95 protein-coding genes and 16 pseudogenes (1 of these 111 running past the window's edge) are annotated in these 115,343 nt (G+C 60.0%); 62 read left to right on the forward strand and 49 right to left on the reverse strand.

What is annotated here, in order from left to right:
- On the forward strand, positions 1-380 hold a 380-nt coding region (locus AAE027_RS18805), incomplete at its 5' end, for a LuxR family transcriptional regulator (protein ID WP_370987165.1).
- A 1,035-nt stretch (positions 381-1,415) separates the two neighbouring features.
- Here AAE027_RS18805 and AAE027_RS18810 read toward each other — a convergent pair.
- The 3 genes from AAE027_RS18810 to AAE027_RS18820 all read right to left on the reverse strand — a co-directional run bounded on the left by AAE027_RS18810 (position 1,416) and on the right by AAE027_RS18820 (position 4,402).
- Complete coding sequence (locus AAE027_RS18810; protein WP_370987164.1) at positions 1,416-1,646, reverse strand: hypothetical protein; 231 nt, start codon at positions 1,644-1,646, stop codon at positions 1,416-1,418.
- Between the two features lie 1,061 nt (positions 1,647-2,707).
- Positions 2,708-3,544 (reverse strand): Crp/Fnr family transcriptional regulator, encoded by an 837-nt coding sequence (locus tag AAE027_RS18815; protein ID WP_370987163.1) that lies wholly within the window; start codon positions 3,542-3,544, stop codon positions 2,708-2,710.
- A 381-nt stretch (positions 3,545-3,925) separates the two neighbouring features.
- Positions 3,926-4,402, reverse strand: a complete 477-nt coding sequence (locus AAE027_RS18820) for an Lrp/AsnC family transcriptional regulator (RefSeq protein ID WP_370987162.1) — start codon at positions 4,400-4,402, stop codon at positions 3,926-3,928.
- Positions 4,403-4,964: 562 nt separating this feature from the next.
- Between AAE027_RS18820 and AAE027_RS18825 the strand changes: the two genes are divergently transcribed.
- The 3 genes from AAE027_RS18825 (at position 4,965) to AAE027_RS18835 (ending at position 10,938) form a co-directional block, all read left to right on the forward strand.
- Positions 4,965-6,827, forward strand: a complete 1,863-nt coding sequence (locus AAE027_RS18825) for an alpha,alpha-trehalose-phosphate synthase (UDP-forming) (RefSeq protein ID WP_370987161.1) — start codon at positions 4,965-4,967, stop codon at positions 6,825-6,827.
- An 850-nt stretch (positions 6,828-7,677) separates the two neighbouring features.
- Positions 7,678-9,975 carry a prolyl oligopeptidase family serine peptidase gene (locus AAE027_RS18830; RefSeq protein WP_370987160.1) on the forward strand — a complete coding sequence of 766 codons (2,298 nt, stop codon included), beginning with the start codon at positions 7,678-7,680 and terminating at the stop codon, positions 9,973-9,975.
- Positions 9,976-10,731: 756 nt separating this feature from the next.
- Positions 10,732-10,938 carry a cold-shock protein gene (locus AAE027_RS18835; protein ID WP_208753010.1) on the forward strand — a complete coding sequence of 69 codons (207 nt, stop codon included), beginning with the start codon at positions 10,732-10,734 and terminating at the stop codon, positions 10,936-10,938.
- A gap of 1,346 nt (positions 10,939-12,284) precedes the next feature.
- Here AAE027_RS18835 and AAE027_RS18840 read toward each other — a convergent pair.
- Complete coding sequence (locus AAE027_RS18840) at positions 12,285-13,988, reverse strand: outer membrane beta-barrel protein (RefSeq protein ID WP_370987159.1); 1,704 nt, start codon at positions 13,986-13,988, stop codon at positions 12,285-12,287.
- A 623-nt stretch (positions 13,989-14,611) separates the two neighbouring features.
- Between AAE027_RS18840 and AAE027_RS18845 the strand changes: the two genes are divergently transcribed.
- The 4 genes and pseudogenes from AAE027_RS18845 to AAE027_RS18860 all read left to right on the forward strand — a co-directional run.
- Positions 14,612-15,115: a hypothetical protein gene (locus tag AAE027_RS18845; protein WP_370987158.1), complete on the forward strand. Its 504-nt coding sequence runs from the start codon at positions 14,612-14,614 to the stop codon at positions 15,113-15,115.
- Entirely contained in the window at positions 15,072-15,548 is a 477-nt protein-coding gene (locus AAE027_RS18850; RefSeq protein ID WP_370987157.1) for a hypothetical protein, read from the forward strand. Before AAE027_RS18845 ends, AAE027_RS18850 begins: the two co-directional genes overlap by 44 nt.
- Before the next feature lie 85 nt (positions 15,549-15,633).
- Positions 15,634-16,014, forward strand: a complete 381-nt coding sequence (locus tag AAE027_RS18855) for an autotransporter outer membrane beta-barrel domain-containing protein (protein WP_479714233.1) — start codon at positions 15,634-15,636, stop codon at positions 16,012-16,014.
- Positions 15,936-16,382, forward strand: a pseudogene (locus AAE027_RS18860) (glutamine synthetase); the annotation flags it as partial. The gene AAE027_RS18855 and the pseudogene AAE027_RS18860, both read left to right, overlap by 79 nt.
- Positions 16,383-16,664: 282 nt before the next feature.
- Here AAE027_RS18860 and AAE027_RS18865 read toward each other — a convergent pair.
- Positions 16,665-17,849 carry a TlpA family protein disulfide reductase gene (locus tag AAE027_RS18865; protein WP_370987155.1) on the reverse strand — a complete coding sequence of 395 codons (1,185 nt, stop codon included), beginning with the start codon at positions 17,847-17,849 and terminating at the stop codon, positions 16,665-16,667.
- Between the two features lie 170 nt (positions 17,850-18,019).
- Positions 18,020-19,552, reverse strand: a complete 1,533-nt coding sequence (locus AAE027_RS18870) for a S10 family peptidase (protein ID WP_370987154.1) — start codon at positions 19,550-19,552, stop codon at positions 18,020-18,022.
- Positions 19,553-19,686: 134 nt separating this feature from the next.
- On the opposite strand from AAE027_RS18870, the pseudogene AAE027_RS18875 reads away from it, so the two are divergent.
- Positions 19,687-19,901 (forward strand): annotated as a pseudogene (locus tag AAE027_RS18875) (transposase); the annotation flags it as partial.
- Between the two features lie 319 nt (positions 19,902-20,220).
- Positions 20,221-20,508, forward strand: a complete 288-nt coding sequence (locus AAE027_RS18880) for a hypothetical protein (RefSeq protein WP_370987153.1) — start codon at positions 20,221-20,223, stop codon at positions 20,506-20,508.
- Here the strand turns inward: AAE027_RS18880 and AAE027_RS18885 are convergent, their stop codons facing one another.
- The gene (locus AAE027_RS18885; RefSeq protein ID WP_479714226.1) at positions 20,509-20,868 is read right to left on the reverse strand and encodes a DUF6998 domain-containing protein; all 360 of its coding nucleotides are present in this window, start codon (positions 20,866-20,868) and stop codon (positions 20,509-20,511) included.
- A 119-nt stretch (positions 20,869-20,987) separates the two neighbouring features.
- On the opposite strand from AAE027_RS18885, the gene AAE027_RS18890 reads away from it, so the two are divergent.
- From AAE027_RS18890 to AAE027_RS18900, 3 genes and pseudogenes are all read left to right on the forward strand, one after another.
- Entirely contained in the window at positions 20,988-21,131 is a 144-nt protein-coding gene (locus AAE027_RS18890) for a hypothetical protein (RefSeq protein ID WP_370987152.1), read from the forward strand.
- 15 nt (positions 21,132-21,146) lie between these two features.
- A pseudogene (locus tag AAE027_RS18895) lies at positions 21,147-21,602 on the forward strand (prolyl oligopeptidase family serine peptidase); the annotation flags it as partial.
- Between the two features lie 138 nt (positions 21,603-21,740).
- Complete coding sequence (locus AAE027_RS18900; RefSeq protein WP_370987195.1) at positions 21,741-23,105, forward strand: prolyl oligopeptidase family serine peptidase; 1,365 nt, start codon at positions 21,741-21,743, stop codon at positions 23,103-23,105.
- Here AAE027_RS18900 and AAE027_RS18905 read toward each other — a convergent pair.
- Positions 23,102-23,566, reverse strand: coding sequence for an Lrp/AsnC family transcriptional regulator (locus AAE027_RS18905; protein WP_370987151.1), 465 nt, complete (start codon positions 23,564-23,566; stop codon positions 23,102-23,104). The two genes, AAE027_RS18900 and AAE027_RS18905, sit on opposite strands and share 4 nt — an antisense overlap.
- 164 nt (positions 23,567-23,730) lie before the next feature.
- Between AAE027_RS18905 and AAE027_RS18910 the strand changes: the two genes are divergently transcribed.
- The 3 genes from AAE027_RS18910 to AAE027_RS18920 all read left to right on the forward strand — a co-directional run bounded on the left by AAE027_RS18910 (position 23,731) and on the right by AAE027_RS18920 (position 28,990).
- Positions 23,731-24,465 carry an aspartate/glutamate racemase family protein gene (locus AAE027_RS18910; RefSeq protein WP_370987150.1) on the forward strand — a complete coding sequence of 245 codons (735 nt, stop codon included), beginning with the start codon at positions 23,731-23,733 and terminating at the stop codon, positions 24,463-24,465.
- 1,925 nt (positions 24,466-26,390) lie between these two features.
- Positions 26,391-27,689 (forward strand): glycoside hydrolase family 28 protein, encoded by a 1,299-nt coding sequence (locus tag AAE027_RS18915; RefSeq protein ID WP_370987149.1) that lies wholly within the window; start codon positions 26,391-26,393, stop codon positions 27,687-27,689.
- 260 nt (positions 27,690-27,949) lie between these two features.
- Positions 27,950-28,990, forward strand: coding sequence for a pectinesterase family protein (locus AAE027_RS18920; protein WP_370987148.1), 1,041 nt, complete (start codon positions 27,950-27,952; stop codon positions 28,988-28,990).
- A gap of 891 nt (positions 28,991-29,881) precedes the next feature.
- On the opposite strand, the pseudogene AAE027_RS18925 reads toward AAE027_RS18920, so the two are convergent.
- Positions 29,882-30,358, reverse strand: a pseudogene (locus tag AAE027_RS18925) (IS110 family transposase); the annotation flags it as partial.
- Positions 30,359-30,853: 495 nt separating this feature from the next.
- Between AAE027_RS18925 and AAE027_RS18930 the strand changes: the two are divergent.
- The 11 genes and pseudogenes from AAE027_RS18930 (at position 30,854) to AAE027_RS18980 (ending at position 45,840) form a co-directional block, all read left to right on the forward strand.
- A complete protein-coding gene (locus tag AAE027_RS18930) occupies positions 30,854-32,770 on the forward strand; it encodes an NEL-type E3 ubiquitin ligase domain-containing protein (RefSeq protein WP_370987194.1) in 1,917 nt (638 codons plus the stop codon).
- Positions 32,771-33,208: 438 nt separating this feature from the next.
- Positions 33,209-33,652: pseudogene (locus AAE027_RS18935) on the forward strand (SDR family NAD(P)-dependent oxidoreductase); the annotation flags it as partial.
- A gap of 47 nt (positions 33,653-33,699) precedes the next feature.
- Positions 33,700-34,125 (forward strand): annotated as a pseudogene (locus tag AAE027_RS18940) (DDE-type integrase/transposase/recombinase); the annotation flags it as partial.
- A 57-nt stretch (positions 34,126-34,182) separates the two neighbouring features.
- Entirely contained in the window at positions 34,183-34,971 is a 789-nt protein-coding gene (locus AAE027_RS18945; RefSeq protein ID WP_479714234.1) for an ATP-binding protein, read from the forward strand.
- Between the two features lie 929 nt (positions 34,972-35,900).
- Positions 35,901-37,619 carry a T3SS effector NEL-type E3 ubiquitin ligase NopM gene (gene nopM / locus AAE027_RS18950; RefSeq protein WP_370987147.1) on the forward strand — a complete coding sequence of 573 codons (1,719 nt, stop codon included), beginning with the start codon at positions 35,901-35,903 and terminating at the stop codon, positions 37,617-37,619.
- A gap of 231 nt (positions 37,620-37,850) precedes the next feature.
- A complete protein-coding gene (locus tag AAE027_RS18955; RefSeq protein WP_479714235.1) occupies positions 37,851-38,042 on the forward strand; it encodes a DUF6088 family protein in 192 nt (63 codons plus the stop codon).
- Positions 38,043-38,290: 248 nt separating this feature from the next.
- A complete protein-coding gene (locus AAE027_RS18960; protein ID WP_370987191.1) occupies positions 38,291-38,560 on the forward strand; it encodes a nucleotidyl transferase AbiEii/AbiGii toxin family protein in 270 nt (89 codons plus the stop codon).
- Complete coding sequence (locus AAE027_RS18965; RefSeq protein ID WP_370987146.1) at positions 38,544-38,894, forward strand: hypothetical protein; 351 nt, start codon at positions 38,544-38,546, stop codon at positions 38,892-38,894. The genes AAE027_RS18960 and AAE027_RS18965 overlap by 17 nt, the downstream gene beginning before the upstream one ends.
- A 74-nt stretch (positions 38,895-38,968) precedes the next feature.
- The gene (locus AAE027_RS18970) at positions 38,969-41,239 is read left to right on the forward strand and encodes a hypothetical protein (RefSeq protein WP_370987145.1); all 2,271 of its coding nucleotides are present in this window, start codon (positions 38,969-38,971) and stop codon (positions 41,237-41,239) included.
- 702 nt (positions 41,240-41,941) lie between these two features.
- Complete coding sequence (gene nolL / locus AAE027_RS18975; protein WP_370987144.1) at positions 41,942-43,066, forward strand: nodulation factor fucose acetyltransferase NolL; 1,125 nt, start codon at positions 41,942-41,944, stop codon at positions 43,064-43,066.
- 2,486 nt (positions 43,067-45,552) lie between these two features.
- The gene (locus AAE027_RS18980) at positions 45,553-45,840 is read left to right on the forward strand and encodes a DUF3892 domain-containing protein (protein WP_370987143.1); all 288 of its coding nucleotides are present in this window, start codon (positions 45,553-45,555) and stop codon (positions 45,838-45,840) included.
- Positions 45,841-48,603: 2,763 nt separating this feature from the next.
- On the opposite strand, the gene istB is transcribed toward AAE027_RS18980, so the two are convergent.
- The 5 genes and pseudogenes from istB to AAE027_RS19005 form a co-directional block, all read right to left on the reverse strand.
- Positions 48,604-49,392: an IS21-like element helper ATPase IstB gene (gene istB / locus AAE027_RS18985; RefSeq protein WP_370987142.1), complete on the reverse strand. Its 789-nt coding sequence runs from the start codon at positions 49,390-49,392 to the stop codon at positions 48,604-48,606.
- Positions 49,392-50,702, reverse strand: a complete 1,311-nt coding sequence (istA, locus tag AAE027_RS18990; RefSeq protein WP_370987141.1) for an IS21 family transposase — start codon at positions 50,700-50,702, stop codon at positions 49,392-49,394. The genes istB and istA overlap by 1 nt, the downstream gene beginning before the upstream one ends.
- A gap of 315 nt (positions 50,703-51,017) precedes the next feature.
- Positions 51,018-51,232: pseudogene (locus AAE027_RS18995) on the reverse strand (hypothetical protein).
- A gap of 69 nt (positions 51,233-51,301) precedes the next feature.
- A complete protein-coding gene (locus AAE027_RS19000; protein ID WP_370987140.1) occupies positions 51,302-51,547 on the reverse strand; it encodes a transcriptional regulator in 246 nt (81 codons plus the stop codon).
- Positions 51,548-51,645: 98 nt separating this feature from the next.
- Entirely contained in the window at positions 51,646-51,855 is a 210-nt protein-coding gene (locus AAE027_RS19005; RefSeq protein ID WP_370987190.1) for a cold-shock protein, read from the reverse strand.
- A 430-nt stretch (positions 51,856-52,285) separates the two neighbouring features.
- Here AAE027_RS19005 and rpsU point away from each other — a divergent pair, with 430 nt between their 5' ends.
- Complete coding sequence (gene rpsU / locus AAE027_RS19010) at positions 52,286-52,567, forward strand: 30S ribosomal protein S21 (protein ID WP_080140126.1); 282 nt, start codon at positions 52,286-52,288, stop codon at positions 52,565-52,567.
- On the opposite strand, the gene AAE027_RS19015 is transcribed toward rpsU, so the two are convergent.
- Positions 52,557-52,835: a DUF1488 family protein gene (locus AAE027_RS19015; protein ID WP_370987139.1), complete on the reverse strand. Its 279-nt coding sequence runs from the start codon at positions 52,833-52,835 to the stop codon at positions 52,557-52,559. The genes rpsU and AAE027_RS19015 overlap by 11 nt on opposite strands.
- 126 nt (positions 52,836-52,961) lie before the next feature.
- Positions 52,962-53,256, reverse strand: a pseudogene (locus AAE027_RS19020) (hypothetical protein).
- Positions 53,257-53,846: 590 nt separating this feature from the next.
- Here AAE027_RS19020 and AAE027_RS19025 point away from each other — a divergent pair.
- Positions 53,847-54,185 carry a hypothetical protein gene (locus AAE027_RS19025; RefSeq protein ID WP_370987138.1) on the forward strand — a complete coding sequence of 113 codons (339 nt, stop codon included), beginning with the start codon at positions 53,847-53,849 and terminating at the stop codon, positions 54,183-54,185.
- A 127-nt stretch (positions 54,186-54,312) separates the two neighbouring features.
- On the opposite strand, the gene AAE027_RS19030 is transcribed toward AAE027_RS19025, so the two are convergent.
- Together AAE027_RS19030 and AAE027_RS19035 are read right to left on the reverse strand one after the other, a co-directional pair.
- On the reverse strand, positions 54,313-54,678 hold the full coding sequence (locus AAE027_RS19030; RefSeq protein WP_370987137.1) for a response regulator: 366 nt from the start codon (positions 54,676-54,678) through the stop codon (positions 54,313-54,315).
- A 17-nt stretch (positions 54,679-54,695) separates the two neighbouring features.
- Entirely contained in the window at positions 54,696-55,682 is a 987-nt protein-coding gene (locus AAE027_RS19035; RefSeq protein ID WP_370987189.1) for a sensor histidine kinase, read from the reverse strand.
- A 660-nt stretch (positions 55,683-56,342) separates the two neighbouring features.
- Between AAE027_RS19035 and AAE027_RS19040 the strand changes: the two genes are divergently transcribed.
- The 3 genes and pseudogenes from AAE027_RS19040 to AAE027_RS19050 all read left to right on the forward strand — a co-directional run bounded on the left by AAE027_RS19040 (position 56,343) and on the right by AAE027_RS19050 (position 58,338).
- Positions 56,343-56,540, forward strand: a complete 198-nt coding sequence (locus tag AAE027_RS19040; RefSeq protein ID WP_370987136.1) for a hypothetical protein — start codon at positions 56,343-56,345, stop codon at positions 56,538-56,540.
- 7 nt (positions 56,541-56,547) lie between these two features.
- A complete protein-coding gene (locus tag AAE027_RS19045) occupies positions 56,548-56,778 on the forward strand; it encodes a DUF6894 family protein (protein ID WP_370987135.1) in 231 nt (76 codons plus the stop codon).
- Between the two features lie 208 nt (positions 56,779-56,986).
- Positions 56,987-58,338: pseudogene (locus AAE027_RS19050) on the forward strand (IS701 family transposase).
- 214 nt (positions 58,339-58,552) lie between these two features.
- On the opposite strand, the gene tnpC reads toward AAE027_RS19050, so the two are convergent.
- Complete coding sequence (gene tnpC, locus AAE027_RS19055) at positions 58,553-60,229, reverse strand: IS66 family transposase (RefSeq protein WP_370987187.1); 1,677 nt, start codon at positions 60,227-60,229, stop codon at positions 58,553-58,555.
- Between the two features lie 343 nt (positions 60,230-60,572).
- Here tnpC and AAE027_RS19060 point away from each other — a divergent pair, with 343 nt between their 5' ends.
- Positions 60,573-60,992, forward strand: a complete 420-nt coding sequence (locus AAE027_RS19060) for a CopG family transcriptional regulator (protein ID WP_370987186.1) — start codon at positions 60,573-60,575, stop codon at positions 60,990-60,992.
- A gap of 4 nt (positions 60,993-60,996) precedes the next feature.
- Positions 60,997-62,157 (forward strand): extracellular catalytic domain type 1 short-chain-length polyhydroxyalkanoate depolymerase, encoded by a 1,161-nt coding sequence (locus tag AAE027_RS19065; protein ID WP_370987134.1) that lies wholly within the window; start codon positions 60,997-60,999, stop codon positions 62,155-62,157.
- Positions 62,158-62,261: 104 nt separating this feature from the next.
- Here the strand turns inward: AAE027_RS19065 and AAE027_RS19070 are convergent.
- The 8 genes and pseudogenes from AAE027_RS19070 to AAE027_RS19105 all read right to left on the reverse strand — a co-directional run.
- A pseudogene (locus AAE027_RS19070) lies at positions 62,262-62,478 on the reverse strand (cell envelope biogenesis protein TolA); the annotation flags it as partial.
- A gap of 342 nt (positions 62,479-62,820) precedes the next feature.
- Positions 62,821-63,744 (reverse strand): non-homologous end joining protein Ku, encoded by a 924-nt coding sequence (ku, locus tag AAE027_RS19075; RefSeq protein ID WP_370987133.1) that lies wholly within the window; start codon positions 63,742-63,744, stop codon positions 62,821-62,823.
- Between the two features lie 501 nt (positions 63,745-64,245).
- A complete protein-coding gene (locus AAE027_RS19080; protein WP_370987132.1) occupies positions 64,246-64,491 on the reverse strand; it encodes a hypothetical protein in 246 nt (81 codons plus the stop codon).
- A gap of 1,080 nt (positions 64,492-65,571) precedes the next feature.
- Complete coding sequence (locus AAE027_RS19085) at positions 65,572-65,802, reverse strand: hypothetical protein (protein WP_080648044.1); 231 nt, start codon at positions 65,800-65,802, stop codon at positions 65,572-65,574.
- A gap of 1,868 nt (positions 65,803-67,670) precedes the next feature.
- Entirely contained in the window at positions 67,671-68,642 is a 972-nt protein-coding gene (locus AAE027_RS19090; protein ID WP_370987131.1) for a patatin-like phospholipase family protein, read from the reverse strand.
- Between the two features lie 48 nt (positions 68,643-68,690).
- Positions 68,691-68,924 (reverse strand): DUF3551 domain-containing protein, encoded by a 234-nt coding sequence (locus tag AAE027_RS19095; protein ID WP_370987130.1) that lies wholly within the window; start codon positions 68,922-68,924, stop codon positions 68,691-68,693.
- Between the two features lie 172 nt (positions 68,925-69,096).
- On the reverse strand, positions 69,097-71,334 hold the full coding sequence (gene glgX / locus AAE027_RS19100; protein WP_370987129.1) for a glycogen debranching protein GlgX: 2,238 nt from the start codon (positions 71,332-71,334) through the stop codon (positions 69,097-69,099).
- Between the two features lie 21 nt (positions 71,335-71,355).
- Positions 71,356-71,637 carry a hypothetical protein gene (locus tag AAE027_RS19105; RefSeq protein ID WP_370987128.1) on the reverse strand — a complete coding sequence of 94 codons (282 nt, stop codon included), beginning with the start codon at positions 71,635-71,637 and terminating at the stop codon, positions 71,356-71,358.
- Positions 71,638-71,770: 133 nt separating this feature from the next.
- On the opposite strand from AAE027_RS19105, the gene AAE027_RS19110 reads away from it, so the two are divergent.
- From AAE027_RS19110 to AAE027_RS19130, 5 genes are all read left to right on the forward strand, one after another.
- Positions 71,771-73,252 (forward strand): alpha-amylase family glycosyl hydrolase, encoded by a 1,482-nt coding sequence (locus tag AAE027_RS19110; RefSeq protein ID WP_370987127.1) that lies wholly within the window; start codon positions 71,771-71,773, stop codon positions 73,250-73,252.
- 598 nt (positions 73,253-73,850) lie between these two features.
- Positions 73,851-74,846 (forward strand): sulfate ABC transporter substrate-binding protein, encoded by a 996-nt coding sequence (locus AAE027_RS19115; RefSeq protein ID WP_370987126.1) that lies wholly within the window; start codon positions 73,851-73,853, stop codon positions 74,844-74,846.
- A gap of 83 nt (positions 74,847-74,929) precedes the next feature.
- Positions 74,930-75,754, forward strand: coding sequence for a sulfate ABC transporter permease subunit CysT (gene cysT / locus AAE027_RS19120; protein WP_370987125.1), 825 nt, complete (start codon positions 74,930-74,932; stop codon positions 75,752-75,754).
- Positions 75,744-76,859 carry a sulfate ABC transporter permease gene (locus AAE027_RS19125; protein WP_370987124.1) on the forward strand — a complete coding sequence of 372 codons (1,116 nt, stop codon included), beginning with the start codon at positions 75,744-75,746 and terminating at the stop codon, positions 76,857-76,859. Before cysT ends, AAE027_RS19125 begins: the two co-directional genes overlap by 11 nt.
- Positions 76,856-77,914: a sulfate/molybdate ABC transporter ATP-binding protein gene (locus tag AAE027_RS19130; RefSeq protein WP_370987123.1), complete on the forward strand. Its 1,059-nt coding sequence runs from the start codon at positions 76,856-76,858 to the stop codon at positions 77,912-77,914. Before AAE027_RS19125 ends, AAE027_RS19130 begins: the two co-directional genes overlap by 4 nt.
- Before the next feature lie 536 nt (positions 77,915-78,450).
- On the opposite strand, the gene AAE027_RS19135 is transcribed toward AAE027_RS19130, so the two are convergent.
- Positions 78,451-78,633: a hypothetical protein gene (locus AAE027_RS19135; protein WP_091896915.1), complete on the reverse strand. Its 183-nt coding sequence runs from the start codon at positions 78,631-78,633 to the stop codon at positions 78,451-78,453.
- Positions 78,634-78,804: 171 nt separating this feature from the next.
- Between AAE027_RS19135 and AAE027_RS19140 the strand changes: the two genes are divergently transcribed.
- From AAE027_RS19140 to AAE027_RS19150, 3 genes and pseudogenes are all read left to right on the forward strand, one after another.
- A complete protein-coding gene (locus AAE027_RS19140; protein ID WP_370987122.1) occupies positions 78,805-79,056 on the forward strand; it encodes a transposase in 252 nt (83 codons plus the stop codon).
- Positions 79,057-79,219: 163 nt separating this feature from the next.
- Entirely contained in the window at positions 79,220-79,573 is a 354-nt protein-coding gene (tnpB, locus tag AAE027_RS19145) for an IS66 family insertion sequence element accessory protein TnpB (protein WP_370987121.1), read from the forward strand.
- Positions 79,574-79,623: 50 nt separating this feature from the next.
- Positions 79,624-80,420: pseudogene (locus AAE027_RS19150) on the forward strand (IS66 family transposase); the annotation flags it as partial.
- A gap of 178 nt (positions 80,421-80,598) precedes the next feature.
- On the opposite strand, the pseudogene AAE027_RS19155 reads toward AAE027_RS19150, so the two are convergent.
- A pseudogene (locus AAE027_RS19155) lies at positions 80,599-81,084 on the reverse strand (ATP-binding protein); the annotation flags it as partial.
- A 20-nt stretch (positions 81,085-81,104) separates the two neighbouring features.
- Positions 81,105-81,374, reverse strand: a complete 270-nt coding sequence (locus AAE027_RS19160; protein WP_370987120.1) for a helix-turn-helix domain-containing protein — start codon at positions 81,372-81,374, stop codon at positions 81,105-81,107.
- On the opposite strand from AAE027_RS19160, the gene AAE027_RS19165 reads away from it, so the two are divergent.
- A complete protein-coding gene (locus AAE027_RS19165) occupies positions 81,373-81,654 on the forward strand; it encodes a hypothetical protein (RefSeq protein ID WP_370987119.1) in 282 nt (93 codons plus the stop codon). The genes AAE027_RS19160 and AAE027_RS19165 overlap by 2 nt on opposite strands.
- A gap of 154 nt (positions 81,655-81,808) precedes the next feature.
- Here AAE027_RS19165 and AAE027_RS19170 read toward each other — a convergent pair whose 3' ends face one another.
- The 7 genes and pseudogenes from AAE027_RS19170 to AAE027_RS19200 all read right to left on the reverse strand — a co-directional run bounded on the left by AAE027_RS19170 (position 81,809) and on the right by AAE027_RS19200 (position 86,735).
- A complete protein-coding gene (locus AAE027_RS19170; protein WP_479714227.1) occupies positions 81,809-81,958 on the reverse strand; it encodes a chorismate mutase family protein in 150 nt (49 codons plus the stop codon).
- A gap of 51 nt (positions 81,959-82,009) precedes the next feature.
- Positions 82,010-82,102, reverse strand: a pseudogene (locus tag AAE027_RS19175) (transposase domain-containing protein); the annotation flags it as partial.
- 42 nt (positions 82,103-82,144) lie between these two features.
- The gene (locus AAE027_RS19180) at positions 82,145-82,354 is read right to left on the reverse strand and encodes a hypothetical protein (RefSeq protein WP_370987118.1); all 210 of its coding nucleotides are present in this window, start codon (positions 82,352-82,354) and stop codon (positions 82,145-82,147) included.
- Between the two features lie 498 nt (positions 82,355-82,852).
- Positions 82,853-83,836, reverse strand: coding sequence for a TauD/TfdA dioxygenase family protein (locus AAE027_RS19185; RefSeq protein WP_370987117.1), 984 nt, complete (start codon positions 83,834-83,836; stop codon positions 82,853-82,855).
- Between the two features lie 95 nt (positions 83,837-83,931).
- On the reverse strand, positions 83,932-85,053 hold the full coding sequence (locus tag AAE027_RS19190; protein WP_370987116.1) for an ABC transporter substrate-binding protein: 1,122 nt from the start codon (positions 85,051-85,053) through the stop codon (positions 83,932-83,934).
- A gap of 52 nt (positions 85,054-85,105) precedes the next feature.
- On the reverse strand, positions 85,106-85,843 hold the full coding sequence (locus tag AAE027_RS19195) for an ABC transporter ATP-binding protein (protein ID WP_370987115.1): 738 nt from the start codon (positions 85,841-85,843) through the stop codon (positions 85,106-85,108).
- Positions 85,833-86,735, reverse strand: a complete 903-nt coding sequence (locus AAE027_RS19200; protein WP_370987114.1) for an ABC transporter permease — start codon at positions 86,733-86,735, stop codon at positions 85,833-85,835. Before AAE027_RS19200 ends, AAE027_RS19195 begins: the two co-directional genes overlap by 11 nt.
- A gap of 1,091 nt (positions 86,736-87,826) precedes the next feature.
- On the opposite strand from AAE027_RS19200, the pseudogene AAE027_RS19205 reads away from it, so the two are divergent.
- From AAE027_RS19205 to AAE027_RS19215, 3 genes and pseudogenes are all read left to right on the forward strand, one after another.
- Positions 87,827-88,784, forward strand: a pseudogene (locus AAE027_RS19205) (amino acid ABC transporter substrate-binding protein).
- Between the two features lie 57 nt (positions 88,785-88,841).
- Positions 88,842-89,990, forward strand: coding sequence for an amino acid ABC transporter permease (locus tag AAE027_RS19210; RefSeq protein WP_370987113.1), 1,149 nt, complete (start codon positions 88,842-88,844; stop codon positions 89,988-89,990).
- On the forward strand, positions 89,987-91,063 hold the full coding sequence (locus AAE027_RS19215; RefSeq protein ID WP_370987112.1) for an amino acid ABC transporter permease: 1,077 nt from the start codon (positions 89,987-89,989) through the stop codon (positions 91,061-91,063). The genes AAE027_RS19210 and AAE027_RS19215 overlap by 4 nt, the downstream gene beginning before the upstream one ends.
- A 262-nt stretch (positions 91,064-91,325) precedes the next feature.
- On the opposite strand, the gene AAE027_RS19220 is transcribed toward AAE027_RS19215, so the two are convergent.
- Entirely contained in the window at positions 91,326-91,835 is a 510-nt protein-coding gene (locus AAE027_RS19220) for an Lrp/AsnC family transcriptional regulator (protein ID WP_370987111.1), read from the reverse strand.
- Entirely contained in the window at positions 91,832-92,041 is a 210-nt protein-coding gene (locus tag AAE027_RS19225) for a hypothetical protein (protein WP_370987110.1), read from the reverse strand. Before AAE027_RS19225 ends, AAE027_RS19220 begins: the two co-directional genes overlap by 4 nt.
- A gap of 664 nt (positions 92,042-92,705) precedes the next feature.
- Between AAE027_RS19225 and AAE027_RS19230 the strand changes: the two genes are divergently transcribed.
- The 8 genes and pseudogenes from AAE027_RS19230 to AAE027_RS19265 all read left to right on the forward strand — a co-directional run bounded on the left by AAE027_RS19230 (position 92,706) and on the right by AAE027_RS19265 (position 96,218).
- Positions 92,706-93,053, forward strand: coding sequence for a DUF3088 domain-containing protein (locus AAE027_RS19230; RefSeq protein WP_370987109.1), 348 nt, complete (start codon positions 92,706-92,708; stop codon positions 93,051-93,053).
- A 140-nt stretch (positions 93,054-93,193) separates the two neighbouring features.
- Positions 93,194-93,367: a gamma-butyrobetaine hydroxylase-like domain-containing protein gene (locus tag AAE027_RS19235; RefSeq protein WP_370987108.1), complete on the forward strand. Its 174-nt coding sequence runs from the start codon at positions 93,194-93,196 to the stop codon at positions 93,365-93,367.
- Between the two features lie 8 nt (positions 93,368-93,375).
- Positions 93,376-95,008, forward strand: a pseudogene (locus AAE027_RS19240) (fumarate reductase/succinate dehydrogenase flavoprotein subunit).
- 14 nt (positions 95,009-95,022) lie between these two features.
- Positions 95,023-95,256: a 4Fe-4S dicluster domain-containing protein gene (locus AAE027_RS19245; protein ID WP_370987106.1), complete on the forward strand. Its 234-nt coding sequence runs from the start codon at positions 95,023-95,025 to the stop codon at positions 95,254-95,256.
- Between the two features lies 1 nt (position 95,257).
- Complete coding sequence (locus AAE027_RS19250; protein ID WP_370987105.1) at positions 95,258-95,503, forward strand: HEAT repeat domain-containing protein; 246 nt, start codon at positions 95,258-95,260, stop codon at positions 95,501-95,503.
- Positions 95,476-95,895 carry a HEAT repeat domain-containing protein gene (locus AAE027_RS19255; protein ID WP_479714228.1) on the forward strand — a complete coding sequence of 140 codons (420 nt, stop codon included), beginning with the start codon at positions 95,476-95,478 and terminating at the stop codon, positions 95,893-95,895. The genes AAE027_RS19250 and AAE027_RS19255 overlap by 28 nt, the downstream gene beginning before the upstream one ends.
- A pseudogene (locus AAE027_RS19260) lies at positions 95,844-95,954 on the forward strand (HEAT repeat domain-containing protein); the annotation flags it as partial. The gene AAE027_RS19255 and the pseudogene AAE027_RS19260, both read left to right, overlap by 52 nt.
- Entirely contained in the window at positions 95,940-96,218 is a 279-nt protein-coding gene (locus AAE027_RS19265; protein ID WP_370987185.1) for a HEAT repeat domain-containing protein, read from the forward strand. The pseudogene AAE027_RS19260 and the gene AAE027_RS19265, both read left to right, overlap by 15 nt.
- Here the strand turns inward: AAE027_RS19265 and AAE027_RS19270 are convergent.
- Positions 96,215-96,907 (reverse strand): Crp/Fnr family transcriptional regulator, encoded by a 693-nt coding sequence (locus AAE027_RS19270; protein WP_370987184.1) that lies wholly within the window; start codon positions 96,905-96,907, stop codon positions 96,215-96,217. The two genes, AAE027_RS19265 and AAE027_RS19270, sit on opposite strands and share 4 nt — an antisense overlap.
- A 485-nt stretch (positions 96,908-97,392) precedes the next feature.
- Between AAE027_RS19270 and AAE027_RS19275 the strand changes: the two genes are divergently transcribed.
- Genes AAE027_RS19275 through AAE027_RS19285 form a run of 3 tightly spaced genes read left to right on the forward strand, consistent with a single transcriptional unit; the run spans position 97,393 to position 100,438 of the window.
- Positions 97,393-98,790, forward strand: a complete 1,398-nt coding sequence (locus AAE027_RS19275) for an ABC transporter substrate-binding protein (protein ID WP_370987183.1) — start codon at positions 97,393-97,395, stop codon at positions 98,788-98,790.
- Positions 98,791-98,792: 2 nt separating this feature from the next.
- The gene (locus AAE027_RS19280) at positions 98,793-99,599 is read left to right on the forward strand and encodes an ABC transporter permease (RefSeq protein WP_370987104.1); all 807 of its coding nucleotides are present in this window, start codon (positions 98,793-98,795) and stop codon (positions 99,597-99,599) included.
- On the forward strand, positions 99,596-100,438 hold the full coding sequence (locus tag AAE027_RS19285) for an ABC transporter ATP-binding protein (RefSeq protein WP_370987182.1): 843 nt from the start codon (positions 99,596-99,598) through the stop codon (positions 100,436-100,438). The genes AAE027_RS19280 and AAE027_RS19285 overlap by 4 nt, the downstream gene beginning before the upstream one ends.
- A 98-nt stretch (positions 100,439-100,536) precedes the next feature.
- Here the strand turns inward: AAE027_RS19285 and AAE027_RS19290 are convergent, their stop codons facing one another.
- The 3 genes from AAE027_RS19290 to AAE027_RS19300 all read right to left on the reverse strand — a co-directional run bounded on the left by AAE027_RS19290 (position 100,537) and on the right by AAE027_RS19300 (position 104,858).
- Entirely contained in the window at positions 100,537-102,312 is a 1,776-nt protein-coding gene (locus tag AAE027_RS19290; RefSeq protein ID WP_370987103.1) for a phosphatase PAP2 family protein, read from the reverse strand.
- A gap of 340 nt (positions 102,313-102,652) precedes the next feature.
- Complete coding sequence (locus tag AAE027_RS19295; RefSeq protein ID WP_370987102.1) at positions 102,653-103,996, reverse strand: LLM class flavin-dependent oxidoreductase; 1,344 nt, start codon at positions 103,994-103,996, stop codon at positions 102,653-102,655.
- Between the two features lie 31 nt (positions 103,997-104,027).
- Positions 104,028-104,858: a class I SAM-dependent methyltransferase gene (locus AAE027_RS19300; RefSeq protein WP_370987101.1), complete on the reverse strand. Its 831-nt coding sequence runs from the start codon at positions 104,856-104,858 to the stop codon at positions 104,028-104,030.
- Positions 104,859-105,228: 370 nt separating this feature from the next.
- Between AAE027_RS19300 and AAE027_RS19305 the strand changes: the two genes are divergently transcribed.
- The 5 genes from AAE027_RS19305 (at position 105,229) to AAE027_RS19325 (ending at position 110,679) form a co-directional block, all read left to right on the forward strand.
- On the forward strand, positions 105,229-106,665 hold the full coding sequence (locus AAE027_RS19305) for an FAD-dependent oxidoreductase (protein WP_370987100.1): 1,437 nt from the start codon (positions 105,229-105,231) through the stop codon (positions 106,663-106,665).
- Positions 106,666-106,955: 290 nt separating this feature from the next.
- Positions 106,956-107,882, forward strand: a complete 927-nt coding sequence (locus AAE027_RS19310; RefSeq protein WP_370987099.1) for a TauD/TfdA dioxygenase family protein — start codon at positions 106,956-106,958, stop codon at positions 107,880-107,882.
- A 22-nt stretch (positions 107,883-107,904) separates the two neighbouring features.
- Positions 107,905-108,963 (forward strand): ABC transporter substrate-binding protein, encoded by a 1,059-nt coding sequence (locus AAE027_RS19315; RefSeq protein WP_091878551.1) that lies wholly within the window; start codon positions 107,905-107,907, stop codon positions 108,961-108,963.
- The gene (locus AAE027_RS19320; RefSeq protein ID WP_370987098.1) at positions 108,960-109,820 is read left to right on the forward strand and encodes an ABC transporter ATP-binding protein; all 861 of its coding nucleotides are present in this window, start codon (positions 108,960-108,962) and stop codon (positions 109,818-109,820) included. The genes AAE027_RS19315 and AAE027_RS19320 overlap by 4 nt, the downstream gene beginning before the upstream one ends.
- On the forward strand, positions 109,813-110,679 hold the full coding sequence (locus AAE027_RS19325) for an ABC transporter permease (RefSeq protein ID WP_370987097.1): 867 nt from the start codon (positions 109,813-109,815) through the stop codon (positions 110,677-110,679). Before AAE027_RS19320 ends, AAE027_RS19325 begins: the two co-directional genes overlap by 8 nt.
- On the opposite strand, the gene epsC is transcribed toward AAE027_RS19325, so the two are convergent.
- The 6 genes in view from epsC to AAE027_RS19355 are tightly spaced (at most 47 nt apart) and all read right to left on the reverse strand, a layout consistent with a single transcriptional unit that may run on beyond the window.
- Positions 110,676-111,620, reverse strand: coding sequence for a serine O-acetyltransferase EpsC (gene epsC / locus AAE027_RS19330; RefSeq protein ID WP_370987096.1), 945 nt, complete (start codon positions 111,618-111,620; stop codon positions 110,676-110,678). The genes AAE027_RS19325 and epsC overlap by 4 nt on opposite strands.
- A gap of 39 nt (positions 111,621-111,659) precedes the next feature.
- A complete protein-coding gene (locus tag AAE027_RS19335; RefSeq protein WP_370987095.1) occupies positions 111,660-112,232 on the reverse strand; it encodes a flavin reductase family protein in 573 nt (190 codons plus the stop codon).
- Between the two features lie 47 nt (positions 112,233-112,279).
- Positions 112,280-113,512 (reverse strand): acyl-CoA dehydrogenase family protein, encoded by a 1,233-nt coding sequence (locus tag AAE027_RS19340; RefSeq protein WP_370987094.1) that lies wholly within the window; start codon positions 113,510-113,512, stop codon positions 112,280-112,282.
- 20 nt (positions 113,513-113,532) lie between these two features.
- Positions 113,533-114,552: an NrtA/SsuA/CpmA family ABC transporter substrate-binding protein gene (locus AAE027_RS19345; RefSeq protein ID WP_370987093.1), complete on the reverse strand. Its 1,020-nt coding sequence runs from the start codon at positions 114,550-114,552 to the stop codon at positions 113,533-113,535.
- A 15-nt stretch (positions 114,553-114,567) separates the two neighbouring features.
- Positions 114,568-115,290 (reverse strand): ABC transporter ATP-binding protein, encoded by a 723-nt coding sequence (locus AAE027_RS19350; RefSeq protein WP_370987092.1) that lies wholly within the window; start codon positions 115,288-115,290, stop codon positions 114,568-114,570.
- A protein-coding gene (locus tag AAE027_RS19355; protein WP_370987091.1) for an ABC transporter permease subunit crosses the window boundary here: on the reverse strand, positions 115,290-115,343 show its final stretch. The gene runs 795 nt beyond the window's last position; the window shows 54 of its 849 coding nt (coding positions 796-849); the start codon falls outside the window, past its right edge; its stop codon occupies positions 115,290-115,292. Before AAE027_RS19355 ends, AAE027_RS19350 begins: the two co-directional genes overlap by 1 nt.

The raw sequence follows: 115,343 nt of genomic DNA on the forward strand, positions 1-115,343 counted from the left end.
CATCCTGGGCCATCGGAGTCATCCTGAAAGTGAGCGAGAACACCGTCAACTTTCATGTCAAGAATGCGATGCGAAAGCTGGAAACGACCAGCCGTACCCAGTGCGTGCCACTGACTGGTATGGCATTTGCTGATCTCGGTCCACGTCCTCTCGGCTCCAGGAGAAAACTCATGGCGGATGTGCAAGAGGTTGTGCTGTCGGAACGGGAAAAACAGTGCTTGCGATGGGTCGAGGAGGGGAAGTCATCCTGGGCCATCGGAGTCATCCTGAAAGTGAGCGAGAACACCGTCAACTTTCACGTCAAGAATGCGATGCGAAAGCTGGAGACGACCAGCCGTACCCAGTGCGTCGTCAAGGCGCGGCGTCAGCGTCTCATTTAAAATAACGGCCGCGGTTCCGTTGCCGCTGATGCAGATCTAGCGAAATGTAAGGGGCGACTGTGGGTTGCTCCGGCAGAATGCGAAGCGAATTATGCGCCAGCAGCTGTATAGCCATAATACAGGCGCTGTTGCTATGAACGGGCGTGCTTTATTTCGTCGCCGATCGTCACTATGGGGCGCGGCGGACCACTAGGCGAGGTGACATCATCGGCGCATAGCGCTGTTGAAAGCTCGACGGCCGGTTGGATCCCGATGTCAACGTTGTGATCGCTCCCTCCCCCCCTTGCTGCGGACGCGGCGGTCGTATACGTGTCGCAAATTGAAGTGTGGTGATCGTAGCGGCTTAGGTACTGAAGTCGTGGTCATCGCAAAGGCGGCGTGCACGGTGTGGGCCGGGGACGAGATGACGGCAATGATAGTTCGTAAACGCATTTCCAAAAGTGGGTGCTGGTAGACGTTGAACGATACTCCAGCGCTCTGCGGGCTCAACCAAGTTCGGACGATCCTCACGAAGCTTAGCTAGCTTAAGGAACTCCTTTTCGCGAACCACCAATGCGAAGTTGCGTTCTTCGATGATCTAGCGGATGCGAGTCATAAAGCTGAATATGTTTGCGGGGGCGCCGCGATCGGGGTGTTTCTGAGTATCGCTGCGAATGAGATAGCGTGAAGCCCGCGAACGCATTCCACCTCAAGATAGCCCGATGCAGATGAACTGGCTAGTTCTTTGAGTCGTGCGCTATGCTTGCGTAATGAAACGCGTGCCAGATGGAACGATGGTGCGTCCTTCTCTCATCTTAGGTCGTCGCACGGAACGAGTCAGGACGGCTAATGTTCGCGTTTATAATGACGTGACGCTCATCGAGCCGAAGCAATGATTGGCCGATGATTGTCGACCGACAGAACCTGCAGCGGAAAGCCTGTGGGCTGTCTAATTGAAGGTTGAAGTGCGCACGCTCAGGAACATCGATTAGCGAGTGCCCGGCTCCGATGGGGCAGCGGATGCAGAAGGGTGGTCAATCCTTCGTGTTCTGCACTTCACGGGCTGGGAATATCGAGCTCGATCTCACGCGCCACTTCGATGATGCTCTCTGGATGGCGTCCGTTCTTGAAGAGAGCGTATTTCAGCGCTTCAGCGCGGTTGATAAAAAGCCCGCCAAACGCGCCACGTTTTTCGCGTGCAACCCAGTTACCGGCCCGATTTCTGCCGACAAAAACAATCGGCGAAGCGCAGTCACTTGCACGGGAATCGAGGACCTGGATCACCATGCCCCTTCGGTGAGATGACAGCTCATACTCATGTGGAACAATCCATAGCGGAGGTGCTCCGGCTCGCGATCGTAAAGCGACTTCGACTTGTCGTGCTACTCACATCGCAGCATTCGAAACCAGCATCAGCGACTGCAAAGTTCGGCTATTGACCGCCAATCGGCTGTGGCCTTCGCTGGGTGGCAAGTCTTCATCAACCTGGAAGGAATAGCTCAAACGGGCACGGAGTTCTCCTATCAGTTCTGACGAGAACAAAGGGGGCCGCGCGGATGCGCTGTACGAGCGCGCCAACGGCGAAAAGTAGCATGTGTGTGCTTGCGGGGTGTCGCTGTTGATTTGGTGTCAGAGTATGCGGTCGATGCTTAAGGGCTTTAATACGTCCTCACCACTCCGGCTGTTTGCAGATCTTCATTGATTTCGGAAGGGAAGATGTTCACCTTCGGCGTATAGTTGATACAGACGGCAACGCTGCGCGAGATGGAGAGTGGCCGCCCCGAGGATACGCCGTCGGGCAAGCGTCTGTCCTTGATCACGACAACTCTGGTATGCCAGGTGGGGTGACGGGTCGCTCGTTCCTGATCCACTGCCGTCACTCGCGTCCTTCACGGAATGCCGCCGTCCCGCATCCGCGGCGGCGCAAACGGGGTGGTAGCCGAACGATGATTGTGTCACGCTGCGCTCCCTCGCACAGTGTTCAGTGACTTTCCGCAACATCCGCGGCTTGTTACCGTGGTCGAGGAGAGGTAAATGTCGCGTCACATGAAGCGCTGTGTGAAGCCGGAATTCTGCTCAATTAAGGCGGTGCACGGGTTGAATCTGCGGCCGTGGTGGGAGCGTGCCCGCTAACCGCCGGGCCGCATCGCGCGGCTGAACGATGACGCGTCAGCGTTGCGACAACCGCAAGCTGATCGGCCTAGGTATCGCGGACGATCGGTTACCTACCGCCAGCTACACGGCGCAAGGGGAACGATTGATTCGTGACGGTGTGGCCTTTCCCGGGGGAATTGCCTCAACTTCGCGCCACAAGAACCCAGAGGACGCAAAACGCCAGTCGCGAGTTGCTAGCTCGCCTGTTCTTCGCCGAGAGCGCGGACTGATGAGGAGGCATAGGCAGCTGAGACGAGCTTGTAGCAACAGCATGCTTTCTCTTCGAGCAATTTGTGTTCATCGATCTGCAAGACGCCCCGCATCTTGCGAATCAGCCCTTGCTCCTCGAAGCGGATCAACGTTTCGGTCACCCCGGCGCGGCGCAGTCCCAGCACCGAGGAAAGGTAATCGTGGGTGACTGGCAGCACGCGGGCGTCAACAGCTTCACTAGCAAGGCAAATCCAGCTCGCGAGGCGCTGTTCACGATGGTGCCGAACCCCGCACAATCCTGTCTGAACGCACTGAAATGTCAGCGCTTGCACGTACTCAAACAGATGGTCTCTGATCTCGGGATGCACCTTCATGATCCGACGAAGATCCTCGACACGAATTCTGTGCGCGCCTCCGGGGAAGACGACGACAGATTGATGGGTTGAAAGATGTCCTCCCCACAAGAAAGAAGTGCCGACCGCGCCGCGGTAGCCTATCACTGCCGTTTCGAGCATACTGCCCGCGGCAACGACTCTGAGCGAGACGAGGCCGCTCTCCACAAAGTAGACGTGCTCGACCGGCCTTTTTGGCTCTTGCAGAACCATCCGTTCTTTCAAGACGACCGGATCGAGGCACTCCCCTAATGCCGCAAGCTGTTGGATAGAAAGACGCGCCAAGATGACGTTTTTCACAAAGGGCCGCTTCGCGGCACGCACCGGAAGAGAACGCAGAGGCTCCGGTCGTGTGCCGGGCAGCTGCTTGAGAGCTCTATCTTGAGAGCAGTCAAGCACTTGGAGGACGGCGGGCACGCGATCGGTCATGGTCCCTCTCCCGGCAGGAGGCCTTTGCTAGCCGGCGCCTGACCGTAACGAGAACGTGATTACGACCATAGCAACATCTTCATCTTGATTGATGCAACGAGTAACATAACGGCGCCCAAATCCCGCGTTGAGGGGCCTGTCTTTGACGATTTTCAACCAAGCGAATGAAGGCGTTTGCGCCGGCTCGGACTCAAGGCGCCACATTCTTGCTTTTGCACCTTGTCGCTAGCAATACGATGATTGCGTCCACGACATTGCCGTATGACCGGGCTCTACGTGCGTCTTTTCTTGCTATCCCTGATTGAGAGCAGCCAGCAGAGAGTGGAACGGTCAGGTCAACACCTCGATTGCGGGCGCGAGACGAGACCCGCACCGATGCAATCAATCGTCTGGGGGAAGCTCAACCGGAACAGCAAATCCAACCTTTACGCGATCCAATATGACCATGCTCTTGAAGCCCTTGATGTCGCGATTTTCGTAGAAGAAGCGCAGCGTGAACTCCTCGTACTCCTCCATGGACCGCGCGGTGATATACAGGACGAAGTCGGCGTCGCCCGTGACGTAAAAGCCGTTGACGACGTCGATTGATGATTTGATCGCTTTTTTAAACCTATCGATGATATCGGCGCTTTCCCGCTCCAAGGTTACCAGTGCAAGCACTTGAATAGGTCGTCCGACCGCCCTTGGCGATACAACCGACACGTCGGCCTGGATGATGCCCTCCGAGCGGAGTCTCTTCAACCGTCGTTGGCACGCGGTAGGAGAAAGCCCGGCCATCTCGCCAATCACATCTGACGTCAGACGGTTATTCTTTTGCACGATCTCGAGAATGCGGGCATCTATCCGGTCGTACTGCATAACCACCTCCCGGCCTTAGACGAATTTCGCCGCGAGATGACCACTCCGCGCAGGAAATCCTCGAGGGTGAAAAATACGAGGAAATCTTCCGTGACAAAGGCCCAACTTGGATGGGTGTTGTCGCATAGCACTATCAGAGTAGGGATCAGGGGGCCGTGCCGTCGGCATTTTGCGGCGCGGCAGGGAGCGAAGCCGCAAAGCCGGTCTTTCGGATGAAAGATCCGGGCCTTCGTTTTCGACAAAGATGTGAACCAAAGCGAAGCCGAAACGCAGCCGAGCCGTGCCGCGTGATAAATTCGTGCGGAAACGGTATCTTGATTGAGGTTAGCCAGCTACTCGCCCGCTGACGAGCGCGCGCCAAAGCGCCGTATTGCCTCTGAGAGGCGAACCTTTGGGTCGACTTCGTCCTCCAGCTCGATAACAGCCGACTCGCAGCTCATTCCATTTTGCTCGACCCGGTCAGCTTCTCGAAAGCTAGACCTACCATCCTGGCGGAGTGGAGATATCTCGGGGCTGATCTGCGACTGCACCAAACGTAAACATCGTCAAACGGAGTTGCGAGATGGTTCAAATCCAAGACACGCTCGATACGGCAACGTTAGACTCCGGCAGCACATCAGCCGCCGCTGGGCAAGATGAAACCATAGGTCAAGCGGCCTTTGACCAGCACCTGGACGAGAGACCGCAAGAGCAACAAGCTAGTGCAGGTCCTTCCGATCCTACTGTATCGGACGAGGTGGAGGATCGCCTTGATGCTGTCAACCAGCAACCCGATCTGAGGCTTGTCGTCATTTCGAACCGCGTTGCACCCTTCGACCCCAATAAACCCCAGACCGGCGGGCTCGCCGCGGCTCTCGAGCCGGTGGTGGAACGTTCCGGCGCGGTTTGGATAGGCTCTTCGGAGACTCGCGGCGACGGGATCGAGCGGCCCCTGCCACTGGTGCCGACTGGTGCAGGCCACGTCGCCAGGCTCGATCTGCCAGCCGCGGACCATCCTGGCTACTATCGAGGTTATTCGAATTCAACACTGTGGCCAGCATTGCACTCCCTGCCGGACCGGATGTCGGGCTCGGAAGAGGATTATGGCAGCTATCGAAGGATCAACGACTTCATCGCGCGCGCGGCTTTCGACGTACGAGATAGGGACGCATTCTGGGTGCATGATTATCATCTGCTCCCGCTTGGGGCCGAGCTGAATGATCTCGGCATTGAGCGGCCAACCGGCTTTTTCCTCCATACGCCATGGCCCACGCGCGACATGATAGAGTGCGTACCCAACCATCGCGAACTGATGAAATCGATGCTGAAGTACGATCTGCTCGGCTTTCAGACAAACCGGGATCTGAACAATTTCCTGGCCTGCCTGCGAACCCATTTCGGGCTGGAGAGCAAGGATGGCGTTGTGACCACGGAACGTGGCCAGACGCGACTTCAAAAGTTCCCAATCGGTATCGATCCCGAGCAGTTCGCAGCGTATCTTGCGGCAGACCTCTCTCCTGCAGAGGAAGAAAAAGTCTCGTCATTATTGCAAAACTTCCAAGGCGCCAAGTTTGCCATCGGCGTAGACCGGCTCGACTACACGAAAGGCATCGATAAACGGGTCGAAGCGTTCAATGAGCTTTTAACGAAGGAGCCGCAGAGCATCTCGCTGTTACAGATCGCCCCGTCCTCGCGCGCCGACGTCGACGAGTATCAGAAGTACAAGGAGGACGTGGAGAATGCGATCAACCACGTCAATGACGAGCATGGCACCGACGAGTGGAGGCCGATCCACTACACGAATGACTCGTTTAGCCAGGCTGCGCTCGCGCGTCTCTACCGCGAGGCACATGTAGGTGTGGTCACGCCGCTGCGGGACGGCATGAATTTGGTAGCGAAAGAATATGTTGCTGCCCAAGACCCGAAGGATCCCGGCGTTCTGGTACTATCGAAGTTTGCGGGGGCGGCTGAAGACTTCAACGAGGACGAGGCGCTGCTGGTGGATCCAAATGATCCCAAAGAAATCGCAGATGCTATTTCAAGAGCGGCCAACATGCCGCTTGAGGAGCGCGTCAAGCGCTGGCGGTCGATGATGGATAAGATTGAATCCTATACCATCCACGACTGGTCGGCGGACTACGTCCGGGAGCTGGACAAAAGCCGTGTCACCGTTCCGGCTGATCAGTGCCTTATTCTCGGTCGCGGCTGGACCAACGTGGCTTCGATGCCGCTGTACCGGAACCATGCCGAGGCGCTGGCCACCTATAACGAGATCGACCCCGCGGATGTCGCCCTGAAGGAGGCTGCCTATGCAGACGAGAAGAAGGCCTATGACGCGCTAGAGGCCCGACTGATGCACACACAGGGCAGACTCTGGGATCTGCCGATACCCACAGCTTCGCTCAGCGGTCGTCCCGAAGAAGAGCCCGGTGCCGGGGAGGACTGAGCAGACGAGGAGCGCAGCACGGCAGATTACGCTGTTCTGCAGCAGCACAGAGCAACAATCCAGATCTTTAACGCTGACGCGGTTCTTGCAGGTTGCGCAAGCCTGGATGATGACCGGGAATGTTGAACGAGCTGCATCAAGGTATCACGCGAGTGATCCATAATGGAACGGGAGGTGTGCCGCCAACGCGTTGTTCCGTACCCGTAAACGACGCTTCTGCAAGTGGCGTCGGCATCAGCGAACTGTTGGTCGTTCCGCGCCGGAAAGTGGCGGCTGCCTGTTGCAATGGAGGGCCGCAACAGCACCGTTAAAACAGAGCAGCATGGCTCGCACTCGCCTCGCGCCTGCCAAGCTGCTCCGCCAGCAGCGGGCATTCTCGATCGACATCTCGCCCCTTCGTCCGTCGCGTGGTACGCCTTCGATGAAGGACCACGGGCTCGAGCGCCCGTTGCCGCCGGTAGATTCAGGATCATTTGAGCCTGACCCTAGCGACCATAAGAACTACTGATGACAGCTTCGTTTCGTCATCTTATCGAAAGATAGAACCTGACCCGGCGCTTGGACCCGTTTGGCTAGGGGCTCGACCTTAAGACGCGTTGCTACTTAGAGCCGTAGTCAGTGCTTCTGCCCTCATCGTCTTGAGTGCAATCCTCTGAAAAACGCGCTGCTCTTTATCATGACGACCCCCGTCGACAAGTCTGCCAAATGAACTCGCTCGAAAAGCGTTGCGATTGGAGGCGGGCGCGCATTCCGTTCTTGGCCGCTGAAATCGAAAAACCGGTGCCGTCTGACGGACTATCCGGCCACACGCTGTCGGTGTCTGCTTGGCAACCAGTGTCGGGAAGCGGACATGGTGCTGCAGCCGGAGCGGCTGAAACTTGCGACTTTAGCCGGCACGCAGTTTGCAATGAGTGGCCGCGAGATAGCGCAAGCGCTATGTCATGCGCTTGCGTGCTTTCCGCCGCTTGTGCTTGACGCGCCAGGCCTGCGAGCGCAGCCCTTCGACCTCTTCGGGAGAAAGTCCATGAACACGTCACCCCGCTCCGCCGCGCGGCCTTCGACTGCCCGCGCCACCTCCACGGCGCTTTCACAGGAGCAAACGGCTGGAGCCGCCACTGATGACCCGTTCCTTTGGCTCGAGGACATCGAAGGGCCCGGCGCAGTGGCTTGGGCTCGCGCCGAGAACGAGAAGACGCTCGGGGTGCTCCAGTCAGATCCTCGCTATCGGCTCTTCTACGAACAGGCGCTCTCCATCCTGCAGGCCAAGGATCGGATCGCATATGTTTCATTGGGACGGCGCGGACTGGAAAATTTCTGGCAAGATGATCACCAGGTGCGCGGCATCTGGCGGCGCACTACGCTTGAGAGCTATCGCAGCCAGGACCCGCAATGGGAGACCATCCTCGATATCGACGCGCTGGCTGTCGCCGAGAACAGGAATTGGGTTTTTCACGGTGGCCGCTGCCTTCCGCCTGAAGAACGCCTCTGCCTGATTAGCCTTTCCGATGGCGGCAAGGATGCCGCGTCCATACGAGAGTTCGACCGCGACGCCAAGACCTTCGTGCCGGACGGCTTTTATCTCCCAGAGGGCAAGCAGTACGTCAGCTGGGTCGATGGTGACACACTCCTTGTTGCACGGGACTGGGGCGAGGGGACTTTGACGCAAGCCGGCTACCCCTTTGTGGTGAAGGAGCTCAAACGCGCTCGGCCACTGAGTGAGGCTCGCGAGATCTTTCGTGGCGAACCCACCGACGTTCAGACGCACCCCTTCGTGCTTCGTGACAGGGAGGGTCATATTCATGCGACCGGCGCGACCCGCGTGATCAACTCTTTCGAGTACGAGTATGTGGTCTTCCGCCCCGATGGGCCCGTCAAGCTCAATCTGCCGAAGAAGGCCGCGATGAGAGGACTAGTGGGTAGTCGCCTGCTTGTGAAGCTTGATGAAGACTGGACGCCGCCCGGCGATATCAGCTTCGCCGCCGGATCGCTGATTTCGTATGACCTGGCCCAATGGAAACAGGATCCACTGCGCGCCAAAGCCTCGCTTGTCTTCCAACCTGGGCCCCGCCAGGCCCTGAGCGAGTTAGGCGCCACAAAGAATTTGTTGATCTTGACGATGCTTGACAACGTTCAGAGCAAAGCGTTCGTTTATAAGTACGATCAGGAAGCGTGGTCGGCGACGCCGATCCCACTGCCGGAACATACAAATGTCAGCCTGTCAGCCGCCTCCGATGAAGCGGACCAGGCCATGTTCACCGTATCGAGCTATCTCAGACCAACGTCAGTCTGGTATTTTGATGCCAAAACCAAAAGCCTTGAGGAATTGAAGACGACACCTACTGCCTTCGATGCGTCCAATCATGTCGTAGAGCAGCTCGAAGCCACTTCGCGTGATGGCACGTCAATTCCTTACTTCCTGGTGCGACCGAAGAACGCAAGGTTTGACGGCGCAATCCCGACGCTTCTCTATGGCTATGGCGGCTTCCAGATTCCGCTTCTGCCCTCTTATCTGGGACCGGTGGGGCGGCTCTGGCTTGAACAAGGCAATGCCTATGTCGTTGCAAACCTGCGCGGGGGCGGCGAGTTTGGTCCACAATGGCATCAAGCGGCCCGGGCGGCAACGAAGCAGACGACGTGGGATGATTTCATTGCCGTTGCCGAGGACCTGATCCGCCGGAAGATCACAAGTCCGCGCCGGCTAGGCGCAATTGGCGGCAGCCAGGGCGGCCTGCTCGTTGGCGCCGCAATCACCCAACGTCCCGAACTCTTCAACGCGGCGATCATCCAGGTGCCGCTGTTTGACATGCTTCGATACACCAAACTGGGCGCGGGCGCCTCCTGGATCGGCGAGTACGGTGACCCCGCCATTGCCGAGCAGCGTGCGTGGATCGAAGGCTACTCGCCCTACCAGAAGTTGGTGGCGGGCAAGACCTATCCCGTTCCCTTAATTCTTACCTCCACCAAGGACGACCGCGTGCATCCAGCGCACGGCCGCAAGGCTGCAGCAAAGCTTGCCGCGCTGGGCCAGCCTTACTTCTATTACGAGAACATCGACGGGGGACACAGCGCCGCGGCCAATCTCATGGAATATGCGCGTCAACTGGCCCTTGAATACACCTATGCATCGAGGCGGCTTTGTTCTGAGTAAATTCGGTGGACGGGCTGATCGAAGCAGATACAATCGAGACCGTTGGTTATCTCAACGTCTTCACGTTGCTCAGCTGATTTCATCGAACCCAAGGCGAGAGAGCTGACGAGCCGCCGGCGGGCGCGAAGCTCGTCAGATGCGGTACCGGTTTGAACAGCCTCCACCGGTGGCGAGCGGGTTTCCTCTTCCCAAACACAAGATGACGAGCGGGCGGTAAGTTGCCAGATGCGCTTCCTTGATGATTGTCTCGGCAGACCCCTGTTCGTCCGACATGGCCCGGCGTGCGGCTGACATGCAAAAGCGAACAGCTAAAGCGCAGCCCTGCGAGTGTCTTCGTGCTTGAGAAAGCATGTCACGTATCTTCAATGCAGGCATGCCGCGGATTGATGATCCTGCTCCAGGCTGCGCGAAGGAGTTCACCGCCGCCCTGTTGTTCAACGTCGATCAAACCCATCCGCTCTAGCTCGGCTTGGGATGAGCGCGGCGTTTCGAGGCTCTGCAACTCTTCTGTAAGCCGGTAGCGCGCGACGAGTGAAGCGAAGGTCAAAACGTCACGCGGATCTTGAAGCCTTGAACCGAAGTGCCGTCGACGACAGGGCGCTTTCTATCGTTTGCACAATGTCGCGGCAGCTAGAGTCACGCGACAAAAAAACGAGCACGTGACCTGCGCAGCGACGTCGGGCGTCGCTTGCCGCCCGTCTTGATAGACGGGAGACTCTTCGCTAGATCACAACGGTTCACTATGGAGATGCCGCCGTGGCAATGGGTATTGTGAAGTGGTTCAATTCGACCAAAGGTTATGGGTTCATCAGGCCTGAGGACGGAGGTCCCGATGTCTTCGTGCACATCAGTGCCGTCGAAAAGGCCGGTTACACCACACTCGAAGAGGGGGCCCGGGTAAGTTATCAGCCCAAGGCCGGGCGTTCGGGCAAGATGTCAGCTGAGGATCTCCGGGTTGGCTGATCCGACTAGTCTCCGGCAACTGCTCTCTGCAAAGCGTGTTCTCACACCTGTCCGGCGATGCCTTGTCACGCGCGCTCCGTTTGGCCTTTCGACCGTCTCTTCCAGCCATGAGGCTGTCTCGCAAACCGCATGACGGTCTTGAACTTCTGAACCCGTCGACCGATCACGCCGCCAGAGTCACAGGAGTTGCCCGCCCGGTCGCAATGTGGGCGTGGCAAGATATTCCTGCGAGCGGGCCACGAACGGTCCGAACGTACGCTCGTGACCAACACGCCGGGAAGTGCACGCCGCACGGCTCGTCGCAGCTAATAATGCACGGGCTGGTGCTCCCCTGTCCGGGCGTGATGCATGTAGCTCATGAAGGTGCTCGCACAATCGGGTTCGTCCGTTATGGACATACTTGCCGGCTGCGCTGCGGCTGCAGGTCTATTTCTGCTACGCTGATGCCGTGAGCCTTCGAGGGCCGGTGTAAACAAAGCCGCATTGGCTTGATGCGGCGCGGCGAGGTCAAATCCCAGGGCGCCGGCGCTTGGGGTTAGCCAATATAGTTGAGCTTAACGGCGCCATGTTGTTGACGATGCGCTCCTGACCTTGATCCACTGCACGGGAACTGCACACACGGCCGATCGGCGGCAAGTCTCCTTCCAGCTGACCGTCCTGAAAGTGCTGGCCCGCCAGCCTGCCGGGCGGGCTTCCGTTGCCGAAGTCGACGCGCCGTGGAGATCCTGATGAACGCGCTGATCTGCCGGTACAGAGGTCGCCCATCCGACTTTCGTGATCTCAGGGATGAACCACCGGACGGCGATCCCGATGGTGTATTTTTCGGGATGCGCTTGCGCGTTGGATATTCATCTTAACGGACAGCGGCAGCCTCAAAGAACGGCCAGCGCGACAAGTCTAGCGGCTCGATCCGCGGATCGGAGTTGGAGCGTGGCCTCCTAGTGGTATGCTAGGGGCATCCATCGCAACGCTCGGGACTCACACCGTCTATCCGCTGACGACTGGCCTTCCGACGCAGGAGGATCGGCCCGTGATCATCCAGCACATTGCGGAGATCCTCGATCAGCCCACCATAGCTCCTCGTGCAATGACGCGCCGTTGATCGACAGATTGACGAGTATTCCGTTGTCCGTCGCGATGGTCTTTGGGCCGAGCGCAGGCGCTGTTGCGCTCGCGTGCTCATGCTGTTGATCAAGATGGATCTCCAGCATGCAGTAGGTGCTACATAAAGGCTCGGTCCTGCCATACCAATGGCATCGGCGCCAATTCTGGCGCCGATGTCTTTACTCGCGAGCCGACTTCGGATGGGTCGAGAGGAATCTGGAGCTTGGCTTTTGGTGGACCCTTCAATCGAACTTATAGGAGGCCTGGAAGAACGTACCCCAGCGCTCCATACTATACTTCGCAAAAATGCGCGGGTCACCGACGCAGCCGCTGCTGCTGCACAAAGAGTCGCTGTCCTTTTTGGTCCACATGGCCCAATAGCGGCCACCGACCCCGACGCTGATGTTCTCGGTGAGGAAGTAGGACAACACGCCCTCAATCTGGACTCCGCCACCACCATTGCCGCGTTGCTCGTCAAAGGTGGTCTTGGGGCGCAAGAGATGATAGTCACGCCCCTTGAAATCGGTCCATGGCAGGTAGGCGACGTCGGCGCTCAAACGCCAACGCTCGGTCAGCATGGTTTCGGCGCTCAGGCCGATCCGGGGCGCATTCCATTGCGTATCCTCGCTGCCAACAATCCTGTTGTCACCCGGTTTTAGACATCGATTCCGCGGATTAGCGAACTCAACGCAACCGGTCGAATCCGAGCTCTGGCCGTAATAGGTCCAGCCTAGAAATCCACCGACCTTGTAGTTCGTGCCGCGCAAGAAATCGTATCCGACATCGGCCGTGTAATATGTGAACTTTCCGTTTGACTCATCTGAAAGGGTGTTCTGGTAGGACCGTTCCTTGTGGGGCAACCAGTCTTCATCATTCGACTTCCCTTTGTTGAAGCCCCCGATACCCAGATTGCTCTTCAGGAACACTCCCCAGGGACTGTCAACACGGCCGAATAACTCCCCGGAAAATCCGTCCAGTCCATGATAAGTGAGCCTCGATATGAGCATGCTGGGGTCTTCAACCCCACCATACCGTGCTGCGCTGTGATCCCATTGGAATCGTCCCCGGCTCAGCCAGAGCCGCGAGCCGCCTTCGAAGGACCAGCCGGGCGCGTAGGAAATGGATCGTACGCTGCCGGCTGATTTCGCATACAGCGGCGCATCGGACCATTGTGCGGCCCCAAGGTCCGCACCGAAGTGGTAGTTCAGACCAATCTTTCCGATGTGGTAGTTGCTGGACAGGTTGGTTGTGTTCGCCGGCAGAATTGCAAACGGCGGAAACTGCACTGTCGAAGCCGTCGCGACACTCGGCCCGCCAAAATGCAGATAGTCATATTCGACGTTCACCGACCATGCAGGCGTTAGGGCTTGCTCGACGCCCAGCCCGATGATGCCACCGACCCGACCATAGTCGAAATGGGTTTTCTCCTGTGGCAAGTCGCCGCCTTCAAAGTTGTTGACGACGTCGCCCCGATTGTTTTGCCAGGCTAGGCCTGCCTTGAGATAGGCCAGCGTGTGCCCGAGCGCGCCAAAGGCGTAACCAACGCGACCGGTACCGGTGGCAAAGAGGCTCGGACCTGCCTTGCAGTTTGCGCTTACAACGAAGCCGGAGGCGGCGAGGCAGGTGTTTGTGCCGTCGGCAACAGCTGCGCTGGCATCCAGCTCGATGCCAAACACCCAGCTGTTGTTCTGCCAGTTGTAACCAATCTGGCCACCTGCAAGGAACGCCGGGGTATCGACGATGCCGCCATATATTGATGGGCCGTGCGGATTGCTGAAGGAGGTTCGGCCGTACCCACCGCCAGCATGCCCGCCAATATAGCCTCCAGACCAGTTCCACACGGCCTGTGGCAGTTTAAGTTGTGGCTCAAGGTCCGCCGGCTTGGCCGCGCTGCTTGCGACGAGCGCAATTGTTGTCGCACCACAAAAAATAATTCTCGATCGCATCAAAGTTTGCCCTGCACTTCCCAGTTCACGACCCGGCTCCTTAAGTATCGCCGCACGACAAATCGTCGGAGCAGACCAGACACGCGGTAACGCGCGCCAGAGCCATCCCGAAGATCACCGCACGACGATTGGTGATGATGTCCCGAACGAAGCAAACCGCGTGCCGAACTGAATTCGTACATTCGCAGAAGTTTCGTAAGAGTGTCTCGCGTCAGCTTCCTGACACTGGTCTCAAGGCTGACAATCGAAGCGTGCGAACGAGAAACACGGTCGCAGCCACTACTCGGCAGGCTTGGATCGGAAGAGATACACAGGCGACGTCAAAATCGGTTTGGCCCGCCGGCTGTAGTCCAGTTTCACGAGGACGGATTTCCTGCGCGTATGCTTCCGTTTCACGAAGATGCGGCCCACCAGCAGGAAGCGCTCGGCATCTGCGTCTTGCGGCTTACCGCAAATTCCCTTGCAGTAAATGGCAATCCGCTTTCGGCTTTGCCGTAGTGAGTTTTTGTACGTGGCCGGCTCAGCCGGGGCAGGCGGTTTATTGTTCCCAGGAATGCCCGAACCCGCCAGCTGCCGACGTTTTCGACCTGCGACGCGATCAAGGCTATTTCGTGGGAGGCAATGTGAGCGAAGTGCTGGCCGGTGCCATGCCAGGTATTCCGCTGCGATGGACGACGGGCATGTCGCATATCGAGCTCAAAAACGGTTTGATGAGCCATCAGAAATACCGGAACTACACCAATCTGATGGAGGCGGAGCTCGCCGCGCTTAAGGACCTCGGCTGCACCATCGATCGGCGCAATTTCTTCGGCTACTCACTGTACGGCAGCGGCCAGAATCTGGTGAACGACAACCCCTTCTTCAGCCGCAACGCCGGTCGTACCGCCTGCCTTCCGAATACCGACAACACGGCCACGCTCGAACTGGGATTGCACGTGTTATGGCAGTACGGTGGTTCAGCGCGCCGACCTGCTTTCACGCGGCGTCGGGGGCGCCGGCATCCGTGTCGACGGCGGAAACAATTCAATAGCAATCCTGCCCGGGACTCGCGTCGATGCGGACGGTGCCAATGGGCGCGCGGTCATGTTCATCTACGGCAAGAATCACATATTCACCCAGCGTGGTGACGTGCAGGCTGTCGCCAACCATGGCATCGCCGCAAGCTTCGATTTCGGCAACAACGCGTTAGGGAATCGCGTCGAGTACCGTGGCTTGTACATTCACACCGCGGGCAATGAACCGGCCCCAATCCTCGATGAAATCAATGGTCCGCTGGTCAGCACGTTCGACCTGACCGGACGTCTGGCTGGCAACTATGCGGCGATGTACATGTCGAACAACGCTTATGTGGGCCAGGTCAACGTGATGCGTGGGGCGGTGCTGTCAGGGCACGTCCGTTCAGATTACGCCCAGGTTGATGGGAAGGTGCGCCCGCGGCTAACAAAGTTGACGTTCGGTATGACACCCGATGCGAGTGGCCACTCTACAGGGCAGCCAGACCCAAGCTTTGCATTTCGCTATGATGGCAATATCGTCGGACGCAACAATCTGTCATTGTAATTGTTGGGCGGCAGCTCGTTTTTTTACCGCCCATCATGAGGTGTACGACGCGAATATCGAAGGTACAACGTTGGCTCCGATTACGATGCACGCACCTTCCAGATCTTCGTTAGAGCTGGGTTACAAGGCTCACGTCAGCGACCATTCCTTGATCGAGCCCTATGCCAATCTCGCCGATGTTCGGAGCAAAACGGACGGTTTTAGCGAGAAGGGATGGAGCGGAGCGACCCTTGATATTCGCACCGACACAATGGAAACGACTCTCTCTACCGTCGGCATCCGCACCACTAACAACCTTCAGCTTGGGCACGTAACCTCGACAGCACGAACCGACCTTGGCTGGCGCAATGCCTTTGGGGACTACATTCCACCGTCAACAGGCAGCTTCGCTGGAGCGAGGCCTTCAATAATCTCGGCTTGCGCGACCGCGAGGCTTCAGTTTGGATCTGGCCCGTTTCCGATCTGAGTGATATTTCCAAAGCGGCCCAGTTCAATTGTGAAATCCGCGCTGCCGACGCCACCAGCGAGCCCGCAGCTGCAACTCGCCGCTATCGTACACGCGGGGGTGCAGGGTATTGAAGAAGAACTGCCATCTGATGCAACCACCGAGGACCTCTCACTTCTTGATCCATCGGTTCTGGCACAGCGTGGATACTGCAGGCTGCCGACGTCGTTGCCCGAAGCTCTCGATCCCTTGTTGGCAAATCAACCCGTAATCGAATGGTTCCCGCCCGGCTTCACCGAGACCTATGCAAAGCACAAGAAGGCAGAGATTGCGTTCGTAGAGGCAAGACCCAACAGGAGATCTGCAGCCTGTATGAGCAGGTCTACTGAGTAACGGAGAATCCATTACCGGTTTGATCGGGCTTCTTCGGAGCGCAACTCCCGTAAGCATTTGCTTCAGGAACGATACTTCGTCACGTCGAGAGCGGCTCACTGCGTCGAAGTCCAATCAGCTCCGGCTCAGCAGCACGAGACAATCCCTGTGTTGACCAACTCGGGAGACACAGATGAAGTCACTTTCCGCTCCGTCGACTGCAGAACGACGCAATCTGAAAATCTGCCTCCGACAAGGCCGGCGGGAGGGGTAGACCGTCGCGTCGTCATGGTCCCGCGTCATGGCGCTCCATCGGTACTGCTACCCCGCCGATCAGCCTCAGTAACCGCTTGTTCTGGACTTGCACAAAATCGGCCATAGCATACCCTCTCACTCTTGTAGTTGGCCAGCGCTTGAACCAATCGCGACGCCGCATGCTCCTTCCAGTCCACTTCGATGCCGAGCGACCTCAGCGACAGCTCCACCAATTCGATAGCGCGCTCCTTGTTGCCGATTGCGTAATAATACTGAGCGACCGCCTCATACGAGTTTATTTTCAAACCGCTACCGGCGGGAGGGTTGAGCTTGAGGACACGCTCCGACAAGTCTTTCCCGATAGCGAGGCGCTCGGCCGATGGAAAGTCGGAGTTATCCTTAGATGGATCAAAGAGTTCGCGGATTGCGTACGCCATCCAAAGTTCCGAATTTCTGTCGATCGCATCCCGAACCAGTTTGCGCATGACCGAGATCCCTTGAACGTCATGCATTTTATGAAGCAGAACATCCACCTGTTGCGTGCGTAAGGTGATGTCGTCAGGCATTGCACGAAGAGCCTGCTCGATGATCGAAAGCGCACCAGCCCAATTCTCGGCCTTCATGGCTGACGTGAGTTCGTCCAGCATTGCAAATCTGCGCGCAACCTGTTCATTTTGAGTGATCCGGCGCCTTTCTTCGAGCTCAGCTTCGTTGCTATCCCGCCACGTGCCTTCGAGAATCTTGGGCAAGAGATCATCGAGGCGCGACGGGTGATCTATCATCGCGATTAGACCGTCACGATCGATCACAAAAGAGACAGGTATGGTGGGAGAGGTGCTCGGCTTCAGCCAGAGCTTGTTCATTTCTCCACTATCGTTGAGCGCGATCCTGTAGTTCAGGTTGGGGACCTTTGCGTTCAACCATTTTTCCAACCTCGCTTTAGCCGCATCAGCGGTTGGGCCTCTTTCTGCAGCTGCTACGCCGACCACATCAACCGCACGATCCCGGTATTTCTCTTGTAGCTGCACCAGGCCTGACATCGCCTTCGCACACGGCCCACACCAGGTCGCAAAGAACTCGACGATGTAGACTCTGCCAGGTTCAAACTTCGCTAGCGGCCGTCCGCGCACCCAGCTCTCAACCGCGAGCGCAGGAGCCGGGGAACCGATTGTAAGCGCGGCGGTGGCCTGCGGCAGCGCTGCCAAAGCTACTATCATTTCGTACACCATCCTCGCTCTTCTGCAGACGAGCCATCAGGTCACCCGGGTTGGAATGACAGCACGCCGTGCGTGGCTCGCAGACATCCACTTTGCCATTCAGCTGGGCATCAGCAAGCGCTGTGCCAGCGCTGTACGTTCGGGTGAACGCGAGCTTGCTTGTGACCAGGCTCGTGATCGAATTACTTCATCATCGCTTCGGCTTCTGCACGAAAAGCCCGGCGCGAGGCCTCTCGTGAATAGAACATGTGGCCCCCCGGAAAGACGACGAGTTTGACACGCGGTGCGGAGGCAAATGGCGGCAATTGATCGAGCACGATCTGTGATCCGAAATACGGCGTGACGAGGTCAAACAGGCCGTGCGCGACCAGCAATTTCATGTTCCGGTCCGTCGCCAGGATCTGGCGCAGCTCCGAAAGTGACTCCGGAGGGCTGCGGCCGAAATCCCAGGCCCGCCCGACCGTGTCATTGAGGAGCTCATAGGACCCGTCCGGCCGCCAGTTAAGCTTGCGCGCAAGCAGATCGACAGTGGCGCTGGTCAGAGGTGCCAACAGCGTATCGCTCGAGGGATCGCCGGAAAGGTGGAAATCGGACTCAGGATATGGATCGAGGCCACGCACCGAGGCGTCATAATTGCCGATTAACTTGCCGTTCTTACGGTCGAATTCACGGCGGAACTCGGGGAGTTCGAAACGCCCGGCGAGCCTGCGGCTGACCGCCTGGTCGATGCCAGTCAGCGCCGCGGACTTGTCGGCCAGACGCGTGGTCGCTTCCTTGTCGGCCTGGCCTTTGATGAGATCGACCAGAAACTCGCCGCGTGCATAAGCTTCCACGTCGGCGAGATCGGCTCGGTTTACCGGACCCTCGGCTTCACGCCGGGTCGCAACATAGCTTGGCAGCCTTGCGACGTATTGCAGCAAGCTCCTGTGGGCACTGTAGTCGAACAGTGGCGAGACCATGATCAGGCCCTTGACGCCTATGCCCTGCCGCAGCTGCAATTGGCGGACAACCTTTGGCCCGCGAATGCCGCCATAGCTTTCACCCGCGATGTACTTCGGCGACAACAGCCGGTCATGCTTTTCGAGCCAGCGGCGGACCACCAGAGCGAGCGAGTTGACGTCGCCCTCAACGGAATAGAGCCGCTTGCGCACATCATCGCCGGTCGCCACGAAACGGCTGTAGCCGGTGCCTACGGGGTCGAGAAACACCAGATCGGTAAAATCGAGCCAAGTTTCCGCGTTTGGCCTCACTTCCGGAAATGTCGATGGCGTGACCTCGTCAGCATTGATCGGCAGCCGCCACGGTCCGGCATTGCCAAGCTGCAGCCAGGCCGATGATGAGCCCGGTCCGCCATTGAAGAAGAATGTTACCGGGCGCGTGCCGCGATCGGTGCCGTCGAGTTGATAGGAGGTATAGACGATGTCGGCCTGTGGCTCGCCCTTGTCGTCGAACAGGCGGATGGAGCCGGCGGTCGCGACAAAAGAAAGCGTTCGCCCAGGGAGCTCAAGCGTGTGCCTAGTACTGGAGTCCGGCGGCAGGCGATGCTGCTCGCTCGGCGACAGCATACCCGGTGTTTGGCCAGCGCCACCCTTCTGGCCGGCCGGCGTCGTGACCTGGGTGGGCGGAGGCGGATCTGCGGCCCGCGCGCTCTCCATTAACCCGCAGGCAAACAGGATCAGCGCAAGAGAGGTGCGGCACGACGCGATCAACTGCATCGAGTTTCTCCTGTCCCGGCGCGCACTTTGCTGCGCGAGGCGTGTCCGTCAAAGCGGCTCTAACCATTAGCTCCGACCGGGGAACAACAAAGCTACTAGATCCAGTAGTCATCACCATTGCCGAGTGCCCTATCAATCACGGTGCGAAACCCGTCATTCCAAACAAATCTAACAGAGTGCCCCTCCACAGCTTCAGCAAACGCGCCTACAGAGGGCGCAATGTTATCGAGGGCTGCTTTTGCCGGCTCAAGGATTTCCGGCGCGTTGCAACTCGCTACGACAAACTTGCGAGAGACTTCTTGGCTGCCGTGTACACCTCGCCGCCATCGTCACCTATTGGATCAATTGAGTCTGAACCGTAATGAAGATTTGGAATATCACCTCGCAGAAGATGCATATAGCGCTGCTCCCTTTGGCGCGAGCAAGGTGACCGTCATAAGCCTACCGCGCGCGGTGCGGCTCGCACGCAGGATCGATGCGTAGGACAATCCAATGACGACGTGCTTCCGGCATAGGAGATCAAGCACCCAGATCCGGCAAGTCCAGTTTGGATGTTGGGTCCGTCACGCTTGGATAGCCAAGCCGCAGCATGCCCGGTCATGGAACTAGGACCTAGTCCAGCGTCCACCTAATATGTGTAAGATAGAAATGAGACGCGTGGTGCTTCAATGAACATGGTCATTCGCAAGTACGCCAAGGTTCGTTCGGTTGCGGATGCCGCCCGCCCCGCGAAAAGCGGCATCGGGCAGATCTTAAGTGAATCGCATGGATTCAGATCGTACTATGTGCTGGATGGCGGTGAAGGCGTCGGTGTCGCTGTGATGATATTCAAGGATGGCGAAAGCGCCAATGCAGCGAACAAAAGGTCTTGGAGTTCGTTCAAGCGAGTCTGCATGACCTCAATCTTGGAGGCTCCGAAATCGTCGCGGGGAGATATTGGTGAAGATCCAATCTGATCAATAGCGCGCCCGTTCGTGACTAGCGAGCTCAACATCGAGAGCCCGCAGTCGTCCCATCGCCGTCGAATGCTGACCGTTCTTTGAAGGCTTGACGCTCGCGCACTTCCAGGCGATCTCGCCAGGGCCGTTGAATACCTCAACTACTTCTCTGCGGCCGACAAGTTGCAACGCGATGAGATGCTGGGGCTTAGAATAGATAACCGGCGGCCTCAAGGGGCAGGCGAGGCCGTCTAATGCCGAAACGTCACCCGGCGGACACCTGATTGTCAGCTTTAGAGCCAATGTCGGGAAGCTGGCATGGCGATGCGGCACGATGCGGCAGAAACCTGCTGTTTGTCGGCGGCATGCTGCTTGCACAGGTCGAGCTGCGGGCGGCGCGACACAGCGTGCACGATCGCAACACGAATTTCGCTACTTTCGCCCACTCGCAAGAACTTGCGGGCTCGGCCTGCGTGCCTTGTCCGAGGATAAGCCAAATGAAAAAGTCTCTTCTGCGCGCCGCGTTGCTCTCGATGATATGTCTTACGGTCGCGCTGCTCCACGGGCAGTCTGGTGCGACGCCGACGGACGATCCGTTCCTCTGGCTCGAGGAGGTCGAGGGGCCGCGCGCATTGGCCTAGGCACAGGCCGAGAACGAAAGGACGCTCGGCTCGCTGCAGTCGGATCCTCGCTACGATCGCTTTTACCGGGACGCGCTGACGATCCTCCAGGCCAAAGACCAGATTCCGTCCGTTTCGCTGAAAGGTCAAGGTCTTGAAAATTTCTGGCAAGACGAGAGCCATGTGCGCGGCATCTGGCGGCGCACCACGCTTGAGAGCTGCCGCGGCAAGAATCCCCGATGGGAGACCATCCTGGACATTGACGCGCTCGCTCTCGCCGAGAACAAGAACTGGGTCTACAAGGGGCGCAGCTGCCTTGGGCAGCGCTGCCTCGTCAAACTCTCCGACGGTGGCAAGGACGCCGTGTCCATACGCGAGTTCGACAGCGAAGCCAAAAGCTTTGTTGCAGGTGGATTCCAACTGCCCGAGGGCAAGCAGAGCGTCAGCTGGATTGACCGTGACACTGTCCTTGTTGCACGTGATTGGGGCGAGGGGACCACGACCGAGGCCGGCTACCCGTTCGTGTTGAAGGAGCTCAAGCGCGCTCAGCCGCTCGATCAGGCGCGCGAAGTTTTTCGCGGCCAGCGCACCGACCTCCAAATCCTGCCATTGGTGTTTGATGAACGGCGGATGACCGGCGTCACCCGTCGGATCAACGCCTTCGAGCGGCAGTATGTACTGTTCGGGCCCGCCGGGCCGATCGAGCTCGATCTGCCGAAGAAGGCCTCGATCGTTGGCATCGCGAGTGGCCGCCTGCTTGTGAAACTGGACGAAGACTGGATCCGCTCCGGCGATACCAGCTTCAAGGCCGGCTCAATGATCTCGTATGATTTGGCCGAATGGAAGCAAGATCCGCTGCGTGCGAAACCCTCAGTCGTTTTCCAGCCCAACTCGCGGCAGGCACTCCGCGGATTTGGCCGCACCAGGAATTTCCTGGTCCTGACGATTCTCGATAACCTTCAAAGCAAGGCGTTCGTCTACAGGTACGATCAAGGTGCCTGGCATGCCACACCAGTCCCGCTGCCGGAGAATGCGACCGTAAGCCTATCAGACACTTCCGCGCAAACGGATGAAATGACGTTTACCGTCTCTGATTATCTCACGCCAACGTCGCTTTGGTACTTTGATGCCGAAAGCAAACGGCTCGAGCTCTTGAAGACGGCACCTGCGACGTTCGACGCATCGAAGCATGTCGTGGAGCAGCTTGAGGCGACTTCGCGCGATGGCACGCGGATTCCGTACTTCCTGGTGCGGCCCAAGAGCGCAAAATTTGACGGCTCGACCCCGACGCTTCTCTATGGTTATGGCGGGTTTCAGGTTCCGCTTCTCCCCTCCTATGACGGAGCTTTAGGTCGACTATGGCTCGAACAGGGCAATGCATACGTTGTTGCCAATCTGCGCGGAGGCGGCGAGTTCGGTCCAGCATGGCACCGGGCGGGCCAGCAAGCAACGAAGCAAAGCACATGGGATGATTTCATCGCGGTCGCCGACGATCTGATCCGTCGGAAAGTTACAAGTCCGCGCCGGCTCGGCGTGATCGGCGGCAGCCAAGGGGGCCTGCTGGTTGGCACTGCAATGACCCAGCGCCCCGAGCTTTTCAACGCGGCGATCATAGGAGTGCCGCTGTTCGACATGCTTCGATTCACCCAGTTAGGGGCGGGCGCGTCCTGGACCGCCGAGTATGGCGACCCGGCCATTCCCGAACAACGAGAGTGGATCGAAGACTACTCGCCCTACCAAAAGCTGGTTCCGGGCAAGGCCTACCCGGAGCCTTTCATTTTTACCTCCACCAAGGATGATCGCGTGCATCCTGCGCACGGCCGCAAGGCCGCCGCGAAGCTCGCTGCGCTGGGCCAGCCTTATTTTTACTTTGAGAACATCGATGGGGGACACCGCGCCGCCGCCAATCTCGTCGAACATGCGCGCCAGCTGGCTCTGGAATACACATATGCATCCAGGCGGCTTTGCCCCGAGCCACCGGGAGGCGCACCCTAAACATAGGTCAACGGTACCGTGGTCGTAAACTTCAGCTCTTCCATGCTAATGAACGAGCTGACATCAGCAAAGTCCAGGCGGGTGATCAGCTTCTTGTAGACCGCGTCATAGACCTCGACCCCTGGCACCACGAGGCGGAGCAGATAATCGGTTTCGCCGGTCAAGCGATAGGCTTCGACGATTTCCGGAATGTCTGCAATGGCGCGGCGGAAGTCCTCGAGCCACGCCATCGAATGACGCGACGTGCGTACACCCATGAACACAGTCATCGGCACGTTGGCTTTGCGTCTGTCAACCAGGGCGACGCGCCGGCAGATCAGGCCACTGTCCTCCATGTGCTTGATGCGCCGCCAACAAGCGGACACCGAAAGATTGGCCGATTCAGCAAGCGCTGTGACGGGAATTGCTGCGTCGAGCTGCAACTTGTCGAGAATCTTCAGGTCGCGATCGTCCAACGCCATGTCGTTTCAGCCGGCTTCGGAGCTCGGGTGAGAAGAGTTTTTGCTATCGCCGAGATAAGGCCTTTGATTTGCACTTTCCAGAGCGATTGCGCCAAACGACGCCGAGATTTGCCGCCGAAGGCGCGGTAAGCTGTGTCGCCTTCGCATGAAGTGGAGATCTCAAAATGCAGCGGACGATTGGGCTGATCGGAGGGATGAGCTGGGAAAGCACAGCCATCTATTACAAGGAAATCAACGAAATCGTCCGTCAGCGCCGCGGCGGTCTCGCCTCGGCAGACATCTTGCTACGCTCGGTTGACTTCGGGTATATCGTCACCCTTCAGAAGGCAGGAGATTGGAGGCAAGCCGCTGCTTATCTAACGAGGATAGCCCGGCAGTTGGTCGAGGCGGGCGCCAGCTGCATCCTGATCTGCACCAATACGATGCATGTGATTGCCGACATTGTTGCTGCCGAGCTGGGTGTGCCACTCATCCACATCGTCGATGTGACCGCTGCGGCTCTTCTCGCCGCTTCCTTCAAGAGACCACTGTTGCTCGCGACGCGCTATACGATGGAGCAGCCATTCTATTGCGATCGCCTGCGGCAGCGTTTTGGCCTTTCAGCTGTCATACCGGCGGAGAACGAACGGATTCGGATCCACGATGTCATCTTCGATGAGCTGTGCTGCGGAGTTATCTCTGATCAGTCGCGCCAGGAATTTATTGACATCATCGCGCGCGGTCGTGCACGGGGCGCCGACGCGCTCATCCTCGGCTGCACGGAGATTGGTCTTCTCATCGGGCCCGAACATACAGAATTTCTGGTGTTCGATTCGGCAAGGCTGCACGCCAGGGCGGCAGCTGATTTCGCTGAGGGTAAGCTGTCACTTGGTGCCGTCTCCATAAACGCGCGGCGATGATCGCCTCGCCGTTCGGCACTTTATCTCGTCCTCGGTGCTGACCTCGGCCTGAGCCGGGGTCTCAACGCCGCTGTACCTGGCCATGTCGCGCAGCGCGGTAGCGCAGGAAGGGCAATTGTCAACTTGTCACAAAATCAAGCGATGGTCGATCGCGTTCGACCTTCAAGCATCGGTCTCCGAGGAGTGAACTTTAGTGAGCGCTGCCATGGACGTCGTGGTTGCGGCCTTGACTGTCTCGTTCAAGACGTCGGTTGTTTCAGGCGCGACAACGAGGACGCCTGCAACCAGGTGATGTGAGAAAGCCTACATCGTTTCGTCATGAAAACACTTAAGCGGCCTTGGCATGCCGGTTGCTTGAAGATGTGGCGAAACCACTTGTGACCATGATGCTCGTTCGGCACCCGATCCAGGTATTCAGATGAAACTTGCCCGCTTGATCGATGGCAGAGGTCTCCTGATGCGCTTTCCAAGCCGTGCGCCTGCGTCGCGAACTCTGCCATCTTCGGATCGCGCATCGGTTTGCCGGCCAGGGTCCGATTGTCTTGCAAAGGGCTCGCGACGAATGGCGGTCCTCAACAACGTGGTGCAGAACAGGGTAAAGGCATTCTACCTTAGGACGATCGTTTGCGTCACCTTTAGCCGGTGGCTCAAGCGCGGGCATCTGCGCAGATGCCGAGCCTGGGTTCTTGAAGCTGAGCGCCGGCTATGCATCGGTGCTTGCAGATGGTCAGTGAGCTGATGCAGGACGATTGGGATCCTGAGAAAATAGTCAGGCAACAGGACGAGCTCAAGGTCAAGCTGCTTCGCGCCCAATCGGTTGTCGCCGAATGCAAGGCAGGATTGGCGGATCTGGAGCGGAGGCTTGAGCGTCGAGCAGTCTTATCGCCGATGGATGAACGCCAGCGCAACTCTGCGACAAACAATTCAATACGTAACGCACGACCGCGCAAATCGCGAAGCCATCGATGATCCTGTTGACCAGGATGCTGCCGTGGCGTTTTCGGGTCGATCATGGGACCGTTGAACGCTGCCGCCGCGAACGGTAGCGGCGACAGGTTTTATCGCGGACCTGGCGAAGATCTCGAGACGCATCGTGTTGCGAACCCGGCGGGCGAACTGGACTAGTGGGTGCGGCCCTGCCGCTAGGCTCGGGCTTTTGGTTGATCGCGGTGCGTTGGCCAGTGCGCGCAGAGTAGCGCCACATACGGGAGGCATCGCCGCGTTTGTGACTAGAGCCTCCTGTTTCGGGGGGCTGCTCACGCAGATGTCATGGATCGAATGTCCAAGAGCTCTCCACCTCGACCCAGGGCCAGATCGGTCGTTTTGTCCGTCTTCAAGTCATTCAAATTGCCGGTAGACGTGTCTGGAGGGGGCGCGAGGGGGCTCGTTCAATGACCAAGATGGTCCGCTATGGCCGTGGGGCAAGGCATGCGACGTCACGGGCGGTGCTGACCGCGAAAGACGACCATGCCTCATCCGGCATCGCATGGATGATGACGAGAACTGGCTGACTATGTCCCGCAAGCGATCACAATGCGATCCGGAAGAGGGCGGGTAACGGCAGTCAGCTAACTTCGTGAGACGCCAGGAGAGGGTTTCCGGGGCGAATGCGATCCAGTGCCGGCCGCAGCCTGGTCAGCTTCTCGAAAGCTTGTTCGAATACGGACTAACCCAGTGATCTTGGACGAGAGGCTGGCGTGGACTCGCACAATTGCGAAATATCCAATGCAGCACCTCCGCCATCGGTACAGCACGCCGTTCGAGACGATCACCAACCGAACCAGGCGGAACAAGACGCCTTTGAGCAGCAATTGGATGCAGCGCGCGTGGCCGATCCCGCCGGCCGCGGCGGCTCGATCGAGCCAGCGGTCAATACCAGACAAGGCACGCGGCAATGATGCGCGTGACAAAGCACGAGCAGGACGATGACAAAGCGTTTTCGCAACTGGGCCCTATTGTCCATACTCGCCTCCATGGTTGTCTGCCCCGCTGCAAAAGCGCAAGACCGCCGGACTATCGCCGAACCTGTTGCACCTCATACGGTCTGCGATCGCCCTGTGCCTTCCGGCAAGAACGATACAGTTACGCTACAGGACGCCATTCAACATTGCCCCGCTGGCGCTGCAGTTTATCTCGGGCGCGGCGAGTTTCACTCAGGTCCACTCGAGATGAAATCGGGCGTGACCTTATGGATCGGACGCGGTGCGGCGCTGATCGCCATCCCCGAACCAGCTGCTTACGACAAGGGCCGCGGACAATGTGGTCGCATCACGGGCAAGGGCGACGGTTGCCGGCCATTCATCAGCTTTTCCAGAACGCGTGGCGGCGGCATCTACGGGGAGGGCATCATCGATGGTCAGGGCGGCGCAACGATGGGCGGCAGCGCCGAAACCTGGTGGCAGCTGGCCCGCCGCGCGCAAGCCGAGGGCGGCAACCAGAACGCCCCGCGCTTGATCCAGATCGATCATGCGCAGGACATCACGCTCTCTGGTGTCACCTTGCGCAATGCGCCCAATTTTCATGTCGCAATGAACCGGGTCGAAGGTGCCACGTTTTGGGGCCTCACGATCGATGCACCGGCGGATGCCCGCAATACCGACGGCATCGACCCTGGCGCGAGTCAGGATGTGACCATCACCCACAGCTTGATCCGCACGGGAGACGATAACGTCGCAATCAAGGCCGGCGACAATGGCTCAAGCAGCCATATCTCCATCATTGATAATTATTTCGGCTGGGGGCACGGCATGTCGATCGGCAGCGAGGTGAATTCCGGGGCTAGCGACATACTGGTGCGTAATCTGACGCTGGACGGTACGACGTCTGGCCTGCGCATCAAGAGCGATGTCAGTCGAGGCGGTCTGGTCGAGCGCGTGACTTATGAGAACGTGTGCCTGAGGGGCAACCGGTGGCCGGTGGCGTTCGATGCAAAATATGATCCGCGCGCACAAGGCACGAGGATTCCGGTCTATCGGCAGATCGTTCTGCGCCATGTGCGTGGCGACAATGGTGTGCTGCTGATGCGCGGAGTAGACGAGCGGCATGCCCTTGACGTGACGCTCGAGGATGTCCGATTTGCGAATTCCGCGACTTGGCAACTCGAATACGCGAATGTGACCGCAAATCACTCTGACGTATCGCCGCCGCTGGCGGGACGAGCTACAGAACCGCTGCCGCGCGGATCGGAGGCATGTGCCAGGGCATTCCGCGACGGCAATCGGTAAGCACTACACCCGGCGCCGAATCCGGGTGGTGAGTTCCGCATCGGCGGGCCTAAATCGCTGGTGTTGCGGAAGGTCAGCCTCATGTCCGGTGCTTCGTTGCAGGCGGCCGCCGGGTTTGCAGAGCCGGAATTGCGAGAGTTACGTGCAGGTTCTGGTTTGGCGAGGAAAATGTGTTTGACCATGGACTGCGGCTATCCCGCGGCGGTACCTTATAACGACTACGTCGAGCGTGCCGCGAACTCAACGAAGAGTGAGATCACATGCGAATTTTCGTGCCGTCTGCTGCGCTTCTGGCCGGATGTTTCTGCATCCCGGCAGCCTACGCTCAGCCACTATTGGTGTCGCATGCCGAAAATGCAGACTATCATTCCGTGCAGCAAGCCATCGACGCATTGCCGGCGGAAGGCGGAAATGTCTGGATAGCGCCGGGTATCTATCGCGAGAAGGTCAAAATCTCCAAATCCGGTGTTCATATCGAAGGGACTGGCAGGAAGCCGGAGGATACGGTCATTGTGTATGGCGACGGTGCGATCAATGTAGGAGGAACCGCCCGTTCGGCGACGCTGGATGCCGCTGGCGATGACTTCCGGCTCGAGAATCTGACTATCCAGAACGACTACGCCCTCAATCCGGCCAATCCACCCTCGCAGGCGGTAGCGCTGTCCGTAACTGGAGACAGGGTCGTCGTTACGCGCGTCCGCCTGCTCGGCGCCCAGGACACGCTGTTTGCCGGCAAGGGACCGAACGGCCGAATGTCACGACAATACTTCTCGAACTGCTACATCGAAGGGCATGTCGATTTCATATTTGGCAACGCCAAGGCCTGGTTCCGGAAATGTGAGTTGCACGGCATGGCCAACCAAGCGGTCATCTATACCGCTCAGAGCAAGGCAGCGCCGGATGAGGACAGTGGCTATGTTTTTGATCATTGCGGGCTAACTGCCGACCCTGCCGCGCGCTATATCGCCCTTGGCCGCCCTTGGCGCCCCTACGCCACAGTGGTCTTCCTGTCGACAAAGATAGATGCACAGGTCATTGCGGAAGGCTGGCGCGAATGGGCTCCGGGCGAGACCAACAAGTTGAGCACGAGCTATTATGCCGAATATAGATCCTTCGGCGTCGGGGCTAACCCCTCAGGCCGCGAGCCTCACTCCCATCAATTGACAGATGGCGAAGCTGCGAGATGGTCGCTGAGAGTGTTCTTCGGGGGTGCCACACATTGGCTGACAACGAACCATCACGATGAAACACAGAGCAACGTTCACGGTGAAGGGCTTCGACGGCGATTCTCGGATGAATGACGGGAGGAGAGCCTGATTGTGATGGAGAGTGTGCAGCAACCCAACTGCTGGCGGGGTACGGCGTGGCAGGACTCCGGCTTTTGCCGACATGTTCAGAAGAGCTCGTTACGGTCTGCATTGCTCGCTGCAAATTCATGCAGTTCGTCAGCTTTCTAAACTGACAGCCACGGGCGGTCCGGCGCGACGATCTCATCGATTCGCGGTCCGGCCACATGCGCCCGCTCCAGCTCGCAGATCATCTTGTCCGCTTTGGCGGATCAGTGTCGGCAAGCTCTACGGACCGTCACGTCAGCACCGTCGTCGTCGCTCGGGAACGGCTTGCGCGCAACGAAACCGAGGTTCACCAATTTTGAAATGCTGACGGGGGCTTTGATCGTTCTCGCGTTTTCGTACCTGGTGCTGCACTCCCTAGGTTCAGATGTCTTGCGGGTCTTCGCACCGGCTGCGTTGGGCGTGCCGTCCAGTTGAAATTGCCCGAACTTGTTGGTGGCCCAGCCATTCCGAACGAATGATTTTCACAAACTTCGTCAATAAGTGAACGGATCGGGACAGTTCGGACGTCGCGTTGAAAAACAAAGAGAATTCAGTGGATTTTCAGTCAGAACTATGGTGGCACCAGCGCCCAACTGCGACAGCAGGTCCTCTGGCAGACTCGTCAACTGGTTTTGGCTGGCGTGGAGAAACAGGAGCGAAGCAAGGAGAACCTCGGGCAGATTCGGCAACTGATTGTGGCTGAGATCGAGAAACTGGAGCCCAGCAGGTAGGGCCTCGGTAGGCTCCTCAGCCGGTTGGAGCTCGCGTCGAGACCTCTGAGCTCGGTCGGAAGCGCGGGCAGGCTGGTCAGCTGATTGCCCCTAACGTCAAGTCTGGAGCGAAGCAGGGAGGCTAGGTGCGGCCGTGCTTGAACATGAAGGCGCTCACCTGCTGGCGGTGGATCCGCAGCGTCTCCACCGCTGCCGATCGGGCGCGAACGAGGCGCGGATCGCTTCGTGACCTTCATCGGGAACCCACACCGGCGTCAGTTCGCCGGCGCGCAGCAGCCGTGCGAGAGAAGCAGCGTCCCGGCGGTTCGTCTTCACCCGATCGCCCATCTTCCTTGGGGTCAGCGATGGCGCCACCACAGTGCATTCGTAGCCGAGCGTTCGGATCAGGCGATAAAGACCATAGCCAGTCGGGCCAGCTTCGTAGCAGAAGTGGACGCGGTCAAACCGGTTGGCGATCCGTTCTAAGACGCGGCGCATGTTGGTGGCCGAAGCATCGACCTCACAAGAACCGAACTTCCCCCTCCCGGCCTGCGTCCGCAATCGCGACGGCATTTCTTAGTTTGGCCACATCGATTCCGACGAATGCTTCCCTATAATCTGCCACGGCTCGTCCTCCTGTGATGAGGATCGGCTCGGTCCGCCCGAGCAACCCTTGGACGCGCGTGGAGGGCGAGCCACCTCATCGTCAGAGGCGGACATACGGTCTTACGCTGCAGCTTCGAGAGACGTCGATGGTTTGCATCGGCGCATTATGAGTCTTCCGAGACTCGTCAGTTTATCGACAGCTAAGTCTTATAGGATGGGGTACTATCTAGCTGGACTGAGAGGTCCGGCTTGATCTGCTGCAGACGAGAATGGGATGGATTGCTCTAACAAAATAGCCCTTTCGGAGATTCCGTCCGGACGTACTACGTCTGGCTGCAACTACCTTGTGGGCGAATAGGCACAGCGTGTTCGTCGGTTCTGGGTGGCAAGCGCACTCTGTGATCGCCTGCATCCTCGCCAGTCGGTGATCACCATCGATGGCGAGAGCTACCGGCTTCGAGAAGCGGCGCTCCGGCTCATTCCCTTTCATTTAGCTACCGAAGAGACGGCATCGATGAATGCAGAACGGGCCCAGCTTGGGGCTGGCACTCCTTCCGAGACTTCCGAGTCCGAAACCTCCGAACCAGGGTCCCCGGCGGCGGCTCAGTGGGCCGAAGCCTTGACGGAGATGGACACGTCGGCCGCTGATTCCGTCTCGTCGCAGGAACAGGTCCTTGCTGCCTGGGCTGCCGAAGAGGGACAAGCCCAAGATGAGCGTCCACAAGAGGACGTAAGCCGAACGCGGGCTTGGCAAGAGGCGGCCAACGTCAATCAGCCGCTTGATCTGTCGTCCCTGTCCCTGACCGTCTTGTCTGCCCCCCTCCCGCCCGAGCTGCGGCGCCTGAACGTTGAGAGAAATCAGCTCACCAGCCTACCTGAGTTGCCAGCCGATCTGCAGCGGCTCAACGCCAGCAACAATCGCCTGACTAGCTTGCCCGAACTTCCAGCCGGGCTCCGGCGGCTCTCCGCTATCAGAAACCGGCTGACCAGTCTGCCTGCAGATCTGCCGCCCGGCCTTCGGCGCCTGAGCGTCGACAATAACCAGCTGACCAGTCTGCCCGGTAACCTTCCCGCAACGCTCCGGGAGCTGGATGCCAGCGGCAACCAGCTAACCAGCCTGCCTGAGCTTCCAGCTGGGCTCCAGCGCCTGAACGTCGACTACAATCAGCTGACCAACCTGCCCGATCCCCTCCCGGCTGAGCTCGAATGGCTCAGCGCCACGAACAACCAGCTGACCAGCCTGCCCGACCCAGTGCCCGCCGAGCTGCTATGGCTCGGCGCCAGCAACAATCAGCTGACCAGCGTGCCCGAGACCCTGCTGACGCAGCTGGGCCGCGAGTCCAGCGTTGATCTGGAGAATAATCCGCTGCCCGAGTGGTTGCAGACCAATCTGCTGACAGCCGTGCATGCCGGGGACTATGCCGGCCCGCAGATATTTTTGCCTATGACCCAAGCAGTGGTGGAGATGGGCGAAGGAGCGGTGGAAGTCGAGCCGCGGCCGTTGCATGAAGTTGTCGCGGACTGGCTTGAGGGCGCCCCGGAGACGGTGGCTGCCTGGCGGGGTTTCGCCGAAGAGCCGGGAGCCCAGGACTACGCAGGCTTTCTGGAAAGGCTGCGGGGCACCGTGAACTACGGCAATGACGCGTTCCGGCACGCGGTCGCCGAGGATCTGCGGCAGGCGGCGGCAAGGCCGCGACTGCGTGAGCAATTTTTCACGCTCGCCTCCGAAGCGACCACGAGCTGCGAGGATCGCATCACTTTGACTTGGAACAGCATGCAGACCGCACGCGTGAACGCTGATGTCGAGGCCGGGGCCTATGACGGGCGGCTCGACGAACTGCTCCAGCAGGGCCGTGTCATGTTCCGCTTGGAGGCGCTGGACAGGATCGCGCGCGAGACGGTCAACTCGCTCCGCGACGCCGACGCGGACGCCGATATCGACGCCGACGTGGACACCGACATGGACACCGACGCGGACACCGACGCGGACGTCGACGACGACACCGATATCGACGAGATCGAGGTCTATCTTGCCTACCAGACTCAGCTGCGCGAGCCGCTGGAACTATTGCACATCGCCCCGGACATGCGCTTCTTGAACATCTCTCACGTGACGCAAGACGACGTTGCCAGGGCCGCGAGGTCGGTGCGGGACCAGGAGGCGACGGGATTCAGGAACTATCTGCTAACGCGCTGGCAGCCTTGGGAAACGGTGCTGGCGCGTATCAGGCCCGAAATGGAGGAGCAGCTCGTCGATGCGATGGGCGAGGAGTTTCAAACTCGCCTGGACCGGGCTCTCGCCGAGCACGTCCTGACAGGCGACCCCGATGCCGAGCGTGAGCTCGGAGCCCAGATCCGCAGCGACATCGCCCGCGACATCAGGGGTGCGGTGACGCGCGAGGTGCTCAAACCGTACGGCCTGGAGCTGTAAAGCGGCCGTTCATGCGAGGCGTGTCAATCCTCCACTCGGCCGCCGCCATGCTCGATTGAGCGATCGCAATGAGACCCGCCCGCCGGCAGCTCCACCGCGAAGCAAATGGCGCTAGCCGTAGCTCGACGGAAGGCAGTAAGGCCGCCGGTTCGTACCGTTGCTGCTCGCGTCATCTTCAAAGGCGAAGGGATACTGTGATCAATGTTTCGCCTGCAATGCCACTCTCTTACCGGCAGTGCCGTACATCGCGACTCAAAAATCGGCTTGTGCACCAGCCTTTGCTTCTGTCCGAAAGCAAACGCGCATGATGTGGGGAAGCAGCCAAGCTGTTGCGACCGCGACATTGGGCCGCAAAACGTGCGAGCGTTCCTCTGCATGGCACTGGCCCAAATCCTGCGACGCGTTCACGGGCGAGGGCAAGAGAATTTGGAGGCGCGTTTGAGTCTCGAGCTGAGAAACGACGAAGGGGTCACCAGTCCACCATCAGCGAGCGGCGTGGGATGTCCGTTTCACTCCGATAGAGTCCGCATTCAGCAGGGAGAACAGAAGACGTTGGTGCTAACCGGCGCGTCGCGCGGCATTGGTCACGCTACCGGAAAGCTGTTTTCGGAAGCGGGCTGGCGCGTCATTTCTTGCGCGCGCCAACCGTTCGATGGCGGGCGCTGCCCGTGGGAGTCAGGAGCCGACAACAATGTTCAGATCGACCTTAGCAATCATCGCATTCTGCCGCGCGCGATCGCCGAGGTCAAGGAGCGCCTCGCAGGCGCGCCATTACACGCCTTGATCAACAATGCCGGCATTTCACCGAAGACGCCGAATGGCGCACGACTGACGGCGTTGACGACGTCAATGGAAACCCGGATGAAGGTGTTCCACCTCAATCGCCGGGCAAGCAGCTGCAGATCGATTTTGGCGAACGACTGGTCGAGATCGGCGGCAGCAAGGTTCGCACCTACCTGTTCGTTGCCACGTTGGGCTACTCGCGCCGGCATCATGTCAGAGCATTCCGCAACGAACGGCAAGAGAGCTGGTTCGATGGCCTGGAAAGTGCGTTCGTGACGTTCGGTGGCGTGCCCGAAGAGGTGCTGTTTGATAATGCGCGCGCCTTGGTCGTGGAGCACGATGCCGCGACGCGCACCGTCGTGTTCAACGACAAGCTGACCGCGTTTGCCAAGCACTGGGGCTTCCGGCCGCGCGCGTGCGCGCCGTATCGAGTCCGAACCGAGGGCAAGCCCGAGAACGGCGTTGGCTACGTAAAACCGAATGCGATCGCTGGCCGCGCGTTCCCGAGCTGGGAAGCCCTTGAGGCGCATCTCGAGGCTTGGACACGGGAGGTCGCCCGCCAGCATGGCACCACCGGCGAGCCACCGATTGAGCGGTTCAGACACAGCGAGGCGCAGGCCCTGAGGCCGATCGGCGGTAGGCCGCCCTTCCAGGCCGCACGCGAACGGATCCGGCGTGCGCAGGCCGACTGTGCCGTCGAGATCGATGGCAATGCCTACTCAGTGCCCTGGCGATTGATCGGCGAGATGGTGCGAGCGACGATCGCCGACGGCATGGTGCGCATCCACCACGGGATCCATGAGATCGCGGTCCATCCGACCTGTGTCGATCGGCGACGTCGCGTCGAGCGGCGCATCGAGATGATCCTCAAAATCGCGCGCTTCCCGTTCGTTCGCGATCTCTCCGGCTTCGACTTCTCGGCCCAGCCGTCGCTAGATCCCAAGCAGGTACGCGTGCTTGCCGGCGCGCGGGATTGCCAGACACACCTTGCGGTCGCGCTGCGGCGTGAAGCGATCCTGGCTGGGCATTCCGTGCAGTTCGTCGCAGCCACCACAGTCGCTGCGCAGCTTGCCAAAGGTCACAGCGAGGGCCGGCTCGAGGAGCGGCTCGCGCAATTTGCCAACCCAAAGCTCTTGATCATCGACGAGCTCGGATATCTGCCCTTTCAGCCCAATGCCGCGCATCTGTTCTTCCAGCTCGTTAGCCGCGGTTACGAACGAGGCGCGATCCTGCTTACCAGCAACCGCAGCGTCGGCGAGTGGGGCTCGGTGCACCACAGCCACGTCATCACCATCCGCGGCGACAGCTATCGGTTGAAGGAGAAGCGTCGCAGCGGGCTGCTGCAGAAGCCCGCCGTGCCAGACCCAAATCGGAGAAGAAATCGTGACGCAAGCCGCTCGCTCGCTAAAGCGCTATGAGGGACGCGCTTCGCGAGCGGCTTGCTCAGTTCCTGCAAAAAAGGGGGCAATTCCTCATGTCGTCGCGGGGGCAATCCGGAAGTCGCTTGACAGGAGTTTGCTGCGCAGCCTGTCACGACTGCGTCCCACTGCGCCGTCGCCCCGTTTTCCCGGCCCTCTTGTTCGGAGGATGCCGGAAGGGGATGCGAGCGCCGCGCTGAATCTGTCCTGCTTCAAAAGGATCCATCCCACCCCCTTACGAAACTGAGCCGACTCAGTCCACGACGACACGCCCTAGAACTAGGACCTTAGCTTTCGATAAGCTGACAGACCTATCGCCGTAAGGTCGCAACGATGGCATCGATGCCGGCATAACTGTCGTTACAACGATTTGGAACAGTGACTCGATCACGGCCGAGGGTAAGTTATCTCCCGGCCTACACGTTTCCGCGGATAACCAACGCAGGAGCGGCTTAAGCATCGAGCCGCAGCGCGGCGGTGGTGCGTTATCTCAACGGCGGGCAGTGGAGCCTTTTCGGCCGAGGGCGTGGAAACGAAGAGCGGCAGGCGCTCGAACGCCCAACTTCGCGGTGGCCCTCTCGCGTGAAGGCAATCAGTGCCATGCTGTCTTTCCCACTGGTGGCAAACCGAACGACTTGGGTGTTCTGCAGCGACACTCGTCAGCTGATCGACAGGTGGGCCCGCTAAGGGCAGAACGCTGCCACGTTGACAATCGTGGGGACTTATCTGGTCAACGAAATGGCAGAAGGCTCGCAGCAGTATCGATCTATTTGCGCGGTGTGGCTCGTGTGAACCTGTGCTGACCAGAGCCGGGCGGCTGCAGCGCACGTGCACAGGCTCTCGAATGATCATTGCGTTGCGCAAACCACCTGCTTCGCGACCTCGAGAAGCGGCGGGCGTACTCTTTAGTTCTGACGATGGAGAAATTGATGGACACAGGACAGGCACAGCGGAGCGCAGGTTCCTCCCAGGACATTTTTGAAGACGGGGAGCAGGAAAGCTACCTCGGCGGCTTCAACCGAGCCGTGGCGGATTGGGTCGAAGTCTTGACAGGGTATCGGACCCCCGCCTCCTCGCGCGCGCGGATCCTGGAAAACTGGGCTGCCGAAGAGGGGCAGGGCGAAGCCGAGAATCGACGACTGGGGCGCTCGCGAATTAGGGCTGCGGACAACACGGGCTCGCGCTCGGTAGATTTGTCATCCCTGTCCTTAACCGCTTTGCCCGCCGCCCTGCCGCCGAGGCTGCTGGAACTCCGCGCCATGCATAACGAGCTAAGCAGGCTGCCCGCTAGCCTCCCACCCGGTCTCAACGAACTTCTTATTAGCCACAACCGGTTGACCAGTTTGCCGGACGCTCTTCCGGCGAGCCTGTTTCACCTTGAGGTGAACGATAACAGGTTGAGCAGTCTACCAGACAACCTCCCGGCGGGGCTGGGGATACTGCACGCAAACAACAACCGACTCAGTAGCCTGCCCGACGCTCTCCCGAGCAGCCTCACCTCGCTCGCGGTTGGTGGCAATCAGCTGACCGAGCTTCCCGAGTCCCTCCCATGGGGTCTCATTGAACTCGATGTCAGCAGCAATCAATTGACCAACCTCCCCGAACCACTTCCGAGCTGGCTTCAATCGCTCAATCTCAGCGGTAACCGGCTGACCAGCCTGCCCGAGGATCTCTTATCGAGGAGTTTTAACTATCCGCATTTGGAGAACCTCGAGTTCGGCGATAACCCATTCCCGGACGAGGTCCGCGCTCACCTCGCGGCACCGCATCTTGAGCAGCTGCCTCTGTACGAGGCTGCCGCGCACTGGCTCGGGGACGATCCGGCGGCACTGGCCGAATGGCAGCACTTTGCGGATGAGCCAGGCGCCCAAGACTACGCCCGGTTCCTAGAAAGGCTACGAGGGACGGTCAACTATGGCAATGACGAGTTTCGGCGGGCCGTGGCTGATGATCTGCGGCAGGCGGCGACCAATCCGAGATTGCGCGAGCAGTTTTTCACACAGGCTTCCGAGGCCAACACGAGTTGCGAGGATCGTGTTACTTTGCACTGGAACGGTATGCAGACCGCGCGCCTTAACGCTGACGTCGAGGGCGGGGTGTATGACGACCGCCTTGGCGAACTGATCCAGCGCGGCCGCGTTACGTTCCGCCTGGAGGCGCTGGACGGGATCGCGCGCGACAGGGTCAACTCGCTCCTCAGCCTCGAGCCGAACATAGACGATGTCGAAGTCTACTTGGCCTATCAAAATCTGCTGCGCGAGCCGCTGGAGCTGAGTCACGTCGCCCCTGACATGCGTTTTCTGTCGGTCTCTCACGTGACCCCCGATGATGCGGCGCGGGCACTGGACCTGGTTCGCGAACAGGAAGCGAACCAATTTACCGACTACATGGCAACCCGCTGGCAACCCTGGGAGACGGTGCTGAGGCGCATCGCTCCGGACGAATACGAAGCGATGCAAGACCGCCTCGTCGAAGCCATGGGCGAGGAGTTTCAAACCCGCTTGGATCAGCGACTGGCCGAGCATGGTCTATTAGGCGATCCGGATGCCGAGCGGGTGCTCGGAGCCCAGGTCCGAAAGGAGATCGCTGGCGAGATCAAACGCGAGGTCATGCACCGTGTGCTCGCAGAGCGCGGCCTCGAACTATGAGGCTCCCAAACCGCCGCAGAGATTTTCATTGCTCTGTGGCGGTACCTAAAGATCGATCGTGAAGCCTCGCCCCAAGCTGCCAAGGTGATTTTGCAGTGCGCTGCCGTCGATCAGGGCCTTTCGGTCTTGCCGAGCGACGAAAATTCCCGCGCACGAGGCGAGGGTGTTTCTGCGTCCGTTCGAAAGCCGCTTCGCGACGAGAGTCGGTCGAAAAGTTGTTGAGGTGAAATCATCGCTTCCGGAGCCGCTGCTGCAGCCAACCAGCTCGGTTTGGCGACGCAGCTACCTGTTCGACAGGTCTATTTGACTTCGGGTCCTTCCCGCGAGCTTCATCTTGGCAAGCAAGTTGTGGGGTTCAAGCATGCACCGCGTGCGCAGCTTACGATGGCAAACCGTCGTGCAGGTGAGGTCGTGCGCGGTTGATCGGGTCGGTCCCGAGACTGCACGACAAGCCTTGCGGTCCCTCAGTCAAAGACTGAGCCCGTTGAGGTGAGCGAATTGAAGTCTGCCGGATCTTCATTGCCGGCTTGGCTTGTCAGGCCCGTAAGCGAACTGCGCGCTGGATAAACTTTAAACCTATCCGATCCCGAGCGCCGAGAGGCGCTCGGCATTACTGCTGCGAACTCAGGACGGCCTGCACATCTTCTCGAAAAGAATGCTTGGGTCGTTTGATGCCTCGACGCGCTTTTTCCTCGCCACTCTGCGAGCATCTCGTCTTCAAGGGCGGAACGTCCCTTTCGAAGGCTTGTGGCGCAGTTCGCCGTTTCCCGGAAGACGCGGGCCTCACATACGGCATTCGAGCGATAGCTCCGGACCTGACGAAACACAAGCGAGGACAATTCGGTCCGTCAGAACCGCAGTCAAAGCAAAAAGTGGAACTCCAAGACACGAGAACGCCTCCCGGTCTGCGGCAAGGAAAAAGCGTTGTCTGTCATCACTGAGCGCTTGCAAGATGACAAGCTCAGCGCCAAGGTTGATGCCAAGGGCGACATGCTCGTCACGTATGATTCATTGGAGACTGGTAGCGGCTATGTGAGCCCCGCCGTGATGCTTGAATTCGGCGCACGATCGACAGGCGATCCATTGTTATATCGTCGACGAATTTCGTCGGCTCAAATAGGCGGCCGGCGAAGAGGCGCGGCAAAATTAGAGCGACCCCGTCCTGTCGTCAAGCGGGTGCCGATGCGAGGCCGGTCTCGCGCGCAGCAATATCCTGATCTCGTCAGCTTCTCGAAAGGTTGCGGCTACAACAATCGAGAATCTGATCCTTGCTGAACGTGCTGCTACCTGGCCGTAATCCGGGCCGTACAGATTGCTGCAGGGTCTATACAAACCATGAGGAGAGCAGGATGGATCCGGTTGACCCATTCTTCGATTCAGGAGCCTGGATGCGGGAGTACGCCGCCCTGCAGGGGCGGACTGGACAGCGAGCGGGCAGCCCAAGCGAGCAGGGTGACTTTGAAGGGCGGCTGCAGGATTTGAATCTCGATCCGTCTGATGAAAGGAAGTCAACTTCGCCTGATCGGGCTCCCGCAGGAGGTGGTCGAGCGGTCCGGCGGGACGATTTCGGCGGTTCGATGCGGGTGCCGCCACACTCCGCTTTTAGGGAGAGTGCGCTAGGGAGCACGCGCCGGAGCGTAGACATTCCCAGCTTTCAGCCTACAGCTTCGGCGCAAGTGCCGCAGTCCAGTTTGCGAGATGATCTGTTCAGCAGCGCGCGGTACAGCTTTCCGGACGCAGAGCCTGCGGTTTTGGCCAAGAGCGGCAAGAGCCGCGGATTGTGGTCGCGCATCACGTCGGGGATCGGCAAAGCCTTTGGTGGAGGCAGCAGCGAAAAGTCCTCGCGCGAGGCGAGGCAGCCTGATGAATTTTCAACGACATTTCGAGTGGATTACGCCAGGCAGCCCGGTCGGACGCGCGGAGGCCCTGTCCCTGCAGCGGACGAGGCGCTCATAACGGATTTCAGAAAGAAAGCGGCGGGCAATCTCCGCGACGGCACCATCAAAGGTAATCTCCGCGACGGCACCATCAAAAACGCGGCAGCCGATCTGCGCCATTTGAGCGCTCGCCTGAGCGCCAATGGCAGGCCATCGATTGCCGATCGAATTCAGCGCGAGTTGGAGAACGCGCAATTGGATAATCCTGATGTGGAAAACCATCAGCTGGAAGCTGAGCTCGATGAGGATGTGGACCGCTACGCAAATGACCGCGGCAGCCGCATCAAGGCGGCCCTGAAGAAGCTTCGTGAAGTCGGTGCCGGGAACACCTTGGCAGCCGATGTCCGCCGGCTGGTCCCTCATTCTGAGGACGCAACCCTCATCGGTATGTGGGCGGCGGCGGAAAAGGCGATAGGCAAGGTTGAGCCGGAGACGGTTGATAGACAGGCTCGCCGCCTTTCGAGGCTGAGTGACTGGCTGCAATCGAACCATAAGCAACCAATGAGTGGCCGGCTCCCTGAGCTCGCTCAGGATGTCCAAGAATACAAGCGCGAAACCGGGGACAGCAAAATCGACGCAGATCTACTTAGGCTTGGGCGCTACCAGCAAATCCTGGAGGCCAACAGGGCGCTCGGATTGCATCCTCCTGAAAATGCAGTCCAGCCTGCTGAGCAAGGCGCTGGGCGGGCGCACGAGCTTCCCGCAACGCCTGCCACGCCGAGCGCCGGAGCGTGGGATTGGCTCGGCGAGCAGATTCACGGGCCCACTTCATCGATACCAGCGCCGCACCTTGGTCCGCAGATCGGTTCGTCGCCGCAGCTTCCCGCAACTCCGGCGACGCCAAGCGCGGGAGCATGGAATTGGCTTGGCGAGCAGATCCACGGACCCGCCTCACCTGTGCCGGCGCCGCACTGGGCCCCACAGCCTGATCTGCCGCTCGAGCTTGCTGCGACTCCAGCCACACCGAGCCAGGGAGCTTGGGATTGGTTTGAGCAACAGATGCAAGAACCGGCATCGCCATCGTCCGTGAGGTCGCGGTCGTCAAACATCTACGGCGGTCTCGGTTCCTTCGTTGATCTGGATCCACCCACACCCCACGACTTGCGCGACGATGCGCGCTCTGCGCCAGCAGCCGAATTTGCTGCAGTGTCGTCGTTCGCGGGACCGCCAGGGGCGGCTCCGGAGCTGCGGGATATCGGAGCGATCGTTGGCGCCCACTGGCGCCACGGCTCCCAGGCGGCTTCAGACGTGTTGATCGACGTATTGGGCAATATCAATCTGCTGCCAAACCAGTTCGGGCCAAGTCAGTTCATGATCAACGGTGAACGCTACTCGGCCACGTTTGGACCAGCAGGTCGCAGCGATGTCCGCTTGATACATCATCCCCGCGTGAGCCAGCCGGATGAGCCTGGCCCGTCTCAGTCGCTCTATCGTCCCAGGCCGATCGTGCCAGCCGCGCAATCCGGCGAGGGGCCAGTTGATCTTGGGTATCTGATCCACGGGGGATGGGAGCACCGAGAGCGATTCCTTCCGCCTTACCTCGTCCGCGTCTTGGAAGGCCAGCGCATCATGCCCGAAGCTGGGCGCCCGACCTACTTCGAGATCCGCGGAGTGCCTTACAGGGGCGAGTTGGTGGAAAGCGAGGGCCGCCAGCGCGTACGCATTTATCCTGAACGTGGCTGAAGAGGCAGCAGGGCTGCAATCTCGGTCTTTCGGCGGGGCAGCTCGCGTGAGGCGTTCTACGGCGCGGCTTTTGGTAGGCGATGATCGGTTGCTGGGGCACGGCCTGAACCGTCCGGCCTCCTCATTGTAGAACCTGGCAGGCTCAATGGATTCTACGAATTTGGTGCATGCCCAAAACCTGCTTTCTGCATCCCTGATCCTTTTACAAAAATTCGCCAATTCTTGTCTTGGAAACCTTCGCTCAGCTAGCCCTGCAGATCGAGCGCATTCGTAATCGACGGAGCACAGCGCGGAGTGCAGTCGATGGACCAAGCACCAAGAACATGGCTACCAGATGAAGGTTTGCTGACGAAGGCTTTTCCTGATGGCGGGCCAAATTCCTCGGCGCAACCTGCATACGCTTAAAGCTTTCATGCGCAGTTCAGTTATTGCGCTATGAAAGTCTCCTCGCGATGCGTTGCAAACACCTCTTCCGCTCGGTGCAGGGTGCAAGTGCCCGCTGGATCTGGGAAGCGATCGAAGCCAGATTGGTGGGAAAGAAATCGATAAACCATCGTATAGCTCGTTTCCCCTTTCCCTTCGGTCTTTATCGCACAGTCAGCTATTGGAGCGTAGACTCTCAGTGGCGATTGTCTCCGCCGTCATCGGACAGGTCGATTTGTCGCGAGCTATGGATTCGGCTCATTCGAAAAGTGTGCCGAGATGTTGATGCATCATGTAACAGGAAAGATTATGCGTGAGACAGCGCACGATCGCGATCTCGCTTTGGATTTCACCAAAGGAGCGCTCATTATTTTAGTGATCGTCGGTCACCTGATCCAATATATCCTCTACCGAAATGAAGGGTTTTGGGCTTCGGGAAGTTTCAAATGGATCTACATGTTCCACATGCCCCTCTTTATGGGGATAAGCGGTTATCTTTCCTCCCGAGCGCTGCTGGAAAAGTCCTTCACGCAAGCCATCGGCGATCGTGCGATGCAGCTCCTGGTGCCTATGCTATTTTGGTTCTCTCTCCTGGAGACATTAAAGTTGACCGTGTTTCCCAAGTTGACCGTGTTTCCCCGACCGGCGGGCGCACCAGACAACGACTTGCAGTTCCTGAATGATTTCGCCGGCACATACTGGTTCGTCTGGGCCGCGTTCATTTGTTTTCTGCTCGCTAAAACTATTTCGATCTTCAATCATTCGTCGCCATGGGCCTTGTTCGTATCGGTCATTCTGGTCGTCCTTGCACCTCTGACCTTTTCCATATTCCCTCTCATAAAGTATACGTACCCGTTTTTCTGCCTGGGATTCTCATTTGCGCAGTCGAGAGAACGGTGGACGAGCATAATGCGCTCTCACAGGCCGTTCTTGATTATGTCTGTCTCAATCGTGGCTATGATGTGCTTTCTGGTCTGGCGCAAGGACACTTATGTCTACAACAATCTCGCTTTGGTCCAGGATTTGCAGTCGGCAAAAAATGTGCTTCTGATGTTTCTTGGCTCCGCAGCTGCCTCAGCGGTGATGATTGAGGTCCTGCTTCGATCCTGGAATATTGGTCGCTCAAATCGGGTGGTCCGCTTTATCGCCGTGAAACTGGGACCGAGCACGCTGGTGCTGTACTTGATCCAGGGTACGGTATTCCGTCTCATGGATTTGATACAGTATGGAGAATTGTGGGACCCCATAATGAGGTCGGCCGCGGCTGCATTTCTCGGGACAACGATTGTTGCCGTCGCGCTAGCCCTTCGCTGGACCGTGCGCGACATTCCTTATCTGTCCCAGCTCATGCTCGGAGTGCCACCCCGCTCCTTCGTTTGTCGAGCCAGCCCTGCCGATAAATAGCTGTAACCGAAATCTGATCAGGAGGCTCTCGCAAACCATCGTAGATTGCGTGACTCGTGAACCTGCTGTCCAATCATCGCGACCCCATCTGGGTGCCTCGCCGAAAAATGTTCCCGAACATCGCTTCGTCGCCCGACGTAATTTGCTTCCCCCGAAAGTGACGGAGTAGGGACAGCGATGAGGCGGCTTTGCAAGACGACGCGCGAGATACTGATAAGAGCTGTTGGCGAGCGTTACAGATCGTCAGACGCGGATAATGTGCGGATTCTGGATCACCATCATCACGGGCCTCCATCGCAAGCACGCCATGAGGTCTTCGTACCCCTGGCGAGGTTGTTCCCCAGGGTACCATCGACAACAAGGTAGGGATACTCAGGACGCTCGCCGATAGCTCTAGGCAAACAACAGGCCGTCAATCGCTTCTCGGTTTCAAACCGCTTCAGAAGCCGAATCACTGGCCGATGACATCCTGAAGTACAGGAGCGAGGGCGGGGATCCGCCGCTACATCAAGGAAGGCTTGAACATCTCGCGCGACCTGACGGCCCGCTATTCCAACTGAGCGCGCGATCTCATCGATCTCAACTGCACCCGGCCGGCCGATTGCCGACGGACCGATTCACTACCCGAACAAGGTGATGATTGCGGCCTGGTGGTCATGGACGAATAGGCGACTTCTTTAGCCTTTGCGAGGCCTAGTTCGCCTTCCAGGGTAGCGAGCGTCATCTCGCTGACGATTTCCTTGCGCCGGTCGAAGTCGAGCTGGCGTGCACGATCTGGTCGATCGTGGGCAACAATAGGTCTATCGGGAACATCGCTACATGCGGCAATACGCATACCCAGTCAACAGGGCTGATTGCCGCAAATTTGCCGCCCTACCACCACTGCCGGTTCTGTAGCCGTAACGGTGACTTCGAGCGGCAGCAGTGAAAGGTCAATAGTGCCGGCTCGAATTCCGCGAACTTAGGGCGGTTCATTCGAGTACCCGCACTTGAACAGCAAGGCACTCACGTCAACTGGTACCAGCACGTTCGCTGCTACCGCACAGGGAGGCACGAGCACGCCTGTTTCCAGAAGTCCGCCAACTATCGTTGCGAACAGGCTGATCCGGATCATTTTAGGCGCTAAGTCCGGACCCAGCTCGCCAAACCCACGAATCCCAACAGAAACCAAATCACAAGAGCAAGCGGCCACAACGAAGAGGGATCCTTTTCGGGTTGCGGTTCTGGGTCTTGGTCGGTCCAGGCTTTCCATGATCGCCAAGTCTGAGGCGACATCGGTTCGTCAAAGTCACGAAGGCTAGTTTCGTCCACGGCTATCTCCCACCACAACCTCTGCTAGATCAACCAATGTAGAAGAGCCTGCCAATGAGAGAACTCGCGTCTACTCGGTACAAACAACCAACCCCGGAACCATGTGGGGCGGATCGGCCCTCGCCAAGAAGTTGGGCGCCACCAGACGGTTGGCCTCAATGATGGACTCGGGCAGGGCAATAACATCGCAGTATCCCCGTCGAAGTTGAAAGGCGCCGCGGCCGTGTTCGGTTGTGGGCTTTTCTGAGCCGCATACTGAGCAATCGCTCTGTCGATAAGATCACGGTCTTTAGATAGATGGGGATAGGGCCTCCACCGCCGACGGGAGCGGCATGCCTTGCCTCGGCCAGTGCTGCTCAAAGCCATCTTGCCCGGCCTGGCTCGTCTGCGGCTCTTCCGAGACGGTGTGCTGCACCTGCGACCAAGCTGGTACATTAAATTGGTCAAAATCTTGCGGGTCCACCCTCACCTCACCCTCGGGATCACCTGAACAGGTCTCCGTAGTCAGGCAAGCTTTCGAGAACCTGACCTGACCATGGATTCGAACGGGGAATTATTCGCGCTGGCCAACCTCGGAAATGACGGCGCTCCGGACCAGCCTCTCCTCAACAATCCGCCCGGTCCTCCCTGGAGAACTAAGCATCCTTTTCCATCATCTCTTGCTGCTGGCGGCCCCTATCGAAACAGTAGATCCTAAGCTCCGATCCGGTACTTTCGACGCCAGATCGCCGACCAATCTCGCAGCTCGAAGTCTTGTGCATGAATGCGACCCTGGAAATTGCCGGCGTCATTACCTCGCTGGGAGCGAGCCACTTGCGAATACGAAGCCGATGCGATGCCTGACGGCGTCGATGTCGGAGCTTGCCAACCGAAATTTTGATGTTGTGCTCCCTGGTTTCGGTCGCCGAGACGAAATTGGAAGTTAGCGGCGAGACTCGGCGCTCGCGTGTAAACCATGAAAGCGCTGTCCTTACCGACAAGCCGCTTGGGTGGCCAGCCTTCGCCCTTGGATTTAGCAAAGCTGAAAATCTCGCCCCGGCCTTGGAGTGATGCGTAATCCTCAGAGTGCCGCCACGTTCTATCGCGGAGAAGGGCTCCGGGGCGCCTACCAGGATTGGTGGCCGCCCTGATCAACTACCTTCGTCTAAGCTGCCTGCAGATCTAGGAGAGACTCGATGGCCAAACGGGCACGCATTCGTTGCACCAACAAGACGGGCAGAACGAACCCTCACGAAAGAATCACACATGTCGGCGGACTAAACCCCGACGGAACGCCGTGGAAGCGATCCATCGATCAGGCTATCAAAGATATCGAGAGCGACGAATGGGAGTTTTATGTCGAAGAAAACGGCCGCAGGGTTGATGTGGTGTGGGCCACGCACAACGGGCACAAGTACATCAAGACGACGGCAGACGACATTCAACCCGACAATGTTCTCTCGCTCCTCGTCGAGTGTCCCTGATGATCACCGGCCCGCACGTTGAGCCCGCCACTCTGCCAGCGCTGTGTCAGGGTCGTTCGACGCGGTCTCCCCGGTAAGTAGACTAGACGCCCGGTCCAGATACCGGTCAATCGTATTGCGATCCACGCTCTGAGTGCCGGGTATCGCGGCCTGGCACCGCGTCCTTCTTGACCCATGTGTCGAAGGCGCCCTCGGAGCAACCGCAATAGGCGGTTGCGTCGGCCTTCGTGAGGCCCCGAAAGGCGATCTGGTCAGCGCGCAATATCCGCTCCGAGCGCCTCAGCTCGGCGGGCGAACGCTTGTGCCGTGTATGGTCACCGTCCACTCGGACCAAAGTGGAAGTTAGCGGCAACGTGACTCGGCGCTTTGTCGGCCCTGAAAAGCGCTGTCCCTGCCACGCGCCGCTAACTTCGGTGGCCTGCCTTGCCTAACAAAGCTACCACCTCGCCTTCCCGGGAGTGTCGTCAAGCTCACGGGCTCCGGAATATAGCGCCAAGAGCGCTCGTAGGGCGCCTACCAGAATTGATGGCTAGCCTTCACTTCGTGAAGGCGCACGATAAGGTGAGGTTTGGCCGCACAAGAGGGGCATAAGCACATCAGGATGAGGCCCGCCTCTGGAGGCCGCAGCTCGCAAGCTTGGACAACTACGGGCGCTCACCTCAGCCGCGTAAAAAGACCCCGAGCATCTCCGGCCCTGATGCAGACAAACCGGGGCTACGGCCCGTGGTGATGCGAGCTCGGTGTGAGCACGTTACTGACTATTCTGAGGCGGTGTCCGCTCGATTGCATTTTCAGCTCCGCGCATGCCTGACGCAAGTTTATCAACCAGCCATAGCGGTTTTCATCGCGGCGTCTTTTACACCATCGAACGCGAGAGCATCGACCGCTGGAATTACTCATTCTCGTTCGACGATAAAGTAAAGTCCGGTACGGTCCAAACGAGGTCGGACTCCTCGCCGTCCGACGCGTCCGGATACTCATTGACCGAGCACTGAAAAACGGGTGAGAGGAGGGAGTCCTTTAATGATTAGGCTGATTTCAATTGCTTCCGTCACTCTGGCTATGACCACCGCAATAGATAGGCCCAGCAGAGCACGCCGCGCGGAGGCTCCCCCCAAAGGAAAAATGCAAGCCGCTTGCTGCCGAACGTGGTTTTTCGAGTGCAGGTGGAATTATGAAAAGGCAAGGTCGCGCAAAGCGAGAGTTTGTGATCAATTGCATGCGCGGAAAGCAAATCTAAGCAGGACGAACGGGAGAACTTCGGACGGCTCGCCGCTTCACGCGGGCGGCTGGTTGTCCCACTCGTCCTAAATCAAGACGCTGCCGGGCTCGAAATTCATGTCCCGGCGGCGTTTCCTTCTCAAACTGAGCACTGAAATCCCAGTTCGCTTCGACAGTGCAACGACCATGCCACAGGTGTGTGTGCCCGTCGGTTAGCGCTGGCAGGCTTTTGATCGGGAGGGGTCCTAATTCGGTTTATGATCACCAGATCTGCAAGGAAGATGAGTACCGACGCCAAGCGGCCGAGGCCCGGAAGGAGGCCGACAGAGCCCGCAACGACGACGACCGCGCCTCTTGATTGCGCGTGGCGCAGGGTTGGTGAAGCCTTCTCCGCAAAACGCCGAAATCCGAGGAAGAGGCCTTCCGGTAACGCCTGGTCCAGTTGGTGCCATTTCGCGAGAGCAGGCGCACACGCTTGTCCTCCCGGATCACAAGCACTGATAGCCATCGTGCTTTGCTTCGTGAAACCAGTCCGGCCCGTCGCGGACCTGCTTGCCGGGAATCGCGAAGTAGAGCTCGTAAGACGCATATGCGGAAGATACGCGTTGGGCGAGAATTGCGACCGTTCCCTCGGGGAACAATTCCTGCTGACGGTCGCAAGGGAGCCGTCATTTAAATGTGTTAACGACTACCCTGCCCAAAAAGGCAACATTTTGAGCGGGTCCACCGAAGGGCTCAAAAAGAAGAACCTGGGGGCGTCCAATGAGTACCCGCGGTCGAGCGGTCATTCCTGCTGCTGCTATTCGCGAACGTCTACAGAGCATCGTTTCTGCACTCGTTGAATTAGAGGAAATCCGGGCACGGGTTCTCGCCGCTGAGCAGAACGAAAAACCAAGATTCAAGCAGAAGAGGATGCCCCGCCGGGCCGAGCCCACCGGCAGGAAGCGCTAGCGGCCGTCGCCATAGCTTGCAACGCGCAGGCGGCCCTTAGGAACGATCGTGTCCGCACTCGGTTCGACTGTCGGTCTTGCGTGCCCATCCTTTCGCAAGACCTGTTGCTAAGACTTAGCTCCAGCTCGTCCCCGGCGGGCTGGAGCGTTTCTTTTGCGTCGGATTCAAATTTAAATTCAAGAGACTGATTTTGCGGCGGGTGTTCCCGCCCCATCAAATGTGGATCCGATGGCATTTTGCGAGGAACGACCCCGGGCGTCGCGGGGCTGGCTGCGGACGCACCAGGGCCGCCGGACGCACCACTCACGCGGCGCGCCGGCCGAAATCGTCTCGGCCAAATCGCAGGGGCATCGTCTCAGATGATAGGCGGTCGAGATCAAATTCGACGGCCCGACTTCTCTGGGCTGATCCCGGGCAGACGGAGTTCATAACTCCCTTTCGATCGCTGGGTCGCTCCGGTTGTCAAACGCCATCCGGAACTGCCCCCTTTGCGTCATGAAGAACTGCCCCCATCCTCGGGTTCATGATGTCGGTTGAAGGTTGGCTCCGCCGCTGACGGGACGGAGGGAGGCGGAGTCGACCGGAGGGCCGTCAGCGGCGGAGCGGCTTGATGAGGCCGCTCTTTCGCTTGGCGCGGAGCCGGTAGCTGTCGCCGCGGATGGTCAGCACGTGGCTGTGGTGCAAGAGCCGGTCGAGGATCGCAGTGGCGACCACCGGATCGGCGAACACGGTGCCCCATTCGGCAACGCTGCGGTTCGACGTGATCAGCATGGCGCCGGTTTCGTAGCGGCGGCTGACCAGCTGGAAGAACAGATGCGCCGCGTCGGGCTCCAGCGGCAGGTAGCCGAGTTCGTCGACGATCAGCAGCTTTGGCTTCGCCAGCGCGAGCAGTTTCTCGTCCAGGCGCCGCTCGCCATGCGCCTTGGCGAGGCCAGCGACCAGCGTCGTCGCCGTGGTGAACTGCACCGTGTAACCGGCCAGGATCGCCTCTCGCCCGAGCGCGATCGACAAGTGCGTCTTACCGACGCCCGGCGGGCCGAGCAGCAGCACGTTCTCGCCGTTGGCGATCCAACGTGACGCGGCCAAGTCGCGGATCTGCTTCGGATCGATCGACGGCTGCGCCTCGAAGTCGAAGCCCGCAAGCTCCTTCACGGCCGGGAAGTGTGCGAGTTTCAGCGCCATCTCGATGCGGCGATGATCCTTGCGCGCGATCTCGCGCTCGCACAGCAGGATCAGCGTCTCACGCGCCGACAGGTTCGCACGCGCCGCCTCGTCGAGCAGGTTGTCGAGCTGGTCGCGGATACCGGAGAGCTGCAATCGCGCCAGCATGGCATCGAGCGGATCGGTCGGTGCTTCGGTAGCCTTCTTTGTGCGCGCCATCAGAAGCTCCCTCCGATCGCTGCTTCGTATTCGGCAAGAGGACGCAACAACGAGGGCAGTGGAGAAGGCGCCGGCACTGTCGGTGTCGCGATTGCCGATCGGCAGACCGCGCCATTGCGACCGGCAACCCCGTCGAGGTGGGCGGAATCGACGATCCGCAGCCGGCGACCCTCCGATTGCTTGTGGACCGCAACTTCGCGCATGCCATGGCGGATGCGCACCTCGCCAGCTGCGACCGTCACCGCCACGCGCTCGCCGATCAGCCGCCATGGCACCGAGTAGCTGTTCGTGTCGATCTCGACGGCGCAATCGTTGCCGACGACGCGGGTCAGTTCGCGCAACGATCCGAACGACAGCTGCCCGCCGAGCGGCTTCAACCGGTGTGTCTCGTCACGCGCGAAGCGGACGATTGGTGCCTCGCCGGTCGTGCCGTGGATACGCACGTTCGCTACCTCACGCTCCCACCCGGCGAGATGAGCCTCGAATGCCTCCCAACTCGCGAAGCAATGCCCCGCGATCGCGTTCTTCTTCACGTAGCCGACGCCATTCTCCGTCTTGCCCTTCGTGCGCGCCCGATACGGTGCGCAGGCGCGAGGACGGAAGCCCCAATGCTTCGCGAACGCGATGAGCTTGTCGTTAAACTGAACCGACCGGCTCACCGCGTCGTGGCGCACCACGAGCGCGCGTGGATTGTCCATCAGCACTTCCTCCGGCACGCCGCCGAAGGTCGTAAATGCGCTCTCGAGCCCGGCAAACCAGTGCTCTTGCTTCTCGGCCCGGAACGCCCGCACATGCAGCCGCCGCGAATGCCCAAGCGTCGCCACGAACACGAATGCTTTGATCTTCACCCCGCCGATCTCGACCAGACGCTCCCCGAAGTCGATCTGCAGCTGTCGGCCGGGCGGCGTCTCGAACCGCGTCGTCGCCAGCGCCTCCGCCTTCAGCGCCTGGCGATAGGGCTGCACGGCGCGTTGCAGCGTCCGCCGGCTGACTGCCATGCCTTGCTCGGCCAACAGGTCCTGGCGCACCACATCCGCATTGCCGCGATGCCGAATGAACCTCTCGCGCAGCCAACCTTCAAGGCCATCGAGCCGCTTCGCCCGCTCAGGCGACTTGAACGGCTTCACCCCGCCCGCCGCCACGTAGTCCTTCACCGTGTGATGGCTGCAGCCCAGCTGCCGCGCAATCCGCTTCAGACCCCACCCGCACGCCCTCAGGCGCAACATCTCCGCCACGTCATCCGGCGTCTTCATCACCTGCCCCCATGGATCAATCCACGACGAGCCTTCCGTGATTCGTTCCTCGTTCATTCGCTCTCTCCTCGGCTATCCAAGGAGGGGGCAATTCCTCGTGACGCCGAGGGGGCAGTTTTCCATGGCGCGCGACACCGGTTCTTCACACTTGATCCAGTGCTTCTGCCGACCGCCACGATAGCGCATGATTCGAGCCCTAGTTTGGGACTTGACATTGCCAAAGAGCTCGAAACGTTTGCGCAAATCGATAGCTTGGGCATCGAGTTCGAACGAACGCGGCCTATCTTGAAAGCGACATTCGTCTGCGAACGAGTTCAACCGCGGAATTGAGATCGCGACAAGCGCTCATGCAAACCTGGTCCGGTCTGACAACTAGAGCATCGAAAGCACGACAATCCCGTTTCGAGTTCGCCTGAAGCAAGACGCGCCCGCGCCATACGCTCGAATTCCGTTCGATGCCTCTGCAGATAGCTGAAGGCCTGCTTTTGCGTGCTGAATGTCGTCGCTAACCGACACAATTGTCGATTTGCGCCGTGCGCGAGAAAGAAAGTGATCGTCCCGCCCCCGTCCGATGTTGCTCTACGCACGGCCAGCGCTCTCTGGCATGTGATCGGCCCTCCCAATTTTCATTCGGCGTTGGCCTTGGTTGCAGGTCGCTAAATCCGCGGCTTCCTTGAGCGCTTCTTCCGCACAGGCGCTGGAGGCAAAGCTGCTCGAAGGACTGCGTCAGCTGCTTCCTTAGCCTCACGCTTTTCTCGAAGTCGTGCCATGTTTGTGCGAACTTCGATCGCGTGCCTCTCGACATCTGCCAATGCCCGAGCTCCCTCTTCAACGGAGAGGCGCTTACGATCGGAACGCGCAATGCTTTCCGGTGACGGCTCTGACGGCTTCTTCGCGCTCATCGGTGACCTAGCTCCACAACGGACAAAACCCGCTCAATCCGAGGATCGAGCGGGCAGAGGGTCCGTTTCAGTACATCCGTGAAACGGCGCCGACGATATCAAGCCAGCGAAAGGTTCTCAGCGCTGACTTTACCTCGCATCTTGTCTGTCTTGGCCTCGAAGTTGACCTTTTGGCCTTCCGCAAGACCCGCAAGACCAGCTCGTTCGACGGCGCTGATGTGCACAAATACATCTTTGCTGCCGTCGTCCGGCTGAATGAAGCCGAAGCCCTTCTGACCATTGAACCACTTAACAATACCTGTCGTCATTTTCTTCTCCAAAGCGCACGCGAGCGCATGCCGCGTGACAATCACGCGATAACCTTCAACTTCGTCGATGTCTTTGGAAAAGGAGCCCGCGGGCACATTCAACAAGGCACAGCGGCTGATCGAACGTAGTCAATATACATCACCTTCAACATTTTGCAAGAACCGAAGCCGATCTCTTTCGGCCGAGCATCTCCAGTGCTCCGACCAAAGGACTCCAGGCGGATGTTGGGCAAGACCATATCGATTGACTTGTCCACACGGGAGTGATCACGTGGAAGGAAGCAAGTTGCATCGCTGTGGCAAGCAGATCGGCTTGTCCGAAGTTGGCGATGGTGTCGCCGCTACTAACCTCAACAATCGCAATGAAGCTCCTGCGCAATCGGCTGCTTGCAGGACGCGTTGCATTTCAGCCCCAAGCGAAGAGGATCAATTGCAGGTACTTGTCAGAGACAACAATGTTGAGCAGGCACTCCGTGTTCTCAAGAAGAAGATGCAACGCGAGGGCGTCTTCCGGGAAATGAAACAGCGGCGCTCCTACGAGAAGCCGTCGGAGAGAAAGACCCGTGAGAAATCCGAGGCTATTCGACGAGCCCGCAAGCTCGCTCGCAAGCAGGCGATCAGAGAAGGACTGCTGCCCGCGCCGCCGAAAAAGAAGCCTTTTGAACGTAAGCCACCCTTGCCGGAGGTCAAAGCTCGGGTCCCTACGACCTGAAATCGATGCCTCGCAGCACGAGTCCCGGCGGCGAGCCTTCGAACTCCGTCGCGCGATACTTGCTTGCCGCACATGCTTCGATACGGTCTCGCAGACGGATGAACTGCGCTTCCCGCTGGTCGGGTTTAACTTGCGGGCCGCCCTCGAGGTCGTCCATCGCAGAGGTTGAGATGGCGCAAGGAATCTCCCTGGCGCCGTCATGCATCGAGAACCGGACAATCATCCGATCGTACTCGTGGCCGATAAAGCGCCCGCTGGTTAATGTCATGGCCTACTCCTTACGGTGATCGCTTCTCGGCATGATCGCGCGCTTAAGTCATCGCCGTGACCGGCGTCTGCTTCCCGCTCCCTCTGGGCATGGAACGGGTCGAGAATGCAGGCGGTTCTCTTCGCCTCAGTCCTCCCCCGACAATCGGACGAAATCGTCGAACAGCGCCGCCACCAGCGCACGGTGGCGCGTGTCCTCTGCGGGCAGGCTTGCAGCATAGAGGTTGAGCAGATAGCGCGCTTTGGCCGCGGCCTCCGGCCATGACGCGGCCGCCACCGTCATCAGGCGATTCTCCAGATCGGCCTCGCTCACGCAGCGCGCGCACATTGCTCTCGACCTCCGCCAGCGCGCGGCGCAATTCGGTGGCCTTCTGAGCGGCCATGCCGCGGTGCTGGTCGAGGTCGACGGTGTGGTCAGTCATTGGCGACGCTCGCCTCTATGCGTTGGGCATCAGCTAGGTCTAACGACTCGATCGACAGCAGTTCGGTGTTGAGCCGCGCTCGTTTTCCCCGGGCATGGTGATCGTGGCGGCACGCGGTGCCAGGCCGGGAAAGATAGGCCCTTGATCGTCTCTTCGTCAGTGACGACCCACGTTGGCTCCCTACGCAGCAGATGCGAAACGGCCGAACGTAACGCTTTCGCGCCGCGAGCGGGCGGCTGCGCTCCCGCCCTTTCACAGATGGAGCCCAACCGTGGGCGGTTCGATGACCATGCGCCATTAACGCGGCAATAGCCAGAACTATCGTCCTGATGCCGGCTCGCGACGATACCACACCGCAGCCTCCTTAAACAAAGCGCTTTAGTGCTCGCTATTGGCGTGACGCGAGCGTAAGCTTGTCGCTATCACCGCATCTCCGGCGGCTTCGACCAGTGACCGAGGGGCATGGGTGCTCCCGCCGAAGGTTTCGCAGGAGCGTTCTATGGTGCATCTTCGCGTCCCGGCATGGATTGTCGCGCCGCTGATCATTCCGCCGTTTCTCCTGCTACTTCTGTCCGGAGCCACGATCCCCAATGGCTAGGGCAACCCGCGTTCCTTATCTCGTCAGTGGGACCGACGAATACGGTAGCTCCAATCTCGGCCGCGGCACTGCAGCGGTCGCGCTGCGCCTCGCGCGAAAGCTGCTGCGCGAAGGCTACATGGACGTCAGGATCTGCACCCCGCGTGGGCGGTTGCTGCAGTCGGATGAATTCGACGAACTCAAGCCAAAGGAGAGCGACATGGCGAAGGGCCGGCAACGCAGCAATCGGGAAGCCAAGAAGCCAAAGAAAGAAAAAGCCAAGGTCATCGCCGCGGCGCCCAGCCGCAAAGAAGCCGCCTGGCAGCCCGATTTCGGGGCCAAGAAGAAATAGCGAGGAGCCGACGCCGAGCAGGCAATGCGAGAGCTCGAGGCGCCCGAATCGGCACTCCAGTCGACGGCTTCGATGTTGCCCGTTGTGCCCAACAATGACTGCAAAGCGGTGCCCAGAGTGAACAGGCTCATTCACCCTTTAGCGCGTCGCTCAGGATCTTGAGAAGAAATTCGGACCGCCAGGTTTTTCCAACATTGACTGCGTCCCGCAGGGCTGGCTCGGCCTGCAGGTCGGCGTTCACGTAGCCGCTGGCCAGAATGAACGGCACAAAGGCTGCCTGAAGGACTTCCGCGACCGGAGTGACCCATTGTCCATCAAGCTTGACATCGAGGATGGCGGCGTCAGGCCGCTCTGCTTTGAGCAGCTCCAGAGCTGCACTTATGTCCGGGGCCGGGCCGATCACCCGATAGCCGGCGTTTCGTAGCGTGGCCTCAAGCTCCATTGCGATGAGGTACTCATCTTCGACTACCAATATTCGGGGAGCCTCGTGCACAGGGTCTCCCCGTTGCGCTAGTCCACAGGCGCGGTGATATGAACTCTTAAACCCGTCGGCTCATACTTCAGTTCCGCTGTGCCGCGTAAGCCCTGCACGGCGCTGAGATCAATGAGCTTGGAGCCGAAGCCGGTGCGAGTAGGCGGCGTTACGGCGGGGCCGTTTTCCTCCCTCCAATCGATGTGAAGCACAGGCTTGCCGTCCTTCTCCACAACCCCCCAGGTTAGCTGCACGAGCCCGCCGGTCTTGGAGAACGCTCCATATTTCCAGGCGTTGGTGACCAGTTCATGCAGAATAATTCTGATCGGGAGAACCTGTGGCTGCTTGAGACCGACCGGCGGCCCGGAAATGACGCGGTATCGCTCGGTTCCCGCTGGCTGCAATGCTTGCTCGACGAGCGTGCTCAGATCGGCTTGATCGCTGCTGGCCAGCGCGAGGTTCTCGGCTTCAGCCACTGCTTGGAAGCGACCCAAAAAGGCGTCCCGGTACTCCTTGGCCGATCGGCCCTCGACATCCGTCTGAGAGGCTAGGGAGCGCACGATCCCGAGAAGGTTCTTCATCCGATGGCGCGTTTCGGCGAGGAGAATGTCCTTTTGAACCTCGCTGCGGCGCCTGTCGGTCACGTCCTCAAACAGGATCAGAATGCTCGTGCTGTTATTGTCGGGGTGAACCAGGCGACGCGCGCTGACGAGCATCGTGCGCCGGCCGATGGTTGGGAACTCGGCCTCGACTTCGTATCCGACAATAGCGGCGGACCTGGGAATGATCTCGCTCACGAGCCGCCTGAGTTCGGGGATATCCCATTGACCGTCGCCAAGGTCGAATAGGCTACGCCCAACGGTGTCATCGCGGCTCACCCTGAAAGTCTCGTAAAACCCGCGGTTAGCGGTAAGGACACAACCCGTCTGGTCCAGCACGAGGAGAGGCTCCTCCAGGGTGTCGACGATCCCTTGCGCCTGGACATGCTCGCTACGCAACAGCCGATACAAATCTTCTAGATTCATCTTGCCGCCTACCTCAGCAGAAGAGTTCCCCGCTAGGGTAATACGGGACATGGTCGTCCACAAACCAAATTGGGCTGCTTTATTGTCAGACGCTAATCCTCCTCCTGCCATCCAACGTTCCGCGGGACCGAATTTTCAGATGATCGCATCGGGTCGAGTCTCTTGGTTCAAGCTGGACAAGAAGTTTGGTTTTCGTTGAACTGGAGGGGGGCGTCGGCGATGCCTTTCTCCATGTTTCGGTTTTGAAAGCTGCTGGCTATGTGACCATCCGTGCAGGGACGACCATCCGTGTCCGAGTGGAAACCCAACCGACCGACGGCGGGTGGTCGAAGTGCTCTCGGTAGACACGAGCACCGCGCTTGCTGGCGAACCAGTGCCAATTAAGCGCAAAAACGTCGAGTGAGCCGTCGGCGAGACACCGGGCATTTAGAGGCTGAGGGCCCGCGAAACCTTGCACGGGCGAGGATTAGTCCGGTGGTAAGATAGATTGTCAATTTCGCATGGCCGGTCGGTCTCCAATCGGGAACCGCGCTCGGCGTTTAATTAGGAACCGACCTTTCTTTAGCACATTGCTCCTGCATCACCGCGCTACCCGGGCTCCTATCGGTGATGAGAACGCCGATTGCGCTCCCGCCTACTCAAGCAGGGAGCAGCGCCACGATGAAGCGACGCCGTTTCGAGCAACCACAATCATTCCAAGATCGCCTTGCCGCATTCGCACAAGACGCGCGCGACGAAGCTGAAAACCTTCCGCCGGGCATCGAGCGCAACAACATGCTACGCAAAGCCAGTCAGGCCGATACAGCGGCTCACCTAGACGATTGGGCCAATCCCCCCGAACTACCGCCACCGAAGTAAGGTCATTATGGCGCGCTACTACTTCGATACGCACAATGGTACGCTTGTTCGCGATGACGTGGGAATTGAATGCGACAGCTTTCAAGCTGTGCGCGCTCAAGCAGCGGCTGGGCTCGCCGATTTTGCAAGAGATATCGTGCCCAGCGCAAAGTGGCGCGAAATGGCAGTCCGGGTCCGAGACGACCAAGGCAGACCTGTGATGCAGGCAATTTTGCGCTTGGAAATCACACAGCCGTAAGAAGAGCAACCTCGGTCCGGTCTCTTTCGCTCATGTCGCCCGACCCGAAGGCGAAGTGCCGCGATGTCCGCTCCCGCGCCGCTGTTGGGGGAGCAGCAGACATCAGGTGGCCGACTCGCAGCAACCGACTTTATGAGTACGCACCCTAGCACTACTTTGGCAGATTGTTGATTTTGTCGCGTTTTAGGATTCCCGAATCAATTCTTCAATGATTCATGGGTGGTCGGCTCTTGGAGGGGCTGACCATGCCGGGATGGGAAGACGAACTCGAACGCTGGCTAATGCCGTTCTTGGACCGGCTGGGTCATAAGACCCGGCAGCGGATGTGTCCTCTGTATGTTGCGGGATTGATCGGTCCTGGCGATCGCAAGAGCGTTCAGCCGATGGCGGAACGCCTTGCCACGAGCAACTACGACCAGTTGCACCATTTCATTGCGGACGGTGTCTGGGACGCGACGCCGCTGGAAACAGAGCTGCTCAACCAGGCGGACCGACTTGTCGGCGGCAGCGATGCGGTGCTGGTTATTGATGACACCTCACTGCCGAAGAAGGGTGAGCGCTCGGTCGGTGTTGCGGCTCAATACGCGTCGGCTCTCGGTAAAACGGCAAATTGCCAAACGCTGGTGTCTTTAACGCTTGCGCGCGGCGAAGTGCCAGTGACGGTCGCGTTACGTCTCTTTCTGCCTGACAGTTGGACAAGCGACGTGTCTCGTTTGAAGCACGCTCGCGTGCCCCGTCGAACACCGAACGCCACGGTCCAAGCCGGAGATTGCTTTGGCCGAGATTGACCGCGCGATGGCAGCCAACGTGCGCTTTGGATGTGTGCTGGCGGATGCAGGATACGGCCTCAGCGCACCGTTTCGACAAGGTCTAACAGAGCGCGGGCTGGCCTGGGCTGTCGGCATCCCTCGGCACCTGAAAGTGTATCCGGTCGATGTGAAGCTCATTTGGCCGATTACCAAAGTCCGCGGGAAACCACGAAAGCACCACGTGCCAGATATCTTATCGATTGCGGCAGAACAAATGCTGGCCAGCGCCAAATGGAAAACCGTGAGTTGGCGTAGCGGGACGAAAGGTCGGCTCAAAGCCCAATTTGCTGCTCTCCGTGTCCGGACCGCCGACGGCCCTCCGCAGCGGATATGGGATAAAGGTCAGCAGCATCTCCCAGGCGACGAAGCCTGGCTCATTGGCGAGCAACGTGCCTCCGGGGAGAAGAAATACTATCTCGCCAATCTTCCGGCGACGACGGATCTGCGCACGCTGGCCGCAACCATCAAGGCACGGTGGATTTGTGAGCAGGCGCATCAGCAGTTGAAGGAGGAGCTTGGACTTGATCACTTCGAAGGGCGATCATGGCAAGGTCTTCATCGCCACGCCTTGATGACAATGATTGCCTACGCCTTCCTGCAACATCGTCGCCTCGCATACGCGGGGTGGAAAAAAAAGAATCAACGGGCCTCCGCCTCAACCAACCATGCCCGCCGTACGTCACGCCATCGTCGATCTCATCCTTCGGCCGCCGTCTCAGCAGTGCCCATATTGCCGAAAGCAACTCCTTGAAAAGCAGTGGCGAAAACACATTCTGCCAAAGTAGTGCTAGTTCGCTATGTGAGGCGTCCTAAGTTCGCTATTGAGGCCCAAAGCTAAAGATGCGCCGATGCAGTCTTTACGTCGGCTTCTGAAGGCAACCGGGCGGCTTCATCGTACCCGTACGACGAAGGCCGCCTGATCGACACATACGCGCGGGCGTGGCGAGCTGTATGATGGGTGAGGGTCAGGCGGCTTGCTGATCGTCGGGATTGCCGGCTTGGCGCAGAAGCTTCCATTCCCAAGGGAGCAGTTCGTGCAGACGCGAAGCAGGAAGATCGGCGATACGGGCCAGGACGTCGGCGAGCCAGGCCTTGGGATCGACGTCATTCAGGCGACAGGTCGTGATCATCGTCAGCATGATGGCGGCGCGGTCGGCGCCGCGCATGCTCCCGGCGAAGGTCCAGTTGCGCCTTCCCAGGGCGATGCCGCGCAACGCTCTTTCGGCGGCGTTGTTGCTGAGGCAGATCCTGCCATCGTCGAGGAAGCGGGCAAAGTCGGCCCAGCGCCTGAGCATGTAATTCATGGGCTTCAGGACCTCGGAGGAGCGCGAGAGGGTTTCTCGCTCGCGCAGCAGCCAGGCGTGCATGTCGTCGAGCTGCGGCTTGCTTCTCTCCTGGCGCACGGCACGGCGTTCGTCGGCGCTGCGGCCGTTGATGGCGCGCTCGATCTCGAACAACGCATCGAGGCGTCTGACCGCCTCCAGCGCGATCGGGGAGATCGGTTTACCCTTGCTGCCTTCCCTGGCGTTCTTCTCGATATCGGCCAGCTCGAAGAAGCCCCGCCGCGCATGCGCAAAGCACAATGCCGGCGTGATCGGCATCGCTTTCTTTTGCGGGTCGAACAACCGCTCGAAGCCGCTATAGCAATCGGCTTGCAGGATGCCGGCGAAGGCGGCCAGATGCTTCTGGGGATGCTCGCCCCGTCGGTCGCTCGAGGCGTAATAGACCGCAGCCGGCGGCGCCAGCCCACCGTAGGGCCGGTCATCCCGCACATAGGTCCAGATCCGGCCGGTCGTGCACTTGCCCTTCGCCAGGATGCGGATAGTGGTGTCGTCGCCATGAAGGCGCTCGGCTGCGAGCACATGACGCTCGGTCAGCTGGAAGAGCGGCATGACGGCGAAGGTTCCGTGGCCGACCTGGTCGGCCAGCGTCGACAGCGGCAGGTCGATCTTCTCGGCCTTTAAGCGCACACTCTGGCGGTTGAGCGGGATATGCATGCCGAACTTGTCGAACAGGATCGTCGCCAGTAATTGCGGACCGATGAAGCCGCGCGGCGTGGCATGGAACGGTGCCGGCGGCTGGCTGATCTTCTCGCAATCGCGGCAGGTGAACTTTTCCCGCACAGTCTCGATTAGCTTGAACCGGTGCGGGATCTCCTCCAGCGTCTCGGTCACATCCTCGCCCAGCTTCGCTAGACGCGATCCGCCGCAGCAGGCGCAGCTCTCCGGGGCCTCGATAACGACGCGCTCGCGTTCGATGTCGTCCGGCCAGGGCTTGCGTGCCGGCCGCTTGCGCGTAAAAGCGCGCACGCTCTGGGTCTTCGCCGCGGCGGCCCGCGCGGCAAGCTCATCCTCGCTCGCCGTGGTGGCGAGTTCTTCGAGCTCCAATTCCAATTGTTCGATCAGCCGCGCCGTGCGCTCGGAGCGCTGCCCGTACAGTTCCCGTTTGAGCTTCTCGATCCGCAACTCGAGATGCGCGATCAGCGCCTCGTTGTCCGACAGCTCCGCCCGCGCACTGGCAGCCACCGCCTCAGCTCGCAGCCGCGCCTCACGCTCAGCCCGCAGTGCCGCCAGGGCACTAACAAGGTCCGATGGAAGATTGTCCGGCTTCGATAATCTTCGCTTCTGCGAGAAGTTTGGAATGCGCTCCGGGACAAGCGGGTTTCTCGCTTGCACCAGAGAACTAGCGATCCTGCGACAGAGGCAGACTGAGCGCGATCATGCCGCCGAACTTGGCGTTTTCTGATCAAAACTGGCACCCTTCGCGACGGCACATCGCCGCGACAGCCTTCACGCTACTCGTTGTTTTTGCGGTTGATTCGAACAACCAGATACAGAGGAGAGCAGCGGAACTCGTTCGCGCACATCCTACCTCAAAGCGAGGCACTCGCGCATTAGCGCCCAGACACGTGCAGACCAGGCCTTGAAGCGGAGGGCTTTTTCATCCATATACCATCCCTGCAGATGGCAGAAGGATGGGAAAACGATGGCCAGCAACGTGCACGAGATCCGACCAAAGCCCTCCGACTCGGAAAAAATCACGATCAATCTTGGTTTCGTCGATCTCGGTCAGGTCGATTTGATGGTGCAGGAAGGGTTCTACTCGAACCGCACGGATTTCATCCGGACCGCGATCCGCAACCAGCTCGAACGCCATGCCGACGTGGTCAAGCAGTCCACGGCGCGAAAGAGCCTGGACCTGGGGTTGCGAAACTACAGCCGCGAGGATCTCGAAGCGGCGCGGCGGGCGGGCGAGATGCTGCACATCAATGTTCTCGGTCTCGCCACCATCGCCCCAGACGTCACGCCGGAGCTTGCTCGCGCGACGATTGCCTCCGTCTCCGTGCTGGGAGCTCTGCACGCCAGTCCGGCCGTCAAATCTGCTCTCTCCGACAGAACGAGGTAAGACAATGCTGAAACTGGACATCGTTCGGGAAGCCACGCGTCTCACGCGGTCGGGCCAGCTCGTCGAAGCCACCGCGCTGCTCCAACGCATGCTTCGGGGTGAGAACGCGCCGGAGGTCACCGCCCCCACCACACAGCGCTCCACCGCGACAGCGCCGACCATCGACGCCAAGGCGCATGCCGCGGAGACGAGGCGTCCGGGTCGCACGGTCCGTCCGCCGGTGGATCTCGCCAAGAACTTCTCGAGCCTCGGACTGAGAGGATCGCTGAGGCGGGCCCCTCCGTCCATGGCGGACATCCTGCCGGACGGCGCCAGGTTCGTCGAAGGCAGCTACGGCAACGCCGCGGGAAGCCGCGCCTACCGGCTCTTCATCCCCAGCGGCTATCATGGACAGGCCATTCCGCTGGTGATCATGCTGCACGGCTGCACGCAGTCACCGGAGGACTTCGCCGCCGGCACGCGGATGAACTTCATCGCCGAAGAGCAGACCTGCTTCGTGGCCTATCCCGCGCAGCGGACCGAAGCGAACCAGGCGAAATGCTGGAATTGGTTTCGTCCGGCCGACCAGCAACGCGGCGGAGGCGAACCCTCGCTCATCGCCGGCATCACCCGCCAAATCATGCGCGACCATTCGGTCGACCCAGAACGCGTCTATGTCGCTGGACTGTCAGCCGGGGCCGCTGCCGCCGCCATCATGGGATCGACGTACGGCGACCTGTACGCAGCGATCGGCATACATTCCGGACTGGCCTGCGGAGCCGCCATAGACCTTCCCTCCGCACTGATTGCCATGAAGCAAGGCGGCGGCTCGGAGGCAATGCAAGGCGACGGTCCGCGCATTCCGACGATTGTGTTCCACGGCGATCGCGACACCACGGTGCATTCGAACAACGGCGGTCGAATCGTCCGGCAGTCCCTCGGTGGGACGAGCACGACGGTGGAGGTGCATCGCGGACGGGTGCCGGGAGGGCATGCCTACACCCGCACGGTTCATACCGACGCCAGCGGACGCGGAATCCTCGAGCACTGGGAGATTCATGGAGCCGGACACGCATGGTCGGGAGGCAGCCCCGCCGGCTCCTACACCGATCCGGACGGACCGGATGCGACGAGGGAAATGCTGCGTTTTTTCCTCGAGCATTCGCTCCAACATAGGCGAAACTAGAGGCGGCGTGCGCTTTGGCCCTAACGCGAAGCGGAAGGGGCCGCCAACGGAGGACGGTCCCTTCGTTCAGTCACCAGCGGCCGGTGCCGAAGCTGAAGCCGATGCTCGGAGTGTTCGGCGAAACGCCCGCTCGAGCCCCGCCGGGACGTTTCAGTTTCGATATGGTCGCGGCGACAACATCGGGATCATCGGTCTCCTTGACGACACCATGATGAAACAGATTGCTCCGGCACCCAAGGCTTCCAATGCCGCCTTCATCGAGGGCGCGGCTTTCGCGAGATCGTAGAAACCTAGCGACGTCTGATAGGTCTTGAGTTTTCTCGGCGTGGATTCCGCGCGACGGCCGTCGCCCGCTCACCTGTTCTAGCGATGCGCGCCACTAGAACTCCCAGCAGGAATGCCATCAACAGCGAGGGCAGCGGCGCCTCTCGCGTCAACCTGCGCAACTCCGCCGAAGAACTCGGTGCTGAAGCTCGCGCGTGTCGTGCTTCCGCCCTTCCTCCCCTTCCAACAGAGACATCGGACTTCGCCTCGGAATCCTTCCCAAGATCCAGATCGCTCGGAAGACCAGAGGCTTCCGTCATTGCAGAGGCTTCCTTCATATCCATGCGAACTCTCCTGTTCGTTCGCCCGTCCCTCAGAGTTCCTGGGCGAGAGACGGCGCTACGCAGACCTGCGCTGTGGCCTGGCCGCCGGCTTCTTCGCCGCACCTTCCGTGGGCTTCTTGCCCTGGATCGGCATCAACATTTCCTTCTGTCCGCGCGCTGCCTTGCGTGGCTTCTTGGCGGGCTTAGTCGCCTTCGCCGCCATGGCTTCCTGACCGAGGCTCCGCCGCAGCACTTCCATCAGATCGACGACGTTGCCGGCCGCGGGCCTCTCCTTGGGAGTGATCGGCTTGCCGCTGCGCTTGGTGTTGATGAGGTCGATCAGCGCGGTTTCGTAGTGGTCCTCGAACTTCACCGGCTCGAACCGCCCCGCCTTCTGGTTCACGATATGCTTGGCGAGATCGAGCATGTCCTTGGTGACTTTGACGTCCTGGATCTCGTCGAAATACTCTTGTTCGCTACGCACCTCATAGGGGTATCGCAGCAGTGTGCCGACGAGGCCTTTGTCCAGTGGCTCGAGTGCGATGATGTGTTCGCGACTGGTCAGCACGACCCGTCCAATCGCAACCTTGTTCATTTCTCGAATGGTCTCGCGAATTACTGCGAAAGCGTCGTGGCCCACCTTCCCGTCCGGCCGCAGATAGTATGGCCTGATCAGGTACCGGGGGTCGATATCCGCCCTGTCAACGAACTCATCGATCTCGATGGTGCGCGTCGACTCTAGCGCGATTTCCTCAAGCTCCTCTTTTGTCACCTCAATGAACTGGTCTTTCTCGAATTGGTAGCCCTTGACGATGTCTTCGTTGGGCACCTCGTCGCCAGTGTCCGCATCAACCTTCAGGTACTTGATGCGGTGACCGGTGGCGCGGTTGAGCTGGTTGAATGCGATCTTCTCACTCTCCGACGTTGCCGGATAGAGCGCGACCGGACAGGTCACTAGGGACAGACGCAGGACGCCTTTCCAGTTGGCGCGCGGGGCCATTTACGCAGTACTCCGTTCAGGGTTTGCCGGATTCAAGACGAATGGGGATCGTAAGTTCCGACACCGCCTGAGCAGGGAATATGGTGCGTCCCGGCGGATCACGGCAAACGGAACCGCGCGCATCAAACTGCAGCATGGACGGGGTCAAGCTCTTCGGCCGTTGGCCAATCCTCCCTGCACTCGGCGACGTCCCCGGTGCCGGCTATCGTCGACAGTGCTCGGAGCGGCGGCGAGGATCTGTTGGCACGAGCAGGCACTGAGGCAGCTTGAATTTTCAGCCGCCGCGGAGCTCCTGAAGCTCAGCAAGATCTTTCCGGCCGTCAACCAGAGCGATTTCCGGTGGACTTGGCGGGGGGGAGCCCGTAGTCCTTCGCCCGCTTTGCGGCAAGCTTGCGATATGAGCCGGCTTGTTGAGGCAACTGCGATTTGAACGCCGAATCGGGTTCGCTGGCCGCCACCTTTTCAAGCTGGACCGCGCGCTCAAGATATTGGTCAGCAACCTCATGCGATGTCACGGGCCTTTTTCGGCGCCATCTCCCCGAGTGCAGCGGGCGGCGCTGCGCCTGGTGCGGCCAACCAGTCACTGATTTGCACAGCGGCCTCAGCCTGGCTGACGCGCTTCATCAACAACTCTCGCTGAGTACCGGGCGGCAATTGTTCGGCGGCTTCCCGAAACTTGGCAGCCGCCTCCATGAGGCGCTGCGTGAACGACGTGGTGTGTTTAATGCGACGGCGAAGCTTACCCATGCGCGGTCTCCGGAAAGCAATACACATAGCCTGCATCGCGAGCTCGACTCTGAAAGTACTTCCGGTGTCGGCGCGCTTAGCTCAAAGCTGCAACAGATTTAATCCAAAGCCCGTATCATCTGATACACCGCTCCGGTTTTGTTTTGCGGAAGGTATCAAGCAGCATGGAAATTTAGTCGCCGCGTTGGCGCCCGCCGCTCGGCTCACGTCCGGCCCTGGAAGCGCTATGGCTGCCTAGGAGCTAACGAGAGAAGCATCTCGTTTTGATCGAGCCTTGCCTGCGGTTATAGGACTGCAAGGAAGTGACTTGGCCTCGGCCGGCCAGACAGCGGTTCGGACCTTTTTGTTAAGGCGCTATGACAATTGAGGCTGCCGGACTTCCCGGCTTCACGTTCAAAGCCGCCTCGACCCAACTCCCGCTGGACGGCGCTAAGGGCCCATCCCTTGGGAACCGCATCGAGCACGCAGTCGACAGCCTTGTCGCGCTCAGTCGCTGCCAACCAAGTCTGGCCTTCGCCGGTGTCGGTAATGACCATGAGCCTATAAGAAACCGGAAGGGCTCACGCCGCTAGCGTCTCGATCGGGTGGTTGCAGGTCTGGGCTCTATAAGACCGCACTTGCTTTGGGAGGAGCTTGTACGGCGAGCTGATGTCATTTGCATCGAAGGGGTCGGTTCAGAGGAACACTTACATTTGTGCGAGATTGACAGTCGGTGGCTTACCGCGATCTCGCGGAGCGGCTCGAGCTCCATCCCCAATGGTCCCGAGCCGGCACCCTCTCTCCGGACGCAGGGACAGAATTGAGATCGCCTATGTCGTTATCGGCTGATTGCATCCTTCCATCGTGCCCACGTTGTGAAGCGTGGCCAATGGCCATTTCAGGGATGGTGTCGTCCTACGAAAGGGCAGCTGAGTTTCGTTGCCCGCGTTGCTCCTCTCGCGAAGTGTTCGACGTGCGCCGCTCCGATATCGTTCGCAAGCACTGGCCAGCAAATTCCGGCCGGTTCCAGAACACAGTCCGCATTCGTGTAACGACGTGAGTCTTTAGCTGCCAGTTAGGTAAGAAGCTGTTCGCGGCCTCTTAAGCGTATGGCGGCACGTTCACGAGGGTTCCTATCAAGCGCAGAAGGGCCTGATGCTCGGGTCCTTTCGGCTCGCTTCGCAAGAAGTCGCCGAGTTCGATGTGTGTCAATCGACCGCCAGAAGGCGCATTTGGCTGATGAATGATGAAAGCATGGCCATTGGCCGGCTCGCGTCCCAGAAACCAGGCGTCGCCGTTGGTACTGCGATATAGCTCACGTCGTTCGCTCATCTGACGCTCCTTGTCGGGGGAGCTTCAAAATCATCTGGCTCGCGCCCCGAACCGTGCTTGTGTTTTCCCGCGCGCAGATCGCGGCGGGCGGAGAAGCACCTTCAGATCAGCTAATTCCTCTGCTTACCTCGCGGGCTTCTCCTGGCGCGAGCCCAACAATCAGGCCGAGTGCTGCGGCTTCCTCGCGGGCGGTGAGCCCACCATTGACCAGTTTAGCGGTCCATCCCCTCTGGGATGGCATCCAAGACCAGCTGAACGGCCTGTTCTTCCGTACCGGCCGCTAACCAAAACCGGCGCTCGCCATCGTCAGTAGTGACCTGCAGAAGATGCGCTTCCATGCATGTGAACAGCCTGAGGCATGCTTGGTTGCTATCCACACGCTTACTCGCGCCGCGGCGCGCGCTGTCCTAATACCGACGCCCGCCACAGTCCATTAGTCCATTAGGAACGTGAATGGCTTGAGCCGCATGATCCGCACATCTGCCGAAGAACAGGTGATCTCCTTTGGCTGACGCCCCAGCCGTCCAGACCGCGGCTGGGGCTTTTTCGTTGAGGGGCGCCTAAGAGAGCCCGCTCGTTAAATTTAGGACGCTGTATCATTTGAGACTCCGCCACGGAGTCCTGCGCCTGACTCTGCCACGCGGCGCGCCGCGTGAGTGGTACGTCGGGCGGCCGGCCCCGGTGCGTCCGCAGCCAGCCCCGGAACGCCCGGGGTCGTTCCCTAGCCAGATACCAGAAGATTCACATTTGATGGAGCAGGAACACCCGCGAAGCTCGACCATCCCCTAGCTGTTCCAGAGCGGCGGCCACGAGGCTTTTGATACGAGCCTGCCAGTGTGAACCGCGACAGGCCGCCAACTGAGGCGACCTCAAAAAAGTGAGCCCGGTGTGCCTAGGAGGCCGGGCCCATAGCCTCAGCAACGGCTGCGCCGTCATTCGGCTATCAGCCCCCTTAAGTGCCAAAGAAAACATTCGTTCCTTCTGGAATTTAGAACACTTTCCAAATTCAACTTAGGACACCTGGGCTTTTAAATACGGACAGTACCTTGACGGTGCGTAAGAACGTTCCGTGAACCGAGAACAAGCGGCCGCAGGCGCCGCCTTGTGACAGCTCCTGCGGCCGGCGCCGTGACGTTCCGCACGATCGCCACGGCACCTTCTGGTTAACACATAGCTCTGCCAGCGTGCACTGGCGGGCGGCCGTTACTGCCTCAGCTGGAGCTGCTCCAGTCCGTCCTCGATCACTCGGAGGTCCTCAAGTAGCGCATCTCGAGACTCAGCCGGGTTGATGCTAGATGTGGACTGTAGCTGTTCAAGCAACTGGCGCCGAAGATCTCGCATATTCTCCAGGGCTTGCCGGTTCTTCAGACGTACATAAGCCGAAACGATCGTTTGAATGCTTGTTGCCAATGAGTAGCTCCAAAACACATCCGTCGCCGGGCCTTATGACCCAAGCGATCCAGAAATGGCTTCAGCCAACGTGCGAGTTCGTCTTCCCAGCCCGACGTCGCTTTCCCATGGTGATTCGGAAATCCTGGCGGGCTCCCTAAACTTACGAAACTGCCAAAGTAGTGCTAGTCGTTCACCACAACGAAACGCCGAAGTACGTTCAACGTCCTTGCCCTAAGGAGCGGGTATCGGTTGCACAGCTCGGGTGCCACGATCCCTGAAAAAGTTAGCTACCGAAACCGAGACATCTTTTTGGTCAATTTTGTTCGAAACCATATTGGCAACTGGGGCATCACGACCATTGCCATCGACGGGTGGCATCGCTGCCGATGATGATCTCATGCGGTTTCTTCGGGATATCCACCGGTGCCTCGACCGAGAGATCTAGAGCGCGTTCGCTTGCTGCCTGTACAGGAACGCTATCGCCGCACGCTGCAGATCCCATTTCGGTCGGCAGTCCGGCTTGCGGCATATTGCATGTCCAGAAAGCCGGCCCGCCATCGTTGCGCCATGGCAGCTTCCGACAGATCGAACGATTTTTCGGGACCGGCTTCTTCGCGGCCCGGCCGGTAGCTCAAGAGATAAACCCGGTCGTTGCAATCCAGGCTCTGAAGCTCGGCGCGGAGTTGGCGCGCTTCCAGGGCGTGGCCAAGGCGCTGGAAGGTTTGGTTGCCGTAGGTCAGATCACTTTTGCGCTCGGCCGCAGCCTCGAGTCCGTCAGGCACCTGACCGTCACGCGCAAAGAGATCGACCACGTAGAGCCGGAGCGAGGCAGGACTCAAGAGAATCGGATCAAATGGCGCGTTCAGCGAGAACCCGCCATCGCCAAGCCACCGGCCGGCGATCTGCATCGGAGCGAATTCAGGGATGAATCCGCAACTCGCCAGAATATGATCGATTTCGATCCGATCGGACGCAGAATCGAACATCACGGCGTCGCCGCTTTCGAGGTCCGTGGCGCAGATCGTGATGCGGGGATCACCGTCATTCAGACGACCGAAATCGATCAGCTGGCGAAGGCGTTCTCGCGTAGGGCTGAGATCATACAGACCGCTGAAGTGAGATGCCGGAATGGGCAGCCGAGGCTGGAAGAAGCCGCTATGGCCGAACAGGCGCGTATTGATCGAGCTCAGCCACGCGAAAAGATGGCGACTTTCGTTCGTCCTTGCGGATGGACCGCCTGCATGCCAGTAGCTGCGCAAATTCCGCAGTCGATCGGCGCTTGGGCTTCCCGCGATCAGTGCGGCCGTGATCGCGCCCGCCGATGAGCCGCTTACCCAGTCGATCGGCTGCGCGAGACCGGTCAAGGCCTCGAACACTCCGCCATGATAGGCACCAAGGCCCAGACCGCCGGAGAAGACAACGGCCGTAAGGCATCGCTCCGGATTCATGATGCGGCTCGGCTTAGTGGAGGGATACAGCTAGGACAGCCACAGCTCCTACCGGTATCCTCTATAACGGCGTGCATAATAACGCGGATTGCCCCCGCAATAGGCGTTCGTTCCAGATGCGGTCGCCATACACTGAGCATAACTCGCAAATTGGCAATTGCCGGGATAACCCCAAATACGGCCCTGAAGGCAATAGCGATCCTGTGCGACGGCGTTCGTCGAAGCGCCGAAGCTCGCCACGATCGCAGCGGCGGCGGCAGCCATGAGTAAACGATGTTTCATCTGAATCTCCCAATTTCGACATTGAACGTCGGCTTTGAAGCGGCGTTCCCAACCCCCATATGGAGTTCCTTGGCAAGGGGCATCTCTTGCCGAGATCTCGGCGATCATGGGGGCTCGACATCGTGTCCGGGCGAGGTGGATCGGCTGATCGGCGGTGTCGAGACTGGTCTATCTAGCCAGACAGGGGTGTGTCTGCGACATCCAACAGTGCGCCAAGACCCTGCCGCAGGCGGCGCGTCGCGATGTGATCGTTGGCAAGCCCAAACACCAACAGGGATCGCCCGGTCACCGCGTAGGCATGCCCGAACTCGAACTCGACCATCCGCGCGTCCGGCTGGTTGGTGTCGATCAGGCCCAACCAGCTAAGGCCGTCGGCTACGGCCGGCAAGGTAAAGGTCACGAGGTCATGGTGCGCGTTGTACACCAGCAGCATGGTCGCATCAGAGCCGCGGCGCTTGATTCCGGTCTCCTGCGCGCGCCCGTCGAGCAGCATCCCGAAGCACTTGGTATTGCCGTCCCGCCATTGCTCCGTCGTCATCTCCTCGCCGGATGGTGATAGCCAGGTCACGTCCTTGACGTCGAGCTCCTCATTGTGCGAGCCAACCAGGAAGCGACTGCGGTACAGAATGGGGAATGCTTTGCGTGTCGCGATCAGCTTTCGCGCAGATTCGCGGAGGTTGCGGCCGTTCGCGGTGATGCGCATCCAATCGAGCCAGGTCGTGTCGTTGTCCTGGGCGTATGCGTTGTTGTTGCCCTTCTGGGTGTGCCCGAACTCGTCCCCGGCCAGCAGCATGGGTGTGCCATGGGAGAGCAGCATCGTCGCGAGCAGATTCCGTTTCTGGCGCTCGCGCAAGGCCGTGATCTCGGGATCGTCGGTCGGACCCTCGACGCCGCAATTCCAAGAATGGTTGTTGCTGTGACCGTCGCGATTGTCCTCGCCATTCGCCTCGTTGTGCTTGTCGTTGTACGAGACGAGATCATTCAGATTGAAGCCATCATGCGCAGTGACGAAGTTGACGCTGGCCCACGGCCGGCGGCCGCGCTTGTTGAAAAGATCACCCGACCCCGAAATGCGTTTGGCAAAGTCGGCGATCGTGCCGGGATCGCCCTTCCAGAAGGCGCGCACGGTGTCCCTGAACTTGTCGTTCCACTCCGCCCATCCCGGCGGAAACTGGCCGACCTGATAGCCGCCCGGGCCGATGTCCCAGGGCTCGGCGATCAGCTTCACGCTGGAGAGCACGGGATCCTGGCGGCAGGCATCGAGAAAGCCGCCGCCTTCGTCGAAGCCGTAAGGCTCTCGCGCCAATATGGTTGCGAGGTCGAAACGAAAGCCGTCGACCCGCATCTCGGTGGCCCAATAGCGCAAGGAGTCGGCGACCAGCTGGAGCACGCGCTGATGCGAGAGGTTCACTGTGTTACCGGTGCCGGTATCATTGATGTAGTAGCGCTTTTTGTCCGGCAAGAGGCGGTAATAGCTGGCGTTGTCGATGCCCTTGAATGATAGGGTTGGGCCGAGTTCGTTTCCTTCCGCGGTGTGATTGTAGACGACGTCGAGAATGATCTCGATGCCATGGGCATGGAACTGGTTGACCATGGTCTTGAACTCGTTTGCAAACGGCGTCTTCAGGTAACGCGGCTCCGGTGCAAAGAACGCGATGGAATTGTAGCCCCAGTAGTTGCGCCGGCCTTTCTCGACCAGATAGCTGTCATCGAGGAAAGCATGGATCGGCAATAACTCGGCACTGGTAATGCCGAGCGAGCGCAGATAAGTGGGAACCTCCGAATGCGCGAGGCCCGAGAACGTGCCCCGGTCTGCTTCCGGAACGAGCGGATGCAACTGTGTAAACCCCTTGACGTGCATTTCGTAGACGATCGTTCGCTCCCACGGCACTTCCGGCTTGCGCGCCACGCCCCAGGTGAAGGCCGGGTCGATGACCCGGCACTTCTGCATCAAAGGCGCACTGTCGCGGTCGTCGTAGGAGAGGTCCTTCTCGGCATGGTCGATCTGGTAACCGAACAGCTCTGGCCCCCAGTGCAGATGCCCGACCAGCTGTTTGGCATAGGGATCAAGCACGAGCTTGTTGGGATTGAACCGGTGTCCCGCGTCGGGCTCGTACGGGCCATGGACGCGGTAGCCGTAGACGGTGCCCGGACGGGCAGAGGGCAGATAGCCGTGCCAGACTTCGTCGGTATATTCGGGGAGTTCGATCCGCTCCAGCTCGGTCTCGCCGGTGTCGTCGAACAGGCAGAACTCAACTTTGGTGGCATGGGCCGAAAAAAGTGCGAAGTTGACGCCTAACCCATCCCAAGTGGAGCCGAGCGGAAACGGCTTGCCCTCGGTGATCCGGGAGCGGCGCAGGCTTGAGGCCGCCCGTGTCAGGGCGTGGTCTGAATGTACTGGTTCATCCATCTTCGCCCCCGAACTAATCCGTCAGAATGTCGGCGCGGTCGCCGCGACCTCGGTCGTTGCCGGCTCGCTGGCGGCCGCCGAGGCGATCACCGGGGCGGGAGGCAACTTGGCCGGCTTGGGCAGCGCGGATGCTCTTTGCAGCGCGGCCTGTTTGCTGATAGCTGAAATCGAGTTGCCGATCCGCCCGACGATGCTGGTCAGCTCCGCGTCGGATAGTCTGAGACGCTTTTTGACGAGGCGCACCTGGGCGCGGTCGGTCAGGTCGAGTTTGTTACGGATCGGTTGCGGTTTCGGGCGGCGCATAGCGACAGCTCCTGTTAACGACGGTAACAGTCGCGCGTCTGATTCCGTTCCTCCTCGTGCTGCAAATCCCCGGCTCCGCACCCAGGAGGAACGAACGCGCACAGCTCCGCTTTGTCGTCCCGGCACAAGCATCTTGAAGCACGCCGAGACGCGGGGCATGCGGGCGAAAGGGACGGGTTTGAGCCAAAAACTGGGAACGGCCAAACAAAGTCGGTGCCACGGTCCTCAGATCGTCGATCATGGGGTCTCGTTCAACCTGTGGGCGCCCACGGCCCGATCGGTCGAGCTGCTCGAGCTCGACCAGCCGCCCCGCAGCATGCCGCGCGATGATGATGGTTGGTATCAGTTGCTGAGCCAAACGGCGCGCGCCGGCACGCGGTATCAGTTCAGGATCAACGAAGATCTCATCGTTCCTGATCCCGCCTCGTTCTTCCAGCCCGACGACGTCGGCGCGCCGAGCGAGTTGGTCGACATGGCAACACTCCGCGACTCAGTGCTCTATCCCGGCCGTCCGTGGGCGGAAGCGGTGATCTACGAGCTGCACGTTGGGACGTTCAGCGAGGAGGGCACTTATGCGGGTGTCGAGAGGAAGCTGCCCTATCTGCGCGAGTTGGGCATCACCGCGATCGAACTGATGCCGCTCAATGACGTCCCTGGCCGGCATAATTGGGGCTATGACGGCGTGCTTCTGAATGCACCAAACGCCCGCTACGGAAGACCGGAGGATCTCAAACGGCTCCTGCGTGCCGCGCATGCCCTCGAGATCATGGTCTATCTCGATGTCGTCTATAATCATATCGGACCACAGCTGAACTATCTGCACAGCTACGCGCAAAGCTTCTTCACCGAACGCCACACCACCGGCTGGGGACCTGCCGTCAACCTCGAGGGACAGGACGGCACATTCGTACGCGAGTTCCTGACCGAGAACGCCCTGATGTGGCTGCGCGAATATGGCTTCGACGGCTTGCGTTTCGACGCAGTCCACGCTTCCGAGCGGCACTTTTTAATCGAGCTTGCCGAGACCGTTCGCAACGAGCTTTCTGGCCGGCACGTGCATCTGATGCTGGAGAACGAGACCAATCAGGCGCATCTGCTCGAGCGCTCACAACAGGGGCGCGCGAAATACTACGATGCGCAATGGGGGGACGACTTTCACAATGCGCTCCACGTTCTGCTCACGGGCGAGGATGAAGGCTATTATGGCGCCTTCGCAGACAAGCCGCTCGAACATCTCGCGCGATCCTTGACAGAAGGCTTTGCCTATCATGGCCAAGTCTTTCCGCTCCACGGCGAGCCACGCGGCGAGCCGAGCGCTCATCTGCCGCCGGAGGCCACCATCGTCTTCGCCCAGAACTATGATCAGATCGGCAATCGTGCTTTCGGGGAGCGGGTGTCCAAACTGGTCAGTCCGGAGAGGCTCTCCCAAACATTGGGCGCTCGTGCTGCTGAGCCCGCATATTCCATTGCTTTTCATGGGCGAAGAAGCGGCGGCGGACACACCGTTCCTGTTCTTCGCGGACTGAAGCGGGGAGGCTGCCGAACTGACACGCGAGGCCCACGTGCTGTGCATCAACTTCAACTCGATCAACACTCGGGAAAGGCCAAAGCCTAAGAACCACGCGTCAAAACTCATTCATATCCGGCGAAATGTCTCGCGATCGAGCCGAGCACCCATAGCCGAGGGCACCGTTTACAAAGGCCGCAAAAAAGCGATCCCGACAAGAACAATCATCGCAGTGCTCGAAGGTCGGCATCTTAGGTGGTCAAAGCAGAAGCGCCGGTCACTTGGGCACAGTATAACTCAACTCGAGAGCTGTCAGGTGCCGAAACGGCGCGTGCCGAGTTTGCTCGTTGGCACCGTACTCGCCTTGAGCTGAACATGATCGTTGTTCGCGAGCCCGTTCGGGCAAAACCAGTGAGACTGGGTTTCGCGAACCTGATTCGCCCAACACCCGACGCCTCCATTGGTTGCTTACGCTGTCTTGCGCAGCGCTTGAGCGGGACGTCGCCGGATGAAAACACCCGTGCCGGCCGTTGGTGCAGACTGGCCAAGACAAAATGCGGCATTCACACGACAACGACTTCATAGGAAAATGAAGCTGCAACGCCGCTAACAACAAAAAGCGGTTCCCTTGACTTAAGGTCGGTTCCTCACGAGTACTTCCACATGGCTCGATGACATCCCTCGTCGGGTCGAATGGAGAATTGAGATGGTCCGCCTTGTTCTCGCCGCTGCCGTCGGCTTGCTGTTCGCAAGCTCGGCGCTCGCCGCCGACGTCACGCTGCTGAACGTATCCTACGACCCGACGCGAGAGCTGTGGCGCGACATCAACACCAACTTCAGCCGGCAGTACGAGAAGGAAAAAGGCGTCAAGATCACGATCAAGCAATCGCACGGCGGCTCGAGCACGCAAGCACGCGCCGTCATCGACGGTTTGGACGCCGACGTTGTTACGCTCGCGTCCTATCTGGACACCGATGCGATCAGCAAGAAAGGTCTTATCAAGAGCGATTGGGTCGACAGGCTGCCCAACCGATCCCTCCCTTATACGTCCACGGTGGTTTTTGTCGTCCGCAAGGGGAACCCGAAGGGGATCAAGGATTGGCCCGATCTCGTGAAGCCCGGCGTTGAGGTCATCACCCCCAATCCGAAAACGTCCGGCAACGGCTACGTCAGCTTCTTTGCCGCATGGGGCTCCGTGACCGTGCGCGGCGGTTCGCGTGAGGATGCGATCGATTACGTCACCAAGCTCTACAAGCAGGTTCCGGTGCTCGACTCGGGCGCTCGCGGCGCGACGACGACCTTCGTTCAGAAGGGAATAGGCGACGTGCATCTGGCCTGGGAGAATGAAGCGCATCTTGAGGTGCGCGAGGCGAAAGGCGAATTGGAGATTATCGATCCGCCGATCAGCCTCCTCGCCGAGCCTCATGTGGCCGTGGTGGACGATAATGTGGATCGGAAGAGCACCCGGGCGGCCGCGGAAGCTTATCTAAAGTTTACCTATAGCGATGAGGCCCAGGAGATCTTCGCCAAGCACTTTTACCGGCCAACCAACGAGACTATCCTGAAGAAATACGTGGGTACGGTTTTCGGGGATATCAGGCGGTTCCCAATCACGGACATCGCCAAGGACTTTCCGGACGCCCACAAGCAGTTCATCGGTCAAGGCGGTGTGTTCGACACGATCTACAAGCCCAAGGGCTGATTGTTCCTGGATCTACCGACGGTACTTGATTTGGTCGCCCTCGCGCTGACTGCGCAGGGCGACCGTTCAAAAGATGGCTGGATATGGCAATCGTCAATCGGCAAGTGCTGCCCGGGTTTTCCCTCACCTTGGGATACACCGTTTTTTATCTGAGTTTTCTCGTTCTCCTCCCGATCGCGGCACTTCTCTTCAGGGCGGGCTCGCTGTCTTTCGACGAGTTCTGGGGCGCGGTGTGGACGGAACGGGCGCGAGCGGCCTATCTCCTGACGTTCGGGGCCGCTTTTATTGCGGCGGCAGTGAACTTGGTTCTGGGGCTGCTCATCGCCTGGGTTCTCGTCCGCTACACATTCCCCGGCAAGAAGATCATGGATTCGCTGGTTGATCTGCCGCTGGCTTTGCCGACTGCGGTGGCCGGCCTTGTCTACGCAGCCCTCTATGTGCCGAAGGGCTGGCTGGGGCAGTATCTTGTTCCCTTGGGAATCCATGGCGCCTACACCCGTCTCGGGATCGTCCTGGTGCTGGTCTTTGTCGGCCTGCCGTTCGTGGTGCGAACGGTGCAGCCGATTCTCGAAGACCTTGATCCCGAGTCGGAGGAAGCCTCCGCTTCGCTCGGCGCGACACGCTGGCAAACGTTCCAGAACATCATTGTTCCGACGCTGTACCCAGCCTTGATCACGGGCTTCGCCCTCGCTTTTTCCCGCGGCGTCGGCGAGTACGGCTCGGTGGTCTTTGTCTCCGGGAACAAGCCGTTCGACACGGAGATTGCTCCGATCCTGATCGTCGCGCGACTTGAAGAGTTCGCCTACAGCGAAGCGACCGCAATCGCAGTCGTGCTGCTCGTCATTTCCTTTGCGATGCTGATATTGATCAACTTGCTGGAGCGTTGGAGCATGCGCCATGAGCGTTGATGCGACGCTTGCAGTACCGCGACCTGTTGCGGCGGCGCCGACCCGGACGGCCCAGCAGGATCCTGCCTGGGTGCGCTGGGGCCTGATTTCCATCGCCCTGATCGTTGTTGGGGTGCTGATCGTCATTCCGGTGATCAACATCTTTGTCCAGGCCCTCAGCGAGGGCGTGGGCGTCTACTGGAGCAATCTGGTCGACGATCCGGACACGCGCGATTCGATCCTCCTGACGTTGACCGTGGTCCCGATGGCGCTCGCGGCCAATCTGATCTTCGGGATCTGCGCGGCGTGGGCCATCGCGCGATTTGATTTTCCCGGACGGACTTTGCTGACCGCAACGATCGACTTGCCATTTTCGGTGTCTCCCGTGGTCGCGGGGCTGATGTTTGTGCTGATCTTCGGGCTTCAGGGGTATTTCGGGCCATTCCTTCGCCGGGATGGCTACGCAATCATGCCCTACCTGACCTCGTTCCTGGCCGTAGTCATCTTCATCCTGATGTTCTTTCTATTCCGTCCCAGCAGCCCGAAGGCGCGTCGCGGTCTCTGGAACCATCCCTTGCCGGTATTGCTGGTGGGAAGTGCCATCGTCTTTGGCGTTCTCTTCTTTGGTCAGCAGTATTTTCAGGTCTGGCCTCGTAACCAGAGCCTGAAGATCATTTTCGCCACGCCGGGGCTGGTCCTTGCAACCGCATTCGTCACCTTCCCGTTCGTAGCAAGGGAGCTGATCCCTGTGATGGAGGCCGCCGGTCCGGATGAGGAATTGGCCGCAGTCAGCTTGGGCGCCAGTGGCTGGCAAATGTTCTGGACTGTGACGGTGCCGAACATCAAATGGGGTCTGGTCTACGGGATCATCTTGTGCAACGCACGTGCCGTCGGTGAATTCGGTGCTGTTTATGTTGTGTCCGGTCACATCGCCGGCCAAACCGACACCATGCCCCTGCGTATCGAAAAGCTATTTCAAGAGTATAATTTGCCTGGATCTTTTGCAGTCGCGTCCGTGCTGACTCTTCTGGCGATTCTGACGTTGATTGCAAAGATCAAGCTGGAAAGAAAGGTACCCGCTGCGGCTGATCTTCCTGGGCCGAAAACAGATGAGGCACAGAGATGAGCATCATGCTTCAAGACGTTTCCAAGACCTTCGGCAACTTCATTGCCCTGGATAGAGTCAATCTCGAAGTGCCTGACGGGGAGTTGCTCGCGTTGCTTGGCCCCTCGGGCTCAGGGAAAACCACCCTGTTGCGGATCATTGCTGGTCTTGAGGTTGCCGATTCCGGAACCGTTCTCCACGGGAGCGAGGACATCACCGAGTATTCCGCACGTGATCGCAAGGTAGGTTTCGTCTTTCAGCATTACGCGCTCTTCCGTCACATGACCGTGGCGGAGAACATTGGTTACGGGCTGCGAGTACGGGGGGCGCCCAAAGCCAAGATTCGCGAGCGCGTCGACGAGCTCTTGAACTTGATTCGGCTCGAAGGACTCCAGACGCGCTATCCGGGGCAACTTTCCGGCGGCCAACGGCAGCGCGTTGCCTTGGCTCGTGCCCTGGCCGCTCAGCCCAGGGTGTTGCTGTTGGATGAACCGTTCGGCGCTCTCGATGCGAAGGTGCGGCAGGAACTGCGGCAATGGCTGCGCAGGCTCCACGAAGAAATCCATGTCACCAGTATCTTTGTCACGCACGACCAGGAAGAAGCTTTCGAAGTGGCCGACCGCGTGGTGGTGATGAACAATGGGCGCATCGAGCAGGTTGGCAAGCCAGACGAGATTTATAATCATCCGGCCACGCCATTCGTCTATCAATTCCTCGGTAACGTGAATCGCTTCCATGGCCACATTCGCGAAGGGCGATTGCGACTGGGCGACACCGAGCTTCATTTGCCCGAGCAGAGAGGACTCAAGGATGCGGATGTGGTCGCTTACGTTCGTCCCCACGAAATCAAGGTGCGCGCGCAATCCGGCGGTTCGTCTGTTATCGCGGCCATCATCAAACACGTGAATGCGGCCGGACCGCTGGTTCGTCTCGAACTGGAGCGCACAGACGACGGCAGTCGCATGACGGTCGAGCTGACCAAAGAGGAGAGCAGCCAGATCTCGCTGCAACCCGGCTGCCAAATCTTCGTCGAATTGAAAAACGTGCGCGTGTTTTCAGAGGACCATCCCGTCTGAAGCGGTCTTCGATCAGTCCGGCCAGGGTCACAATCCGGCGACGGCCGCGTCGTGTCCGGTTCTATTCTGAGAGCAGCCTTTGCGACCGCTCTCGCGCAGGCTAGGGGCCAATGGCCGACATGACGGAAAGGAGCTTCTAATGGAGGAGCGAACCCGGCTACCGACGATGCTACCGACGATAGTGATGGGCCGAAGCATGACGGGCGATCCCTCGACCAACGGAGACCCCAAAGTCACATTTGAGCTTGAGGCCGAAACTGGTCAGATTTTTGAGGTCGCTTTTTCTCTCCCTGGAATCTTGAGCACAGTTGTGATGGCTCACTGCTGGCCTCCTTTGAAGGAGGAACTTGCTCAGCTGGAGCCGCCGATCAGAGTTTAGGCGCAATGTCCGTTCGGGGTCACGAGTGTTCTGCAAAAGAGGGCTGCCTGCCAACTTCCGCTATGCCTCGTTAGCGACCGGGATCGCGCGGCAGTGCAATGTCGCGAAGGGCCAACAGGTGACGTTCGAAATGAAAAAGGCCGCCAACCGAGGCGGCTTACTTTTGCACCTCCAGCTCTGCCAGGATTTTCGTGAGCGTCTCAAGCAAGCGCAAGGCGCGGGTCGCTGGGCGACCTTCGCACAGCGCTTCGCTCACCTCTTCAATTTCGCAATCGATACGGGCCCGAACTCGCGAGATCAGCTCGGCGCGGCGCTCCGGGTTGTCGATTAGAATGAGCATGGCGTTGCTTCGCTATCATACAGGCGGCAGCGCTTTGCGCTGCATCGGCGTCAAGGATCGCGACCTTGCGATCGAGTTGCCATATCGTAAGCGTAGCGCCGAGGCCCTTCTGGTTGTTTGTGCGCAGTCTTTGGAGCACCGCTAGAAGAGTCATCTTCAAGGGTGCTCACAATGGACGACCATTCGAACGACATAAGACGATTGTTGTCGCCGCGTATCGAAGTGTATGCTGGCGCAGGCCGGAAGCAGTGGCCGGATAAACTGAAGGCTCAGATGGTCGCTGAAAGCCTCGAGCCGGGTGCGATTGTAACAGATATCGCACGCCGCCATGGCTGCCGCCCCCAGCAGGTGCTGACTGGCGGCGCGGGGCGCGTTCAGGTCAATTGGTGCTACCAGCTTCGGGGGATGCACTATCATTTGTGACGGTGGTGTCGGAAACGTCGCTGTCGGCGGCTGCGGAGCCTTCCGTGTTGCCGGAAGCAGCCGTTGTTACGGTCGAGTTCCAGGGTGCACGGGTAGAGGTACGCGGGACGCCTGGTCTTGCGGTGCTAAGTGATGTGTTCATGGCACTGCGGCGGACACGTTCATGCTGACGGCTCGCGCTGGCCTCATGATTTACGTTGCGACCCGACCTGTAGACTTCCGGAAGGGTGCGCAAGGCTTGGCGCTGTTGGCGAAGGAGACGCTGGGCCATGACCCGATGAAGGGCGTGGCGGTGGTCTTCCGTGCGAAGCGCGCCGATCGGGTGAAGATTGTCGTCTGGGATGGCAGCGGCCTTGTTCTGTATTGGAAGCGGCTTGAAGGCAGCGCCTTCAAGTGGCCATCTGTTGTTGACGGCGTGATGCGGATGAACGCGGCGCAGCTGTCCGCGCTTCTGGCCGGCATGGACTGGACACGCATGCATGCGCCTCGAATCCCGCAGCCGGAAGCACTTGCGTAGGACATAAAATCTCGCTGCGTCGGGGCGCGAAGCATGGCAGACTCGGGCCAATGAGTGATTTGCCTGATGAGCTGCCGAGCGATCCAGCCGAGTTGCGTGCCTTTGCCGCGGCTCTGCTGGATCGCTGTGCCAGGCTCGAGCGGTTGCTCAAGCTGGCAAAAGCTGCGCAGTTCGGTCGATCGTCGGAAAAGCTTGATGCTGATCAGCTGCAGCTTGTTCTAGAGGATATCGATCAGCCCGTTGCGGCTCTCGAAGCAGCCGAGGATCGCGCCGATCCCAAAACACGCGAGAAGAGAGCTTCCGAGCGCAGGGCCAATCGCGGCAAGCTGCCGGAGCATTTGCCACGCATCGTCGAAATCCTGATGCCGGCCGCAACCTGCTGCCCGTCCTGCAAAGGTCATCTTATTGAGATTGGTCGCGACGAGAGTCAAAGGCTCGACGTCGTTCCGGTGCAATACCGGGTGATCGTGACCCGCCGGCCCAAACTGGCTTGCCGTACCTGTCGCGGCATCGTTCTCCAGCACGCTGCTCCGGAGCGACGGTGGACTGCCGACCGAGCGGCTCGTCGCGCATGTGATCGACGCCAAGTATCATTGGCATTTGCCGCTTTAACGCCAGACGCAGATGCTGGCGACGCATGGCATCGCGCTCGACCGCTCCACGCTCGCCTTCTGGGTCGGCTATGCGCCCAGGAATTGAAGCCCTTGTGGCATCGTCTGCGCGAGCTTCTGCTTGTCTCTCCGAAGCTCTGTGTAGATGAGACCCCGGCGCCGGTGCTGGATCCGGGGCGCGGCAGGACCAATCCGGCTACTTCTGGGCGCTGTCGCGCGATGACAGGCCGTGGGCTGCGGATTCCGATGATCGCGCGCAGCTATTCCAATCTGATGCCGCGCAGCATTCCAATCGGATCACGCGCATGTGAAGCCCCCGATCGTTAAAGGCAATTGGCACTATCACCCCAACAGTGCCGTAGCGGCCGGTCAGCTTCGCGGGCAGTCCCGGTCTTCGTCGGGCTGACGATGTAATCAAGGTCGAGGAAGAACCGGCGGGCGACGCATGGAGTCACCGTTCAGTTCGAGCCTGTGAGCATTGTGAAGCAACCGATCAAGTATGGCATCAGCGTAGGTTGGGTCATTTATGAGCTCATGCCATTTGGCAATTGGAAGCTGGCTGGTGACGAGACGGCCGTAGCGGTCCTCAAGGATTTCGAGCAGATGATGCCGGGCATTGGCGTCGATGGCCTGGAGGCCCCAATCGTCCAAAATCAGAAGCTCGACCGCGGTGATGCTCTTCATCCGCGAGGTGAGTCGTCCGTCGCCCCGGGCAAGGTCCAATTCTTCAAACAACCGCGGCAGCCGGGTGTAAAGTACAGAGTGGTTGTCCCGGCAGGCCTTGTGACCAAGCGCACAGCCAAGCCAGCTTTTCCCGACGCCGGTCGGCCCGACAATGGTGCAATTCTCGTGGTTCTTGATCCAGTCTCCCTTGAGCAGCATGTCGAACAAGCGGCGGTCGTCCCACAGCACCTGCAAGATCACATGCTTGCGCTTGAGCTCGCGGGCAATGCGGACCAGTCAGGCTCTGCCACCTTGCGGCGACCCGGCTTCACGCCGGGCACCCCGTACAGCAGTTGCTCCAGCTCGGCGTCGCTTATCGCTTCCGGGACTGGCCCCAGACCCGCGCGCCCAAACCGCTTCAGTGTGTCACGTACCGTCGTCGGCCCGATGCCGACGCGTTCGCCAACCACGCGCGTCGAGAGCCCAGCCTCAAGGCTCAACCTCACAATCTCGCGCACCTGGCGCATGATAACCCTGCTCGTCGGCATCCAATCCTCCCAGCTGCTTCCAGCCGGAGAAATGGCCCAACGATCGGGCCTCACACCATCCGAAACTGCGCGCGATCAAATCGGAATGCTGCGCGGACAATGCTCGGAATGCTGCGCGCGATCATTTCGGAACCCTGCGCGCCATCAAGTCGGTACGGTGCGCACCATCATCTCGGAATCGGCAGGCTATCAATCCAAGCTGTTCAACCCCGAATTTCTGCGCAAGAAAAATCTGCCCATCCCACATTGGATGGGATAGCAACCAGCCATCGAGGAGGCTGCACATCCCTGCGCTCTGGCAAGATCTGCTGGGGGCAACAACGCCAGTCGAGGATCGTCGCAGAATAGTCCGCTCAATCCCAGAGAACAGACGTATGCGCTGTTTCCTGGCCACATACCTCCGTTGAACGAGATCAGCTGCTGGAGGCGACTCTGACATGTGGAGTCTCGTGGTGGCGGATCACTTCCTTGATGATGAAGGCTAGTGCGAGGATGTGGACTAAAGCTGCATCCAGATTGTCGATGCTATCGCGAAGAGCTTGCAGTTCTGGCTGAGTTTCCATTATCCGGGTCCGGCGGTCACATGCGGCTTTATAGGCTGACCTAGATTCGAGATGGGCCCAAGGCAGGAGCTCGTCGATCTGGCTGTTCGGGTGACAGGTGACGATCTTTGTGATGACGTCGGCAAGATAGGCATGCGGTTCGATGCCTACCTGACAGTCAATACCCGCGCCGGGACGGTATGCCGATCAACTCGCATACCGACAGGGATCTGAGGCTTCGGAGAGGGCCTTGCGGCCGACCTGCCTTAGGCCTTCCGAGGACGTCTCGCCCCGGCTAGCGGCTTCCAGGATCTTCGAGGCTACGTGTGCGCGGGCGCCTATCTCGGCTTGAGAAACCGTTTCGCAGACTTCGTCCAGGACCGAGCGCAAAAGTGCAGTCGTAGCAGGATCAAACATAGAGACCCCCGGAGAAAGAGCCATCGGATCGCAACCGGTACAATGTCGAATTCAAAAGAGTTGGAGAAACTCCCAAACTCTACATTTCCGCCAGGATTTGACAATAATCCGAAAACATGTCCCTTCGCTGAAGTCGCGAGATACCTCTATGTCGCAGTGCAGTACGCACAATTGACGGCCGCACTAGGTTCAGCGCCGAACAGTCGATACCATCTCGATAGTTGTCACAAATAGAACGTTTCTCCAATCCGTAGGCAGATTCTTTTCTACCAACTCGGATGAGAGTTTCGTCGCGGCCGAACGCGGTCGCGGTGCGGCGGCTCTGCACTGCAGGGAGCCCGCGTTGTTCTTCCGTTGCGGAGCGCTAGCGCTCCTCGCCCTGTTTGACGCCAGCAAGGCTGAGCCGGGGCATTTGCCCCGGCTCAGTAAGACTGCATCGGTCTGCTCGCGAGAGAGGCGACCGTACATCGCCTGACCCCGCGGCTCCCCTGAAGCCTGCTAGTGAACATTCTCGGGCGAATGCGCGTCGAGTGGATCGCCCTCGATCGAAGTAGATGGTTTCCCGTCTACGCCGATAGGAACGTCGCCCCGCAATGTAATCCGATAGAGCTGTCGGTCGAACTCGAGGCCGAAAATATCGCGCGGTGCCAAGTGCGCTGTCGTCCGATTGTCCCAGAAGGCGATGCTATTGGGGTGCCAGCGGAAGCGGACTGTAAATTCCGGCCGCGTTACATGCTCGAAGAGTAGCTCAAGAAGGTGCTGACTCTCTCGTGGGCTCACTCCAGAGATCGCGTAAAGGAAGCTTGGGCTGACAAACAACACCCGCTCACCCGTCTCTGGAATGACGCGGACCAGCGGATGCTCGCTTACGAGCGGCCGACGCTTGTTCTTTGCGATAAAGTCCGCGGTTGCAGTCTGTCCTTCCGGAGGGCGGAACGAATGAACGCCGCGGAGCGTATCCACAAAAGAACGAAGCGGCGCCGAAAGCGTCCTGTAGGCCTCCGCGAGATTGGTCCAGATCGTATCGCCTCCATAGGGTGGAACAATTACACCCCGCAGGATTGAAGCCGCCGGCGGATTCACGGCTGCAGTAACGTCCGTGTGGAAACCGGTCCAGGGGCGGATAACTTGCTCTCCTTCGGCGCGGGATTTCAAGCGGTCGCGCGCGACAGAGTAGACCTGCGGATACCCTTCGACGAAGCCAAATACGGGATGACCGACGGTTGGCTCGCCGAATGCTTTTGCGAATGCGATATGCTCCTCATGCGACAGCGGCTGATCCCTGAAAAAGATCACCTTCCATTTCAGTAGCGCCGCCTTGAGTTCTTCGAGCACAGGTGGGGGCAGCGGCTCTTTCAGGTTGACGCCTTCGATTTCCGCGCCGATGTGGCCAGTGAGCGGATGAACCGTGATGTTTTGCGGCGCCGCTGCCGGAATATTCGATGCACGCGAGGCCGACTCATGGAGTGTTGATCTAACCATAGTTGCTTGGCTCCTTTGCTGGATGGGTCGTTTCGGTAGGTCTGTAGGATAGGATCGCGGGCGGCCTTATCGCCGTTGCCCTTCGATAATGCGGATTACTGATCGGCCCCGCTAACCGTAGCTTTCGGCTGTTCAAGGGGACGGGGCATCACGCCGTCAGCGTTGTTCTGCCAGGCGATGATCGCATTGAAGCGGCCGTCGAGATACGGCGCGATCTCGATCTTTTGCTTCAGCGCTCCCGTTGCAAACAATCTGTCGGAGATCTCCTGGAAGACCCGAACAGCCTTTGCATCGATGGGATAATACGCGCCATGCCCTGCAGCATCGTCTAGCCACTTGCCTTGCTCGAAGCTCAGGCCTTCCTGCTTGACATAACTGGCGCGTATCCACGCATCGCGATTGACACCCTGCCAATTGTAGAACGCCACCGCGCGGCGCACGAAGTCGGCGATCGCCGGAGCTTTCGCGCGGTCATCGAGCAGGGCCTTGCGAGTGAGTATGACATTGACACCCCAGTTATGCCCGCGGCCGTCAGCGATAATCGGCGGCTTGCCGATCCGGAAATACTGGCCGCCAAGCACGATGGCCGCGTCCACCGACCGCGACGCGAAACTGGGCGCGACTTCAGTACCGGCGAGCGGCACGCCCTTCACAGATGATGCGCCAAGGTCCAGCCCGTTGCTGTGAAGAATGCTGGCCAGTACCATGTGGCGGCCGGAACCTGGAGGATATGCGACCGTCCTACCTTTCAGGTCCGCGACCGTCTTGATCCCTTTGTCGGGTTGTGCGACCAGGTAGTAGTTCTCAGGGCTTCCGGGATTGGCATAAATCGCAATCGCAACCAGGTCTCGAACACCTGCGCCAACTGCGATGGGCAGTGGTGCCTCGCCGATGTAACCGATGTCGACGGCTCCGGAGATGAGCGCTTCCAGCACAGCCGGGCCGCCGTTGAAATTGGCAAATGTGATGGCATACGGAAGTGCCTTATCGACCCCCGACAATGTCCAGGGCGCAGACGCCTGACTTTGTTGCTCGGCCACGATGAGCTTCGTCCGAGCCGGCACGGCGGCCGCGAGTTGCGCTGCAAGGTCCGCCGTGTCCTGAGATATCGCCGGAGCTGCCGTCATGACGGCGGCGAGGCTGGCGGCTCCAAGGAGCATTAGGAGTGCGACAGATCGTCGTTTTCGCGCGTCGTGTTCGCTGTTGCGCAACTGCATGGGTACCCTCCGTACGACCCGAACTGAGTGTGAGGCCGTGCGTCCCACGGGATCATCCGCGCTCGACGCCAAGTTCTGCGAGCAGTCGCCGGCGCAACGCGCCAAAGGCGCGATCGTCGCGCTGCCGCGGTGGCGCGATATCCACGGGCATATCCAGCGAAATGCACCCGTCTGTGAGGACGATGATCCTGTTGGCGAGGGAGATAGCCTCGTCGACATCGTGCGTGACCAGCAGCACAGCGGGGGAATGTCGAACATAAAGGTCCCGAAGAAGTGCGTGCATACGAATCCGGGTCAGCGCATCCAGCGCGCCAAACGGCTCATCCAGCAGAAGCAATTGTGGATCTCGCACCATCGCGCGGGCCAACGCAGCGCGCTGTGCCTCGCCACCTGATAGGGTCCGTGGCCAGGCGTCCGCTTTGTGCTCCAGCCCCACCTCTGCGAGCGCGCGAAGAGCATTCGCCTTGACGGCAGCCGTTTGCGGCAAGCCGATCGTCACATTGCGTAAGGTCGGCAGCCAGGGCATGAGCCGAGGATCTTGAAAAACAACCGCGCGACGGCGCGGAACCCGGACGTATCCTTCCGCCTCCTTGTCAAGCGCGCCGAGCACTCGCAAGAATGTGCTCTTGCCGGAACCGCTTCGACCGAGAAGCGCAACAAACTCGCCCGCTTGCAATTCGACAGACAAGTCGGTGAGGACGGGGCGAACATCGAAGCGTTTGTTGAGCCCTGAGACTATGACGGCTCTACTCGCCGGGGCCGACGACGCGATCCGGGCTTCAAGCGCCATCGAACGCCCTCCGCCACGTCAGAAGATGCTTTTCGATAACGCGGACGAGCGCCAGCGATAACAAGCCGAGCACGGCGTAAACGCTGAGCAGAACGAAGATGATATCGATCCGGAAATACTCGCGCGCGTCGTTCATCATGCGCCCAAGGCCGAGTGGCGCATTGATCGTTTCAGCGAAAATCAAGGCGAGCCATGCCGAGGTCAGCGCGATACGTAGGCCGACCAGAAATCCCGGAAGAGCTCCTGGGAGGATCACTGCCGTAATCAACTCGCGCCGGCCAGCGCCAAAGGTGCGGGCGGCTTCGACCAGCGATGCATCGACGTTTCGGATGGCACCGTAGGTATTGATGTAGATCGCAACCCAAACGCCAAGAGTGATCAGGGTGACTTTCGATTCTTCGCCAATTCCAAACCACGCGATCAGCACGGGCAAGAGTGCAAAATTGGGTACCGCTCGCAGCACTTCCATGTTCGTGTCGACCAGGTTTTCGCCCCACCGCGTGAGGCCGGCGACTGTGGCGCTGATCAGCCCCAGAATTAGTCCGAGAGCCAGTCCCTGCAGAACCCGCTGCACCGAGGCCAAAAGGTGCATCTGCAACTCGTTGGAAGCCAAAAGATCAAGCGACGTCTTTGCCACCATCAGAGGGCTGGGCGTGGTGCGCGGGTCAAAGATGTCTGCCGACGACAATAATTGCCACAGCACAAGCGTCACGGCAGGCCCTGCGAGTCGTTGCAGCCAGCGCGGCGCTTTCGAATCGATTGATGCGCCGACCGGTTCCGTCGTCGGATCGATGAGATCAAGTCCCGCGTCGAGCGCCACTGTGCTGGAAGTAGCTTCGACACGGGAATCGAGCGGAACGTCAGGTGCATTCAGCGTAATGTCGCTCATCATCGGACGGCTCTGAGTTTTGGGTGTGCGCACATCGCTTGCTCACCCAATGGTGCGAGGAGGTCTCGCTCTTGGGAAGTATTCAGGCGCTGAGAGGACAACAGGTGCGGCTCGCTGAGCGCAGCCTACATGACCGGGATGACGGGAGCTGCTCAGAAAGGAAAGCCACCATTCTACGTTCTCGGTCTTGAGCCGAGTTCTTTCTTACTCGGGCTCATCAAGCTGCTGCAACAGATGCTGCAGGGTGAGGCAACAACGATAGCCACAGCGGCATGGTGGTTCAAGCGGCCCGACACGGGACGAGTCAAATAGCAATGCGCATTCCAATTCGCCTCGTAGAGAAGAGCGTTTATCTTAGCAACGCCTGTCGGCGCGGAACGATAAACTCCGCAGCCTCTGAACGTGGCGATGAAGAGATCGCCCCTGCAGATGATCGTCATTCTTCGACCAAGAGACCTTTCAGCAGAACGGGCGGCGGACGCACGAACCGCGCCCGCAACAGACGCGTCGGGGCCTGAGGGCAGGCGTAGACTTTCGAGGCGGGAATGACGACGCTTTCGTCGCGTTCGCGGCGGATACTGTCATGGCGGAGTGCCAACGACTGCATAGTATGCTGCGATCGCGTCGATGGCCCAGTCAGGCATTACGTCGACTCTTCATTGATTTTGCTTGAAGGGGCATGCATTGCCGTTCCTTCGTGTAACGGCAATGGAGAACGGTCCACCCACGACGGTCGGAAAAAGAGACAGCTATTTCATTGACCGTCATGGCTGCGTATCGGATATACAGCTACCAAAGGTAATATCGATGGCTGATGCATAAGAACGGGAGAGACGGTTGCGACTGTATCCCTGCTTCATCGGCTCGTGTCTCCGCCGGGCGGCACCGGGCCGAGCCATGATGCGTTACTCGCTAAGTGACGGCCTTTCAGTGCCAGCAACACAATCACTGTCTCGTAAGAGTGCGCCGCGGACGGTGGCACGTTGAAAGCTCGCCACCCCGCCAAATTCCAGAAGCGTCAGGAGAGCGGAATGACTACACGGTGCCATTGGTCGCGGTGGATTGCGGCCTCATTGGTTGGCGCGATCTATTTCATGTCAACGGCTGCGTCTGCCGGCCCAACCCTGGACAGAATCAAGGCGCGCGGCCTCATCAAAGTCGGTGTTGGCACGACGCCGGGATTTTTCGCGCCGGATAATGACGGGCGTTGGAAGGGCTTCTTCATTGACTACGGACGCGCCCTGGCAATCGCGGTTTTCGGGGACGCCAGCAAGGTCGAGTTCACAAGCTCCTCGCCGCAGCAGCGCCTACCAGCCCTCCAGGCAGGCGAATTCGATGTCTTGCTCTCGGGCGTAACTGTCACCGTTACGCGCGCGTTCAAACTTGGTTTCCATTTCGGACCGACCATTTTCTACGACGGGCAGGGGCTTCTCGTTCGCAAAGACAGCGGCGTGACATCGGCATCTCAACTCGATGGCGCAACGGTCGGCATTCAAAGCGGGACGACTGGCGAGTTGAATATCGCAGATTTCTTCCGTAAGAACCGGCATAAGTTCACGCCAGTGACCATCGAGGATACGAGCGAGTTCGTCTCTGCTCTGGAATCGGGCCGAGTTGACGCGATCACGCAGGACTCCTCCGATCTGGTTGGTAAGCTCACGCAACTGAAGACGCCGAATGACTATGTTCTGTTGCCGGAACGGCTGTCGAAGGAGCCGCTGGCGCCTGCGCTGGCCGGCGGTGATGATCGTTGGCTCGAGATCGTCAATTGGACTGTCAACGCCACGATTCAGGCCGAGGAATGGGGAATCACGTCCGAGAACGTCGACAGCTTCTTAAACTCGGGCGATCCGGCCATTCAGCGCTTCCTCGGTGTAGATCCGTCACTGGCTCAGGCGATAGGGCTTGATCCGAAATGGGCCTACAACATCATCAAAACAGTCGGCAACTGGCGAGATCTTTGACCGCCACCTTAAACCGCTCGGCTGGCAGCGTGGTTACAACAAGCTGTGGAATGATGGCGGCCTCTTGTATTCGCCACCATTCCGCTGACGTCTGCCGCGGATGAAGGCTGCGCCTCAAAAATCGCGTTCGGCGAAGAAACCGGGCATGCGGCACCGGTTCTTTGGTTGGTTCGGTCCCAAACCCGCGCTGCAGCTCGCGATCGTGATTGGTGTCGTCGCATATGTTATCGTGCTCGGCTCCAACATCGCCGCGACCATGGCACGGATCGGGGTAACGCCCGGCTTCGAGTTCCTCGAGCGCGCCGCCAATTTCGAGATCGGTGAAAATATGATCGGCTTCCGTGCGGGCGACAGCTATGCACGGGCAATCGCGGCGGGTCTGCTGAATACTGCCAAGATCGCGGTGCTCGGCTGCTGTTTGGCGACAGTCCTTGGCGTCGCACTCGGCATCATGCGGCTTTCGGGCAATCTGATGCTATCTGGCCTGGTGCGTTGGTACGTCGAGATCGTCCGCAATACGCCGTTGCTATTGCAGCTGTTCTTCTGGACCGCGCTTGCTCACGCGCTGCCGCCGCCCCGTCGTGCCATCACGGCATTTGAGGGGGTGTTCCTGAGCAACCGCGGCGTTTCCGTGCCAGGAGTGATCATAAGCAATCTCTCCGTTGGGACCGCCCTCGCCTCGACCATTGTGTTTGGGGGCTGGTTCTGGCTGGTGTGGCGCGGCTGGCGCGTCAAGCGGGTGGGACTATTGGCTCCGCTGCCTGTGTCATTCCTGAGTATCGTTTCGCTCGGTATAGTGCTGGCGGCAAGTCGCGCAAGCATCAGTATCGAATTGCCGGCCATCAGCGGGTTTAACTTTCGCGGTGGCTTCAGCCTCACGCCTGAATTCGCCGCGCTCCTGGTCGGACTGACCGTGAAGTTCTCGGCGATCATTGCGGAGATCGTGCGGGCCGGACTGCTATCGGTGCGCCCGGAACAATGGGACGCTGCACTAGCGCTCGGACTGCATCGCGGCAACGTCATTCGGTTGGTCGTCTTGCCGCAAGCCTTACGCGTGATCACCCCATTGACGACCTCCAGCTATCTCGATCTCATCAAGGACTCCAGCCTTGCCGTCGCGATCGGCTATCCGGATGTCATGAACATCGTCAACACGGCCGCGAACACGACCGGGCAGGCGTTCGAAGCGCTCCTGATTGTTGTGCTGCTCTATCTTGGCTTGAACCTCACCGTTTCGGCATCAATGAACCTGTACAATAGCAGGGTCGCGCTTCGTGGGGAGGGGGCTGCATGACGGCGAATCGTGATGGGAAGAATGCGTCCAAAAGTGATACGCGATGTTTGTGGCGGCTGCGCAAGGGTCTGTTCGGAACTTGGCTGAATTCAGCAATCACAGTTGTGATAGGTCTCTTCGCGCTCTGGAGTCTGCCGCCGCTTCTCCGCTGGCTACTGCTTGACGCGACCTGGCACGGAACATCCGCGGACTGCCAGGCCCATGACGGCGCATGCTGGGCCTTTGTTGCAGCGAAGCTGCGCTTCATCCTCTTCGCCTTCTATCCGCTCGAACTGCAGTGGCGCCCATTGGTTGTCTGCCTCCTGGTCGGAGGCTTGCTAGCGGTTACGGCGGTGCCGCGATTCTGGCGGCGCGAACTCGTAATCAGCTGGCCGTTCGTCATTCTCCTGTGCTGGCTGTTGATGGCCGGCCTACCGGGTCCTTCGCTAGTTTCGACGAACCAGTGGGGCGGGCTGCCCGTGACCCTGCTGGTCTGGGCCGTCTGTTTCGCATTATCTATTCCGTTCGCGATCCTGCTATCGCTGGCACGGCGATCGAGGATGCGAGTGCTTCGGCTGCTCACAATAGGCTACATCGAATTCATGCGCGCGATCCCGATGGTCGCAGTCCTCTATTTTGCGACCTTGATCCTGCCAATGGCGCTGCCGGTGGGCATCTCGATTGACAAGATGCCTCGCGCGATGATCATGATTTCGTTGTTCTGGACCGCCTATATCGCTGAGGTCATGCGGGGCGGTCTACAGGCCGTTCCCATTGGCCAGGAAGAGGCCGCCTCCTCGCTGGGATTGAGCTATTGGCGCGCGATGCGGCTTGTTATCCTGCCACAGGCGCTGCGCCTGGTGATCCCGGGCCTCGTCAACCAGGCGATTGGGTTCCTGTTGGCGACGTCGTTGCTTGCGGTGATCGGCATAGTTGACGTTCTCAACGCGGCGAAGGCTGCTGCGACCGATCCGAGCTGGCTCGGGTTCTATAAGGAGGCCTTCTTGCTCGCGGCTGGGCTCTATTTCGTGATCGGCTATGGTGGATCGCATTACAGCCGCTGGCTCGAGCGGCGCCTCGCACCGCCACGTTGAGGGGCCGTCCGCAAAATTCAGCACCGGGTTAAGTGAAGGCGGCACCGGGGCATAGGATTGCGTTATCTACGACTTGCGCGTGGACTTCTTCCTAACCCAAGTTTGCGCTACGTCGCGCCGACGAGCAGAGAGATGGTTGTTATCAGCTGCTGTTGATTGACGAGTGCAAATCCCACCATCCAAACAACTGGCCCAATCAGCCGATCTCGATCGGGCGGGCGTAGAGCGACGTCTCAAACTCCCGTCAACCTAGAGCTACGAACTACTCGGCCGCTTCCGGTGGGACCGGCAAGGCGGTGATCGACTTTATCTTCTCCATGGCAAAGCGCGAGCTGACGTTCTTCAGCGGCACGGCGCTGATTAGCTGTTTGTAGAATGCGTCATAAGCTTGCATGTCCGTGACAACGACGCGCAGCATATAATCGATGTCACCTGCCATGCGGTAGAACTCCATCACCTCGGGCATCGCACTGACCGTTTCCGAGAAGGCCCTCAGCCAAGCCTCCGAATGATCCGAGCTCTCAACTGACACGAACACGGAAATCCCTAGCCCGACCTTGTTCTGCTCGACCAGCGCGACCCGCTTCAGGATAACGCCGTCAGCCTCGAGGCGCTGGATGCGCTTCCAGCAGGGCGTGGAAGACAGCCCGACCCGTTCCCCAATCTCAGCAACTGATAGGGAAGCATTTTCCTGAAGTACCGTCAGGATCTTGCGGTCGATGACATCGAGACGCCGGCTAAGTGCAGGAAATTGGAGGGCGATATCGCTCATTTTAAGCAGACTTCGTTAAGGTCGTACGGGGGATGAAATACGGCCGCCACCGTCGCGGGGAGAGGGCCGAAGAGGAAGATCTCATGGAAATCATCGGTATGGTCATCATGATCATGCGAATGGGCGTCATTGGGATGCCAGTTCCATTGGCGGAGACGTTCAAGAATGGTCAGGAGCAATGAATGCAGTGAGGCCAGATAGGTCATATTCGTCTTAGGGGTGGTCAAATGAGGAGACGAGCATCAAGCTATCACGCTCTAGGCGACGTTGAACATAGCACCATGCGTGTCGGGCAAAGTTTGGTGAGATCATTCTGAGCTCGCGGATCTTCTGAGAAGCGCGTTTCAAGACGTCTGCACGCCGGAGATATTTCGTTGCTGTCGGCGCATGAGGCGATGGGCTCTCGCAGCGTCGCAGTAGCTCAGACCCGGCGGTCGTGGGCCCTGATCGTGTCGGTCCCTGATGTCTCGCAAGCGTTCCCTCTCCTGAACGGAGAACAGGGCCGAGCAGCCGATTTGCTTGCCGCGGTCCCGTGAGCGCAGGCGGGGCCCGTGACACTGGAAAACGAGATATCGTCATTCCCGGCGGTGAGGGATGTAGGGCAGTGTCGGCGCAAGCGCGCTGTGTAATTGAGCTAGTCAACATGATGGTTTGGATCGCGTTCCTTCTAGAGCAAGCATTGACGCCGAAGCGAACGTTGTATCGGGAAGCGAACAACGTAGGTTTCATTTCATTGACTAGTCGGTCTTCACCCTTACGATTGCGCGACATGGAAACTGTCTTTTGCGAACGCCGCAGCGATGGATCGTACCGAGTCGCCGACATGAAGCAGAGCCGAACGAAGTACCCTGCGATCGGAGCTGAAGAGCCATGAGCGGGGACAGGCTCTTCCTCCTCAAACCCGGATTCGCGGATGCGGCGCATCCTGGACGCTTCTTCATCTGTCCGCACTGCAACGCAATTGAGGGCCTCCTAGCATCCTTTCCAGGCCTGGCCACGCAGATTGAAGTTCATCGCTTGTCCTTTGCGAAGCCGAGAAATGAGATCGTCGATGTCTTGGGCGAGCAGCATCAGTCGCTTCCGGTCCTCGTCTTCGACCAGAGTCAGCCCGTGCCAGAGGACGCAAGCATCGCCAATGGATGGCGCTTTATCGATTCATCCGAGCGCATCCTGCGATACTTGGCCGATCGATATACCTTCCCTTACGTCCACCAATAGGCATCCGGCATATTCGTGTCGCATGCGAGGTGCTGATGGGGAGGTGCCAAGACTTGAGCGATGAAGTTCAGCTCCCGGGGGCGGCGGGAGAGTTCTGAACGTGAAGGCCAGCGGTATCGTCGGCCGGGGGTTCGGAACGGATGATCGCGTGGGCGCACGGCGGGGTTGAGCTCACGGTTGCGCCAGGACTTCATGTCGCCGCCATCGAGCCGATCGGGAATTACGCATTACGGCTGTCGTTCTCCGACGGGCACGACCGAGGCATCTATCCCTGGTCCTATCTGCGTGAACTCGCAGAACGGCAGCCAGCCTAGGTCGCGAGATGGATGAGATCAATCAAGGTCTGATGGAAGTTGCCTGCGACGTTCTGGTGATCGGCGGCGGGACGGCCGGGCCGATGGCGGCATATAAGGCCAAGCGGAGGAATCCCGCGGCGCGCGTTGTCCTGCTGGAAAAGGCCAACGTCAAACGCTCGGGCGCGATTGCAATGGGCATGGACGGCTTCAATAACGCGGTCATTCCCGGCTATGCCACGCCCGAGCAATACACCAAGGAAATCACCATTGCCAATGACGGCATTTGTGATCAGGCGCCGGTCTACAAATACGCCTCACGCTGTTTCGACATCATCCAGGAGCTCGATCGTTTCGGCATCAAATTCCAGAAGAACGAGAACGGCGATTTCGACGTCAAGAAGGTGCATCATCGGCTCCTACGTGCTGCCGATGCCGAATGGCGATACCGTCAAGAAGGCGCTATACCGGCAGTTGCGTCGCGAGAAGGTGCTGATCTCCAATCGCTATATGGCAACGCGTCTGCTGACGGGGCACGACGGCGAGATTGCGGGCGCGATCGCGGTCTCAACCCGCAGCGCCGAATTCCTCGTCTTGCGCGCAAAGACCGTGATTCTCTGCGCTGGTGCGGCGGGTCGGCTTGGCCTGCCTCAGTCAGGCTATCTCTGGGGTACCTACGAGAACGCCACCAATTCCGGCGACGGCTAATGCGATGGCCTATCACGCCGGCGCGGGCCTAGCGAACCCAGATCAATCCACGGCGACTACTGGTCCGACCAGATGATGCAGGAGTTCTATAACGAGTTGCAATCCGGCAAGGGTCCGGTGTTCCTGAAGCTCAATCATCTGCACAGCGACACCATCGGCAAGATCGAGGCCGTGCTTCATAATGTCGAACGGCCGTCGCGCGGGCGCTTTCATGATAATCGCGGCACCAATTACCGCGAGCGTATGATCGAGATGCATATTTCCGAGATCGGCTTCTGCTCAGGCCATAGCGCATCCGGCGTCTATGTCGACGAGTTCGCGCGCACCACGGTGCCAGGCCTCTATGCGGCCGGCGATATGGCGAGTGTGCCGCATAACTACATGCTCGGCGCCTTTACCAACGGTGCGGTTGCCGGGGAGCATGCCGCCGAATTCGCAGCTAATATCGATCTTCCCAACTATGACCCTGGCGATGTCGCACAGGAGCGCGACCGTGTGCTGGCGCCGACGAAGCGGGAGGACGGGATTCCGCCGAACCAGCTCGAATACAAGACGCGGCGCTTCGTGAACGACGATCTTCAGCCGCCCAAGGTCACGGCGAAGATGAAGCTGGGGCAGGCGCGCTTCGCCGAAATCCGCGACGATATGGAAAATGCGATGATGGTACGCGATGCGCACGAACTGATGCGTTCGCTGGAGGTCGCCTCGATTCTCGATTGCGCCGAGATGGCGGCGTTCGCCTCGCTGTTCCGCACCGAGAGCCGCTGGGGACTCTACCACCACCGCGTCGACTATCCCGAGAAGAACGACGACGACTGGTTCTGCCATGCGATCCTGCGCAAACAGAACGGGCGCATGACCGCAGAGAAGCGGGCGATCGCACCCTATATTGTCCCAATCGACGAATCCGAGCGGTCGGCTTACGACCGCCAGCGCATTCGCCAGCACGCCTAAAATATGGAATCCATATGCCGATTGCTCACACGCCCACAACCGTTCCGGTTGTCATCGATGAGGCCAAGTGCATCGCCGACAAGGGCTGCACGGTTTGCGTCGACGTCTGCCCGCTCGACGTGCTCAGGATCAGCGATCTCACCGGCAAGGCCTACATGAAGTATGACGAATGCTGGTACTGCATGCCCTGCGAGGCCGATTGTCCGACCGGCGCCGTGACCGTCAACATTCCGTATCTGTTGCGCTGACATGACCGCATTCGAGCCATTCGAGTCCTTCGGCGATCTCGACGAAATCTCGGAGCGACTGCAAAGCCACGACCCGTCGATCCGCCGTCTCGCAGTCATCGAGCTCGTGGAGACGTCGACAGATGAGGCCGTGCCTCTGCTGGCGCGGGCGGCGGGTGACGCCGATGCGGGGGTCAGGCTGCAGGCCGCGCGTGCGCTGGAGACTTTGATGGCGTCGACGTGGCCAAGGCGCTGGTTGGCGTTCTGATCGATATCGTAACCGACGTTGCCCGGGCGGCTGCGGATAGCCTGGCTGAGCTGCGCGACCCCACAGCCAGCGCCATCCTGCTACCGCTCGTGACACATCCATGCGCCTTGGTACGGACCGCGATCTTTTGTGCCTTGAAAGCGCTCCAGGTCGGCGGTTCGCTCGGGCCTGCCGTCGCCGCGCTCGATGATAGTGACCCTGCGGTGCGTGCGCAGGCGGTCGGCGTGATCGGCTATCTCAAGCTCACCGAAGCGCTGCCCTCGCTGATCCATGCAACCAAGGACGACATCCCGATGTCAGGCTTGCCGCGGTTGATGCGCTATCATTTGCGCGAAACGAGGCCGCCGCCCAGGCGGCCGCCGACGCGCTCTCGGATCAAGAATGGCAGGTGAGGGTCGTCGCCGCCGAGACAATCGGACGCATTGGCCAGGCCTCGGTGACAACATCGCTCACCGGCGCGTTGAACGACAGATATTGGCAGGTTCGTCAGAAAGTGTTGCAAAGCCTGGGCAAGCTCCGGTTCCGGGGAGCGGTGGGTGCCATTATTCCCTTCCTCGATGACGAGCTACCGTCGCTCCGCAAGGAGGCCGCCGCCGCGCTTGGCGAGATCGCCGATCCCGCCGCCCGCGATGCCCTTGTCGCACGCGCACGCGACGATGATCCGGACGTGAGGAAGACCGTAAGCTGGGCGCTCCAACAGATTGCGGCGCGCTAGTCCTTGAACAGGATCTTCTTGAGTTGATCGATCCGATCGATACGGATGGTGTTACCCTCGATGCTGATGATGTGCTCGTTCTGAAACCGCTTCATCATCATCGTGACCCATTGGCGCGTGGAGCCGACCATTGCAGCGATCTGGTCGTGGGTGGCCTTGCGGTTGATGACGACTGTGTTGCCATCTCCAATTCCGTAGAGTTCAGCAAGATTCAATAGATATTGCGCCAGCCGCTCGATCACGGAACGCGTGCCCAGCATCTGCGCCATCGAGGAGTAGCACTTGCCCTTCGCGATCAGCCCATCGATCATGGCCAGTGCGAAAGATGGGATCTGCAGAAGGAGCTTCTGCAATGTGCGGCGGGACAGGGCGATGATCTCGCAGTCCTCAACGGCGACGCCGGACCACATGTGCACTCCGAATCCCGAGATCTCTGGCCCTCCGACGAAATGTCCGGCCGTCCAGTACGCTAGCGTTATCTCCCGCCCGGAAGGGGCAGTGTAGTAGACCCGGACCTGGCCGCGGCTGATGATGAAAATCCCGTCATGGTATTCGCCCTGGCTGAATACCATCTCGCCCTGCCGAGCGAAAACGGCTCGCCCCGCGGCCAGCACCTGTGCTCTTTCGTCGCTCGACAGGCCTTCAAGAAAATGCGCGCCCAGATTAAGGCCATCGACGCTTTCGCTCATGAACAGCGCAGTTTCAATGTCTGCCACGCGGGTGGCAGTTCTCGCGGCAGCGCTCAGCTTGGTGGGCCAGTCAAGCTGAACGGTAGCGCCACTTCGCGCAATCGGGTTTTCAGTCCAAGCGTCCTTGAATGTGGTCATTGCTGTCCGTTCGGCCTGCAGTTCGCGCGTAGCTAAGGCGGACGAAAACACAAAGTCCACATCTTTGATTGCGCTGAAATGCACTTGGCAAACTGATCCGCAAAACGGGCTGGCGAAGAAATGATTCATCTTCCCATGGCGGTGCAACTAGAAGGAAATTCAACGCGTCTTCACTCGTGCATTGCGACGGAATTGGGACATCGCGAGCCGAGCAGGACCCAACGCAAGTAATTGCTTCACCGGCCGCCCCATCGGCTCAAGAGTTCGCTCCTGAGGTGCCGGGGGGCAGTCTGCCGGCCGCGCGCAATCGAAAGAGAGAGCCAATGATCTCGTCCAAACTCGTGAGGATGACCGCTGCTGTCGCCGTTGCTGCGATTGGCATGACGGGCGTATCGCGCGCGGAAACTATTCGCGTTGCGGTTGGGACGCAGGATACGACGATCAATTGCGCGACCGGCGGCCTTCTGATCCGAGAGTTGAAGCTCCTCGAAAAATTCCTGCCGCGCGATGGCAAGTACAAGGACGTCACCTACGACATCCAGTGGAAGAATTTCACCAGTGGCGCGCCGCTGACCAACGAAATGGTGGCGGGCAAACTTGATTTCGGCGCCATGGCGGATTTTCCGGGATCGCTCAACGGCGTGGCCTTCCAGAAGGCCGGTCGCCGCAGCCTGTTCATCAGCGTGCTGTCGGGCAGCACCAAGGGCAGCGGCAACGGCATTGTGGTGCCGGCGAGTTCGCCGGCGCAGTCGATTGCCGATCTGAAGGGCAAGACGATCTCCGTTCCCTTCGCGTCGACCTCCCATGGTATGCTGCTTCGCGCCATCGAGGCCCAGGGGTGGAATCCACAAACCGACGTCAATATCATCACACAGGCACCTGAAGTCGCCGGTCCCGCCCTGCAGGCAAACAAGATCGAGGCGCACGCAGACTTTGTGCCATTTGCGGAGCTGTTCCCGTGGCGCGGTTTTGCGCGCAAGATTTTTGACGGTTCGCAGGCGAACGCCCCGACTTTCCACGGTTCTCTCGTCGATGCCGAATACGCGGAGAAATACCCGGAGATCGTCGTCGCCTATCTTCGCGCCGCTCTTGAGGCCGATCGCCTGATCGCGGAAGAGCCGGAGAAATACAGCGAACTGGTTGCCAAAGTGACGGGCATCGAGTCCGAGGTGGTCTACTTGTTCCATGGACCGCTTGGCTTACAGACGCGCGACGTGACCTGGAAGCCGGAATACCGGCAGGCGGTCGCAACCTCGATTCTGACGCTAAAGCACCTGAAGCGCGCCGACAGCGATCTTGATATCAGCCAGTTTGTGACCGACAAGTTCATCCGCACCGCACTCGCACAGGCAGGCCGTGATTACGACGTCGAATTGAAAAACTATGCCCAGCTTCCCCTGACGGCCAAGGATGCGGCGACCGGAGCTGATATCACCGATTTCAGCCGCGTGGCGCAGATCTGGGTCAAGGACGAGCCTCAGGTGCTCCACTATAGCTCGCCCGAGAATGCCTTGAAGGCCCTGGCGGCGCTGGAGAAGGAGGGCAAGGCGGTCCGCGTGGTCTATGCCCAGGACCGCGAGAGCGGCATCAAGCTGTTCGCGAACCAGGCCTGGTTCGCTCGTGCACCCAAGGGGGAGCTCAGCGCTTTCCTGCTCAAAGACGGTGCCGAGAAGTGGGCGAAAGAGCACGGCGGCCAAGTGGTCGATTACGCCGGCGCGCGCGAAGCCCTCGTCGTGAGTCGGTAACGATGACATCTCGACGACGCAGCGCGGGCGGGCGGCAGGCGTGGCGCTGGCTCGTGCGCTGTTTCTCAATCGTTGTCTGCATTGCGCTTTGGCAGCTTGCCTCGACGCTGCATGTGAATCTCGGCGTCGTGACGTTTCGCAACGTGCCGCCGCCGACCGAGGTGGTGCAGTCGGCGATCGTTCTCTTGAAGTCGCCGAAGCTGCTGGCGCATGTCACGAGCAGTTTGTGGCGGGTGTTTGCGGGGTATGGGGCCGCAGTGGCGATCGGAATAGCCCTTGGCTTTGCGATTGGCCGGTCGCGAGCCGCCAGCGACCTTTTGCTGCCGCCGCTCGAACTGCTGCGCCCGATTCCGGCCGTTGCGTGGATACCGCTGTCGATCCTGATCTTCCCGTCGTCCGAACTGTCGATGATCTTCATCACCTTCATCGGCGCGCTGTTTCCGATCATCCTGAACACCGTGCATGGCGTCGTCAATATCGACCGCAGGCTGGTTGCCTCCGCACGAAGTCTCGGAGGTACGCCGGCCGCGATCCTGTGCGAGATCGTGCTGCCGGGCGCGGCGCCCAGCATCGTGACGGGCCTCGCCATCGGCATGGGCACCTCCTGGTTCTGTCTCGTCACCGCGGAAATGATCTCGGGCCAGTTCGGAATCGGCTATTATACGTGGGAGGCCTATACGCTGCAGAACTATGCCGACATCATCGTGGGCATGCTGGTCATCGGTCTGCTCGGGATGGGCAGCAGCTGGCTCCTGACGACACTCGGGCAATATTTTATGCCATGGCGGCGTCCGGCGGTGGCACGATGAACGTTCGCGTGTCTGACATCGCAGCACAGAGGGTAGGCCGGATCGACGTCGGCCAGGTCTCGATCTCGCTTGGCGAGAGAGCCGAGGCCTTTGAGGCGGTCCATGATCTCGACTTCACGGTTGCTCCGGGCGAGCTCGTCTGCATCCTCGGTCCGTCCGGCTGCGGCAAGTCGACCCTGCTCGGAGCGCTTGCGGGGCATTTGCAGGCGACAAGGGGACGATTGACCGTCGACGATCAGCCGATCCTGGGTCCAAGTCCGGATCGGGGAATTGTGTTCCAGCAGCACACGCTGTTTCCATGGAAGCGGGTCCGCAACAACGTAGAGTTTGGGCCGAAGATGCGCGGCGTTGCCAAGGCCGCGCGGCGTCGTGCCGCGGACGAAATTCTGAGGTTGGTAGGTCTTGAGGGATTCGAGCACTTCTACCCATCGCAGCTGTCCGGCGGCATGCAGCAGCGGGTCGAGATAGCGCGGGTCCTTATCAACCAGCCGCGGGTTTTGTTGATGGACGAACCATTCGGCGCGCTGGATGCCCAGACGCGCAGCCTGATGCAGGAGGTGCTGCTCGACATTTGGACCAAGATACCGACGACGACCGTGTTCGTCACGCATGATATCGAGGAAGCCTTGTTTCTGGCCGATCGGATCATCGTCATGAGCGCGAGGCCGGGACGGTTCATCGACGACATCCGCCTGCCGTTTACGCGGCCGCGGCACAGCGAGCTTGTCACCGAGAGCGAGTTTGTGCGTCTCAAGCGAGACGTGCTCAACCTGCTGCGGCGCCCGGCGAATGGGTTGCCATTGCCCCGGCTGAGTCCGCTCGGGATGGGCGCCGGCTAGATCTACCCCGGAATGCGCATGGCGCGATGGCGGGACAGACCGCCACCGCGCCAGTGTTGCGCTCTCTCTCTCGGGAGGGTGTGGCGCGTTCAGCCGCTTCAGACCGTCACCTTGCTGCCGTCGAAGCGTGTGAAGGAAAAGCCCTCGAACGGCTCGCGGAAAGTGAGGCGCTCGTCGCGCAGAATGCTGATAGCGAGCTCTTCGCCCAGCGCCAGCGAGGAGGAGAAGTCCGAGCGGAAATGGATGCCGGCCCAATCGCGGCCAATGCCATAGTTCCACGCGAGCTTGTTGAGTTCGCCGCCGATCGTCAACGGCGGGCCCTCATAGGGTGTCAGCCTGGTCGGATCCTTCGGGTCCGGCTGCACCGGATTGGGAACGATGGCATTCTCGTCATAGAACGCTTTCAGGATCGTAACCGAGGCCGCAGCGATCTGAGAGGCGCCACCGGGATAGCTTGAATGGATCGGCGCGCCCTCTGGATAGACGTGGGAGAGGAGGTGCGTGCCGTATTTCGCCACGCTGCGCGCCAGTGCCTGTGAATTAAGGACGTCAGCATGGATCGGGTAGTCTGTCTTGTTTGCGAGCCGGTGGTGAATCAACCCAGCATAGGCTTCCGGTCGGAGCGTGCGATGAATGAAAAATTTTTGCCAGTAGGCAACGCGGATCGCGCGTGAGGCCGTGTAAGGCAGCAGTCCCTGGATGTAGGGCAGCGCAAATGTATTGGAGGCTCCGACTTGGGTCTTCGATTTGAGATATGGATTGCTCGGTGCGAGCGGCGTTCCGAAGCCGCCATAGCTTGGGTTCGTCTTGTCGGCGGGTGTGCCGAGCAGCAGCGCCGCGGCCCAGAAAGTTGCCGAGTTGTTGTGGACGTATTCGGCGAGATCGCGGCCTGTCGCGATGAAGCGCAACGTCGGATCGAATTTTGGCGTCTTGCCCGAGAACTTTCCGTTCTGTACCGTGAGCCATTCGTCATAGTCGGTCAAAAAGGTGCTTTCCAGCGTGACGGTCCTGATTCGGGCAGGAATATGCTGCGCGCCATGCGGCGCGTCCCTCAGCGCGAATTGCGAGATATAGGGGCCTTCCAGAGTGCCGGGCGGAACCACGTAGCGTCCGGTGCGACCCGTCGGGTCGGACTTATCGAGATAAAGGGCGGTGCCGCGGAACAGCGTGTGTGGCGTCACCTTCCCGGCGGCGCGGGGACCATTGAAGCCGGTAAGCTTGTTAAGTTCGTCGACGGCGGCAAGAATATCCTTGTTGTCGGTATTGTCAGTGAATGCCGTGAACGGCACGTCGCGCAACAGCGACTGCCAGTAAAGCTCAACGATGTCGGCGGCACGCGTGGGGCTTTCGAGTGCCGGCGCCGGAGGAACCGCGAACTGCGCCGGGTTCAGCCCCTCGAGACTGACGGCAAGCGTGCCGATCGGGTTGAGCTGCTTGCGGGTGCCACCGAGCGGTATGGCCTCGAACAGCGCGGGATCGCCGGATGCATAGGCCTTGAGGGAAGCTTTGAAGGCGGCCGGGTCGACTTCGCCGCGGGCATCGTGCGGCAAACCTCGAGTGTCGGAGCCGATATGGTTCGGGTAGCGCTCCTCATCGCCGTTGGTCGGGTGCGGCAGAACAGGTGCATCGCGATTGGCTTGCGCTGCGGCGACGCGGATCTTGAAGGCGCGTTCGCGAAACGCATCATCGCTCGAGGACGGCCCTTCACCGGCTCCAGCTCTCGGCCTATCCTCAGCGCTGGCGAACGCATCAACGCTTGTAACTGAGAGAAGCGCCACGCCGCCAGCAAGGCCGAGGAATCTGCGGCGCTGTTCGTCGGCGCCGTCATCAATCGGCGAGGCGGCAGCGCTAGAAGCGTCGAAGTTGTCTGTCATGCGTATCTCCTGATGAACGTCAAGCCCAGAATGGGATACGCTGCGAACGCTAACACGCACACCTGCGCTTCTCACTGAACTATAATACCAAAGATTGTATGAGCCCGGTGTGCTTCTACTCGCGGACCCAAGTCAGGGAGAGCGAATTCGTTTCGTGTGTCCTGGTCGTGCATTGACGTAGCGCAGGGCTCGAGGAGGCATCGAGAACTGAAAGAACCCTGGCGCTCGCTCATTGCGGATGGCTGGTGTCTCGCGACGACGCAAGCCTAGCCTCGCGGTGTCGAGTAGACGGCTCAGACTCTCCGCGTATTCATTTAGACCGCGACGTGCAGTGCGGGTCCTACGCTATGGCTTTGACCGCGGTGGAGTACTCACTCGACGGCCTCGCCAAGCCGTAGTGGTCGCGCAAGGTCGTTCCGGTATACTCTGCCCGGAATAGGCCCCGCTTGCGCAGGATCGGAACCACCTGCTCTGCGAACGTGTCGAGGCCCCCTGGAAGCCAGGGCGGCATCACGTTGAACCCATCGGCAGCGCCATTCTCGAACCACGTCTGGATGTTGTCTGCGATCTTCTCCGGCGTTCCGGCGATCACCCAATGCCCGCGAGCGCCGGCGAGCCGCTGGACCAATTGCCGAATCGTCGGCTTTTCGCGGTCGACGATGTCAACGACCAGCTTGAACCGGCTGGCGACACCTCGTGCGCTGCTCGTGTCAATCAGATGGCGCGGGAATGGACCGTCGAGATCGTAGCTGGAGAGATCGAGTCCCAGCATCTGGCGAAGCTGAGCCAGCGAATATTCCGGCTGGATCAGCTCGTTGAACTCGTCATGCAGGCGATCGGCCTCGATTTGCGTACTGCCGATGAAGGGACTGATGCCGGGAAGGATCTTGATCTGATCGGGGCTGCGGTCGAAGGCGCGTGTCTGGCGCTTGATGTCCGCATAGAACTCCTGGGCGCTTGCGAGCGTCTGATGTGCGGTGAAAATCGCTTCGGCAAATTGTGCGGCAAAGGCACGGCCGTCGTCGGAAGATCCGGCTTGCACATAGACCGGCCGTCCCTGCGGCGTGCGCGAGATGTTCAACGGTCCGCGGACGCGAAAGTGCTTTCCGACATGATTGACTGCATGGATCTTACTCGTTTCGGCGAACACGCCCGAGACCGGGTCATTGACGAGCGCATCATCCTCCCAGCTATCCCAAAGCCTGGTGATGACATCCAGATATTCCCGCGCGCGTTCATAGCGCTCGTGATGCGGAGGATGTTCGGGCAGCCCAAAATTCTGGGCCGCCTGCGGCGCCCCGGTGGTCACGATGTTCCAACCGGCGCGACCGCGGCTGAGATGGTCAAGTGAGGCGAAAAGGCGCGCCAGATTGTACGGCTCGGTATAGGTGGTCGATGCCGTCGCAATCAGTCCGATGCGGCTGGTTACGGCTGCGATCGCGGCGAGCCAGGTGATTGGCTCGAAACGGAAGCGCTGGGCATACCGGACGTTGTCGGCCAGGGCCGGCCCATCGGCGAAGAAGATGGCATCGAATTTATGGGCTTCAGCCCGCTGCGCGAGCTCCTGATAGTAGGTGATGTCGAGAATGCGGTCGGCTGCCGAACCCTTGTAGCGCCACGCCGCCTCGTGGTGACCGCCGGGATAGAGGAAGAGGTTGAGGACAAGCTGCCGCTGATTGTTCATGGGTGTCTTGCTCGGGTTTGTTGGCGGAGGCCTATGATCCGGTGCTCGACGCATCCGGTTTGCGCGCAAAAGCAAAGCGCAAGTACCTTTCGAGACGCAGCCCCTCAGGGACGCGCTTGGCCTCAAGCAAGTCCGCAAAGATGACCCGGATCCGGTCCCGTTCGGACTGCGAAAAACAATCCAGGAAGTTGCCAAAGGCGCTCGCTTCGGACCACTTCAGAACGGCATCAGCGTCCTCGTACAGGTCTGACAACGAACGCAGATTGCTCCGGTATTCAATGAGACCAGCGTCCGCGAACAGGATCCTCAGCTCGTCCTCGTCCGTTCCCAGCACGCGATGCGCCTCGCCGCCGCGGTCGGCAAAGCCGGCCTGGACTATTGCTTCGCCAAGCAGGATCCGGGTTTGGTGAGGTTTCGACGGATCCTGAATATTCAGCCCGAGCCGGCCGCCCGGCTTGAGAACGCGATGGATTTCTTGAAGCGTGCGGGGCTTATCCTCGATCCAGTGAAAGACGCTGTTCAGGTACACAGCATCAAATTCGCCGGTCTCGAAGTGCGAAAGGTCCTCGGCCCGGCCAACCGAGAACCTCAGGTTGTCTGATTGCCGAAGCTGAGCGATGGCGATGCGGTTCTCCAGGGGATCGATGCCGACGACGTAGCCTTCGGGGCCAACGAGGCCAGCGACGAATTCCGCTAGCCGGCCGGTGCCAGCGCCGACGTCCAGAACGCGGTCTCCTGCCTTTAGTGCGAGCGGGCCGATCAGGAACTTGCCGTGATGGAATTGGAGAATACCGGCTTGCTCGTAGCTGCGAGCAAGCTCCGGCGTGTCTTGTTCGAGGCTTATGACGCCGAGGTCCGACATCGTGAATTCCTCCGCCCGCAAGACGGCCGCATCGCGCGGTCCGATCAGCCAAACTCTATGCCGCGGTCGGTTCGAATGTCGATGAAATGGCTTTACGTTGTTGTCCGCGGCGCGAGCATGAATTTGCGCAAAACACGGTGAACTTAGACGAGAGTAAAGTCATCTGATGCACCGCGACGCATCGGTCCTGCTGCCTCAAGTGACGTCCAGGTTGGGTGCGAAAGCTCCTTCGATCGAGATCTTTCCATACCGGTGACGCTAACAACGCGATCTTCGTGCGGGCGCGCAAACAAAGCTGCTTTCATTTCATTGACTGCACGCTTTTACGATTTGACAGTATCTTATGCTACAACGATGCCGGGTGTCATACATGCCTCAGTCCGATACTGATTTTGCTGCACGCGAAACTCTCCGCCTGATCGGGCCCGATCCGCAGAACTGGGTGCCTGATCGAGAGGGTATCGACCACAACGTCGTGATCGTCGGCGGCGGACAGTCCGGGAGCGCATTCGTCTTTGCTTTACGGCGCGCAGGCATTGGCAAGATCGCGGTGATTGATGCCGCCAACAACGGCGGAGCGTCGGGCCCGTGGCTGACGAACGCGCGCATGCACAAGCTGCGGACGCCGAAGAACCTGCCCGGTCCCGAACTCGGGTTGCCAGGCCTGAGCTTCCAGGCGTGGTACGAGGAGCGCCACGGTGCCGGCGCCTACGAGGCGCTGGATCGCATCCCACGGCTGGACTGGGCCGCCTATCTCGCTTGGTACCGCAAGGTGCTTTCGATCGAAGTGCGCTATCAGACGCGGCTGATTCGCATCGAGCCGGCCGGCAGTCATTTGCGCCTCCATCTGGAGCGGGGAGGTGCAATCACGACGGAAACGACGCGGAAGATCATTCTCGCCAGTGGCTTCCGCGGCAATGGCGGTCCCTATCTGCCGGAGGTCCTGCGCGAGCTGCCAGGCAAGCTCTATGCACACACCGCCGATGCGATCGATTTCGAGAGCTTGCGGGAGAAGTCGGTCGCCGTGCTCGGCGGTGCGGCCTCCGCCTTCGATGCGGCCGCGGTCGCTCTGGAAAATGGCGCGCGGGAGGTTCACCTGTTTGTACGCCGTGACAAGCTCGCCTCGGAGCCGGTGATCCGGACGCGCGGCTATCCCGGCGCCTACGACAATTACGGCGCGCTCCCCGACGCTTTGCGCTGGCAACAGGCCGTTCGCTACCGGCGCGCCGGATCGACGGCCCCACCCGACGCGATCGCGCGCGCCGTGAAGTTTTCAAACTTCCGCCTGCATCTTGCAGCCCCCTGGACATCGGCAAAGACCTTCGGCTCACGACTTCTTGCAACCACGCCGCAAGGCGATATCGCGTTCGATTTCGTCATTGCCGGAACAGGATACGCGGTCGACTTGCGCAGGCAGCCGGAGCTTGCCGCGTTCGCGGACGATATTCTTTTGTGGGGCGACCGGTTCTCGCCGCCGGCGGACGAGCGCGACGAAGCCCTGGCGGCGCATCCTTATCTCGGCGCGGGCCACGAATTCCTAGAAAAGCAGCCTGGCCGCGCGCCCTATCTTCGCGACATTCACGTCTTCAACCCCGCGGCCTTCGTCAGTTTTGGCTTGCCGATTGGAGACGTTCCTAGTTTCAAGCGCGATGTCCCAGGCGTCGTCGGACGGATCAGCCGCGATCTCTTCCTGGCCGATCTTCCGGCGCATGAGGTCCGCATCAATGCTCCGATCGCCGCCGATTTCGACGCCTGGCATTACCGGTCGGCAGTCTGGCGCCCGCCCTATACTGCCGCAGCGGAGTAGGAGACGGCGCCGGATGCAACGTGACCGTAAACGCAACTATTTCCCGTTCGCTTCAAACTTTGGAAGCCCTTTCCGAAGGCCATGAGTTAGCATCGTCCGACTGAGAACGAAGCTGCATTGATGCAGCTTCCACTGGAAGGTCCCAGACGACGCGATGGCCGCCGGGGAGTAAGGCGACGATCCCAAGAGGGCCGATCACACCTCGCCAGCGTTTCACTCCGTCATCGCTTCAGCGATCGGCGAACGGCGGAGCCTTGTCCAGATTGGATCGCGGTCTTGGGGAAGTTGACATGACGGACGCAATCACCATCGACAATGTCATCCCGCGCGCGGATATCGTCAAGCGATCGGCGCGTATCGGTGCGGAGATCAGGAACATCAAGCTTTCCGGCGATCTGCCGGATCGGACGATTGCGGCGATCAACCAAGTTCTGCTTGAGCACAAAGTCATCTTCTTCCGTGACCAGAATCACCTCGACGATGCCGAGCAGGAGCGTTTTGCCCATCGGCTCGGCAAGCTGGTACCGCACCCGACGGTCGGCGCCACCAAGGGCACGGCCTCGATCCTCGAACTCGACTCTGCGCGCGGAGGCGGGCGCGCCGACCAGTGGCACACCGACGTCACGTTCGTCGACGCCTATCCCAAGATCTCGGTCCTGCGCGGGGTCGTGATCCCGGAGTTCGGCGGCGACACGATCTGGTCGAATACGGCCGCAGCCTATCTCGACCTTCCGGCGCCGCTGCGCAAGCTCGCGGATGAGCTCTGGGCGGTGCACAGCAATGCCTATGACTATGCGGTCAAGAACCGCGCGAGCGAAGCCGACCGGAAGCAATTCGAGGAGGTCTTCACGGCGACGGTCTACGAGACCGAGCATCCCGTCGTCCGTGTCCATCCCGAAACCGGCGAACGGACGCTGCTGCTTGGCAATTTCGTCCAGCGCTTCGTCGGTCTATCGAAATATGACGGCCAGAAGCTGTTCGACCTGTTCCAGTCGCACATCACCGCGCCCGAAAACACGGTGCGATGGAGCTGGCGGCAGGCCGACGTGGTGATCTGGGACAACCGTGCCACCCAACACTACGCCGTCAACGATTACGGCGATCAGCACCGCGTGGTCCGCCGCGCCACCATCGATGGCGATGTGCCGGTCAGCATCGACGGCCGACAAAGTGTGACGCGCATCAAGTCGGCAAAGCCGCAGGCGAAGGCCGCCTGAAACAGCTGAGGGAGTGAAGACAATGAGAATCATCGCTTCTGCCTTGCGCCGCCTGGTTGCCGGCTTGCGTGCAAAGCCGCGGCTACTCGGCCTGGCCGCCCTCGCTCTGACGGGGCTCGTCGGAAACGCCCTGGCCGATCCACAGCTCGAAAAGACCGAGATACGCTACCAGGGCTGGGCCGGCCAGGTGACATTCATTGAGCTGGCCGACGACCTCGGCTATCTCGCGCCGCTCAAGCTCAAATGGGTCGGCAATACCATCAGCGGACCGCAGGATATCCAGACCGTCGTCACTGGTGATATCGACATCGGGGGCGCGTTCTATGGCGCAATCATCAAGCTGATCGCGGCCAAGGCGCCTATCAAGGCGGTGGTCGGCTACTACGGGTCTGACGACAACACATACAACGGTTATTATGTGAAGGAGGACAGTCCGATCAGGACAGCTCGGGATCTGATCGGAAAGAAGGTCGCGGTCAACACGCTGGGTGCGCACCTCGAATTCGTGCTGCGGGAATATCTGTCCCGCAACGGCTTGACGCCGGCAGAAGCCAAGCAGGTGACGCTGGTTGCCATCCCACCGGTCACCGGCGAGCAGGCCTTGCGGCAGGGACAGGTCGAGGTGACCACGCTCAACGGCGTGCTGCGTGACAAGGCACTCGAACGGGGCGGCATCCGCCGGCTGTTTGCGGATACCGACATCTTCGGAAACTTCACCGGCGGGTCCTATGTGCTGCGGGACAAGTTCATCAAGGACAATCCGAACACGTCCCGCAAGCTGATCGAGGGCGTGTCCCATGCCATCGCCTGGGCACAGACGACGCCGCCCGAAGAGGTCCGTGCCCGCTTCGAGCGCATCATCGCCGATCGCAAGCGCAACGAGGACGCCGCGCCCATCAAATACTGGAAGAGCACGGGCGTTGCGACCAAGGGCGGGATGATCGGCGATGCTGAGCTCCAGGTATGGGTCGACTGGCTGGTCAAGGATGGTCTCCTGAAGCCGGACCAGATCAAGCCTTCCGATCTCTATACCAACGAGTTCAACTATTTTCGCCCGGGCAAGACCGCGGAGGCCAAATGACCACGGCCAAGATCCGCTTTGAGCATGTGCGCCAGGAGTTCTTGGTCCGCGGCAAGGATAGCGGGCCGGCGCAGCGCTTCACTGCGCTGGACGACATCACGCTAGATGTCCGGACCGGCGAATTCCTTGCGCTGGTCGGGCCGAGCGGCTGCGGCAAGTCGACCCTGCTCGACTTGCTCGGCGGCCTGACGACGCCCAGCGGCGGTCGCATCCTGCTCGATGGCAAGGTGATCGAGGGACCGGCACGCGATCGCGGCATCGTGTTCCAGCAATATGCGCTGTTTCCCTGGCGCACGGCCGCGCAGAATGTCGAGTTCGGGCTCGACATTGCCGGCCTGAAAGCCAGGGAGCGGCGGGAGAGGGCGCTGCACTATCTCGATCTCGTTGGTCTGTCCGGCTTCGCCGATCGGTACCCTCACGAGCTCTCCGGCGGCATGAAGCAGCGCGTCGCGATCGCCCGCAGCCTCGCCTACGATCCGGAAGTGCTGCTGATGGACGAGCCGTTTGCGGCGCTCGATGCGCAAACACGCGAGACACTGCAAGGCGAGCTCCTGCGGATCTGGCGCAGCACGGGAAAAACCATCTTGTTCATCACCCACGGCATCGATGAAGCCGTGGTCCTTGGTCAGCGCGTGGCGGTGATGACCTCGCGCCCCGGCCGGATCAAGCAGATTGTCGATATTCCCGCCGAGCTGCACAGCGAGACCGAGGACGTCCGTTCGCTCCCCGCATTTGGACGCGTGCGGCACGAGGTGTGGTCTTTGCTGCGCGACGAAGTGTTGAAGGCGCAGGGCTGCCAGGTACCCGCACAGGACGGCGAGCGCGCCGGAAAGGCGAAGGAGTTGGCTCATGTCTAATCTGGAGATACTGACGCTGCTGGAACTCGCCGAGGGGAGTCCAAAGGATCGGGCCAGGCAACGCGCCGGCGCGCTCACGGCGGCGACTGGTAGTCTTGTCCGGTGGTTTGGCGCCATAGGGCAGCGCTCTCTGCTGGTGCTGCTGTTTCTGGCGGTCTGGGAAGCCGTGCCGCGGCTGGGGCTGGTGGATATGACGTTCCTGCCGCCGTTCTCGGAGGTGATTGCGGCGGGCTGGCAGCTTGCACAGACGGGAGAGCTTTACGACGACGTCACTGCAAGTCTGCTGCGGGCCCTCAGCGGCTTCCTGATCGCAGTCGCCCTAGTGGTGCCGCTCGGGCTGGTCACCGGGTGGTACGCCCGGCTCGGCAACTTCCTCAACCAGATCATCGAGATCGCGCGCAATACGGCGCCGCTGGCGCTGTTGCCGGTCTTCATTTTGCTGCTTGGGATCGGCGAGCTCTCGAAGGTCACCATGGTGATCTATAGCTGCGCCTGGCCGCTGCTGCTCAATACGATCGCGGCCGTACGCCAGGTCGACCCGCTCTTGATCAAATCGGCGCGGACGATGGGCGCGACACCGAGCCAGTTGTTCCGAAAAGTGATCCTGCCGGCGTCGTTGCCGACGATCTTCGTCGGCATTCGCCTCGCCAGTGCCTCGGCGATGCTGGTGCTGGTGGCGTCTGAAATGGTCGGCGCAAAGTCAGGACTCGGCTATCTCATCATCAACAGCCAGTACAGCTTCCTGATCCCGCAGATGTATTTCGGCATCCTCGGAATCACCGTGATCGGCCTCGTCTTCAACGCCATCCTCGAGGCGCTGGAGCGCCGCCTGATGCGCTGGAAGGCTCCGGCTGTCTAACCCTGCTTGCTGCGGGCGGTGGCCTGCGTCACGATGCTGTTCGGCGGCACGTCGTGGGTCACCCAGACGTTGCCGCCGATGGTCGAGCCCCGGCCGATCGTGATCCGGCCCAGGATTGTTGCCCCGGCATAGATCACGACGCCGTCCTCAACGATCGGGTGCCGCGCGTCGCCCTTAATCAGATTGCCATCGCCGTCGGTCGGGAAATGGCGCGCACCGAGCGTCACGGCCTGGTAGATGCGGACGTTGTGGCCGATGACGGCGGTCTCCCCGATGACGACGCCCGTGCCGTGATCGATGAAGAAGCCGGAGCCGATGCTGGCGCCGGGATGAACGTCGATGCCGGTCCTCGTGTGGGCGATCTCCGCCACCAGTCTTGCAATCAGCCGCGCGCCGAGCTGATGAAGGATATGGGCCAGCCGGTGATGGATGATCGCGGTCATCCCGGGATAGCCGATTAGGATCTCCGGAAAGTTCCTGGCCGCGGGATCGCCAACGAAGGCGGCGCGGAGGTCGCTGATGATTAACCCGCGCACATCGGGAAGCTGCGAGGCAAACTTGCGCGTCAGCTCGATGGCATCCTCGCGCCGGAAGCCGGGCGTGAGTTCGTCACCGATGAAGAGCGCGGCACGGTGAATCTGGTCAGAAAGGCTATCGAGCGCAACGCTGAGTCGGTTGCCGACGAAATAGTCGATATTCTCACCATCGAGCTCGAACTGACCGTAGTGGCGCGGGAACAGCGCTTCGGTCAGGCCATCCAGGATGGCCTGAAGGGGCTCGCGTGCGGGCGGTCGACGGGCCTCGCCATCCCGGCGGATGCTGTGGGTCTCCTCGCGGGAGACGCGCAGCGCGGCGACGAGCCGCTCGAGGTGCCAGCGCTTGGGGCTATCGGCGTTGCGTGCCTCATTCTCGGAGAGTTCGCGGGGGATTTCGTGCTTCATGCCGCCTCAGCCCCATGAATTGTAAGTCGGACGATGATGTTACCTGACGTGCGCCAGGGGAATGCTGATTTCGGCGAGCAGATCGAGGTCGACTTCGTGCTTGATCTCGATGTACTGGCCGTTCCAGTAGACCAGTCCGGAGAGCTGGGGCGACAGGTCGAAACTCAAGAGGCTTCCTACGATGATCCCGTGCGAGTAGCGCTCGATAATCTCTTCGACCCGGCATTCGACAGTCGCGAGCGAGTTTCCGAGCAGCGGCACGCCGGAGGTCCCGGCAGACCACGGAACCTCCTCGAAGCGCTGCGGGCCCTTGAGCCGGCCGTTGCTGAATCGATCCGCTAGCGCCTCCTGGTCGGAGCCGAGGATGTTGACGCCGAACACGCCGAAGCGCTCGATCAACGCGAAGGACGATGCCTGCCGGTTGACGCTGACGAGCAGGCGCGGCGGGCTCGCACTCAGCGATGCCAGCGACGTGACAGTCATGCCCGTGATGTCTTGGTCGCGCCCAGCCGTGATGATGCTCACGCCGCCGGCCAGGCGGCGCATCACCGCTCGGAACTGGTGTTCGATCTCGTTGCTATCAGTGACGAGGTGAATGTCCGATTTTCCCATGTTTGTCTCTCCTTGTGTCGGACCGTCGAATGCCGGCATCTCCCTGGCTAAAAGAAGCCCTTCGCCGGCAACGGCGTGCCGTTGAGTTCGTATTGGCCGATCGATCGCGCCTTGTAAGTCGTTGGATTGTGCGACGACAGCGTCCGTGCGTTGCGCCAGTGGCGGTCGAAATTGGTGACCTTCTTGGTCGCCGATGCGCCGCCGACGTCGAACAGCAGGCTGCCGCCGCGGATGGCGAAATCGTCCGCAATAAACTTGGCCTTGGCCGAGAGCAGCGCGGCAGTGTGGGCGGCTTCCGCTGCATTTGCTGCACCGGTGTCGAAGGCATTGGTCGCGACATCCAGCGCCTCGGCGGCCGCCAGCACCACGGTCTCGGCGGCGAACGCGCCGCTGGCGATCTGGCCGACGGTCTGTTGAAGCAGGGGATCGTCGGTCGGGACCTCATTCGGTGCGTAGTAGAACGTCCGCTTGCGCGAGCGTACCAGCGCCGTAGCATCGCGTAGCGTCGCGCGCGCGATACCGGCAACGATCGCGGTCAGGAAGAGCTGCGCGAACGTGTTGGAGTAAGGGATGCCATAACCAACATCCGGCGCGTCGAACACGATCTCCTGGCGCTTAACCTTCACGTTGCGGAAGTGCGTCGTGCCGGTCGCCGTCAGGCGCTGGCCGAGCCCGTCCCAATCGTCGACCAGCTCGATACCGTCGCGCTTGACTGGGAGGATCGCGGCCCCGCTCGTGCCGGACGGATCGGCGGCGCGGACCAGGACGTAGTCGGAATACAGAGTCCCGGTGCTGTAATATTTGGTGCCGTTCAGCAGGTAGTCGCCATTGCCGTCAGGCGTGAATGTGGTGCCTGGAGTGACATTGCCGACGCGAGGGCTCTCAAGCTCGGTCGTGGCAAGCCCGATGATCGCGCCCCCAGCGACGGCCCTCTGCCAGTCTCGGCTCTGATCGTCCCTGGGCTTGCGTACCAGCCGCTCGACCACGCTGAAATGGTTGCGCAGAATATGCGCCACATTGGCGTCGGCCTCGCCGAGGCGAATGACGACGGCGAAGAGATCGCGGATCGAGCTGCCGGCGCCGCCAGCGGCGACAGGCAACCGCAATGCGCCGAGGCGCGCGCGCCGGATGAGGTCAATAGCGTCGAACGGAAGAACACGGTCGCGTTCCCGCGCACTCGCGCCCTCGGCGATCTGCTCGAGCAGCGCCTCCAGTTCCGGAGGCTCGGTCTTGAGCGGCTGCGAGGCAGACAGCGAGGGGCTGGTCACGGGTCTGTTCATTGGTCTTGCCTATTCTTGCCTTAGAGCTGCGCCAGATGATCGGTCACCTTGACGGGCTCGGGCAAAACCTTGCGGGCGACGAGCCAGTCGGCGGCCTTTTGCAGCTCGCTGACGAACTGCTCGTCGTTGACCGCGAAGTACCGGTACTGGCGCTTCAGCGCGATGAACTGGTCGCGGACCTCATCGCTGTACTTGCCGGCCTTCTGCGCGATGTACTCGGCCTCCTTCGCGTTCTCGGAGATCCATTTGCCTTCGGCGCGGAACGCATCGTTCACGGCGCGCACCAGCGCGGGATTGTCGGTCGCGAATTTGCGGGTGGTCAGATATGAGGTGTAGTCGATCTGGAAATCGAGATCGCGGCCTTCCAGGAAGATGTCGTGGGCCTTGTATTCGAGCCGGGCGATATCGACGCCCGGGCTCCACTTCGACCAGGCGTCGACCTTGCCGGAGGCGAGTGCCGGCGCCGCATCTGGCGGATTGAGATAGACGAACTTTACCGCGGAGCGGTCGACCTTGTGCTTCTCCAGCGCTGCGACCAGCAGGAACTCGCCGAGGCCTGAACGATTGACCGCCACTGACTTGCCGACGAGGTCCTCGATCCTGTCGATGCCAGAGCCGTCCTTGGCGATGATCGCCGTGGTGCGGGGCTCGTAGACGACGAATTGCGTGAAGACTAGCGGCGAGCCGGCGATGATCGCGGCCAGCGCCGGTGTGGTGCTGCCGCCGAAGCTGAAATCGGCGCTGCCGCCGGTGACCGCCTGCAGGGTCGGCGCATGGTTGGGGAACGGGCCCAGCCACTCCACCTTGATGCCGTCCTTGGCAAGTTGCTTCTCGAGCTCGCCGCGCTCCTTCGCGATAAGATTGAGACCGCTCAGGCCCCACGTCAGGCGGACTGTATCTGTGGTGCGTCCGGTTGCACCCCAGGCAGACCTGCCAAAAGCGGAGTCGCCAAGCGTCATGCCGGCGAGCGCACCAATGCCGAATCCAGCTGTGCCGAGCAAGCCGCGGCGGGATGGTCTGGCGGATGAGAAGTCAGACATGGAGGCCTTTCGGACTTAATTAACGGGTTTGAAGGTCACGCCGAGCTCTGTCAGGAGCTCTGCTCGCGAAATAGAGGCGGCATCGGAACCGAGATGCTCAAAGGCGATCGCGCCACCCCGCATCACCAGGATGCGATCGGCAAGCCCGATCGCCTCGTCCACGTCGTGGGTGACGAGCAGAACGCCGGGGCGGTGATTGGCAACCAGCTCGCGAACGAGCGCGTGCATGCGGATGCGCGTCAGGGCGTCGAGCGCTGCAAAGGGCTCGTCGAGCAACAATAATTCCGGCTCCTGCACCAGGGCACGCGCCAACGCCACGCGCTGGGCCTGTCCGCCGGAGAGGTTGCGCGGCCAGTCGTCGAGCCGGTCGCCGAGCCCGACCTCGGCCAGCGCCTCGGCGGCGCGTTTGCGGGCATCCGGCAGATGCAGCCCGAGCGAGACGTTACGCCACAGATTGTCCCAGGGCAGCAGGCGGTGCTCCTGGAACACCACTGCGGGCCGGCGCGGCGCGGTGATCCTTCCGCCCTGGATCGGATCGAGGCCGGCGAGCGTGCGCAAGAGCGTGGTCTTGCCGCAACCGCTCTCGCCGAGCAGCGCGACGAATTCGCCGCGCTCGATCCTCAGGTTGAGCTTCTCGATCACAATGCGCTGGCCATAGGCCCGTGTCAGATTGCTCACGACCACGGCCGGACCCACACTTGCGGTGCTCGGGGAAGAAGGTGCCACGCGAACGTTCATCACGCGGCTCCGTAATTGGGATGCCAGGCCAGCAGACGCCGTTCGAGGAAGCG

This window comes from Bradyrhizobium sp. DN3 (assembly GCF_041357655.1).
In the GTDB taxonomy this organism is placed as follows: domain Bacteria; phylum Pseudomonadota; class Alphaproteobacteria; order Rhizobiales; family Xanthobacteraceae; genus Bradyrhizobium.

Excerpts from the sequence above, each read along its gene's own strand:
- AAE027_RS18840 (WP_370987159.1), bottom strand. The coding sequence starts at position 13,988 with ATGCGATCGAGAATTATTTTTTGTGGTGCGACAACAATTGCGCTCGTC.
- istB (WP_370987142.1), bottom strand. The coding sequence starts at position 49,392 with ATGGCGCGCACAAAGAAGGCTACCGAAGCACCGACCGATCCGCTCGAT.
- nolL (WP_370987144.1), top strand. The coding sequence starts at position 41,942 with ATGTTGATGCATCATGTAACAGGAAAGATTATGCGTGAGACAGCGCAC.
- AAE027_RS19315 (WP_091878551.1), top strand. The coding sequence starts at position 107,905 with ATGAGAATCATCGCTTCTGCCTTGCGCCGCCTGGTTGCCGGCTTGCGT.
- AAE027_RS19085 (WP_080648044.1), bottom strand. The coding sequence starts at position 65,802 with ATGAGCGAACGACGTGAGCTATATCGCAGTACCAACGGCGACGCCTGG.
- nopM (WP_370987147.1), top strand. The coding sequence starts at position 35,901 with ATGGACACAGGACAGGCACAGCGGAGCGCAGGTTCCTCCCAGGACATT.
- AAE027_RS19200 (WP_370987114.1), bottom strand. The coding sequence starts at position 86,735 with ATGATGAGCGACATTACGCTGAATGCACCTGACGTTCCGCTCGATTCC.
- AAE027_RS19350 (WP_370987092.1), bottom strand. The coding sequence starts at position 115,290 with ATGAACGTTCGCGTGGCACCTTCTTCCCCGAGCACCGCAAGTGTGGGT.
- AAE027_RS19065 (WP_370987134.1), top strand. The coding sequence starts at position 60,997 with ATGCTGAAACTGGACATCGTTCGGGAAGCCACGCGTCTCACGCGGTCG.
- AAE027_RS19185 (WP_370987117.1), bottom strand. The coding sequence starts at position 83,836 with ATGGTTAGATCAACACTCCATGAGTCGGCCTCGCGTGCATCGAATATT.
- AAE027_RS19230 (WP_370987109.1), top strand. The coding sequence starts at position 92,706 with ATGAGCGGGGACAGGCTCTTCCTCCTCAAACCCGGATTCGCGGATGCG.
- AAE027_RS19025 (WP_370987138.1), top strand. The coding sequence starts at position 53,847 with ATGGCTAGGGCAACCCGCGTTCCTTATCTCGTCAGTGGGACCGACGAA.
- AAE027_RS19250 (WP_370987105.1), top strand. The coding sequence starts at position 95,258 with ATGACCGCATTCGAGCCATTCGAGTCCTTCGGCGATCTCGACGAAATC.
- glgX (WP_370987129.1), bottom strand. The coding sequence starts at position 71,334 with ATGGATGAACCAGTACATTCAGACCACGCCCTGACACGGGCGGCCTCA.
- AAE027_RS19300 (WP_370987101.1), bottom strand. The coding sequence starts at position 104,858 with ATGTCGGACCTCGGCGTCATAAGCCTCGAACAAGACACGCCGGAGCTT.
- AAE027_RS18910 (WP_370987150.1), top strand. The coding sequence starts at position 23,731 with ATGCAGCGGACGATTGGGCTGATCGGAGGGATGAGCTGGGAAAGCACA.
- AAE027_RS19045 (WP_370987135.1), top strand. The coding sequence starts at position 56,548 with ATGGCGCGCTACTACTTCGATACGCACAATGGTACGCTTGTTCGCGAT.
- AAE027_RS19195 (WP_370987115.1), bottom strand. The coding sequence starts at position 85,843 with ATGGCGCTTGAAGCCCGGATCGCGTCGTCGGCCCCGGCGAGTAGAGCC.
- AAE027_RS19305 (WP_370987100.1), top strand. The coding sequence starts at position 105,229 with ATGCCTCAGTCCGATACTGATTTTGCTGCACGCGAAACTCTCCGCCTG.
- AAE027_RS19040 (WP_370987136.1), top strand. The coding sequence starts at position 56,343 with ATGAAGCGACGCCGTTTCGAGCAACCACAATCATTCCAAGATCGCCTT.
- AAE027_RS18830 (WP_370987160.1), top strand. The coding sequence starts at position 7,678 with ATGGTGCTGCAGCCGGAGCGGCTGAAACTTGCGACTTTAGCCGGCACG.
- AAE027_RS19165 (WP_370987119.1), top strand. The coding sequence starts at position 81,373 with ATGATAACCCTGCTCGTCGGCATCCAATCCTCCCAGCTGCTTCCAGCC.
- AAE027_RS18825 (WP_370987161.1), top strand. The coding sequence starts at position 4,965 with ATGGTTCAAATCCAAGACACGCTCGATACGGCAACGTTAGACTCCGGC.
- AAE027_RS19080 (WP_370987132.1), bottom strand. The coding sequence starts at position 64,491 with ATGGGTAAGCTTCGCCGTCGCATTAAACACACCACGTCGTTCACGCAG.
- AAE027_RS18810 (WP_370987164.1), bottom strand. The coding sequence starts at position 1,646 with ATGGTGATCCAGGTCCTCGATTCCCGTGCAAGTGACTGCGCTTCGCCG.
- AAE027_RS19220 (WP_370987111.1), bottom strand. The coding sequence starts at position 91,835 with ATGAGCGATATCGCCCTCCAATTTCCTGCACTTAGCCGGCGTCTCGAT.
- AAE027_RS19160 (WP_370987120.1), bottom strand. The coding sequence starts at position 81,374 with ATGCGCCAGGTGCGCGAGATTGTGAGGTTGAGCCTTGAGGCTGGGCTC.
- AAE027_RS18905 (WP_370987151.1), bottom strand. The coding sequence starts at position 23,566 with ATGGCGTTGGACGATCGCGACCTGAAGATTCTCGACAAGTTGCAGCTC.
- AAE027_RS19245 (WP_370987106.1), top strand. The coding sequence starts at position 95,023 with ATGCCGATTGCTCACACGCCCACAACCGTTCCGGTTGTCATCGATGAG.
- AAE027_RS19060 (WP_370987186.1), top strand. The coding sequence starts at position 60,573 with ATGGCCAGCAACGTGCACGAGATCCGACCAAAGCCCTCCGACTCGGAA.
- epsC (WP_370987096.1), bottom strand. The coding sequence starts at position 111,620 with ATGAAGCACGAAATCCCCCGCGAACTCTCCGAGAATGAGGCACGCAAC.
- AAE027_RS19005 (WP_370987190.1), bottom strand. The coding sequence starts at position 51,855 with ATGACGACAGGTATTGTTAAGTGGTTCAATGGTCAGAAGGGCTTCGGC.
- AAE027_RS19340 (WP_370987094.1), bottom strand. The coding sequence starts at position 113,512 with ATGAACAGACCCGTGACCAGCCCCTCGCTGTCTGCCTCGCAGCCGCTC.
- AAE027_RS19215 (WP_370987112.1), top strand. The coding sequence starts at position 89,987 with ATGACGGCGAATCGTGATGGGAAGAATGCGTCCAAAAGTGATACGCGA.
- AAE027_RS19320 (WP_370987098.1), top strand. The coding sequence starts at position 108,960 with ATGACCACGGCCAAGATCCGCTTTGAGCATGTGCGCCAGGAGTTCTTG.
- AAE027_RS19235 (WP_370987108.1), top strand. The coding sequence starts at position 93,194 with ATGATCGCGTGGGCGCACGGCGGGGTTGAGCTCACGGTTGCGCCAGGA.
- AAE027_RS18820 (WP_370987162.1), bottom strand. The coding sequence starts at position 4,402 with ATGCAGTACGACCGGATAGATGCCCGCATTCTCGAGATCGTGCAAAAG.
- AAE027_RS18920 (WP_370987148.1), top strand. The coding sequence starts at position 27,950 with ATGCGAATTTTCGTGCCGTCTGCTGCGCTTCTGGCCGGATGTTTCTGC.
- AAE027_RS19275 (WP_370987183.1), top strand. The coding sequence starts at position 97,393 with ATGACCGCTGCTGTCGCCGTTGCTGCGATTGGCATGACGGGCGTATCG.
- AAE027_RS19325 (WP_370987097.1), top strand. The coding sequence starts at position 109,813 with ATGTCTAATCTGGAGATACTGACGCTGCTGGAACTCGCCGAGGGGAGT.
- AAE027_RS19295 (WP_370987102.1), bottom strand. The coding sequence starts at position 103,996 with ATGAACAATCAGCGGCAGCTTGTCCTCAACCTCTTCCTCTATCCCGGC.
- AAE027_RS18930 (WP_370987194.1), top strand. The coding sequence starts at position 30,854 with ATGAATGCAGAACGGGCCCAGCTTGGGGCTGGCACTCCTTCCGAGACT.
- AAE027_RS19190 (WP_370987116.1), bottom strand. The coding sequence starts at position 85,053 with ATGCAGTTGCGCAACAGCGAACACGACGCGCGAAAACGACGATCTGTC.
- AAE027_RS19270 (WP_370987184.1), bottom strand. The coding sequence starts at position 96,907 with ATGAGCGAAAGCGTCGATGGCCTTAATCTGGGCGCGCATTTTCTTGAA.
- AAE027_RS19225 (WP_370987110.1), bottom strand. The coding sequence starts at position 92,041 with ATGACCTATCTGGCCTCACTGCATTCATTGCTCCTGACCATTCTTGAA.
- AAE027_RS19140 (WP_370987122.1), top strand. The coding sequence starts at position 78,805 with ATGGACGACCATTCGAACGACATAAGACGATTGTTGTCGCCGCGTATC.
- AAE027_RS19310 (WP_370987099.1), top strand. The coding sequence starts at position 106,956 with ATGACGGACGCAATCACCATCGACAATGTCATCCCGCGCGCGGATATC.
- AAE027_RS19090 (WP_370987131.1), bottom strand. The coding sequence starts at position 68,642 with ATGAATCCGGAGCGATGCCTTACGGCCGTTGTCTTCTCCGGCGGTCTG.
- AAE027_RS18815 (WP_370987163.1), bottom strand. The coding sequence starts at position 3,544 with ATGACCGATCGCGTGCCCGCCGTCCTCCAAGTGCTTGACTGCTCTCAA.
- AAE027_RS19035 (WP_370987189.1), bottom strand. The coding sequence starts at position 55,682 with ATGAATCTAGAAGATTTGTATCGGCTGTTGCGTAGCGAGCATGTCCAG.
- AAE027_RS19115 (WP_370987126.1), top strand. The coding sequence starts at position 73,851 with ATGGTCCGCCTTGTTCTCGCCGCTGCCGTCGGCTTGCTGTTCGCAAGC.
- AAE027_RS19285 (WP_370987182.1), top strand. The coding sequence starts at position 99,596 with ATGAACGTTCGCGTGTCTGACATCGCAGCACAGAGGGTAGGCCGGATC.
- AAE027_RS18900 (WP_370987195.1), top strand. The coding sequence starts at position 21,741 with ATGACCGGCGTCACCCGTCGGATCAACGCCTTCGAGCGGCAGTATGTA.
- AAE027_RS18855 (WP_479714233.1), top strand. The coding sequence starts at position 15,634 with ATGCACGCACCTTCCAGATCTTCGTTAGAGCTGGGTTACAAGGCTCAC.
- AAE027_RS19095 (WP_370987130.1), bottom strand. The coding sequence starts at position 68,924 with ATGAAACATCGTTTACTCATGGCTGCCGCCGCCGCTGCGATCGTGGCG.
- AAE027_RS19105 (WP_370987128.1), bottom strand. The coding sequence starts at position 71,637 with ATGCGCCGCCCGAAACCGCAACCGATCCGTAACAAACTCGACCTGACC.
- AAE027_RS19170 (WP_479714227.1), bottom strand. The coding sequence starts at position 81,958 with ATGGAAACTCAGCCAGAACTGCAAGCTCTTCGCGATAGCATCGACAAT.
- AAE027_RS18880 (WP_370987153.1), top strand. The coding sequence starts at position 20,221 with ATGAACATGGTCATTCGCAAGTACGCCAAGGTTCGTTCGGTTGCGGAT.
- cysT (WP_370987125.1), top strand. The coding sequence starts at position 74,930 with ATGGCAATCGTCAATCGGCAAGTGCTGCCCGGGTTTTCCCTCACCTTG.
- AAE027_RS19290 (WP_370987103.1), bottom strand. The coding sequence starts at position 102,312 with ATGACAGACAACTTCGACGCTTCTAGCGCTGCCGCCTCGCCGATTGAT.
- tnpB (WP_370987121.1), top strand. The coding sequence starts at position 79,220 with ATGCTGACGGCTCGCGCTGGCCTCATGATTTACGTTGCGACCCGACCT.
- AAE027_RS18970 (WP_370987145.1), top strand. The coding sequence starts at position 38,969 with ATGGATCCGGTTGACCCATTCTTCGATTCAGGAGCCTGGATGCGGGAG.
- AAE027_RS19280 (WP_370987104.1), top strand. The coding sequence starts at position 98,793 with ATGACATCTCGACGACGCAGCGCGGGCGGGCGGCAGGCGTGGCGCTGG.
- AAE027_RS18870 (WP_370987154.1), bottom strand. The coding sequence starts at position 19,552 with ATGCAGTTGATCGCGTCGTGCCGCACCTCTCTTGCGCTGATCCTGTTT.
- istA (WP_370987141.1), bottom strand. The coding sequence starts at position 50,702 with ATGAACGAGGAACGAATCACGGAAGGCTCGTCGTGGATTGATCCATGG.
- AAE027_RS18960 (WP_370987191.1), top strand. The coding sequence starts at position 38,291 with ATGCCTCGACGCGCTTTTTCCTCGCCACTCTGCGAGCATCTCGTCTTC.
- AAE027_RS18890 (WP_370987152.1), top strand. The coding sequence starts at position 20,988 with ATGAAAAAGTCTCTTCTGCGCGCCGCGTTGCTCTCGATGATATGTCTT.
- ku (WP_370987133.1), bottom strand. The coding sequence starts at position 63,744 with ATGGCCCCGCGCGCCAACTGGAAAGGCGTCCTGCGTCTGTCCCTAGTG.
- AAE027_RS19015 (WP_370987139.1), bottom strand. The coding sequence starts at position 52,835 with ATGACATTAACCAGCGGGCGCTTTATCGGCCACGAGTACGATCGGATG.
- AAE027_RS18980 (WP_370987143.1), top strand. The coding sequence starts at position 45,553 with ATGGCCAAACGGGCACGCATTCGTTGCACCAACAAGACGGGCAGAACG.
- AAE027_RS18850 (WP_370987157.1), top strand. The coding sequence starts at position 15,072 with ATGTTCATCTACGGCAAGAATCACATATTCACCCAGCGTGGTGACGTG.
- AAE027_RS19000 (WP_370987140.1), bottom strand. The coding sequence starts at position 51,547 with ATGAGCGCGAAGAAGCCGTCAGAGCCGTCACCGGAAAGCATTGCGCGT.
- AAE027_RS19180 (WP_370987118.1), bottom strand. The coding sequence starts at position 82,354 with ATGTTTGATCCTGCTACGACTGCACTTTTGCGCTCGGTCCTGGACGAA.
- AAE027_RS19210 (WP_370987113.1), top strand. The coding sequence starts at position 88,842 with ATGCGGCACCGGTTCTTTGGTTGGTTCGGTCCCAAACCCGCGCTGCAG.
- AAE027_RS19125 (WP_370987124.1), top strand. The coding sequence starts at position 75,744 with ATGAGCGTTGATGCGACGCTTGCAGTACCGCGACCTGTTGCGGCGGCG.
- AAE027_RS19135 (WP_091896915.1), bottom strand. The coding sequence starts at position 78,633 with ATGCTCATTCTAATCGACAACCCGGAGCGCCGCGCCGAGCTGATCTCG.
- AAE027_RS18915 (WP_370987149.1), top strand. The coding sequence starts at position 26,391 with ATGACAAAGCGTTTTCGCAACTGGGCCCTATTGTCCATACTCGCCTCC.
- AAE027_RS18865 (WP_370987155.1), bottom strand. The coding sequence starts at position 17,849 with ATGGTGTACGAAATGATAGTAGCTTTGGCAGCGCTGCCGCAGGCCACC.
- AAE027_RS19345 (WP_370987093.1), bottom strand. The coding sequence starts at position 114,552 with ATGTCTGACTTCTCATCCGCCAGACCATCCCGCCGCGGCTTGCTCGGC.
- AAE027_RS19130 (WP_370987123.1), top strand. The coding sequence starts at position 76,856 with ATGAGCATCATGCTTCAAGACGTTTCCAAGACCTTCGGCAACTTCATT.
- AAE027_RS19335 (WP_370987095.1), bottom strand. The coding sequence starts at position 112,232 with ATGGGAAAATCGGACATTCACCTCGTCACTGATAGCAACGAGATCGAA.